This is a genomic window from Mesorhizobium sp. M1428, assembly GCF_040317515.1.
In the GTDB taxonomy this organism is placed as follows: Bacteria; Pseudomonadota; Alphaproteobacteria; order Rhizobiales; family Rhizobiaceae; genus Mesorhizobium.
The window spans coordinates 450,128-563,456 of the sequence record NZ_JAMYKT010000001.1 but is presented as its reverse complement, the minus strand read 5'-3'; the positions used below and the strand labels follow the sequence as shown (position 1 = coordinate 563,456).

107 protein-coding genes (1 of these 107 only partly in view) are annotated in these 113,329 nt (G+C 62.6%); 60 read left to right on the top strand and 47 right to left on the bottom strand.

The genetic code is table 11. The features are described 5' to 3' along the window. Positions 1-619, top strand: the 3' portion of a protein-coding gene (locus tag NKG60_RS02755) for a zinc-dependent alcohol dehydrogenase family protein (RefSeq protein ID WP_352865414.1). Its footprint begins 422 nt before the window's first position; the window shows 619 of its 1,041 coding nt (coding positions 423-1,041); the start codon falls outside the window, past its left edge; it ends in the stop codon at positions 617-619. Positions 620-638: 19 nt separating this feature from the next. Here NKG60_RS02755 and NKG60_RS02750 read toward each other — a convergent pair whose 3' ends face one another. After that, positions 639-1,532 carry a LysR family transcriptional regulator gene (locus NKG60_RS02750; protein ID WP_352666012.1) on the bottom strand — a complete coding sequence of 298 codons (894 nt, stop codon included), beginning with the start codon at positions 1,530-1,532 and terminating at the stop codon, positions 639-641. A gap of 141 nt (positions 1,533-1,673) precedes the next feature. Here NKG60_RS02750 and NKG60_RS02745 point away from each other — a divergent pair, with 141 nt between their 5' ends. Beyond that, a complete protein-coding gene (locus NKG60_RS02745) occupies positions 1,674-3,134 on the top strand; it encodes an MFS transporter (protein ID WP_502903412.1) in 1,461 nt (486 codons plus the stop codon). Positions 3,135-3,176: 42 nt separating this feature from the next. Here the strand turns inward: NKG60_RS02745 and NKG60_RS02740 are convergent, their stop codons facing one another. Then, positions 3,177-4,085, bottom strand: coding sequence for a DMT family transporter (locus NKG60_RS02740; RefSeq protein WP_352666011.1), 909 nt, complete (start codon positions 4,083-4,085; stop codon positions 3,177-3,179). Positions 4,086-4,190: 105 nt separating this feature from the next. Between NKG60_RS02740 and NKG60_RS02735 the strand changes: the two genes are divergently transcribed. Then, positions 4,191-5,594: an aminotransferase-like domain-containing protein gene (locus NKG60_RS02735; RefSeq protein ID WP_352666010.1), complete on the top strand. Its 1,404-nt coding sequence runs from the start codon at positions 4,191-4,193 to the stop codon at positions 5,592-5,594. A 30-nt stretch (positions 5,595-5,624) separates the two neighbouring features. On the opposite strand, the gene NKG60_RS02730 is transcribed toward NKG60_RS02735, so the two are convergent. From NKG60_RS02730 to NKG60_RS02720, 3 genes are all read right to left on the bottom strand, one after another. Continuing rightward, a complete protein-coding gene (locus tag NKG60_RS02730; protein ID WP_352666009.1) occupies positions 5,625-6,122 on the bottom strand; it encodes a MaoC family dehydratase in 498 nt (165 codons plus the stop codon). A gap of 138 nt (positions 6,123-6,260) precedes the next feature. Further along, positions 6,261-6,689, bottom strand: a complete 429-nt coding sequence (locus NKG60_RS02725; protein ID WP_352666008.1) for a phasin family protein — start codon at positions 6,687-6,689, stop codon at positions 6,261-6,263. Between the two features lie 84 nt (positions 6,690-6,773). Beyond that, the gene (locus NKG60_RS02720; protein ID WP_352974014.1) at positions 6,774-8,078 is read right to left on the bottom strand and encodes a DUF445 domain-containing protein; all 1,305 of its coding nucleotides are present in this window, start codon (positions 8,076-8,078) and stop codon (positions 6,774-6,776) included. Between the two features lie 192 nt (positions 8,079-8,270). Between NKG60_RS02720 and rirA the strand changes: the two genes are divergently transcribed. Further along, positions 8,271-8,732 carry an iron-responsive transcriptional regulator RirA gene (gene rirA / locus NKG60_RS02715; RefSeq protein ID WP_352865406.1) on the top strand — a complete coding sequence of 154 codons (462 nt, stop codon included), beginning with the start codon at positions 8,271-8,273 and terminating at the stop codon, positions 8,730-8,732. A gap of 13 nt (positions 8,733-8,745) precedes the next feature. On the opposite strand, the gene NKG60_RS02710 is transcribed toward rirA, so the two are convergent. The 5 genes from NKG60_RS02710 to hemP all read right to left on the bottom strand — a co-directional run bounded on the left by NKG60_RS02710 (position 8,746) and on the right by hemP (position 12,996). Continuing rightward, the gene (locus NKG60_RS02710; protein ID WP_352865403.1) at positions 8,746-9,534 is read right to left on the bottom strand and encodes a heme ABC transporter ATP-binding protein; all 789 of its coding nucleotides are present in this window, start codon (positions 9,532-9,534) and stop codon (positions 8,746-8,748) included. A gap of 155 nt (positions 9,535-9,689) precedes the next feature. Further along, positions 9,690-10,793: a FecCD family ABC transporter permease gene (locus NKG60_RS02705; protein ID WP_352865401.1), complete on the bottom strand. Its 1,104-nt coding sequence runs from the start codon at positions 10,791-10,793 to the stop codon at positions 9,690-9,692. A 5-nt stretch (positions 10,794-10,798) separates the two neighbouring features. Then, on the bottom strand, positions 10,799-11,707 hold the full coding sequence (locus NKG60_RS02700) for a heme/hemin ABC transporter substrate-binding protein (protein WP_352865399.1): 909 nt from the start codon (positions 11,705-11,707) through the stop codon (positions 10,799-10,801). Positions 11,708-11,718: 11 nt separating this feature from the next. Then, on the bottom strand, positions 11,719-12,780 hold the full coding sequence (locus NKG60_RS02695; RefSeq protein WP_352865397.1) for a hemin-degrading factor: 1,062 nt from the start codon (positions 12,778-12,780) through the stop codon (positions 11,719-11,721). Positions 12,781-12,789: 9 nt separating this feature from the next. Further along, complete coding sequence (gene hemP, locus NKG60_RS02690; protein ID WP_352451949.1) at positions 12,790-12,996, bottom strand: hemin uptake protein HemP; 207 nt, start codon at positions 12,994-12,996, stop codon at positions 12,790-12,792. 201 nt (positions 12,997-13,197) lie between these two features. On the opposite strand from hemP, the gene NKG60_RS02685 reads away from it, so the two are divergent. The 3 genes from NKG60_RS02685 to tolA are packed head-to-tail and all read left to right on the top strand — an operon-like array spanning position 13,198 to position 17,162. Continuing rightward, entirely contained in the window at positions 13,198-15,405 is a 2,208-nt protein-coding gene (locus NKG60_RS02685) for a TonB-dependent hemoglobin/transferrin/lactoferrin family receptor (protein WP_502911894.1), read from the top strand. 5 nt (positions 15,406-15,410) lie between these two features. Further along, positions 15,411-15,842: a hypothetical protein gene (locus tag NKG60_RS02680; protein ID WP_352666001.1), complete on the top strand. Its 432-nt coding sequence runs from the start codon at positions 15,411-15,413 to the stop codon at positions 15,840-15,842. Between the two features lie 36 nt (positions 15,843-15,878). Beyond that, complete coding sequence (gene tolA / locus NKG60_RS02675) at positions 15,879-17,162, top strand: cell envelope integrity protein TolA (RefSeq protein ID WP_352865391.1); 1,284 nt, start codon at positions 15,879-15,881, stop codon at positions 17,160-17,162. A gap of 69 nt (positions 17,163-17,231) precedes the next feature. On the opposite strand, the gene putA is transcribed toward tolA, so the two are convergent. Further along, positions 17,232-20,843, bottom strand: a complete 3,612-nt coding sequence (gene putA / locus NKG60_RS02670; protein WP_352974010.1) for a bifunctional proline dehydrogenase/L-glutamate gamma-semialdehyde dehydrogenase PutA — start codon at positions 20,841-20,843, stop codon at positions 17,232-17,234. A 162-nt stretch (positions 20,844-21,005) separates the two neighbouring features. Here putA and NKG60_RS02665 point away from each other — a divergent pair, with 162 nt between their 5' ends. Beyond that, a complete protein-coding gene (locus tag NKG60_RS02665; RefSeq protein ID WP_292226421.1) occupies positions 21,006-21,458 on the top strand; it encodes an Lrp/AsnC family transcriptional regulator in 453 nt (150 codons plus the stop codon). A gap of 21 nt (positions 21,459-21,479) precedes the next feature. Here the strand turns inward: NKG60_RS02665 and NKG60_RS02660 are convergent, their stop codons facing one another. The 3 genes from NKG60_RS02660 to NKG60_RS02650 all read right to left on the bottom strand — a co-directional run bounded on the left by NKG60_RS02660 (position 21,480) and on the right by NKG60_RS02650 (position 23,994). Further along, positions 21,480-22,211, bottom strand: a complete 732-nt coding sequence (locus NKG60_RS02660) for a cysteine hydrolase family protein (protein ID WP_352865385.1) — start codon at positions 22,209-22,211, stop codon at positions 21,480-21,482. A gap of 129 nt (positions 22,212-22,340) precedes the next feature. Continuing rightward, positions 22,341-23,540, bottom strand: coding sequence for a cytochrome-c peroxidase (locus NKG60_RS02655; protein ID WP_352865382.1), 1,200 nt, complete (start codon positions 23,538-23,540; stop codon positions 22,341-22,343). A 7-nt stretch (positions 23,541-23,547) separates the two neighbouring features. Then, entirely contained in the window at positions 23,548-23,994 is a 447-nt protein-coding gene (locus NKG60_RS02650; protein WP_352865476.1) for a FixH family protein, read from the bottom strand. A 157-nt stretch (positions 23,995-24,151) separates the two neighbouring features. On the opposite strand from NKG60_RS02650, the gene NKG60_RS02645 reads away from it, so the two are divergent. Continuing rightward, positions 24,152-25,081 (top strand): sugar kinase, encoded by a 930-nt coding sequence (locus NKG60_RS02645; protein ID WP_352865379.1) that lies wholly within the window; start codon positions 24,152-24,154, stop codon positions 25,079-25,081. Here NKG60_RS02645 and NKG60_RS02640 read toward each other — a convergent pair. From NKG60_RS02640 to NKG60_RS02630, 3 genes are all read right to left on the bottom strand, one after another. Further along, a complete protein-coding gene (locus NKG60_RS02640) occupies positions 25,074-26,075 on the bottom strand; it encodes an NADP-dependent oxidoreductase (RefSeq protein ID WP_352974006.1) in 1,002 nt (333 codons plus the stop codon). The genes NKG60_RS02645 and NKG60_RS02640 overlap by 8 nt on opposite strands. Positions 26,076-26,080: 5 nt before the next feature. Continuing rightward, positions 26,081-27,028 carry an alpha/beta fold hydrolase gene (locus tag NKG60_RS02635; protein WP_352865373.1) on the bottom strand — a complete coding sequence of 316 codons (948 nt, stop codon included), beginning with the start codon at positions 27,026-27,028 and terminating at the stop codon, positions 26,081-26,083. An 86-nt stretch (positions 27,029-27,114) separates the two neighbouring features. Continuing rightward, positions 27,115-27,930, bottom strand: coding sequence for an oxidoreductase (locus tag NKG60_RS02630; protein WP_352865369.1), 816 nt, complete (start codon positions 27,928-27,930; stop codon positions 27,115-27,117). 107 nt (positions 27,931-28,037) lie between these two features. On the opposite strand from NKG60_RS02630, the gene NKG60_RS02625 reads away from it, so the two are divergent. Continuing rightward, positions 28,038-28,622: a TetR/AcrR family transcriptional regulator gene (locus NKG60_RS02625; protein WP_352865367.1), complete on the top strand. Its 585-nt coding sequence runs from the start codon at positions 28,038-28,040 to the stop codon at positions 28,620-28,622. Positions 28,623-28,634: 12 nt separating this feature from the next. Here NKG60_RS02625 and NKG60_RS02620 read toward each other — a convergent pair whose 3' ends face one another. Next, positions 28,635-29,798, bottom strand: coding sequence for a LacI family DNA-binding transcriptional regulator (locus NKG60_RS02620; RefSeq protein WP_352865364.1), 1,164 nt, complete (start codon positions 29,796-29,798; stop codon positions 28,635-28,637). Positions 29,799-29,831: 33 nt separating this feature from the next. Here NKG60_RS02620 and NKG60_RS02615 point away from each other — a divergent pair, with 33 nt between their 5' ends. From NKG60_RS02615 to NKG60_RS02595, 5 genes are all read left to right on the top strand, one after another. Then, a complete protein-coding gene (locus NKG60_RS02615; protein ID WP_352490671.1) occupies positions 29,832-30,872 on the top strand; it encodes an ABC transporter substrate-binding protein in 1,041 nt (346 codons plus the stop codon). A 127-nt stretch (positions 30,873-30,999) separates the two neighbouring features. Next, entirely contained in the window at positions 31,000-32,037 is a 1,038-nt protein-coding gene (locus NKG60_RS02610; protein ID WP_352865362.1) for an ABC transporter ATP-binding protein, read from the top strand. Then, a complete protein-coding gene (locus NKG60_RS02605) occupies positions 32,034-32,921 on the top strand; it encodes an ABC transporter permease (RefSeq protein ID WP_352865360.1) in 888 nt (295 codons plus the stop codon). Before NKG60_RS02610 ends, NKG60_RS02605 begins: the two co-directional genes overlap by 4 nt. Continuing rightward, entirely contained in the window at positions 32,914-33,705 is a 792-nt protein-coding gene (locus NKG60_RS02600; protein ID WP_352624600.1) for an ABC transporter permease, read from the top strand. Before NKG60_RS02605 ends, NKG60_RS02600 begins: the two co-directional genes overlap by 8 nt. A gap of 80 nt (positions 33,706-33,785) precedes the next feature. Then, on the top strand, positions 33,786-34,640 hold the full coding sequence (locus NKG60_RS02595) for a phosphorylase family protein (RefSeq protein WP_352865358.1): 855 nt from the start codon (positions 33,786-33,788) through the stop codon (positions 34,638-34,640). A gap of 111 nt (positions 34,641-34,751) precedes the next feature. Here NKG60_RS02595 and NKG60_RS02590 read toward each other — a convergent pair whose 3' ends face one another. From NKG60_RS02590 to NKG60_RS02580, 3 genes are all read right to left on the bottom strand, one after another. Continuing rightward, positions 34,752-35,777 (bottom strand): aldose epimerase family protein, encoded by a 1,026-nt coding sequence (locus NKG60_RS02590; protein WP_352719619.1) that lies wholly within the window; start codon positions 35,775-35,777, stop codon positions 34,752-34,754. 81 nt (positions 35,778-35,858) lie between these two features. After that, positions 35,859-37,316, bottom strand: coding sequence for an NAD-dependent succinate-semialdehyde dehydrogenase (locus tag NKG60_RS02585; protein ID WP_352865354.1), 1,458 nt, complete (start codon positions 37,314-37,316; stop codon positions 35,859-35,861). Positions 37,317-37,486: 170 nt separating this feature from the next. Then, the gene (locus NKG60_RS02580) at positions 37,487-38,437 is read right to left on the bottom strand and encodes an AEC family transporter (protein ID WP_352865351.1); all 951 of its coding nucleotides are present in this window, start codon (positions 38,435-38,437) and stop codon (positions 37,487-37,489) included. A gap of 192 nt (positions 38,438-38,629) precedes the next feature. Here NKG60_RS02580 and NKG60_RS02575 point away from each other — a divergent pair, with 192 nt between their 5' ends. The 7 genes from NKG60_RS02575 (at position 38,630) to NKG60_RS02545 (ending at position 44,826) form a co-directional block, all read left to right on the top strand. Further along, on the top strand, positions 38,630-38,995 hold the full coding sequence (locus NKG60_RS02575) for a hypothetical protein (RefSeq protein WP_352865349.1): 366 nt from the start codon (positions 38,630-38,632) through the stop codon (positions 38,993-38,995). A 106-nt stretch (positions 38,996-39,101) separates the two neighbouring features. After that, complete coding sequence (locus NKG60_RS02570; protein ID WP_352665980.1) at positions 39,102-39,650, top strand: histidine phosphatase family protein; 549 nt, start codon at positions 39,102-39,104, stop codon at positions 39,648-39,650. Positions 39,651-39,862: 212 nt separating this feature from the next. After that, complete coding sequence (locus tag NKG60_RS02565) at positions 39,863-40,147, top strand: acyl carrier protein (protein WP_023719977.1); 285 nt, start codon at positions 39,863-39,865, stop codon at positions 40,145-40,147. 38 nt (positions 40,148-40,185) lie between these two features. Next, positions 40,186-41,373, top strand: coding sequence for a beta-ketoacyl-ACP synthase (locus NKG60_RS02560; RefSeq protein ID WP_352865474.1), 1,188 nt, complete (start codon positions 40,186-40,188; stop codon positions 41,371-41,373). A gap of 75 nt (positions 41,374-41,448) precedes the next feature. Further along, the gene (locus NKG60_RS02555) at positions 41,449-42,720 is read left to right on the top strand and encodes a beta-ketoacyl-ACP synthase (RefSeq protein WP_352974000.1); all 1,272 of its coding nucleotides are present in this window, start codon (positions 41,449-41,451) and stop codon (positions 42,718-42,720) included. Between the two features lie 83 nt (positions 42,721-42,803). After that, positions 42,804-43,832 (top strand): zinc-binding dehydrogenase, encoded by a 1,029-nt coding sequence (locus NKG60_RS02550; protein WP_352865344.1) that lies wholly within the window; start codon positions 42,804-42,806, stop codon positions 43,830-43,832. A 1-nt stretch (position 43,833) separates the two neighbouring features. After that, positions 43,834-44,826: a lipid A biosynthesis lauroyl acyltransferase gene (locus NKG60_RS02545; RefSeq protein WP_352865342.1), complete on the top strand. Its 993-nt coding sequence runs from the start codon at positions 43,834-43,836 to the stop codon at positions 44,824-44,826. Positions 44,827-44,921: 95 nt separating this feature from the next. Here NKG60_RS02545 and NKG60_RS02540 read toward each other — a convergent pair whose 3' ends face one another. Continuing rightward, positions 44,922-45,350: a L,D-transpeptidase gene (locus tag NKG60_RS02540; protein ID WP_352666077.1), complete on the bottom strand. Its 429-nt coding sequence runs from the start codon at positions 45,348-45,350 to the stop codon at positions 44,922-44,924. Positions 45,351-45,572: 222 nt separating this feature from the next. Between NKG60_RS02540 and NKG60_RS02535 the strand changes: the two genes are divergently transcribed. The 9 genes from NKG60_RS02535 (at position 45,573) to NKG60_RS02495 (ending at position 56,054) form a co-directional block, all read left to right on the top strand. Then, positions 45,573-46,862, top strand: a complete 1,290-nt coding sequence (locus NKG60_RS02535; RefSeq protein ID WP_352865340.1) for an acetylornithine deacetylase/succinyl-diaminopimelate desuccinylase family protein — start codon at positions 45,573-45,575, stop codon at positions 46,860-46,862. Between the two features lie 129 nt (positions 46,863-46,991). Beyond that, the gene (locus NKG60_RS02530) at positions 46,992-48,470 is read left to right on the top strand and encodes an ABC transporter substrate-binding protein (RefSeq protein ID WP_352865338.1); all 1,479 of its coding nucleotides are present in this window, start codon (positions 46,992-46,994) and stop codon (positions 48,468-48,470) included. 256 nt (positions 48,471-48,726) lie between these two features. Then, on the top strand, positions 48,727-49,674 hold the full coding sequence (locus NKG60_RS02525; protein WP_352973999.1) for an ABC transporter permease: 948 nt from the start codon (positions 48,727-48,729) through the stop codon (positions 49,672-49,674). Continuing rightward, positions 49,671-50,540, top strand: coding sequence for an ABC transporter permease (locus NKG60_RS02520; protein WP_352973997.1), 870 nt, complete (start codon positions 49,671-49,673; stop codon positions 50,538-50,540). The genes NKG60_RS02525 and NKG60_RS02520 overlap by 4 nt, the downstream gene beginning before the upstream one ends. After that, positions 50,537-52,159 (top strand): ABC transporter ATP-binding protein, encoded by a 1,623-nt coding sequence (locus tag NKG60_RS02515; RefSeq protein WP_352865332.1) that lies wholly within the window; start codon positions 50,537-50,539, stop codon positions 52,157-52,159. The genes NKG60_RS02520 and NKG60_RS02515 overlap by 4 nt, the downstream gene beginning before the upstream one ends. A gap of 67 nt (positions 52,160-52,226) precedes the next feature. Then, complete coding sequence (locus tag NKG60_RS02510; RefSeq protein WP_352665971.1) at positions 52,227-52,592, top strand: hypothetical protein; 366 nt, start codon at positions 52,227-52,229, stop codon at positions 52,590-52,592. Positions 52,593-52,744: 152 nt separating this feature from the next. Then, positions 52,745-54,382: an RHS repeat-associated core domain-containing protein gene (locus tag NKG60_RS02505; RefSeq protein WP_352973994.1), complete on the top strand. Its 1,638-nt coding sequence runs from the start codon at positions 52,745-52,747 to the stop codon at positions 54,380-54,382. A 160-nt stretch (positions 54,383-54,542) separates the two neighbouring features. Further along, entirely contained in the window at positions 54,543-55,025 is a 483-nt protein-coding gene (locus NKG60_RS02500; RefSeq protein ID WP_352665969.1) for a hypothetical protein, read from the top strand. Between the two features lie 234 nt (positions 55,026-55,259). Continuing rightward, positions 55,260-56,054: a hypothetical protein gene (locus tag NKG60_RS02495; protein WP_352865327.1), complete on the top strand. Its 795-nt coding sequence runs from the start codon at positions 55,260-55,262 to the stop codon at positions 56,052-56,054. A gap of 556 nt (positions 56,055-56,610) precedes the next feature. Here the strand turns inward: NKG60_RS02495 and NKG60_RS02485 are convergent. Continuing rightward, on the bottom strand, positions 56,611-57,036 hold the full coding sequence (locus NKG60_RS02485; RefSeq protein ID WP_352666076.1) for a tellurite resistance TerB family protein: 426 nt from the start codon (positions 57,034-57,036) through the stop codon (positions 56,611-56,613). A gap of 200 nt (positions 57,037-57,236) precedes the next feature. On the opposite strand from NKG60_RS02485, the gene NKG60_RS02480 reads away from it, so the two are divergent. The 3 genes from NKG60_RS02480 (at position 57,237) to NKG60_RS02470 (ending at position 58,831) form a co-directional block, all read left to right on the top strand. Beyond that, the gene (locus NKG60_RS02480) at positions 57,237-57,407 is read left to right on the top strand and encodes a hypothetical protein (RefSeq protein WP_023676480.1); all 171 of its coding nucleotides are present in this window, start codon (positions 57,237-57,239) and stop codon (positions 57,405-57,407) included. Positions 57,408-57,507: 100 nt separating this feature from the next. Continuing rightward, positions 57,508-58,335, top strand: coding sequence for a helix-turn-helix domain-containing protein (locus tag NKG60_RS02475; protein WP_352665968.1), 828 nt, complete (start codon positions 57,508-57,510; stop codon positions 58,333-58,335). Positions 58,336-58,408: 73 nt separating this feature from the next. After that, complete coding sequence (locus NKG60_RS02470; protein WP_352640468.1) at positions 58,409-58,831, top strand: VOC family protein; 423 nt, start codon at positions 58,409-58,411, stop codon at positions 58,829-58,831. Here the strand turns inward: NKG60_RS02470 and NKG60_RS02465 are convergent. Continuing rightward, the gene (locus NKG60_RS02465) at positions 58,828-60,297 is read right to left on the bottom strand and encodes a cobyric acid synthase (protein WP_352665967.1); all 1,470 of its coding nucleotides are present in this window, start codon (positions 60,295-60,297) and stop codon (positions 58,828-58,830) included. The genes NKG60_RS02470 and NKG60_RS02465 overlap by 4 nt on opposite strands. A 1-nt stretch (position 60,298) precedes the next feature. After that, complete coding sequence (locus tag NKG60_RS02460; protein WP_352865324.1) at positions 60,299-60,913, bottom strand: dimethylsulfonioproprionate lyase family protein; 615 nt, start codon at positions 60,911-60,913, stop codon at positions 60,299-60,301. A gap of 151 nt (positions 60,914-61,064) precedes the next feature. Here NKG60_RS02460 and NKG60_RS02455 point away from each other — a divergent pair, with 151 nt between their 5' ends. The 3 genes from NKG60_RS02455 to NKG60_RS02445 all read left to right on the top strand — a co-directional run bounded on the left by NKG60_RS02455 (position 61,065) and on the right by NKG60_RS02445 (position 64,029). Then, positions 61,065-62,231: an isobutyryl-CoA dehydrogenase gene (locus tag NKG60_RS02455; RefSeq protein ID WP_352665965.1), complete on the top strand. Its 1,167-nt coding sequence runs from the start codon at positions 61,065-61,067 to the stop codon at positions 62,229-62,231. A gap of 26 nt (positions 62,232-62,257) precedes the next feature. Beyond that, entirely contained in the window at positions 62,258-63,142 is an 885-nt protein-coding gene (gene mmsB / locus NKG60_RS02450; RefSeq protein WP_352665964.1) for a 3-hydroxyisobutyrate dehydrogenase, read from the top strand. Between the two features lie 473 nt (positions 63,143-63,615). Further along, positions 63,616-64,029, top strand: a complete 414-nt coding sequence (locus NKG60_RS02445) for a VOC family protein (RefSeq protein ID WP_352668835.1) — start codon at positions 63,616-63,618, stop codon at positions 64,027-64,029. A 110-nt stretch (positions 64,030-64,139) separates the two neighbouring features. Here the strand turns inward: NKG60_RS02445 and NKG60_RS02440 are convergent, their stop codons facing one another. The 3 genes from NKG60_RS02440 to NKG60_RS02430 form a co-directional block, all read right to left on the bottom strand. Next, positions 64,140-65,519, bottom strand: a complete 1,380-nt coding sequence (locus NKG60_RS02440) for an aspartate aminotransferase family protein (RefSeq protein WP_352865320.1) — start codon at positions 65,517-65,519, stop codon at positions 64,140-64,142. Positions 65,520-65,773: 254 nt separating this feature from the next. Beyond that, positions 65,774-67,843, bottom strand: a complete 2,070-nt coding sequence (locus NKG60_RS02435) for a prolyl oligopeptidase family serine peptidase (RefSeq protein WP_352865318.1) — start codon at positions 67,841-67,843, stop codon at positions 65,774-65,776. A gap of 94 nt (positions 67,844-67,937) precedes the next feature. Then, complete coding sequence (locus NKG60_RS02430; protein ID WP_352865316.1) at positions 67,938-69,098, bottom strand: MFS transporter; 1,161 nt, start codon at positions 69,096-69,098, stop codon at positions 67,938-67,940. Between the two features lie 210 nt (positions 69,099-69,308). On the opposite strand from NKG60_RS02430, the gene NKG60_RS02425 reads away from it, so the two are divergent. The 4 genes from NKG60_RS02425 to NKG60_RS02410 all read left to right on the top strand — a co-directional run bounded on the left by NKG60_RS02425 (position 69,309) and on the right by NKG60_RS02410 (position 76,613). Beyond that, on the top strand, positions 69,309-70,886 hold the full coding sequence (locus NKG60_RS02425; RefSeq protein ID WP_023676493.1) for a trimethylamine methyltransferase family protein: 1,578 nt from the start codon (positions 69,309-69,311) through the stop codon (positions 70,884-70,886). A gap of 136 nt (positions 70,887-71,022) precedes the next feature. After that, complete coding sequence (locus NKG60_RS02420) at positions 71,023-73,608, top strand: GcvT family protein (protein WP_352865314.1); 2,586 nt, start codon at positions 71,023-71,025, stop codon at positions 73,606-73,608. 88 nt (positions 73,609-73,696) lie between these two features. Beyond that, a complete protein-coding gene (locus NKG60_RS02415) occupies positions 73,697-75,274 on the top strand; it encodes an ArnT family glycosyltransferase (RefSeq protein WP_352973986.1) in 1,578 nt (525 codons plus the stop codon). A gap of 25 nt (positions 75,275-75,299) precedes the next feature. Then, entirely contained in the window at positions 75,300-76,613 is a 1,314-nt protein-coding gene (locus NKG60_RS02410) for a M24 family metallopeptidase (RefSeq protein ID WP_352974062.1), read from the top strand. Between the two features lie 107 nt (positions 76,614-76,720). Here NKG60_RS02410 and NKG60_RS02405 read toward each other — a convergent pair whose 3' ends face one another. Further along, positions 76,721-77,521 (bottom strand): phosphate/phosphite/phosphonate ABC transporter substrate-binding protein, encoded by an 801-nt coding sequence (locus NKG60_RS02405; RefSeq protein WP_352865310.1) that lies wholly within the window; start codon positions 77,519-77,521, stop codon positions 76,721-76,723. A gap of 83 nt (positions 77,522-77,604) precedes the next feature. Continuing rightward, a complete protein-coding gene (locus tag NKG60_RS02400; RefSeq protein ID WP_352865308.1) occupies positions 77,605-78,615 on the bottom strand; it encodes a fatty acid desaturase in 1,011 nt (336 codons plus the stop codon). 228 nt (positions 78,616-78,843) lie between these two features. On the opposite strand from NKG60_RS02400, the gene NKG60_RS02395 reads away from it, so the two are divergent. Next, positions 78,844-79,686, top strand: a complete 843-nt coding sequence (locus NKG60_RS02395; RefSeq protein ID WP_352539665.1) for a helix-turn-helix domain-containing protein — start codon at positions 78,844-78,846, stop codon at positions 79,684-79,686. Positions 79,687-79,774: 88 nt separating this feature from the next. After that, positions 79,775-80,791, top strand: a complete 1,017-nt coding sequence (gene bmt / locus NKG60_RS02390; RefSeq protein WP_292654777.1) for a betaine--homocysteine S-methyltransferase — start codon at positions 79,775-79,777, stop codon at positions 80,789-80,791. A gap of 150 nt (positions 80,792-80,941) precedes the next feature. On the opposite strand, the gene NKG60_RS02385 is transcribed toward bmt, so the two are convergent. The 5 genes from NKG60_RS02385 to NKG60_RS02365 all read right to left on the bottom strand — a co-directional run bounded on the left by NKG60_RS02385 (position 80,942) and on the right by NKG60_RS02365 (position 86,888). Further along, the gene (locus tag NKG60_RS02385) at positions 80,942-83,044 is read right to left on the bottom strand and encodes a vWA domain-containing protein (protein ID WP_352865305.1); all 2,103 of its coding nucleotides are present in this window, start codon (positions 83,042-83,044) and stop codon (positions 80,942-80,944) included. A gap of 2 nt (positions 83,045-83,046) precedes the next feature. After that, a complete protein-coding gene (locus NKG60_RS02380; protein WP_352668863.1) occupies positions 83,047-83,607 on the bottom strand; it encodes an RNA polymerase sigma factor in 561 nt (186 codons plus the stop codon). A 68-nt stretch (positions 83,608-83,675) separates the two neighbouring features. Continuing rightward, the gene (locus NKG60_RS02375; RefSeq protein WP_352668865.1) at positions 83,676-84,431 is read right to left on the bottom strand and encodes a dienelactone hydrolase family protein; all 756 of its coding nucleotides are present in this window, start codon (positions 84,429-84,431) and stop codon (positions 83,676-83,678) included. A 104-nt stretch (positions 84,432-84,535) separates the two neighbouring features. Then, complete coding sequence (locus NKG60_RS02370; protein ID WP_352865303.1) at positions 84,536-85,207, bottom strand: hypothetical protein; 672 nt, start codon at positions 85,205-85,207, stop codon at positions 84,536-84,538. Between the two features lie 106 nt (positions 85,208-85,313). Further along, positions 85,314-86,888 carry a trimethylamine methyltransferase family protein gene (locus tag NKG60_RS02365; protein WP_352865301.1) on the bottom strand — a complete coding sequence of 525 codons (1,575 nt, stop codon included), beginning with the start codon at positions 86,886-86,888 and terminating at the stop codon, positions 85,314-85,316. A gap of 308 nt (positions 86,889-87,196) precedes the next feature. Here NKG60_RS02365 and NKG60_RS02360 point away from each other — a divergent pair, with 308 nt between their 5' ends. Further along, positions 87,197-87,895, top strand: a complete 699-nt coding sequence (locus NKG60_RS02360; protein WP_023676506.1) for a cobalamin B12-binding domain-containing protein — start codon at positions 87,197-87,199, stop codon at positions 87,893-87,895. Between the two features lie 81 nt (positions 87,896-87,976). Here the strand turns inward: NKG60_RS02360 and NKG60_RS02355 are convergent, their stop codons facing one another. Beyond that, positions 87,977-88,117: an EncA/B family entericidin gene (locus NKG60_RS02355; protein WP_292654758.1), complete on the bottom strand. Its 141-nt coding sequence runs from the start codon at positions 88,115-88,117 to the stop codon at positions 87,977-87,979. Positions 88,118-88,181: 64 nt separating this feature from the next. Here NKG60_RS02355 and NKG60_RS02350 point away from each other — a divergent pair, with 64 nt between their 5' ends. After that, positions 88,182-88,826: a DUF1638 domain-containing protein gene (locus NKG60_RS02350; protein ID WP_352865299.1), complete on the top strand. Its 645-nt coding sequence runs from the start codon at positions 88,182-88,184 to the stop codon at positions 88,824-88,826. A gap of 15 nt (positions 88,827-88,841) precedes the next feature. Here the strand turns inward: NKG60_RS02350 and NKG60_RS02345 are convergent, their stop codons facing one another. Genes NKG60_RS02345 through NKG60_RS02335 form a run of 3 tightly spaced genes read right to left on the bottom strand, consistent with a single transcriptional unit; the run spans position 88,842 to position 90,326 of the window. Continuing rightward, complete coding sequence (locus tag NKG60_RS02345; RefSeq protein WP_352865297.1) at positions 88,842-89,063, bottom strand: hypothetical protein; 222 nt, start codon at positions 89,061-89,063, stop codon at positions 88,842-88,844. Between the two features lies 1 nt (position 89,064). Next, the gene (locus tag NKG60_RS02340; RefSeq protein WP_352865295.1) at positions 89,065-89,373 is read right to left on the bottom strand and encodes a hypothetical protein; all 309 of its coding nucleotides are present in this window, start codon (positions 89,371-89,373) and stop codon (positions 89,065-89,067) included. A gap of 41 nt (positions 89,374-89,414) precedes the next feature. Continuing rightward, positions 89,415-90,326: an NAD-dependent epimerase/dehydratase family protein gene (locus NKG60_RS02335; RefSeq protein ID WP_352865293.1), complete on the bottom strand. Its 912-nt coding sequence runs from the start codon at positions 90,324-90,326 to the stop codon at positions 89,415-89,417. A 120-nt stretch (positions 90,327-90,446) separates the two neighbouring features. Between NKG60_RS02335 and NKG60_RS02330 the strand changes: the two genes are divergently transcribed. From NKG60_RS02330 to NKG60_RS02285, 10 genes are all read left to right on the top strand, one after another. Further along, positions 90,447-91,022, top strand: a complete 576-nt coding sequence (locus tag NKG60_RS02330) for a DUF4893 domain-containing protein (RefSeq protein ID WP_352865291.1) — start codon at positions 90,447-90,449, stop codon at positions 91,020-91,022. 77 nt (positions 91,023-91,099) lie between these two features. After that, positions 91,100-91,882, top strand: a complete 783-nt coding sequence (locus NKG60_RS02325; protein ID WP_352973980.1) for a formyl transferase — start codon at positions 91,100-91,102, stop codon at positions 91,880-91,882. Between the two features lie 43 nt (positions 91,883-91,925). Continuing rightward, on the top strand, positions 91,926-92,837 hold the full coding sequence (locus NKG60_RS02320) for a fatty acid desaturase (protein WP_352865286.1): 912 nt from the start codon (positions 91,926-91,928) through the stop codon (positions 92,835-92,837). 233 nt (positions 92,838-93,070) lie between these two features. Continuing rightward, positions 93,071-93,373, top strand: a complete 303-nt coding sequence (locus tag NKG60_RS02315) for a virulence factor (RefSeq protein WP_352490721.1) — start codon at positions 93,071-93,073, stop codon at positions 93,371-93,373. Next, on the top strand, positions 93,366-93,989 hold the full coding sequence (locus tag NKG60_RS02310; RefSeq protein ID WP_352668884.1) for a methylenetetrahydrofolate reductase C-terminal domain-containing protein: 624 nt from the start codon (positions 93,366-93,368) through the stop codon (positions 93,987-93,989). The genes NKG60_RS02315 and NKG60_RS02310 overlap by 8 nt, the downstream gene beginning before the upstream one ends. Next, positions 93,986-95,077 carry a methylenetetrahydrofolate reductase gene (locus tag NKG60_RS02305; protein ID WP_023719930.1) on the top strand — a complete coding sequence of 364 codons (1,092 nt, stop codon included), beginning with the start codon at positions 93,986-93,988 and terminating at the stop codon, positions 95,075-95,077. Before NKG60_RS02310 ends, NKG60_RS02305 begins: the two co-directional genes overlap by 4 nt. A gap of 80 nt (positions 95,078-95,157) precedes the next feature. Next, positions 95,158-96,132 carry a methyltetrahydrofolate cobalamin methyltransferase gene (locus NKG60_RS02300; RefSeq protein WP_023676516.1) on the top strand — a complete coding sequence of 325 codons (975 nt, stop codon included), beginning with the start codon at positions 95,158-95,160 and terminating at the stop codon, positions 96,130-96,132. A gap of 112 nt (positions 96,133-96,244) precedes the next feature. Continuing rightward, a complete protein-coding gene (locus NKG60_RS02295; RefSeq protein ID WP_352973977.1) occupies positions 96,245-98,314 on the top strand; it encodes an ASKHA domain-containing protein in 2,070 nt (689 codons plus the stop codon). Between the two features lie 186 nt (positions 98,315-98,500). Beyond that, positions 98,501-98,665, top strand: coding sequence for a hypothetical protein (locus tag NKG60_RS02290; protein WP_352865282.1), 165 nt, complete (start codon positions 98,501-98,503; stop codon positions 98,663-98,665). A gap of 268 nt (positions 98,666-98,933) precedes the next feature. Next, the gene (locus tag NKG60_RS02285) at positions 98,934-99,917 is read left to right on the top strand and encodes an alpha/beta hydrolase (RefSeq protein ID WP_352865280.1); all 984 of its coding nucleotides are present in this window, start codon (positions 98,934-98,936) and stop codon (positions 99,915-99,917) included. A 6-nt stretch (positions 99,918-99,923) separates the two neighbouring features. On the opposite strand, the gene NKG60_RS02280 is transcribed toward NKG60_RS02285, so the two are convergent. Continuing rightward, positions 99,924-100,823, bottom strand: a complete 900-nt coding sequence (locus NKG60_RS02280) for a LysR substrate-binding domain-containing protein (RefSeq protein ID WP_023676521.1) — start codon at positions 100,821-100,823, stop codon at positions 99,924-99,926. Between the two features lie 229 nt (positions 100,824-101,052). Here NKG60_RS02280 and NKG60_RS02275 point away from each other — a divergent pair, with 229 nt between their 5' ends. The 5 genes from NKG60_RS02275 to NKG60_RS02255 all read left to right on the top strand — a co-directional run bounded on the left by NKG60_RS02275 (position 101,053) and on the right by NKG60_RS02255 (position 103,852). Continuing rightward, positions 101,053-101,238, top strand: a complete 186-nt coding sequence (locus NKG60_RS02275; protein ID WP_352719709.1) for a hypothetical protein — start codon at positions 101,053-101,055, stop codon at positions 101,236-101,238. 335 nt (positions 101,239-101,573) lie between these two features. Next, positions 101,574-101,708: a hypothetical protein gene (locus NKG60_RS02270; RefSeq protein WP_013894968.1), complete on the top strand. Its 135-nt coding sequence runs from the start codon at positions 101,574-101,576 to the stop codon at positions 101,706-101,708. Between the two features lie 346 nt (positions 101,709-102,054). Beyond that, complete coding sequence (locus NKG60_RS02265; RefSeq protein ID WP_302895626.1) at positions 102,055-102,993, top strand: GlxA family transcriptional regulator; 939 nt, start codon at positions 102,055-102,057, stop codon at positions 102,991-102,993. An 80-nt stretch (positions 102,994-103,073) separates the two neighbouring features. Further along, positions 103,074-103,364: a type II toxin-antitoxin system TacA family antitoxin gene (locus tag NKG60_RS02260; RefSeq protein WP_352865276.1), complete on the top strand. Its 291-nt coding sequence runs from the start codon at positions 103,074-103,076 to the stop codon at positions 103,362-103,364. Further along, positions 103,361-103,852 carry a GNAT family N-acetyltransferase gene (locus NKG60_RS02255; RefSeq protein WP_352865274.1) on the top strand — a complete coding sequence of 164 codons (492 nt, stop codon included), beginning with the start codon at positions 103,361-103,363 and terminating at the stop codon, positions 103,850-103,852. The genes NKG60_RS02260 and NKG60_RS02255 overlap by 4 nt, the downstream gene beginning before the upstream one ends. Before the next feature lie 26 nt (positions 103,853-103,878). Here the strand turns inward: NKG60_RS02255 and NKG60_RS02250 are convergent, their stop codons facing one another. The 7 genes from NKG60_RS02250 to NKG60_RS02220 form a co-directional block, all read right to left on the bottom strand. Beyond that, positions 103,879-104,661 carry an ABC transporter ATP-binding protein gene (locus NKG60_RS02250; RefSeq protein WP_352865272.1) on the bottom strand — a complete coding sequence of 261 codons (783 nt, stop codon included), beginning with the start codon at positions 104,659-104,661 and terminating at the stop codon, positions 103,879-103,881. Then, positions 104,658-105,434 (bottom strand): ABC transporter permease, encoded by a 777-nt coding sequence (locus tag NKG60_RS02245; protein ID WP_352865270.1) that lies wholly within the window; start codon positions 105,432-105,434, stop codon positions 104,658-104,660. Before NKG60_RS02245 ends, NKG60_RS02250 begins: the two co-directional genes overlap by 4 nt. 71 nt (positions 105,435-105,505) lie before the next feature. Then, on the bottom strand, positions 105,506-106,456 hold the full coding sequence (locus NKG60_RS02240) for an ABC transporter substrate-binding protein (protein ID WP_352865268.1): 951 nt from the start codon (positions 106,454-106,456) through the stop codon (positions 105,506-105,508). A gap of 113 nt (positions 106,457-106,569) precedes the next feature. Then, a complete protein-coding gene (locus NKG60_RS02235; RefSeq protein ID WP_352865265.1) occupies positions 106,570-107,418 on the bottom strand; it encodes a DUF1194 domain-containing protein in 849 nt (282 codons plus the stop codon). Between the two features lie 98 nt (positions 107,419-107,516). After that, the gene (locus NKG60_RS02230) at positions 107,517-110,078 is read right to left on the bottom strand and encodes a GcvT family protein (protein ID WP_352865263.1); all 2,562 of its coding nucleotides are present in this window, start codon (positions 110,076-110,078) and stop codon (positions 107,517-107,519) included. A 255-nt stretch (positions 110,079-110,333) separates the two neighbouring features. Continuing rightward, positions 110,334-110,597 carry a hypothetical protein gene (locus NKG60_RS02225; protein ID WP_023676533.1) on the bottom strand — a complete coding sequence of 88 codons (264 nt, stop codon included), beginning with the start codon at positions 110,595-110,597 and terminating at the stop codon, positions 110,334-110,336. 156 nt (positions 110,598-110,753) lie between these two features. Continuing rightward, the gene (locus NKG60_RS02220) at positions 110,754-113,243 is read right to left on the bottom strand and encodes a mechanosensitive ion channel family protein (RefSeq protein WP_352865261.1); all 2,490 of its coding nucleotides are present in this window, start codon (positions 113,241-113,243) and stop codon (positions 110,754-110,756) included. Positions 113,244-113,329: the final 86 nt, after the last annotated feature.

The following is a 113,329-nucleotide window of genomic DNA, read 5'->3' as shown; positions in this document are numbered from 1 at the left end:
CACCGCCGCCAGCCTCGGCTGCCGCTTCGTCACCTCGTTCCGCGCCATCGTCGATCAAGGCCGGGTGACGCCCGGCGAATGGGTGGCCGTGCATGGCTGCGGCGGCGTCGGCCTGTCGGCGATCATGATCGCCAGCGCCATGGGCGCCAATGTCGTCGCCATCGACCTCACCGACGAGAAGCTGGACTTCGCCAAAAAGATCGGCGCGGTGGCGACGATCAATGCGGCAAAGACGCCGAACGTGGTCAAGGCGGTCAAGCAGATCACCAATGGCGGCGCGCATATGTCGATGGACGCGCTCGGCCATCCCAGTACCTCGTTCAACTCGATCGCAAACCTGCGCCGCCGCGGCCGCCATGTGCAGGTCGGCCTGATGCTCGGCGACCATGCCAGGCCGCAGATTCCGATGGACAAGGTGATTGCCTTCGAACTCGAGATCCGCGGCAGCCACGGCATGCAGGCCTTCCGCTACCAGGCGATGATGGAGATGATCGGCACCGGCAAGCTCAAACCCGAACTCCTGGTCGGCAAGAAAATCAGCCTCGAAGAGGCACCGGCCGCATTGATGGCGATGGGCGGCTTCGAAGGCATCGGCATCGGCGTGGTGACCAGATTCTAGATCACGCTCCGAGTCTGGATCAGCGAAACGACGCACAGACCTCCCGCACGCAGGCTCGCAGCCAGCGTTGTGCCGGATCGGCATCGAGCCGCGGATGCCACAGCATCGAAATGGTGACCTCCTCGATATCGACCGGCAACGGGAAGCTGTACATGCCTGCGCGCGCGCCCAGCGTGTGCCGTTCGGGGACGCTGGCGATCAGATCGGAGGCGCGCGCCATGGCGAGCGTGGCCGAGAAGCTGGAAACCATGCATACAATCGTCCGCTGGAGACCGAGCAGTTTCAAAGCCTCGTCGATCGGGCCCTTTTCGCGGCCACGCCGCGAAACGCTGATGTGGCGGCCGGCCGCATAGCGTTCCGGCGTCACAAGGCCCTCGCTCAGTCTATGTCCCGTTCGCACCGCACCGATGAAGCGGTCGCGAAACAGCGCCTGAATGCGCATTTCAGGGCTCGTTTCACTGGCAACCCCGATTTCGAGATCAACCGCCGCGTCACGCAACGACATGTCGTTCTTGTCGGATTTCGGCGCAAAACGCAGCCGCACGCCGGGCGCGTCCGCTTCGATGCGGGCGACAAGACGCGGTGCGAACTCCTCGACGAAACTTTCGTTGGCGCGCAGCGTGAAGACCTTGTCGAGAGCTGACAGGTCCAGAAGCCTGGCAGGACGCAGCAGCGCCTCCGCGTCCTCAACGACGCGGCCCACCTGTTGCTGCAATTCCTGCGCGCGAGGCGTCGGAACCAGGCCGCGGCCGGCCCGGACCAGCAATGGATCGCCTGTCGCTTTCCGCAACCGCGCCAACGTCCGGCTCATCGCCGAGGGACTGAGGCGCAGCCGCCCGGCCGCGCGCGCCACACTGCCCTCGCTCAGCAGCACATCGAGGGCGACAAGCAGATTGAGATCGGGCGACGACATGGAAGGACTATAGCACAGCTCAGCCGTGATGTGGCGTTTCATGCACGAATAAGATGAAAATGCTGCGCCTTTCGCCACATCAAGCCGGGGAATAACTTCCGGCAGCTCCGATCCTGGGGGCTGCCGGCAAAGGAGTTCACCTTGGCATCGATCGCTGAAAAGACTTGGAACGAAGTTGCCCCGGTGAGCGCACGATCGACCCGATGGGCATTGGCAAGCCTGTCGCTTTCAACGCTGCTGTCGTCGCTCGCCAACAGCATCGCCAGCGTCGGGCTGCCATCACTGATGCAGGCGTTCGGCGCATCGTTCCAGCTCGTGCAATGGGTCGTTCTTGCCTATCTGCTCGCCATCACCACCTTGATCGTCAGTGCCGGGCGGCTCGCCGATATATTCGGCCGCCGCCCGCTAATGCTCGGCGGCATTGCCCTGTTCACCTTCGCATCCGTGCTTTGCGGGCTCGCGCCGACGCTCTGGCTGCTGATCGCCGCACGGGCGGCACAGGGGCTCGGCGCGGCCGTCATGATGGCTCTGACGCTGGCCTTTGTCGCCGATACGGTTCCCCGGGAAAAATCCGGCAGCGCCATGGGCCTGCTCGGCGCCATGTCGGCGATCGGCACCACGCTTGGCCCCTCGCTTGGCGGATTTCTGATCGCCGGCCTCGGCTGGCGCGCGATCTTCCTCATTAATCTGCCGTTGGGGGCGCTGGCCTTCGCGCTCGCCTGGCGCGTCCTGCCGGCCAGAAAAAAGATAGCGGAACCGGATCGGCGCGGTTTCGACGGGATCGGCACGGCCTTGCTCGCTCTGACGCTGGCCGCCTATGCGCTCGCCATGACCCTTGGGCGCGGCAGTTTTGGCTCTCTCAATGTCGGCTTGCTGATTGCCACCGCCGTGGCTGGCCTCCTGTTCGTCATTGCGCAGACAAGGGCCGAGAACCCTTTGATCCAGCCTGCCAGGTTCCGCGACCGCGCCTTGAACGCAAGCCTCGCCATGAACCTGATGGTCGCCACCGTGATGATGGCGACGCTGGTGGTCGCGCCATTCTATCTGTCGCGCGCGCTTGGGCTGGACGCAGCCATGGTCGGGCTGGTTCTGTCGACCGGCCCTCTGGTTACCGCACTGGCGGCGCTTCCAGCCGGACGCCTGGTCGATCGTTTCGGGGCGCACCGGATGATGATCGTCGGCCTGTTCGATCTCGCTATTGGTACCGTTGCTCTATCGCGGGCGGAATTCGGTATTGCCGGCTATGTCGTACCAATCATCATCGTCTGCACCGGCTACAGCCTGTTTCAGACCTCCAACAATTCGGCCGTGATGACCGGTGTGGAATCCGACCAGCGCGGCGTCGTCTCCGGCCTGCTCAATCTGTCGCGCAACCTCGGCCTGATCACCGGTGCGTCGGTGATGGGTGCGGTGTTTGCCTTCGCATCGGCTGGCGGAAGCGAAGGCACCGGTCAGCAGATATTGGCATCTGCGGCAGCCGCACGCGGCATGCAGGTCACTTTCCAGGTCGCGACGGGCCTAGTGCTGATGGCGCTGATCCTTGCGATATTTTCAGCCCGCACCACTGCCGGGCGAACAGATATCGTTGCCAAGCATCCTTGAGGATTCCACCCGGTTCGCATGCAACTCCGGCAGCCGGCACACCTATCTCGCATATCTCTTGGCACCGACGACGCAAAGCACCACGGCGGCGGTGACGGCGATCATGGCGGGACTGACCTGCTCATGCAGCAGCGCTGCCGCCAGCCCAAGGCCGAAGAAAGGCTGCAGCAGTTGCAACTGCCCGACCGCAGCGATGCCGCCTTGCGCCAGGCCGCGATACCAGAACACGAAACCGATCAGCATGCTGAACAGCGAGACATAGGCCAGGCCAATCCAGGCGCCCCTGCCGGCACTTTCGAGCGACGGCGGCATGGTGATGAACGTCAGCGCCAGCATGACCGGCAGCGACAGCACCAGCGCCCACGAGATCACCTGCCAACCGCCGAGCTTGCGCGACAGCGCCGCTCCTTCCGCATAGCCCAATCCACACACGATGATGGCGGCCAGCATCAAGATGTCGCCGAGCGGAGAGACCGAGAGGCCTTGGGTGACTGCAAAACCAGCGACAAGGGCGCTGCCGAGGCACGAGAACAGCCAGAACGCCGGCTTCGGGCGATCACCGCCTCGAACCACGCCGAAGATCGCGGTCGCCAACGGCAACAGGCCGACGAAAATGATGGAGTGAGCCGAATTGATGTGTTTGAGCGCCAGCGCCGTCAGCAGGGGAAAGCCGACCACGACGCCAAGCGCCACGATCGCCAGCGGGAACAGATCTCGCCGCTCCGGGCGCTTCTGGCGAAAGAGAAGCAGCAGCGCCAGGCCGAGGATGCCCGCCGAAGCCGCACGGGCGACCGTTACGAACACCGGATCGAAATCCATCACCGCCACGCGCGTCGCCGGAAGCGAACCGCTGAAGATCAGCACGCCTATGAACCCGTTGACCCAGCCACTCGCCCCCCAGCCACTCGCCGCCCAAATACTCGCCGCCCAGCCACTTGCCGCCTTGTCCATCGATGCCCCGCTCGTTTTCGCCCTCTATCGGGCCGGGCGTCTGGCTCCGCCAGAGACAATCGGGTACAGTTTGACAAAACCGTCATGGTAGGGCGAGCAGTACGGATGGACGAGCAGACGACAACAGATGAGGGCAGCCGGACGCTTGTCGAAAGCGTCATGGCGACGATCAGGCACAGGATCGCCGCGCGCAGCCTGACACCGGGAATGCGGCTGCCTTCGATCCGGGCTTTCGCCAAGGCCATGCAGGTTTCCAAATCCACCGTGGTCGAAGCCTATGAGCGTCTAGCGGCGGAAGGCATGATCCGCTCGCGGCCGGGCTCTGGTTTCTATGCCGCCGGACCGTTGGCTCCGCTGTCGCTGGCCGAGATCGGCCCCAGGCTTGACCGTGCTGTCGACCCGCTCTGGGTCTCGCGCCAATCGCTGGAAGCCGGCGATGGCGTCCTGAAACCGGGTTGCGGCTGGCTGCCGGCAACATGGATGCCCGAGGCTGGATTGCGCCGGGCATTGCGGACGACGGCCCGCGCCGACGACGCCGCGCTGACCGATTACGGCACGCCGCTCGGCTTGCCGGCGCTACGCCATCTGCTGGCGCGGCGCATGGCCGAGCACGGCATCGAAGCCTCTCCGGACCAGATCATGCTGGCGGAGTCGGGAACCCAGGCGATCGACCTGCTGTGCCGGTTCCTGCTCGAACCGGGTGACACGGTATTGGTCGACGATCCCTGCTATTTCAACTTCCATGCCCTGTTGCGCGCCCATCGGGCCAAGGTGATCAGCGTCCCCTACACGCGCTCGGGTCCGGACATCGAGTTGTTCGCGCAGGCGCTGAACGAGCACCGGCCGCGCCTCTACATCACCAACTCTGCGCTCCACAATCCGACCGGCGCTATATTGTCGCCCGTCGTTGCCCATCGGGTGCTGAAGCTCGCCGACCAGTCGGGGCTGACGATCATCGAGGACGATATCTTCGCCGATTTCGAACACACGCCCGCGCCCAGGCTGGCGGCCTTCGACGGGCTCAGCCGGGTCATCCATATCGGAAGCTTTTCCAAGACGCTGTCGGCATCGGTGCGCTGCGGCTTCGTCGCCGCTCCTCGCGACTGGATGGACGGATTGACCGATCTCAAGATCGCCACCTCGTTTGGCAGCGGTCGGCTTGCATCCGAACTGGTACTGACGCTGCTGAAGGACGGCCTCTATCGCAAGCACGTCGATCTGCTGCGCGCGCGGCTCTCGCGCGCCATGGAAGAAACCAGCACCCGCCTCAGGGCAATCGGCATCGTGCCATGGATAGATCAGCCCGCCGGCATGTTTTTATGGTGCAAGCTGCCGGAGGGGATCGATGCCGCGGATGTCGCCCGCCATGCCCTGTCGGCCAATGTCGTGCTTGCGCCCGGCAATGCGTTCAGCCTGTCCCGGTCAGCCAGCCGTTACATGCGCTTCAACGTCGCCCAATCGGGAGACGACCGGATTTTCAGGGCGCTTGAAGAGGCGATGTCGCGTTGATTGCGCTGCCCCAAAACTGAGGCTGAACTCTCAGATGCTGGCCCGCTTGCGGCGCGCATAAAGCATGACGAGCGTCTCGGCGGTCAGCGCCGGTCTCTGCTCGCCTTCGATCTCGACCGTATTGGCGGCCTTCATCAGATACTGCCCCGGACCTTTGTCTTCCATCGACAACAGCGTGGTGCGCAGCCTGATTCGCGAGCCGACCCTGACCGGCGCCACGAAGCGCACTTTGTCGAAACCGTAGTTGAACGCGGCCTGCGTGTTTTCGGGTACGATCCCCATCTCGAGCGCCAGCGCGCCAATGATCGACAGGGTCAGATAGCCATGCGCGATCGTGGTGCGAAACGGGCTTTGCCGCTTCGCCCGCTCCGGATCGACATGGATCCATTGATGATCGCCAGTGCATTCGGCAAACTGGTCGATGCGGTGCTGATCGACCAGCGTCCAGTCCGAGACGCCCAACTCCTGCCCGGCCATCGCCCTGAGTTGCTCGAAGGTCGGCGGCGTCCTCGGCCGTATCTGCGTCATTCCTGCTTTCCCGATCGCTTGCCTGTTCCGGACCACGACGGGCCGCCCCTGTCAATTCGCCAGTGCGATTCCAGCCCATAATCTTCGGCCGCGAACCGCCGGTCTTCGCCGCCGGCAAGCGTGCTGCCGGGGAACAGCTTACTTCTTGTCGTGGCCGGCGCGGATCTCCTCCATCGCCTCCTTGATGCGGCTGCGCAGGATTTCGATCGATTCGGTGCCGGATACCCTCGCCAGTTCGGCCATCTCGCCGGCATTCTTCAGCGCGGTCTCGAACGATTTTCTGGCGAATGCCGCCTGCTTCTGCATCATTTCCTGCGGATTGCCGGGCGCCCTGTAGCTTTGTGCCATGTCGGCGATTTCGCGCAGCGTGTCCTGCAGCATCTCGCGTTGCCTGGACAACAGCGCCGACGCTCCGGCGGCACTCGCCCGGGCCGACTTCTCCAGCGCTTCCAAGTTTTTGCGGTTGTGAGCGAGGATCGCCTCAACGTCGACATTCGGCAGCTTCAGGTCGCGGCCGAACTTGCCGAACATGTCGATGAAGGACTCGGACTCCGGTCGTTTTGCCATGCTGGTTCTCTCCCCCCTGTTGCCGTGAACGCCGCCACTGCACGGAAGATAGTGCAGCAAAGCTCAGCGGTCCATTCGGAGGAGTCAGCCGACGAGAAACAGCCGTTCGGCGGTGTAGAGCACGAGCCCGGCAAGGCCACCGATGATCATGCCGTTGAAGCGGATATATTGTAGGTCCTTGCCGATGTTCATTTCGATAAGCCTTGTCAGTTGCGCGAGGTCCCAGCGCTTGACTTGGTCGGCGATGAATTTGGACACGCCGCTCTTCTGGCTTTCGACGAAGGAGGCCAGCGCCACGATGAACCCCTGGTTCATGTCGGCCCTGATCTGCGCGTCGTCGGCAAGATGGCGGCCGACCTCGACGAACATGGTGGCGAGATGGTCACGGATCATCGAATTCGGCGCCTTGGCGTCCTGTTCGATGAACAGCCGCATGCTGTCCCACATATCGCCGGCCAGCGCGCTGAGCTCCGGCCGGGCGAGGAAATCGCGCTTCAGCTTTTCGGCGCGCCTGGCATATTGTTTGGATGTCCTCAGCCGCTCGACGAAGGTTTCGACGAAAAGGTCGAATTCGGCTCGCATCGGATGGTGCGGATCGGCCCGCACCTCATCGAGCAGCGAGCCGGCCGACGCAACGATCTTCTTCAACAGATAGGCGTCGGCGCGAAACAGGTTGAACAGCGACGGCAGTTCCTCGCGGATCTTCTCGCGCATCGTCGCCAGCGCCTGCTCGTCGCTCAGGAAGCGGCCGACCACCTTGGTGAACTCGTCGAACAGTTTCTGGTGGCGGCGATCGCCGGTGAGCGCCGACAGCAGCTCGGCTGCAAGCGGCGCCAGCGGCACCTTTTCGATCTGCTCCAGCATACGGCTGGTGACGAAGCCGCGCAGTCCGGATTGCTCGACCGCCGCCAGCGTCTGCGGCACCAGCCGGCCGACGAAGCGCGACAGGTCGGCGGCGCGGTTCGGGTCGGCTAGCCAGTCCGCGACCAGCGCGGAAAAGTCGACCTCGGCGAGCTTTTCGCGCACCGGTTCCGGCGCCAGGAAATTGACCTCGATGAAGCGGCCGAGATTGTCCGCGATGCGGTTCTGGTTTTCCGGGATGATGGCCGTATGCGGGATCGGCAGGCCAAGCGGCCGCCGAAACAGCGCCACCACCGCATACCAGTCGGCCAGCCCGCCGATCGTCGCCGATTCGGGGAAAGGGGGGACGAAGCCCAGCCACGCATGCCGGCTCTCGAGCGATTTCGCCACAGCAAAGACCAGCACGCAAAACGCAAGTGCTGCGGCGGCAACGAATTTGGTGCGCCTGAGCGCTGAAAGCTTGGCATCGGCATCGGCGTCGAACCGGACGGATGCGACAGATGCAAATGCCGGGGCTGGTCGTGACATGGTGGGCCGCTCCTGATCGATTTATGCGAACTTATCTAGTGTCGCTTCGCTCAGAAAGCGCGCCGCTGGTTCCGGTGCGCGCAATCGTGCACGCAAACTTGACGCCGCAATTCATCTATTATGCAGCGCCAGTCTGGAATTGTTCCAAACTATGGGCCATATTGACGCCAACCACTGTTATGTGAGGACACAATGCGGCTTACCCGTCAGACCAACTACGCCATGCGCATTCTGATGTATTGCGCCGCCAACACCGAGCGGTTGAGCCGCATCCCCGAGATCGCCGCCGCCTATTCGGTATCGGAACTTTTCCTGTTCAAGATCCTGCAGCCGCTGGTCGAAAACGGCCTGATCGAAACGGTGCGCGGCAGGAATGGCGGCGTCAGGCTCGGCCGCGCGGCCGAATCAATCAACCTGTTTGATGTCGTGCGGGTGACGGAGGAAAGCTTTGCCATGGCCGAGTGCTTCGAGAACGACGCCACCGAATGCCCGCTGGTCGACAGCTGCGCGCTGAATTCGGCATTGCGCGAAGCGCTCAACGCCTTCTTCGCCGTGCTGTCGCGCTACACGATCGCTGATCTGGTGGCGGCGCGCCCGAATGTGAGGCATCTGCTCGGCATCGACATGCTGGTGCAAAGGGCGCCGGCCGCCTGATTTCTCTGATTGCCTACGCTGCCGATTGCGGCAATACGAATGGCATGTTTGCGGCCGGCAACACGCTAACCTTCACCCGGCAATCGAAGACCTTTTCGATCAGCTCGTCGCTGAGCACCTGTTGCGGCGAACCTGTAGCGGCGAGCCTGCCGCGATGCATGACGAAAATCCGGTCGGCATACATCGCCGTCAAATTGAGGTCGTGCAGGATGGCGACCACGCCGCCGCCGCGTCTGGCGAAATCACGCGCGATGTCCATGATGATCAGCTGGTGTTTGATGTCGAGGCTGGACACCGGCTCGTCGAGGAACAGATAGCGCGGCTTGCCGTCGAGCGCCGGCGCCCAGACCTGGCAGAGTACGCGGGCAAGCTGCACGCGCTGCTGTTCGCCGCCGGACAGCTCCTGGTAGAAGCGGCCGGCAAAACCGTTGAGGTCGACGCGAGCCAGCGCCCGTTCGGGCAGGCGCTGGTCCTCGCCGGACAGCGCGCCGGAGCGCCCGCCGACCAGGCCGAGCCTGACGATCTCGCGCACGGTGAAGGGAAACGACAGCGTCGTCGCCTGCGGCAGCACCGCGCGCAGCGTCGCCGCCTCGACCGGCTTCATCGCCGATAGATTGCGGCCGTTGATGGTGACCTCTCCCGAATAGCCAAGATCGCCGGACAGTGCTCTGAGGAAGGTCGTCTTGCCCGAGCCGTTGGGGCCGACGATGGCGGCGATTTCGCCGGGCCGCGCCTCGAAATCGACATTGGCGACAATGTGCTTGCCGCCGATCGCCACCGAGACATCGCGCGCTTCGATCATAAGAACCCCTTAGAGACTATTTCGAAAATCGCTCTGGCGAGCCATATGGTGGTGGTTTCGAGAACCGGAGCGCAGCGGACATTTGGGTCCGTGAGCACCGGAAGCGCAGAAAACGCCATCAGATGGCCGCCAGAGTAGAGTTTCCAAACGGTCCCTCACAGGTCGATGACGCCGCGCTTACGCAGCAGGATCCACAGGAAGAACGGGGCACCGGCGACCGCGGTGACGATGCCGATCGGCAATTCGGCCGGGGCCACAATGGTGCGGGCAACGGCGTCGGCCAACAGCAGCAGCGCGGCGCCGAGCAGCGCCGATGCCGGCAGCAGGTAACGGTTATCGGGGCCTATCAGCAGGCGCAGCAGATGCGGCACCACGATGCCGACGAAACCGATGCCGCCGCTGACGGCGACCGACGCGCCGACCGCTGCCGAGACGCCGACGATCGCGGTGTATTTCAGCCGCTGCACCGGAATGCCGAGATGGCCGGCCGTGGCCTCGCCGAGCGCCAGCGCGTTGAGGCCGCGCGCCAGGAACGGCATTGCCGCCAGCGCTAGCACGATGATCGGTCCGACCGAGCCGATTTTTTGCCACGTTGCGCCGCCCAGCGAGCCGAGCTGCCAGAAGGTCAGGTCGCGCAATTGCCGGTCGTCGGCCATGAAGATCAGGATGCCGGTCAGCGCCATGGCAAGCGCCGCCAGCGCGATGCCGGCGAGCAGCATGGTGGCGACCGAGGTTCGGCCTTGCCGTGTCGCGACCTGATAGAGCAGCAATGTCGTCGCCAGCCCGCCGCAGAACGCAGCCAGCGGCAACGCCAGCGTGCCGAGCGCCGAAGTCAGCGGCGCCAGCATGGTCGAGCCAAGCACGATGACGGCGACCGCACCGAGGCTCGATCCGGCCGAAACGCCGATCAGGCCGGGGTCGGCCAGGGGATTGCGGAACAGCCCCTGCATGACGGCACCGGACACGGCAAGCGATGCGCCGATCAGCACGCCCAGGATGATGCGCGGCAGACGGATGTCATGGATGATCAGGTGGTCGCGGGCGCTCAACGCCGCATCGCCGGGCGGCGCGCCGAACAGCCAGTCGCGCATGACGCCGATGGCCGAGGCATCGGATGCGCCGGAGGTTAGCGACAACAGCACGGCGATAGTCAGCCCGACGCAGAGCAGCAGGATGACGAGGTGGGCGCGCCGCGAGCGGTCACCCTCGGCTGCCGTCACCATAATTCCCGCCGCACCGGCGATCGAATGATCGGCCATCGCGCTCAATCCGTGACCTGGCTGCCATAGAGCGAGACGGCGAGATCGTGGATGGCGTCGGCCGTGCGCGGGCCGAAGCCGAGCAGATAGCCGCCGTCCATGCGGATCAGCCTGCGGGCGGCTCCCGCCGGCGTCGAAGCCACGGCAGGGTTCGAAAACAATTCGTCATCCGCGGTGGCCGGCCCGGCATTGTTCATCATCAGGATCACGTCGGGCCTGGCGGTGATGACTGCCTCGTCCGACAATTGCTTGTAGCCGGCAAAGCCGTCGATGGCGTTGATGCCGCCCGAAAGCTTGATGATGCCGTCGGCGGCGGTGTCGCGGCCGGCGGCAAGCAGCTTGCCGCCCTGCATCGACAGCACGAACAGGGTGCGCTTGCGCTCCTTGATCGAGGCGGTCTGCTTTTCGGCTGCCTTCAGCCTGGTGTCGATCTGGGCCGCCAGCGCATCGGCTTTGGCCTCGGTGCCGAGCGCCTTGCCGACGATGTGGATCTTTTCGAGAATGCCTTGATTGTCATAGCGCTCGGGCACCTCGATGAACGGGACGCTTGATTTCTTCAAGACGTCGACGGTTTCCTTCGGTCCGCTGCCGTGCAGCGCCAGTATACCGGACGGATTGACCGACAGCACACCCTCCGGCGACAGCTGGCGCATGTAGCCCACATCAGGCAGTTCCGCCGCCGCTTGCGGATAGCGGCTGGTCGAATCGCGTGCGACAAGACGATCCTGTTCACCGAGCGCGTAGACGATCTCGGTGATCGAGCCGCCGATGGCCACGATCCGCGAGCGGTCGGCGAAAGTCGCGATGCCCTCGGCGGCCTGAGCCGGCATCAGCGCGGCGAACGCCATGAAAACAGCGGCCGCAGGACGAGGCGCCGACTTGGAGACCGATGCCAGCCTGGAGAAAAGAACCATCGTCGTTTTTCTCAGGCTGCGGTCGGGCTCGGGATTCGCGGCAGGTTTTCGGCCAGAAAGCGCCAGTCTTCGCGCTCGCTTTCGCTCTCATGCCGCTTACCGAAGAACTGGATGATCATCTTGCCGTCGGCGCCATAGACTTCGAGCGACGTGACATGGCCGTCCTTGGTCGGCTTGCGCACGGCCCAGACCTCATCGATGTGATCGGTCCGCAGGTGCAGATGGAAGGTCTCGTCGAGCACATTGAGCCATGGTCCCATCGGCTTGATCGAGGCGACGGGGCCAGAATGGATCTGGATGCAGCCGCGATTGCCGACAAAGCACATGATCGGCATGGCGCCAGCAGCGGCGTGGTTGAACATGGCGCTCACCGCATCCTTGTCGACCAGCCAGGCGTAGTCCTGGCCGACCATGCGCACCGCCTGGCGGCGGCTGAGCTTCAGTGTCTTCAACATGCCGAAGAACTGATGCACGTCGGTCAGCTGGCTCCAGCGGTCGCGCAGATCGTCGACGCTCGCCGAATTGTCCGCAGTCTCGGTCTCGTCGTCAGCCGCGCCCGCTGAAATCGCCACCGTCGGTTCCTGGTTCGGCGATTCCAGCCCGGCCACCAGCTTCTGATAGGCGTAGAGGTTGGAGGCGGGTCTGAGATGCACCTTGTGCATCGCCTCGCCTGCGGTGTCGAAGAACTGCAGGCTGCGTCGGATGTCGGCGCCGTCGCGCTTTTCCACGGCGAAGCCGTGCGCCCAGACTTTCGGGAAGATGCGCAGGTCGATGTTTTCGCCGAGCACCATGGCATTGTGATTGCCGGTGACGACCTTGTCGTAGACGCCGATCTTCTCGTGCACCGCGCTTTCGTTGCGGGTCAGCGCCATCACTTCACCGACAGCTTCCAGGCCAGTCAAGAGGTCGTTGACACGCGGCTCGACGCGCACGACGCCGTCGCCGCAATGCGCGGCGACCAGTTCGGCCTCCGAAATACCGAGCTGGGCGGCGAGATCGCGCTCGCGCATTTTCGGATTGTCTGCCCGTGCCCGCCGGATCTCGTGCGGAGCGGGTTTTACGCGCTGGTCCATTTCTACCACCTACTTGTTGAGGATGAGCTTGCCCTGCCGGGTGATCTTCAGCCGGTACAGCGCACCATGATGCTCGATGCCGATCTCGTGCTCGCCCTGGAACAGCGTGTTGCTTGACAGCGTTCTCACGGCCGATTGGACCCGGTCGAAACGGACGGAATTTTCGTCGGAACGGCGGACGCGATAGCGAAAGTCGCTGGGATTGTGCGTGTTCATGGGTTCGCTCCCTTTCCTGTGCCGGGCATCTGGCTCGGCGCCTGCGTGAAATGCCGATTCAATTCTTGACTCGAATGGTCATGTTATCTAGCAGTGCAATACCGGAGTAAATGAGTCAACATTTAAGACGCCGGACGCGATGAAAAATGCCAGCGAGCCCCAAGCCAGCCAGCATCGAACATGGATTCTTGGAGTTGCAGCATGGGGTTGGCGAATTGGGGACGGCTGGCGGGCAACGGCCTGACACACTGTTCTATGACAAGCAAAATGGCTGCGTTTTTGGCCGGCGCGGCGGCGATCCCGCTGCTCGCCACACCGGCCGGCGCCCAGCAGGCCGCCCAACCGGCAACTGACCAGCAGCAGACTGACCGGTCTCAACAGCCCGAAAAGACAAAGCCGGCGGGTACCACGCTGCTCGACAAGATCCTGATCCTCAGCCGTACCGGCGAGACGGCGATCGAGTCGCTTGCTTCAGCCAGCCATGTCGACGAGGAACAGCTCGAGCGCCGCATGGCGACGACGCCCAACGAGATGCTGTTCGGTGTGCCCGGTGTCGCCGTCCAAGCCGACGCGAGGCGTGTCAGCTCCAGCATCAACATCCGCGGCTTGCAGGACTTCGGCCGCGTCTCCGTCATCGTCGACGGTGCCCGCCAGAATTTCCAGCGCTCGGATCACGGTACGCAATCGGCCTTCTACATCGATCCCGAACTGATCAAATCCGTCGACGTGATCCGCGGCCCGGTCGCCAACACCTACGGCTCCGGGGCGATCGGCGGCGTCGTATTTTTCGATACCAAGGATGCGCAGGATTTCCTCAAGCCGGACGAGACCTGGGCGGCATCTGCGACCGGGCGCTACGAAACCAACGGCGAAGGCTGGACCACCAGTGCCACCGGCGCCTATCGGATCAACGAGAACTGGGACGTGCTCGGCAATATCATCTACCGCGACTATGACGACTACAAGCATGGCGGCGGCGCCACTGTAGCGGGCACCGGCTTCGACGTCTTGAGCGGCCTCCTCAAGACGACCATCCGCCCCAGCGAAAACAGCGAGCTGAAGCTGGGCTGGATCGGCTCGAACGACGGATGGACCGAGACCAGCGGCAGCACGCCGGTGAACGACGCCGACCTCAAGGCGAATACCTTCACGGCCCGCTACAACATCACCGACGAAGACAAAAGCTGGCTCGATCTCCACATCAACGTCTCCTACAACAAGACTAAGCTCGATCTGACGACCCTTGTCGCGCAAAACCGGTTTGATCCGGTCACCGGCCTGCCCGTGGTTTTGCCGGCGGGCTCGAAATCGACGTTCGACATCGGCACCTCCGGCATCGACATCTGGAACACGTCGAGATTCGAGACCGTCGGCATTGCGCATGAGCTGACCTATGGCGGCGACTGGGTTGGCGACGATGTCGAGACAGGCGGCACGGCGGGCGGCGACAGTTTCTACACGCCCTCGGGCAACAGGAACGTCTCCGGCGCTTACGTCCAGGACAAGCTCACCTGGGACTGGCTCGAGGTCATCGCCGGGCTGCGTTACGACAGCTACAAGCTCGACAGCGATGTCGGCGAAACCTCGGGCAACCGGCTGTCGCCACGCATCACAGTGGGCGTTTCGCCCTTCGAAACCGCCAGCCTTTCCGGGCTGCAATTCTACGGCACCTATGCGGAAGGCTACCGTTCTCCGTCGCTGTCGGAGACCCTGATCAGCGGCAATCATCCGGCAGGCGTCAGCTTTCCGTTCCTCCCCAATCCCAATCTCAAGCCCGAAACCGGCAAGACCGTGGAATTCGGCGTCAATTACAGCACCAACGGCGTCATTGAGGCCGAAGACGCGTTGCGGCTGAAGGCGGCCTATTTCAACAACAATGTCGACGACTACATCGACGGCGTGACCCTATCGCCGTTCGACCCGACCAGCGGCTGCCCGTTCGGTCCGGGCATACCGATCTGTTTCCAGTATCAGAATTTCGCCAAGGCCAAGATCCACGGCTTCGAGATGGAGGGCGTCTATGACGCCGCCTGGGGCTTTGCCGGCCTGTCCGCCTCGATCACCGACGGCCACACGATTTCCTATGAAGGCGAACGGGCGGACCTTGTCACCGTCCCCTCCCCCCAGATCACCGGGCAACTCGGCTTGCGCTTTCTCGAGGACCGGCTGACCATCGGCGGCGAAGTGCAATACAACGGCAAGCCGCAGGGCAACCCGGTGGCCAGGGACTACACGCTGGTCAATGCCTTCGCCAGCTACCAGGCGACCGACAATTTCAAGGTCGATTTCCGCGCCGACAATCTGTTCGACGTCAAATACGCCAACCCGCTGAATGCATCGACGACGAGCGTCGTCTACGAGCCCGGCGTCACCCTGAAGCTGGCGGCGACCATGAGGTTTGGAGGCTGACGACAATGACAGGCATGACGGCATCCCTTCGTCTGTTCGCCGCGGTGCTGGCAATATTGCTTGCGGCGGCTCCGGCGTGGACACAACAGCAAGTGCCGGCGCTTTTCCTCGAGCTCAACGGCGCGCAGCCTTCCGACAAGGGCTGCCGCCTGACGTTCGTGGTCACCAACAATCTCGGCGCCGGTCTGTCCAAGGCGGCATTCGAGATCGCATTGTTCAATGAGGCCGGCGTCGTCGATCGGCTGACCGTGCTCGATTTCAAGGAGCTGCCGGCAGGCAAGACCAAGGTGACGCGTTTCGACCTTGCCGGCACCGATTGCGGCAAGGTCAGCCGCGTGTTGATCAATAGCGCCACGGAATGCGCCGGCGCCGAGCCGAATGCCTGCATGCGCGGGCTGAAGGCGCAGACTAGGACCGGCATCGCCTTCGGGGTCTGAATTTTGGGACTGGAACCCGCCTTCGCACGAAACGCTGTGGCGTGGCCGCTAGCCGGTTTCCTGCCGCCGGAGCCGGATGATCCGGATTTCGCCATCCCGCGCGGGGCGCTGCGTGTTTCGCTGCGCGACAGGCCGGAAGACGGTTACATCGTCGATGCCGACGGCGACTTGCCTACGGTGCCGGCGGAGCCATTGCGGCAGGCACGACGGAAGCAGCGGCGCCGCAACTGGACGGTGGCGATCACCTGCTCTTGCGCATTCCACGTAGCGGTGGCGCTGGCCTTTCTCACGCTGCCGGACGATCGGCCAAAGATCGAAGGTGCCGACCAGCACGGCGAAATGCTGCTCGGCGCCGATCCGCAGCAGGCGGCCGGCGATGCCGCAGATGACCCGGAAGTGGCCAACGTAACGATGGTGACCATGCTCGAGGCCAAGCCCGTCGAAACGGTCGAGGCACAGGCGACCGCGGCCGAGGAGACGCTCCAGCCGGTCACTGACGCGGCCGAAGCATCGGGAGTGGTCGAGCCGGTTAGCGAGGCCGCAACGGAAACTGCTGCGCCTGCCGATCGCACCGAGCCAGCTCCTGCGCAGCCGGCGCGCCAAGACCCATCGCCCGACATTCTTGCGATCGACAGGCTGGTGCCTACCGACGACAATGCCGTGCCGCCGCCAGCAAGCGCCGTCGAAACGGCCAAACCTGCCGAGACAAACGCGCCGGTACCAGCCGCTCCGAGGCCAGCCGAAACAGTTCAGACGACCGAGACAGTCGGCGCGGCGGAAGAACCGAAGCCGGACAGGCCGAAGCCCAAGCAGCCGAAGAAGGCAACCGCGCAGAAAAAGCCGGCCGGGAAAGCCGAACCAGATGAGCCTGAAAAGCCGACCCTGCGCAAGAAGTCGGGCAAGGCACTTGCCAAAGCCGATTCCAAGAAGAGAAAGACCGGCTCCGGCGGCCGTGACGAAACGGATGTCGCGCGCGGCATGGCCGACGGCAGGAAGGACGGCAAGCTCCTGACCGCCAGCAGGGGCGGCAAATCAGGCATCGGCAATGCAGCCGTCACGAACTACCCCGGCAAGATCAGGTCAAAGCTGGTGCGGGCCTTCAATTCGACACGCACGCGCGCCACCGGCACAGCAACCGTTGCCTTTACCGTCGGCTCGAATGGCAACGTCCGGTCGGCCAGGCTGACGGGCAGTTCAGGTGTTACCGCGCTGGACAAGGCCGCACTCGACGCGGTCCGCCGGGCATCTCCGTTTCCGCCGATTCCAGACGGAGCCGGTCGCTCGGCCTGGCAGTTCGAGGTGCCGCTCGGTATCAGGTAGCGACCGTCCCTATGCCGGCACCAAAGTCGGCGCCGCCCCTGCCCGCGATACGCGAGCCCTGGCGAAACCCTACGCAGCGGCCAGCAGGCTGCCATTGCCGCCCGCCGCCGTGGTGTCGACGCAGACGGCGCGCTCGTGCGCATAGGCGGCCGGATAATAGACTTCGCTGATCAGCGGCACGATCGGGCCGGCGCGCTCGGCGATGACCTTGCGCACGATGCGCGCGGCCTCGGGCGTGCCGGAAAAGGCAACCACATCGACGCGCAGCGAGCGCGCTTCGACCGGGTCCGGACGGCCGTCGATCGCCGCCAGCGGCAGGCCCTTGCCGGTCAGCGCCGACAGTGCCGCCGGCGCGCCTGGGGCGACGGCGAGCACCGCATTACCGGCGGCCAGCGCCTGGATCGCCTGGGCAAGCAGCGTATCCGCGTCCGGACCGAGGCACAGCACGCGGCCGCGCGGCGACAGCGACAGCGTGTTGGCCTCGCCGGTCGGCCCGGGCAGGTCGACCTGGCCGAAATCGATCGCGGCTGCAGTGCCGATGGCCGCGGCACCCTTGCCGCGCAGATGTTTCCTCAGGATGGCGACACGATCTGGACGCGTCGACCAGCCGCCAAACGCCGGGTCCGGCAGATTGTCGGCGAGCTCGGTCGCCGTCACCTTGCGGCCTTCGGCAAGATGGGTGCCGGCCTCCGGTCCCTTGCGGAAGCGCCGGAGATAATGTGGCCCGCCGGCCTTCGGCCCGGTGCCGGAAAGGCCCTCGCCGCCGAACGGCTGCGCGCCGACGACGGCGCCGATCTGGTTGCGGTTGACGTAGATGTTGCCGGCATGGATGCCATCGACGAAATGCTGGGCGCGGCCTTCGATGCGGGTGTGCAGGCCGAAGGTCAGGCCATAGCCCTTGCGGTTGATCGCGGCGATCACCGCATCGATCTCGTCGGCATCGAAGGTGGCGACATGCAGCACCGGGCCGAACACCTCGCGCTCCAACTCCTCGATGCCCTTGACCCGAAAGACGTGGGGCGCGACGAAGCGCCCGTCCTTCGGCGCTTCGAGCTTGGCGATCAGCCGGCCCTGCAGGCCCATTTTCGTGCAATAGTCGCGGATCGACGCCTGCGCCTCGTCGTCGATGACCGGGCCCACATCGGTCGAGATCCGCCAGGGGTCGCCGAGGCTGAGCGCTTCCATCGCGCCCTTCAGCATCTCCAGCATCTTCTTCTCGACGTCCTTCTGCACATAGAGAATTCGCAATGCCGAGCAGCGCTGGCCGGCACTCTGGAAGGCGGAGGCCAGGATGTCGCGCACCGCCTGTTCGGGTAGCGCGGTGGAATCGACGATCATGGCGTTCAGGCCGCCGGTCTCGGCGATCAGCATGGCGTCGGGCGCGGCGGTCTCGGCGAGCTGCTTTTCGATCAGCTTGGCGACCTCGGTCGAGCCGGTGAAGCAGACGCCGGCAATGCGCGGATCGGCGGTCAGCGGGCCCCCGACCGAGGGGCCGTCGCCGGGCAGAAGCTGGATGACGTCTTCCGGCACGCCGGCCTCGCGCAGCAGCTGGACGGCGCGAAAGGCGATCAGCGGCGTCTGCTCGGCCGGTTTGGCGATGACGGAATTACCGGTGACGAGTGCCGCCGCAATCTGCCCGGTGAAGATGGCGAGCGGAAAATTCCACGGCGAGATGCAGGCGATGGCGCCGCGCGCCTCGGTGCCCGCCTCGGCATTGACCGCCTCGGCAGCATAGTAGCGCAGGAAGTCGACCGCCTCGCGCACCTCGGCAACGCCGTCGGCCAGTGACTTGCCTGCCTCGCGTGCGGCCAGCGCGAAGAACTCGACGGCGTTCGCCTCGTAGAGATCGGCCGCCCGGTTGAGGATGGCAGCACGCTCAGCGACCGGGCGTCTTGCCCATGCCGGTTGTGCCTCGACGGCGATGCGCACGGCGGTCTCGACCTGCTTGGCGCCGGCCTCGCTGACCGTGCCGACCACTTCCGAAGGTTTTGCCGGATTGACCACCGGACGCTGCTTGCCGTAGCCGGCGGCGCGGCTGACCGGCTTGGCGTGCCAGCGCTCCGGCCCGGCGAACTCGGCCCTCGCCTTGTCGATCGCAGCCAGCGTCAGCGTGTCGGCGATATCGAAACCCTTGGAGTTGCGCCGGCCGGGGCCAAAAATCGCCGATGGCGGCACGATCGCCGGATTGGCGGCGGGACCTTGCTTCTCCACGGTTTCGAGCGGGTCGCGGGCGATGTCCTCGGGCTCGACCTCCTCGTCGGTGAGCTGGTGGACAAACGAGGAGTTGGCGCCGTTCTCCAGCAGCCGGCGGACCAGATAGGCGAGCAGGTCGGAATGCGCGCCGACCGGCGCATAGATGCGGCAGCGCGTGCCTTCGGCCTTGCGCACCGTCTCGTGCAGTGCTTCGCCCATGCCGTGCAGCCGCTGGAACTCGAATGTGTCGCGGTCCGTCGTCATCGACAGGATGGCGGCGACGGTGTGGGCGTTATGTGTGGCGAATTGCGGATAGATGCGATCGGTCATCGCCAACAGCTTCTTAGCGCAGGCCAAATAGGAGACGTCGGTGTTGGCCTTGCGGGTAAAGACCGGATAGCCGTCGAGCCCGAGCGTCTGCGCCCGCTTGATCTCGGTGTCCCAATAGGCGCCCTTGACCAGCCGCACCATGATGCTGCGGTCGTATTTCCTCGCCAATTCGTAGAGCCAGTCGATGACGAAAGCGGCGCGCGGGCCATAGGCCTGCACGACGACGCCAAAACCGTTCCAGCCGGCCAGCTCCGGCTCGGCCAGCACCCGTTCGATGACGTCGAGCGACAAATCGAGGCGGTCTGCCTCCTCGGCATCGATATTGAGCCCCATGCGCGAATGGCGCGCCGCCAGCGCCAGCGACAGCAGCCGCTCGGCCATGACGGGCAGCATCTTTTCCTTCTGCGTCACCTCATAGCGCGGATGCAGCGCCGACAGTTTTACCGAAATGCCGTGGTTCTGGCGGATGTCGGGGCCGTTGGCGCCGGCGTCGAGCGAGGAGATGGCGTCGGCATATGCCTTGAGGTAGCGCAGTGCGTCGGCCTCGGTGCGGGCCGCCTCGCCCAGCATGTCGAAAGAATAGAGATAGCCCTTCTGCGTCATCGGACGGCCGCGCCTGACCGCCTCGGCAATGGTGCGGCCGAGCACGAACTGCTCACCCATCTCGCGCATCGCCGCCGCCACCGCCTTGCGGATGACCGGCTCGCCCAGCCGGCGCACCATGGCGCGCAGCGTGCCTTCGATGCCGCCCTCGCCTTCGTCAAGCACGCGGCCGGTCAGCATCAGCGCCCACGTCGACGCATTGATGAAGATCGAGCTCGAGCCGCCCGAATGCGCCGACCAGTCGTGCGGCGCAATCTTGTCGGCGATGAGGTCGTCCATCGTCTCGGTGTCGGGCACGCGCAGTAGCGCCTCGGCCAGGCACATCAGCGCCACGCCTTCTTTGGTCGAGAGGCCATAGGCTGACAGGAAGACCTCCATCAGCCGCGGATCGGACGAGCCGCGCACCGCGCGCACCAGATCGGCTGCACGGGCCGAAATCGCCTTGCGTTCTTGCGCGGACAGCCCGGCCGCATCGGCCAGCCGCTTCACCGCCTGATCTTCGTCGGGCAAATAATTGGCACGGATCTGCTGGCGGATGGTGTCGAGCGCTGGCATGGCGGTCCTGTAGAGCGAGCATAAGGGAGCGGGCCGGCGGTCACCGGACCGAACGGCGCAAGCTAACATAAGTAGGGATTCCAGTCGGTCCAAAGAAGTCGACAGAACAGATCGATCGATCTATCATTAGGACTGATCACCTCCAATTCGACCAGGAATCCAGTGACAGAAGACCAATTGGACCGGATCGACAGGAACATCCTGTCGACTCTGGGCAGCAATGGCCGGCTTTCCATGTCGGAACTGGCGGCGAAAGTCGGCCTGTCGAAGACGCCGGTGCAGGCACGGGTCAAACGGCTGGAGAAGGACGGCTTCATCAGGGGCTACCAGGCGATCATCGACCGTGAGCGCATGGGCGAAGGCCATGTCGCCTTCGTCCAGGTGAAACTGTCCGACACCCGCTCGGCCGCGCTCGACGCCTTCAACCGCGCCGTGCAGGCGGTGCCGGAGATCGAGCAGTGCCACATGATGGCATCGAGCTTCGACTATCTGCTGAAGGTCCGCACCACCGACATCGCCGCCTACCGCCGCGTGCTCGGCGAGCGCATCTCCGCCCTGCCGCACGTCGCCCAGACCTCAACGTTTGTCGCGATGGAGACGGTGAAGGATCGATAGGCGCTCACCGAGCTCGTCAGCTCATCCGGCTCGTTCAAGACGCTCCTGAAATTGCTCCTCGATCCCCTTCAGGAAATGGTCGGACGTCGATGTCCATCCAAAGAGTATCTGCACGAGCGTAATCGAGGCGTCATGGTTGCTCCGTGGGGCGTCCAATGCGATGGGTTCGCTCGTGCAATCCGTCAGCAGGATGCAGTGATAGTCCCTGAAGAAGGCATCCCGAATTGTCGACTCCACACACACGCTGGTCGTGCACCCAGTCACGATGAGCTGTTTGATGCCTGCGGCCTTCAGAACAGCATCGAGTTCGGTCTCGTAGAAGCCGCTGAACCGGGTTTTGTAGAGGACAACATCCCCCGCCTCCGGCCTTAGGTCGTTGACGATGTCTGTTCCCCAGGTGTCGCGGATCAGAATCCGGCTCTCACTGCCATCCGGCGCTGTCATTTTCTCACCGACCCCAAAGATCCGGAGATGTCGGAGACGATTGGGGGCATCCGATGTCCCGAGATCCGAAAGGTCGGAATGATACCCCATCTTCAGATAGATGACGGGCAGTCTCAACTTGCGAGCGGCCGCTGCTACGGTTGCAGTAGGGCCGACAGCCTTTTGAATCCCGGAGATATCGATGCCGGCTCTGTCGAACATTCCGCCTTTCGAGCCGAAGTCATTCTGCATGTCCACGACGAGAACTGCAGTCTTGGCGGGGTCAATTGAAACAGGTTGAGATTTTGCGTCGATGACAAGTGGCTGCATTTTTATCCTCCCACAGCCTGAGGTATCGCACTTTGCGCCTTTGTTATCATGAGCAGCGACCCTGCATCGTGTCAACGTTACTTGGCGGCCCAAGACGATGGTCCGCTCTTGTCGCAGACTAACCCGGCCTCACTCCGCCAGCGTCTTCAAAAACGCCACCAGCGCCGCGCGCTCGCGGTCAGAGAGCTGCAGCGGGTGGATCTCGGATGTGCCTTCGACACTTGCCAGCGCCCTGGAGTAATGCGCCACCACTTCGTCGAGCGAGGAAAACTGCCCGGCATGCATGTAGGGCGGACGGGTGGCGACACCGCGCAGCGACGGAGTCTTGTAGGCGCGGACGAGTTCCGGCCCGGTCTTGACCATGAAGCGCAGTTCGCGGCAGGCGTCGGCATCGCCGTCGCGAAAGACGCCGAAACAGTTGAACGGGTCGGCCTCGACTTGGCGTACCGCGTCGACGCGGCCGCGATCCGGCGGCAGGCCCGCGACCGGCGGCACGCCGGTATTGTGGAAGCTGCCGTCGGTAAGACGCGGGCCGTTGTGGCAGGTCACGCAATTGGCCTTGCCGATGAACAATTTCAGGCCGAGGATTTCCTCCGGCGAAAAGGCGGCGTCGCCTTTCGGCTCGGCGCCCGCAGCCAGGTCGATGGCAAAGCGGTCGAAGCGTGTCTGCGGCGGCGCGATCGAGCGCTCGAAGGCGGCGATCGCCTTGCCGATATTGGCAAAGACGCGGTTGACGTCCTCGGCTTGGCTGGCGGGCATGGCGTTCCAGGCCGCCTTCTCGGCATCGGTGCCGAGCGGGCTGGCATTGGCCGGCACGCTCGAAAGGTCAGGCAGCGGCCCGAAGATGCGCTCGTAGCGCTCGCCGAAGCGGGCCTTGATGTAATGCGCGAAGGCGGCGCGGTTGCCGGCCTGCTCCAGCGGATTTTCGAGCGGTGTCAGTGCTTGCGCCCACAGGCTGTCGCGCCGCCCGTCCCAGAAGAACCAGGGATCATGCGCGACGCCGGCCAACGGCATGGTACGCCGGTTGGTGCGGCCGACGCCGACCGCTTGCGGCAGGTCGTCCTGGAACTGGCGGTCGATCTTGTGGCAGGTCGAGCATGATACCGTGCCGCCGCCGCTCATCCCGGTGTCGAAAAACAGCGTCGAGCCGAGTGCCGCGGCGGCCGGCACATCGGCGAAGCGATTGGTGGTGTCGGGCTTCAGCGGCGGCAACTTGGACAGCGCCAGCGAGGCGATGGTCTGCTTTTCGGCGTCGGAAAACTCCGATCTGCCGCAGCCGGCGAGCACGGCCACCATCACCAACGCGAGAAGGCTGGAAAGCCGGCTCATCAGTGCCTCACAGCACCACGTTGAAGACGACAGTGTCCGAACCGGCCGCAGCGGAAATGGCAAAATGCAATTGCCACCACCCGCTCATCGTGAATTTCACGCCGTCGATGCGATAGCGCCCCGCGCCGAGGTAATCGGTCGCCTGCGGGCTGGTCGGTAGACCGTGCTTGTGCTGCGGCATGCCGCCGGAAATCGTTATCGCAGCACCTTCCACCGGCGCACCCTCGACGGTTTTGAGCGTCAGCAGCCAGGATTCCAGTTCGCCCTGCCGGATGACGCCTTTCTCGGGCTCGAAAGTCGCCACGAACAGCTTGTTCGCCGTCGTCTGGGAACGGCCTACGTCCGAGCTTGGTTGGGGTGCATGCGGCGCCGTCAGATAGACGACGGCCAGCACGCCAGCGAGCAAGGCAGCCAGGCCGAGGCCTCCAAGAAGATAACGCCATAACGATGCCAAACCCATTCCTGTTCTGCGGATAACGTTTCGCTGGGCAGATCGCGTCCCACGCCCCTGTGGGAAATCGCGCCCAGTGCAAGAATCCGCCGTCGCCGAGCATGGCGCTGCCGGCCGCAAAAAGCTACAGCACCGCAATTGCAGGATGGAGGAGTGCTTCATGGCAGGAAACGGCATCGCCTCGATCGGCGAGTGCATGCTCGAGCTTTCGGGCCAGGCCGGGCCAAATTGGCGCATGGGCTTTGCCGGCGACACGTTCAACACTTTGTGGGCGCTGCATGCCTTGAGCAGCGAGAGGCCGGCGACCTATGTGTCGGCCTTCGGCGACGACCCGTTCTCACGCGACCAGATCAAGTTCCTGGCCGAGAACGGCATCGGCATCGGCGCCAGCCCGGTGATAGCGGGCGCCCGCCCCGGCCTCTATGCGATCACGCTGACCGGCGCCGAACGTTCTTTCACCTATTGGCGGGCCGATGCGGCCGCCAGGCAGCTGGCTTCCGACCCAGCCGCTCTGCAGAAAAGCCTTGAAAACCAGGCGCTTGTCTATTTTTCCGGCATCACCTTGGCAATCCTAGACGAGGATGCACGCAAGGTGCTGCTGACGGCCGTGGCCGAGGCGCGCGTGGCCGGCTCGCTGATTGCCTTCGATCCCAATTACCGGCCGCGGCTATGGCGCCGGCGCGAGGAAGCGCAGGCCGCGATCCTCGAGGCGCTCGCCGTCGCCGATATCGCGCTCCCGACCTTTCCCGACGAGCAGATGCTGTTTGGTGATACGACACCGCAGAAAACAGCCGAACGGCTGCGAAAACTGGTCGGCGAAGTCGTCGTCAAGAACGGCGAGGAACCGGCGCTGATAGCGCAAAACGGTACCTCGCAATCGGTGCCGGCGGTGCACGTCGCCAACCCTGTCGACACCACCGGCGCCGGCGACTCCTTCAACGGCGCCTATCTCGCCGCTCGCCTTGCCGGCCATGCGCCGACTGAGGCGGTGCAGCGCGCCCATCGCGTCGCCGCCGCCGTCGTGCAGGTGCGCGGCGCACTCGCGCCGTTCGAGACGCTGCGGGCAGCGTTCGAAGGACTTGCTATCTGACCTTGATGACGACCTTGCCCTTGGCGCGTCCTGTTTCGACATAGGCCAGGGCGTCATTGGTCGCTTCGAAGGGAAAGACCCGATCCACAACCGGGCGGATCGCGCCGGCTTCGATGAGGGCGGTGATTTTGCTCAGCTGATCGCCCTGCGCCCACATGAAGAGGAACGAAAACTGCACGCCACGGCGCTTGGCTTTGGCCCGAATTCCGCGGCTGAGTAGGCGCAGCACCAGCCTCAGCACCAAATTCAGTCCCTTTTCCCTGGCAAATTCGGGGTCCGGCGGACCCGAGATGGAGATGAGCTTCCCACCCGGTTTCAGCACGTTCAGGGATTTTTCGAGTGTCTTGGCGTCCTGGCTGTTCAAGACGACGTCGTAGCCCGACAGAACTTTCTCGAAGTCGTCTTTCCTGTAGTCGACGACGACATCGGGGCCGAGACTTTTGACCAGATCGGCACTCGCCGCGCTCGCGGTTGTCGCAACGGTCGCGCCGAGGTGCTTGGCCAACTGAATAGCAAATGTCCCGACGCCGCCGGAACCAGCCTGAATGAAGATCTTCTGTCCCTTCCTCAGGTTTGCCCTTTCAACGAGCATCTGCCAGGCGGTCAAACCGACCAGGGGAATCGAGGCCGCCTCTTCCATACTGAGATTCGCAGGCTTCAAGGCTACGTCGGCCTCATTCACGGCAATGAATTCGGCGAATGTCCCAATCCGGCCATCGCGCGGTCGCGCATAGACCTCGTCGCCGGCTTTGAACTTGCGGACCTTGGATCCCACGCGGATAACCTTCCCGGCCACGTCGTGGCCCAGGATGAACGGCCGGCGATAGGGCAGGATGAGTTTGAATTCTCCGGTTCTGATCTTGGAATCGAGCAGGTTCACCCCTGCGGCATGGACCTCGACCAGAACATCGCTGTCCTGGAGCTCCGGTTCCGGCATTTCGGCCAGCCGCAGGGTGCCCTTTTTATTATACTTATCGACAACGAATGCCTTCATGGCAGTTACTTTCTAAGACAAGGTATGGGTACGCAGGCAAAAACGAGCCGTGCGCGTTCGGCTGAAAAGCCGCATTGTGGGACACGTCCGGTTTCGAGGAAGGACAGGGCTTTCCGGACAAAATCGGCGTAGTTCTGAAATACCCCGCCATGCCCGGCATCCGGATAGATGACCAGATGCGCCCCCGGGATACGCCCGGCGAGATCGTAGGTATTGCTGCTCGGCACCATCCTGTCCTGGTCGCCATTCGCAACTAAAGTGGGAATGCGGATGGTGCTCAGGTCTTGTGGCGCCTGCAGTCCGTAGGCCTTGATCGCCTTGAGTTGCGCGCCGAACGCGCTCAGCGATACCGCTTTGTCCCGGTTATTCCGGCGCTCTTTCAATCGTTGCAGAAATGCGTTTGCGGCGCGGCGGCCATTCGGCGTTCTTGTGAAGAAGAGATAGTATTTCGGATCCCGAAAAGTCAGCGCGCCCTTGATCATGTCCACGATCGTCAGCGGCGTCACCTTGTCGATGCCTTGCCCACCGGCCGGCCCCGTGCCAGCCAGGATGAGTTTGCGCACAAGCTTGGGCTCGGTCAGCACAATCTCCTGCGCCACGAAGCCGCCGAGTGAAAAGCCGAAGAGATCGACTTCTTCGAACCCCAGCGCCCGGATAAAGGCGATTGCATCCCGCGCCATGCCGGAAATGGTCGACGGAGTTTTGCCTCCCGAAGCACCGATGCCGCGATTGTCGAAGGCAATCACCCCCCGGGTCGCAGCGAGGCCATCGACAATGCGCGGATCAAAATTGTCCAGCTGAGCAGCCAGATGGTTGAGCAGGATCACCGGCACGCCCGCCCTGGGCCCGAGTTCCCTGTAAGCAAATGCTGTGCCGCCGACATCGATCGAGAGCGTTGGCGCGTCCCGGAATAATGCCGGTGAACGCGGCGGCCGATTGGATGTATGTGTCATGTTTGGCGCCTCCGTCTCGTAGGGCCTGGCCAAATGTGTTGTGGTTGCTAGTCGCATCTGCGTGAAATCCTCTGGCTCGCTGTCGTTCAGACTGGCAGTCGGAACTGCTGGCGCAGGCTCTTGTCGAAAATCCCCGCGGGGGCAAAGCGGCGCAGCAGGCTGACCTGGCGCGCTGCCTTACCGGCGGTGTAGCGCCGTCGCGGACGGGCATCGGTCGCTGCCTTGACAACCACATCCGCCACCACTTCCGGCCGATCGGCCTTGGGCATCACATCGCCCAGCAGCGCCTTGAGCCCGGCTCGAGCCCGATCGTATTCCTTTAACAGCGAATCCGGCTCGATGCCGTTCTGGTCGAAGACGGTGCGGACGAATGCCGGCTCGATGACGGAAACGCGGACGTTGAAGGCGCGCACCTCGTGGTCAAGCGATTCCGAATAGCCCTCGAGCGCGTGCTTGACTGCCGAGTAATGAGCTGAGTATGGCGCGGGTACCAGTCCCAGAATCGAGCCGATATTGATGATGCGCCCTTCGCCGCGCCGCCGCATCGACGGCAACACCGCATTGGTCATTCGCATGACGCCGAACAGATTGACGTCGAACAGGGCTTGTACCTGTGCGACCGAGGATTCCTCGGCGCCGCCTAGCAGGCCGACACCGGCATTGTTGACCAGGAGGTCGATCCGGCCGGTCTGCGCGAGCACGGTGGCAACGAGCGCATTGACGGCCGCATCATCGGTCACGTCGCATGCCAGCATGGTCACTCCATTTGGGCCATTACTGGTCTTGCGGCGACTTGTCCCGAAGACAGTGAAACCCGCCCGCGCCAAGGCCTCGGCGCTGGCGCGGCCGATGCCCGAGGAGGCTCCGGTCACGATTGCGGTCTTTTCAGAATTCCCATTCATTTTTGATGTTCCAGGTTCGAGAGGTCTAGCTTATTTCCACGAATTGAATTATGGTCGTAATATCAGATTATGATTATAATGCAATAGCAGGACAGGAAAGAAAGACCATGCGCTACGAAAAGGGCCGAAAAGACGCGTCACGCAGCCGGATCATGGAGGTCGCCGCCGAACGTTTTCGATCTGACGGCATCGCGGCGTCCGGGCTTGCGACCATCATGAGCGACGCCGGGCTGACGAACGGCGCCTTCTATCCGCACTTCCAGTCCAAGGCGGAGCTCGTCCGTGAAAGCGTGGCGGCGGCGTTGGACGCGCAGTCGCATCAAGTGCAGGAAGCGTTGGACGCCGGCGGCCCGGAGATGGCCATAGAGACGTATCTATCGGCCGAGCACCGGGACAATCCTGGAAAGGGCTGCGCTTCGGCCGCGTTGTTGCCGGAAATCGCGCGGCAGCCGCCTGAAACGCGAGCCCTCTATGCCGAGCGCGCTCAATCTCTGGTGCGCCAGATAGCTGAAGCTCTGCCGCAGACCAACGATCCCGAGGGCGCTGCGTTGGGCATGTTTGCAACGCTCATCGGCGCGCTGCAACTCGCGCGCGCCGTGGAAGGGACGGAATGGTCGGATCGTATCCTAGCGGCGGGAGCAGCTGCCGCAAAGGCGCTGATCCGGCCGGTTCAAGACGAGGTGGCATCCTGAGGGCAGCCCGGATTATTCGGCCGGCTCGAATCTGCCTTGCACCAAGACTGTCTCCACCGGCCCAAGCGGATTGATGATCCGGCTCTCCAGGACTTCGATAAGTTTGCGTCCAACACCAGCCATATCCACGAAATGAACTCCGATCTTTGCCGGCAGGAAACGTGCCAGCCGCGTGCTGTCACGGGTGACGATGTGGACGTCGCGGCCCGGTGTAAGACCCCGCTTGCCGAGAGCGTGCAACGCTCCCAGAAGGCCCAGTTCGTTGGCGCACGCCAGGCCAGTCGACGGATCTGATGACGCCAGCAAGCGATCGAACCAGCCTGCGCTCGATTCCATCGTGAACATGCCATGACCGATCAACGATTGGTCGATCGGAATACCGGCCTCGGCCATTGCCCTTCCATACCCGGAAAGACGCATGGCACTCGTCTGGTCCTCCGGAACGAGAAGTTGCAGCGCAATGCGTCGACAGCCAATATCCATGAGCCGCCGGGTCGCCTCGTAGGCAATCTGTTCATTGTCGACATCGACATAAGGATACGCAATATCCAGGTCGGTTCTTCCAAACGCGACGAATGGCATGCCTCTATCAAGCAGCAGCTTGACGCGCGGATCAGCCGACACCAGGCGCGTGATGATCAGGCCGTCTGCGCTGCGCGCCTGAAGCTGCCGCTGCACACTCTCAACGGGATCGTCGTCGGGCGTGGTGGAATAGATGGACAGACTATAACCGGCTTGCCGCGCCGCCAGCGTCATGCCTTCGATTAAAGGAAGCTTCAACAGATCGGACAGATGGTCTCGGGTCTCCATCGGGAGTACCGCCGTCAGCGTCTGCGTTCGACCGGTTTTGAGCGCGCGACCATGATGATTTGGTAAATAGCCGACCCGCTTAGCCGCCTCCTTGACGCGGGCTATGGTCGAGGGCAGCACTTCCGGCCCGTCCTTCAGAGCGCGGGATACCGTGGTCACCGACAGGGAAAGTTCCGCGGCGATCTGCTTTAGATTGGCCATTGTTCGCCCGACTTCATTTGCGAAAGCGCCGGCTGATTTGCTGACCGCCATAACGTTACCGAATTCGACATCCCGGTCAATCCAAACTCCCGCAGGAAGCAGCTTGACTCTAGCGTATTCAGATGCAATCGTAACGTTACGATTACAAAATAACGGCTCGTTCAAGCGATATTCCATAAAAGTTGGGGAGGAGAACCTATGTCCTGGCTACGCATTTCCTTAACAGCATTCGCAATCTCGGCTGCCCTGCCCGTGCACGCGCAGACGGTCACCATCACGACCGCAGGCGGCGATTATGGCAACGCCATAAAGGAAGCCATGTGGGGCCCGGCTGCAAAAGAGCTCGGCTATGATGTCCGCGAGGAGACGCAGAGCGACGGCCTGGCCGCCCTGAAGATGCAGGTTACCTCGGGTGCAGTCACGACCGACATCGTCCACCTGGGTTCGCCGGAAGGCGCGCAGGCTGCCGCACAGTCGCTGCTGGAGCCACTCGACTACAAGATCATCGATCCGAAATCCGTGCCGGAGGGTGCGAAGTCCGACTACTGCTATCCGTTCGACTCCTATGGCACCGTCATGTCGTGGAACACCAAGACCTATGGCCAGAACCCGCCGAAGACGTGGGCGGAATTCTGGGATGTTGCCAAATTTTCTGGCCGTCGCGCGTTGCGCGCCAATGCGCAAGATTCGATCGAGATCGCGCTTCTCTCCGACGGCGTGGCACCGGCCGACGTCTATTCCGTGCTCAGCACGCCGGAAGGGCTAGAACGCGCCATCAAGCGGCTTGAAGCGATCAAACCAGATGTCGCCGTGTGGTGGACCTCGGGCGCCCAGTCCGCGCAGTTGCTGAAAGACGGTGAGGCGGATTTGGTCATTACCTGGAACGGACGCGCCCAAACCGTGAAAGCAGATGGCGGCGCGGCTGACTACACCTTCAAGGGTTCGGTCATCGGCACGGACTGCCTTGGGGTGCCGAAGGGAGCGCCGAACAAGGAAGCCGCGATGAAGCTCATCGCAGCGATGACGCAGCCCGCGCGGGTTGCCAAGCTGACCGATTTCATTGCCTACGGCCCCGTCAATCCTGCGGCATATGAGGGTGGCCTTATTCCCGCGGACCGTCTGAAGACCCTTGCGACCGCGCCTGAAAATGCTGGCACTTCGGTGTTTTCCAATTCAGAATGGTGGGTCAAGAATGGCGAGGCTGCACAAAGAGCCTTCGATGAAATGATGGCCCGCTGACCCTCAGCTCTAACGCATGTCGCGCAAAAATGTGCAGCGCGCGACAACGACATGCATGAAAACAAGAACCTAAAGCGCGTCGCGTGAAGCCGGTCGAACGCGACGCGCTTCAAGGCTGGAGCACATGATGAAGTCGCTCGCGATCACCATCGAAAGCGTGCACAAGGCTTATGGGTCCTACGTCGCACTGGAGGATGTTTCGCTCGACATCCAGGCTGGCGAATTCCTCACACTGCTAGGGCCATCGGGATCGGGCAAGACCACGTTACTCATGGCTCTGGCCGGTTTTGTCCGGCCGGATTCCGGTAAACTTTTCTTGGGTGATCGAGACATCACCCGCCTGCCGCCCAACAAACGAGACATTGGCATAGTATTCCAGAATTACGCCTTGTTTCCCCACATGAATGTCCTGGCGAACGTCGCGTACCCGCTGGTGCTGCGCAAGGTACCGAGAGCGGAGGCGCGTCAGCGGGCGCTTGATACCTTGGCCCGCGTGAAGCTGGATGGTCTGGCGGAGCGCAATGTTGCCGCACTATCCGGCGGCCAACGTCAACGGGTGGCATTGGCGCGGGCTATCGTCTTCGAACCGCGCGTGATGTTGATGGACGAGCCGCTGTCGGCACTCGACAAGAACCTGCGCGAGACCATGCAGTATGAGATCCGGCGTCTGCATGATCATCTACGGATCACCACAATCTATGTAACCCACGACCAGCGCGAAGCGCTGATTATGTCTGACCGGATTGCGGTGATGAATTCTGGCCGCATCCAGCAGATAGATACACCGCAGCGGATTTATGATCGTCCATCGACCCGCTTCGTCGCGCAGTTCATGGGCGAGGCCAACATTGTGGCCCCAGGCTCGGCACGCAGAATCGACGGCGCCGAAGCATCACGCGAAACTCTGATGATCCGCGCCGAAAGCTTCCATCTTGATGCGAAGCTCGTCGGGGGCGACGGAGTGGCTCTCGAAGGAATACTGCGCGCCAAAGCGTTCCGCGGCGAGAACTGGCTTTTGACGCTGGCGCTTGACGGTGGGCAAGAGGTTCTTGTCTGCATTCCGGCAGCGCTGGCCGGCGGCTGCGCCGAGCTTGCCGCCGGTCAGCGGATGACCGCCTATGCACCAGCAGCGAAGGTTCACGCGATACCGGGAGCGATGGCGTGACCGTCGTCCGGGATCCGGCGCTCGCGGCGGATGCACGGCGCGAGCGGCGGTTTTTTCTTTCGCTTTCGCTCCCGGCGCTGTTCATCGTTGGGCTGGCCGCGATACTGCCCATCCTTTGGATCATCCGCCAATCCTTCCTGACCACCGGGGGCGAGTACACCGTCGGCAATTACCAGAAGGTCCTTTCGAGCGGACTGACATGGTCGGCGCTCGTCACGACCCTCGAACTATCCTTGGGTACGCTGGCGGCCTGCATTGTTCTCGGCACCCCTCTGGCGCTGGCTCTGGCCAGCGTCAGACCAAGGGTGGCCAACGTGCTCATGGCGTTCGTCATGCTGCCGCTGTGGACCTCCATTCTGGTGCGTACCTATGGTTGGCTCGTGCTCTTGCGGCGCGACGGCCTGATCAACGCGGCTTTGACCGGTTCACGCCTGACGGCGGAGCCATTGCCGCTGGTCTACAACTTCACGGGAACGCTCATCGGCATGGTGCACTACATGCTGCCGCTCTTTCTGCTGCCTGTTTATGCTGCGATGCGCGATATCGACCCAAATCTCATTCGCGCGGCAGCGAGCATGGGAGCCACTCTCAGGCAGGTCGTCCGCACAGTCATTATGCCGCTTTCGGCGGGCGGCATCTTCTCGGGTTCGATCATCGTCCTCATCTACGCCATAGGTTTTTTCATCACGCCGGCGGTGCTTGGCGGCGGCAAGGTAAATCCTCTCTCTACCCGGATCGAGCGTACACTATCGACCTTTCAGGACTGGGGGTCGGCGAGCGTCCTGGGCATTCTGCTCCTCGTTCTGATGGCGCTGATCGGTGTGATGTTGCTGGCAGCACGCCGCCTGGTGGCCCAGAACACCGTGGAAGCCTCCCATGCTTGAAGCCTATCCGCAAAACAGGCTCGCCCGCATTTTGCTCTGGAGCTTTGCCGCTCTTGTCATGGCGTTTCTGATGCTGCCGACGCTCGTGGTGGTGCCGCTGTCCTTTTCGGCGTCGAATCTCCTCGAGTTTCCGCCGCACGCCTACTCGTTGCGCTGGTACGAGAACTTCTTCGGCTCGGCAACGTGGATGGCCGCGCTCAGAACGAGTTTGATCCTTGGGACGTTGACGGCGTTGATCGCCGTGCCCTTTGCGCTGCTCGCCTGCATTTCAATGAATCGGCTGGGCGGTAAGACCGCTGCGGCCATCCAGAGCGTCCTGCTAACCCCCTCGATCACCCCAGGAATCCTGCTTGCGATCGGTCTCTTCTTTGTGTTGGCCGCACAACATCTGATCGGAACGCTATTCGGTGTGCTGGTCGGACATGTGGTGCTGGCCGTTCCGGTCGCCTGCATTGTGTTGCTACCCGCGCTCGCCCGCTTTGACTGGAACCAGGTTCAGGCGGCGCGCAGCCTCGGTGCAAACTGGGCCAGGTCCATTGGCGGAATCATCGTTCCGCAACTTCGGATCAGCTTGCTGTCGGCGACATTGATGGCGTTCCTGACTTCGCTCGACGAGTCTGTGATTTCGATCTTCATCGCAAGCGGTCGCAACAGCACGATGCCGAAGCTTATGTTCCTGTCGCTGCGCGATCAGATCGATCCGACGATTGCGGCGATCTCGACATTGTGGACCGTCATCGTCGTGGCCGTGGTCCTGATTGTGACCCTTCGCCAAAAATCCTGACCGAGACTGGAAACATGCCCTCCAATCACCACGCAGCCGACGATCTGACGGATCATTCGACGGACATCCCTCAGGTAGGGTTGGCCATCATCACCGGGTCGGCAAACTGGGGGCTTGCCTTCCCGGAAGATGTCGAATTCGATGGTGTGCGCACCTTGCGGCGCGACATGAGTTTTGAAACGCCTTTCGGTCGCACCGACAACTGGAAGCTGCTCGAGTTCGATGCGTCGATCACCGCCGAAGGGAGAGCGAAGCGCGCGCTGTGCATGTATTCGCACGGCAATCCCCGCGACCGTATCGACCATTCCTGCCATCGCCGCGCGTTCTGGGTATTGATGCGGGCGGGTGTACGGCAAGTTCTCGCCTGCTCGACTGTAGGCGCCGTCAACAAGGCGATCCAGCCGGGCGACATGGTGGTGGCCGCCGATATCATCGAACTGACGCAGACCCCGTTTTCACTGCTTCCTGACCGCCAGAGCTTTGACTGTTCGGGCAAGCAAATCGTGTGTCCAAGATGTGCGGCGGTTCTGGTCGAAACGGCCCGCCGTCATTGGCCAGCCGAATGCCGCGTTTACGGCATCGAACAGCAGCTGGTGGCTGCCCATTGTTATGGGCCCCGGCTGACAACGCCAGCCGAAGCCTTGGCGTATCGGGGCATGGGGGCGGATGTACTCAACCATTCCATCGCCCCTGAGGCGACCTTGTCGCGCGAGATCGGCGCGTGTTTCGTGCCTTGCGCCTTCGTGACTGCGGGCTTCAACGACTATATGGATCGCAATCGCCAGAAATTGCTGCAGGAGGACGTGCTGCCCAGTCTCTCCATGACGGCCTCGCGGGTCGCGCTGGAGACCGCCGCGCGACTGCCCGCTGACCCGGAATGCTCGTGTCAGGGCTTGAAGTCGCCTCAGCCGAAAGAACGCTCCAGCCGGTTCTGAGATAACCCTGGTGCGCTAGCTGAAGCTCTGCCAGACCAAGGATCCAGAGGGCGCTGCGCTGGGAGTGTTCGCGACGCTCGCGTCGTATGCCTTGGCAGCGGCACTCCCGCCCTAAGGCAGCCTGAACCGGTATTCCGTCACATGGTGGTAGATCTGGCCCGGCCACAGCGTGGCTTGCGGGAAATAGGGCCGGTTGGGCGCATCCGGCCAGATTTGCGGCTCCAGGCAGAAGCCTGAAAAGGCCTTGTACTGGCGTCCGCCCAATCCAGGCGAGGACGGTGCCAGATACTGGCCGGTATAGAGCTGGACGCCGGGCTCGGTGGTCCAGAGCTCCATCTCGACGCCGGAATTCGCGCCTTGCGCCCACGACGCCTGCTTCAACGGCCCGCGCGTCGAAGCGAGGCAGAAATTCTGGTCGTAGGGGAGCTGTTCGCCCTCGGTCTCCATGCGCAGCGGCCGCGCCTGGCGAAAATCGAAGGGGGTGCCGTCGACCGGCTTGACCGTTCCTGTCGGGATCAGATCCGCGTCCACCGGCAGATAGGCGCCGGCATTCAGCATCAGCCGGTGGTCGAGAATGTCGCCGGTGCCGCCGTCATCCAGGTTGAAATAGGAATGCTGAGTGAGATTGCAGAGCGTCGGCTCCTCGCAGGTGGCGGTCAGTTCGACGCTGAGCGTGCCGGGGATCTTCAGCCGGTAGGTGCAGGTCACGTCGAGCGCGCCGGGAAAGCCCATCGTGCCGTCCGGGTCATGCAGGGTCAGCGTGACAAAATCCCTGCCGTGCAGCGAAACCGCCCAGGCCCGGCGCGAAAAACCTTGCGAACCGCCATGCAGCGTATGCTTTTCGAGGAAATTACGCTCGGTCTGGTAGCGTTTGCCGGCAAGCGTGAAGCGGCCGTCGCGGATACGGTTGGCGTAGCGCCCGACGACAGTGCCGAAGAAGGCGGTATCCGTCTCATAATGCTCGAAACGATCATAGCCGAGCACCAGCGGCGCCTCGTGCCCGGCCAGGTGCAGATCCTGGATGATCGCACCCAGCCCGATGATGTTGGCGGTCAGGCCGCCGCCACGGATGGTGAAGCGACGGACTTCCTCGCCCGCCTGCGTCGTGCCGAAAACCTCGCCATCCTTCATCGCCATGCCCGCAAGTTCGTTGCTCGATGCCAGCCTGGCCTTTCCGAAGCGGCCCAGGATCGTTTTCGGTATTACCGCATGAGGCTTCTAGAGACCAAGTCCGCCGATGCAGACATATTTGGTGTCGAGATAGTCCTCGATGCCCTGATGGCCGCCTTCCTTGCCGAGGCCCGATTCCTTGACGCCGCCGAACGGTGCCTCAGGCGTGGTGATGAGCCCTTCATTGACGCCGACCATGCCGTATTTGAGCCCTTCCATGACCCGGAAGGCGCGGCCGAGATCGCCGGTGTAGAAATAGCAGGCCAGGCCAAACTCGGTGTCGTTGGCGAGTCCTACGGCCTCTTCCTCGGTCTCGAACTTGAACACCGGCGCCACCGGGCCAAAGATTTCTTCCTTCATGAAGCGCATTTTCGGCGTCGCATTGGCAATCACCGTCGGCTGGAAGAACGAACCGCCGAGCGCGTGGCGTTTGCCGCCGGCGACGACCTTGCCGCCCTTGGCGGTCGCGTCGGCAATCAGCTCCTCGACCTTCTCCACCGCCTTCTCGTCGATCAGCGGCCCCTGCTGGACACCGTCTTCGAGGCCGGAACCGACCTTCAGCCCGTTGCTCGCAGCAGCCAGCTTTTCGACGAACTGGTCATAGATGCCGGCCTGCACCAGGAAGCGGTTGGTGCAGACGCAGGTCTGGCCGGAATTGCGGTACTTGGCGGTGATGGCGCCAGCGACGGCCCGCTCGATGTCGGCGTCGTCGAAGACGATGAACGGCGCATTGCCGCCGAGCTCCATCGACACCTTCTTGACGGTCACCGACGACTTCTGGATCAGGATCTTGCCGACCTCGGTCGAGCCGGTGAAGGTGATCTTCTTGACCAGCGGGTTGGCACAGATCTCGTCGCCGATCTCACCGGCGGCGCCGGTCAGGATGTTGATCACGCCCTTCGGGAAGCCGACTTCCTCGGCAAGCGCGCCCCAGGCAAGGCCGGAATAAGGCGTCTGCGACGCCGGCTTGACCACCGCGGTACAGCCGGCGGCAAGCGCAGGACCGAGCTTGCGGGCCAGCATCGAGGATGGAAAATTCCATGGCGTGATGGCGGCGATGACGCCGACCGGCTCCTTGGTCACCAGGATGCGGCGGTCCGCCCAGGGCGACGGCACGACGTCGCCATAGGTGCGGCGGCCCTCTTCGGCGAACCACAATATGTAGGACGCGGCCGAGCCGATCTCACCCTTCGATTCGAACAGCGACTTGCCCTGCTCGATAGTCAGCAGTTCGGCCAGCACGTCCTGATTGTCCATCATCGCGTCGTGCAGCTTGCGCAACAGCTTCGAGCGTTCGAGCGCGGTGGTCTTGCGCCATGTCTGGAAGGCAGCGTCGGCGGCTTCGATGGCGCGACGCGTCTCGGCCTTGCCCGATTTCGGCACGGTTCCGATCTTGAGGCCGGTGGCAGGATTGTTGACGTCGACCGTCTGGCCTGAGTCGGCCTGCACCCATTCGCCATTGATGAGATTGGCCTGCCGCATGAAATGGCTGGTTTTCTGAAGCATGATCTCGCCTCCGTTCGGCACCTGGCGGGCCGGTCGCTGATTTCGTGAATGGACGTGCGCGATAGCATCGCTAGAGCCACTGCTCTTAGCCCAGGGCAAGCCCCGCAAGCAATCACAAGATGGCATATAGGGTTTGGGCCAGCCAAAGCGAGAGGGCTGCAGCCGGGCTCTTATCCAAAAACATGGACGACCACTGTCAGCCAAAACGCCGTGGTCACGACCGCACTGGCGGTGGCGATGGTCATCTGGTTCGACGCCAGCGCCTGGCCGGTGTTGAACTGCACCGCGATGAGATAGGAATTGATGCCGGACGGCAACGCCGCAACCATCACCGCCACCTTGGCCGTCAATGGCGGCAGGCCGATCAGCCAGACCAGGCCGAGAACCAGCGCCGGCATCAGGAACAGTTTCAGCGCCGACAGCGCCAACGCCGGCCTTACATTGCCGGAGATGCCGAAACGGCGCAGGCTGAGCCCCATGGCAAACAGCGCCACCGGGGCGGCGGTGCCGGCCAGCGCGTCGCTCAGCCGCGTCGCAAGCACCGGCAGCGGCGCACCGGTGAAGCGCCACGCCAGCCCGGCCAGTATGCCGATGATCAGCGGATTGATGAATACCCTCCTGAGAAAGCTCCTGACGACGCGGAGCGGATGCACAGGCTCGCTGCCGCCGCGGCCGAACATCTCGAACAGGATGATCGAGGCCATCATCATCACCGGCAGGTGAATGGAAACGAGCAGTGACAGCACTTCGAACCCGGCCGGCCCGAACACGCCGATGATGAAGGGCGCGCCGAGCAGGACGACGTTGGAGTAGGACGACGACACGCCGCCGACGACGCCGGCGCGGGCGTCCCGCCCGAAGATGCGCGTAATGACCAGATGGCCGGCGGCCCAGGTGAGCGCGACCGCCGCGAAATAGGCGCCCCATAGCGACCACGGCGCGACGCCGTGGAAATCGGCCTTTACCATGGTCTGGAACAGCAGCAGCGGCATTGCCACGTTGATGGCGAATTCGGATACGCCCTCGCCGCTCGCCGGCTTCAAATAGCCGGTCAACCCGGCAAGATAGCCGATCCCGACGAGACTGAAGACGAAGAGGACGGTTTCGGTAAGCGGAGACATTTTTCCCGTGATAGGCGAGCCCCGGCGGCGGCGCAATCGCCCTTCCCTCGCGAGATAAGGTAATCGGCTCGGTTTGCGCTGCCCCTCACCCTTACCCTCTCCCCGTGAAGGACTCCGTGAAGGACGGGGAGAAGGTCCCGGCAGGGGGTTGGGGACGGCCGACACCGAAAGAGGGCGCTTGGCACCGAAAAGATGCCCGAGAATCCTACCGACCTGCTCGACGCGCAGGCAGCGCGCCTAAAGAAGCCGAGCACGACGCGCTGCGCACCGGCGACCCGAGATCAGACGTCTCTGGATGAGGCCGAAGCCGCCTTCGAGGCGACACTCAAGGTCTTCACCCGCGAAAGCCAGCCGATGCAATGGGCCTTCGAGCAGAACAATCTCGGCGACGTCCACTGGAACCGCGGCAGCTATGGCGGCGGCAATGCCGAATTCCAAAGGGCGATCGAATTCTTCGAGAACGCCAAGCAGGGCTTTACCGAAGCCGGCTACACACTCCCCATCCCGCTGACCGACCGCAAGATCGATCTGGTGAAGAAGCAGATAGCGAAGAAATAGGCGTTTCGGCCGCAGGTTGCACTCGGCTTGTCTTTCAGGCCGCTTTGCCGTCCCTATATGCCGGTCACCGGGGACCTGCCTGCCGGTCACCCGAAAAGGATGTCTGATGCTTCGATTTGTCCTGGCGCTGCTGTTGCTTGCCGTTTCCGCCACAGCCCATGCGACGGAAGCCGGCTGGGCGCTGCTGCGCGACGGCGGGCATGTGGTCCTGCTTCGCCATGCCATGGTCACCGGCACCACCGATGCAGCCAATTTCGACCTCGGTAAATGCGCCACCCAGGTCAATCTCTCGGAGCGCGGCAAGCAACAGGCGCGCAAGATCGGCGCGCTGTTTGGCGCCCGCGCGGCACCGGTCGAGCGCGTGCTGTCCAGCCGCTATTGCCGCTGCCTCGAGACCGCCCGCATCGCTTTCGAAAGCGAGCCGGAGCCGTTCGCACCGCTTGACCTGCTGAAGACCGACGAAAAGGAGAAGGCCGCCCAGATCGCTGCGATCCTGGCCGAGATCCGCGGCTATTCCGGCTCCGACAATCTGGTCATGGTCACGCATCTCGAAAACATCAAGGAATTGACCGGCATCTCGCCGCGTGAAGGCGAGGCCGTGGTCGTCGCGCCGCAGGGCGACGGCCTGCGGGTACTCGGCCGCGTTACGTTTTGAGGGGTCGGTCGCTCCTCGCGTCGAGCGAGATAGCTGTTGCCGAAATGCCACTGCCACGAGACGTCGTGGTTGGATTCCGATCTCATCTTGCTCTGCCTGGGCAGCCAGCCCATCTGCGCCCGGCGCATCAGGCCTTTTCCTGCCCGGAAAAACCGATTAGACAGCCCAAAACACATGCGGACAGATTCCGCCCGCAATCGAAGGAAAAGCCCTTGTCCACCACGTTCGACAAAGTCGCCAAGATCATCGCCGACACCAGCGAGATCGATATCGAGACGATCACGCCCGAAAGCCATACCATAGACGATCTCGGCATCGACAGCCTCGACTTCCTCGACATCGTCTTTGCCATCGACAAGGAATTCGGCATCAAGGTGCCGCTGGAAAAGTGGACGCAGGAGGTCAATGACGGCAAGGCTTCGACCGACGACTATTTCGTCATGAAGAACCTGTGCGCCAAGATCGACGCGCTCGTCGCCGCCAAGAACGCCACGTGAACACAGCGCCTGACGCGCCCGACCCACAACAGCCCGCCATGAACCCCCACGACGTCGTCATATCAGGCATCGGCCTTGTCTCGTCGCTGGGCGAGGGTCCGGACGCGCATTGGGCAAAGCTCGTCCAGCCGCGCCTTGAACCGGTTCTAGAGGCCTCGCGCTTCTCGCCCTATACGGTCCACCCGCTGCCGGCGATCGACTGGAACCTGCAGATCGCCAAGCGTGGCGACCAGCGGCAGATGGAGACCTGGCAGAGGCTCGGCACCTATGCGGCCGGCCTTGCGCTCGACGATGCCGGCATCAAGGGCAATGACGAACTCTGCGCGACCATGGACATGGTGGTGGCCGCCGGCGGCGGCGAGCGCGACGAGGCGGTCGATGCGGCCATTCTCGCGGCATCGGAAAGCCGCAATGACCGCGACGTGCTGCTCAACGAGAAGCTGACCACCGAATTGCGCCCGACGCTGTTTCTGGCGCAGCTCTCTAACCTGCTCGCCGGCAACATCTCGATCGTCCACAAGGTGACCGGCTCCTCTCGCACCTTCATGGGCGAGGAAGGTGCGGGCGTTGCCGCAGTCGAGACGGCGGCCGCGCGCATCCGCTCCGGCCAGTCGACGCATATATTGGTCGGCGGCGCTTTCCAGACCGAACATTCCGACATGCTGCTCGGCTATGAACTGGCCGGCTACCTGCATCGCGGCCCGTGGCGGCCGGTCTGGCAGAGGCAAGGTGCCGAGGGCGGCGGAGTGGTGACCGGATCCGGCGGCGCGTTTCTCGTCCTGGAGCAGCGCGAGCATGCGGAAAGCCGTGGCCGCAAGATCTATGCGGAACTCGGCCCGATCCTGTCCGGCCGTGCCAGGCGCCGGCGGGGCGAACTCGGCGGTGAGATCGCCGCGCTGCTGAAGCAAGCCGCATTGCCGGACGGCGAGTTACTGGCGATCTCCGGCGCTTCGGGCGCCCATGCCGCGACCGCCGCCGAGAAATCGGCGCTCGACGCCAATCCGGCGATCGCCGCACGCGGCTTTTCGACGCTGACCGGCCACATGAAGGAAGCGCAGTTCCCCTTTGCCGTTGCGCTGGCGGCCTTGGCTGTCGACCGCAAGGTCGCCTACCCTGTCTTCGACGCCACAGTCGAGAAACCGTTTGCCGGCGTCCCGAAGACCGTCCTTGCAACGGCGATCGGCTATCACCAATTCGAGGGCATGGCGCTGATCAAAGCCGCCTAGAGCATCGGACCGAAAAGTGTGACGCGGTTTTCGGGCGATCCGATGCTCCAAGAGAAACAGGTTTTTGGACAACAAATGGCCAATCTGAACGACCACATGGGCAGGCCGATCGTCGCCGTCACCGGCATCGGTGTGGTGACGTCGCTCGGTGTCGGCAAAGCCGACAATTGGGCGGCACTCACGTCAGGCAAATCCGGCATCCATCCGATCACCCGCTTCCCGGTCGATCATCTCAACACCCGCATCTCCGGCATGGTCGATTTCCTGCCGTCGAGCTCCAAGGGCGCCAGTCTCCTCACCTATGAGCTTGCCGAAACCGCCGCCCAGGAAGCGATGTCGGAGGCGGGCCTCGATGCCGGCGATTTCGGCGGACCGCTGTTCCTCGCTTCGCCGCCGGTCGAGCTCGACTGGAGCGAGCGCTTTTCGCTCTACAATTCCGACACGCACGACACCGGTGCAGAGAGGCTGCTGCGGGTAGCGCGCGGCCTCAGGGAACTCGCCATCTTCGAGACCACGCAGTTCGGCTCGATCGCCGACCGGCTTGCCGACCGTTTCGGCACGCGCGGCCTGCCGATCACGCTGTCGACCGCCTGCGCTTCGGGCGCCACGGCGATCCAGCTCGGCGTCGAAGCGATCCGCCGCGGCGAATGCGACAGGGCGCTGTCGATCGGCGCCGACGGCTCGGCGACCGCCGAAGCCTTGATCCGCTTCTCGCTTCTGTCGGCGCTCTCCACCCATAACGACATCCCCGAACAGGCCTCCAAGCCGTTCTCCAAGGATCGCGACGGCTTCGTGCTGGCCGAAGGCTCGGGCGCCCTCGTGCTGGAATCGCTGCAGGCAGCACTTGCCCGCGGCGCCGCCATTCTCGGCATATTGCGCGGCTGCGGCGAAAAGGCCGACGACTTCCATCGCACCCGCTCCAAGCCGGACGGTTCGCCGGCGATCGCGGCGGTGCGCGCCGCTCTTGCCGATGCCGGCCTGAGCGAGGACGGGATCGATTATGTCAACGCCCATGGCACCTCGACGCCCGAAAACGACAAGATGGAGCATTTGTCGCTGTCGACGGTGTTCGGCGAGCGGATCTCGTCAATGCCGGTCTCGTCGAACAAGTCGATGATCGGCCATACCCTATCGGCTGCCGGTGCCGTCGAGGCTGCATTTTCGCTGATGACGATGCGTGAAAGCGTCATTCCACCGACCATCAACTACGACAATCCCGACCCGGCAATCGTGCTCGACGTGGTGCCGAACACCAAGCGCAACGCCGAGGTCGGCACCGTCCTGTCGAACTCCTTCGGCTTCGGCGGCCAGAACACCTGCCTTGTCATGGCGCGGGAACCGGTCTAAGCGACCGTTCCGCTCTAGCACTGTTGTCGTGCGCATGGTCCTTTCCGAAACGGTTCTCGGTCCTGCGCAACCTGGGATCTGGCATGCGCGCATTGCAACTTATCGAGGACCGCCGGCTTGAAACGGTGGACCTGCCGCCGCCGCCGCCGCCTTCGCTCGGCGAGGTGACGCTGCGCATCAAAGCCGTGGCGCTGAACCACATCGACGTCTGGGGCTGGCGCGGCATGGCCTTCGCCAAGCGCAAGCTGCCACTGGTCGTCGGCGCCGAGGCCTCGGGCGAGGTCGAGGCGGTCGGCCCCGGCGTTTCCAGTCTTGTACCCGGGCAATTGGTGTCGATCTATGGCGCCCGCACCTGCGGTCTTTGCCGCGCCTGCCGCGAAGGCCGCGACAATCTCTGCGAGCATGTTTCGGGCGTGCACGGCTTCCATCTCGACGGTTTTGCGCAGGAAAAGATCAACCTGCCGGCGCGCCTGCTCGTCGCTGCCCCGCCCGGCGTGAGCGAAATCGGCGCGGCGGTGGCGCCTGTCACCTTCGGCACGGTCGAACACATGCTGTTCGACAATGCCCGGCTGCAGCCCGGCGAGACGATACTCGTCCATGCCGGCGGCTCCGGCATCGGCTCCGCCGCAATTCAGCTGGCCAAGAAGATGGGCTGCACGGTCATCACCACCGTCGGCTCGAACGACAAGATCGACAAGGCGAAGGCGCTCGGCGCCGACCACGTCATCAATTACCGCGACGACCGCTTCGAAGGCGTCGTGCGTAAGCTGACCAAGAAGAAGGGCGTCGACGTGGTGTTCGAGCATGTCGGCACTGACACCTTTGCCGCCTCGATGCTGTGCCTCAAACGCGGCGGCCGGCTGGTCACCTGCGGCTCGACCTCCGGCGTGTCGACACAGATCAATTTGATGCAGTTGTTCCAGCAGCAGCTGAAGCTGCTCGGCTCGTTCGGCTGCCGCATGGAAAACATGGCCGACGCCATGCAGAAGATGGCGGCGGGCCTGGTCGCGCCGGTGATCGACACCGAGGTCGGCTTCGACGGCATCGATGCCGCGCTGAAGCGCATGGAAGGCCGCGACATCTTCGGCAAGATCATCCTGCGCGTCGGCTGAAATGATCGGCAACGCCTTCAGGAAGATCCGCAGAGACGTGGGATTCCGCTATGGCAGGCGGCTTCGCCAGTTCAACTACTGGCTGGTCGCGCGCGTCGCGATGATCATCATCTCCTCGCTGCGCCTGCTGCCGCCCGACCGGGCGCTCAATTTCGCCGACCGCGCTGCCCGCCGCATCGGCCCTTGGGTGCAGCGCCATCAGGTTGCTGTCGACAATCTGCGCAAGGCCTATCCGGAAAAAAGCGATGCCGAGATCGAGGCGATCGCTTCCGACATGTGGGGCAACATGGCCCGCCTGGCCGCCGAATACATCTTTCTCGATGCTCTGTTCGACTACGATCCCACTGCGACGAAGCCGGGCCGCGTCGAGGTCAAGGGCGTGGAGCATTTCGTGCGCATCGCCGGCGAGGACAAGCCGCATATCGTCTTCACCGGGCATCTCGGCAATTTCGAACTGCTGCCGGTGGCTGCGGCGACCTTCGGCATGAACATCACGGCGCTGTTTCGCCCGCCCAACAACCCTTATCTCGCCGATTACATCCTCTCGACCCGCCGTTCGAGCATGGGATCGCTGCTGCCGTCTTCGACCGGTGCCTCGTTCGCGCTTGCGGCCATCCTGGAGAAAGGCGGCAATATCGGCGTGCTGGTCGACCAGAAATTCACCGGCGGGCTCGAGACGACATTCTTCGGCCGCCCGTGCGAGAGCAACCGGGTTCTCGGCACCCTGGCGCGGCACTACGATTGCGATGTCTACCCGGCGCGCTGCGTGCGCCTGCCGAACAACCGTTTCCGGCTCGAGATCGAGGACAGGCTCACCTTGCCACGCACCGCCGGCGGAAGTGTCGACGTCCGCGCCACCACCCAGCTTCTCAACGACGTGGTCGAGCGCTGGGTGCGCGAAGACCCCGGCCAGTGGATGTGGTTCCACAAGCGCTGGGAGATCAGCGGCCGCAAAAAGCGTCGGCCGGCGACAGTGCGCGACAAAGCCGCCTGAGCGGAACGATCTTTTTGGGCACCGGCCCTATTTTGTTCTTGATTTGTGCCGGCAGCTATGCGGCGGGTTTTTTATTGCGGGCCGAGGAGCAGGCCCTAATTCGTCACGAGGATCCGCGTATTGCCGAAGCCGGCTTTGCGCACCATCGAATAGAACGCGGCAGCGTTGCTGGGGTGGAGGCGCACGCAGCCATGCGATGCCGGGCGCCCCAATTGCCGGATCGCGCCAGTGCCGTGGATGGCATAGCCGCCGCGGAAGAACACCGAATATGGCATCGGCGACATGTCGTATTTGCGCGAATACCACATCCGGGCCGTCCGCTGTGGACGATAGCTGCCGCGCGGCGTGACGTAGCCTTTGCGGGCGGTGGAAACGCTCCACCGGTAATACGAAAGCCCGTATCTTACCGTCATCGTCTGTGAGGAAATATCGATGTTCGCGACCAGGCTGGCCGCCCGGCTCTCGAACGACGAACCGAACAGCATCGCCATCAATGCCGCTGCCATGAGAACAGTATTTTTCACGCAATCAAACCCCTTTGATGCCCCTTGCCTGCCTGCCGTCACGCTGTTCCCCAGCGTTTTGATGGCAAGCCAGCGAGCTAACACCTACTCCCTGACGATTTCACCAATCCAAAGCAGCGAATTTGAACGATTTCCCGCAATAGTTGCCGTAACGACACGCAATCGCCTGGCAATTCGCCATCGGGCTTGCAAAACCGCCTCATCCGCTGCTCAATTCGCCGAATGAACGAACCGAACGAACGGCTCCTCAAGGCTATCGATGACCGAGCCGATGATCTGGTTGCACTGACTGCGGATCTGATCCGCTTTCCGACCATCAATCCGCCCGGCGAAGCCTATCGGCCGTGTGCCGAATATATCGGCGCGCGGCTGAAGAAGCGTGGTTTTGAGATCGAATTCATTCGTGCCGAAGGCACGCCCGGCGACACTGACCGTTATCCGCGCGTCAACGTCGTCGCCCGTTTCGATGGCCGGGCGCCGGGTGCTTGCGTGCACTTCAATTCGCATATCGACGTGGTCGAGCCCGGCGACGGCTGGAGCCTCGATCCGTTCGCCGGCATCGTCAGGGATGGCAAGGTCTATGGCCGCGGTGCTTGCGACATGAAAGGCGGGCTTGCCGCCTCGATCATCGCCGCTGAAGCCTTCATGGAGGTTTTTCCCGATTTTTCAGGCGCCATCGAGATTTCGGGCACGGTCGACGAGGAGTCCGGCGGCTTTGGCGGCGTCGCCCATCTGGCCAAGCTCGGCTATTTCTCCAGGCCGAAGGTCGACCACGTCATCATTCCCGAGCCGCTCAACAAGGACCGCATCTGCCTCGGCCATCGCGGCGTCTGGTGGGCGGAGATCGAGACCAAGGGCGAGATCGCGCACGGCTCGATGCCGTTCCTCGGCGACAATGCTGTGCGCCATATGGGCGCCGTGCTGCGGGCCTTCGAGGACGAATTGTTTCCGGCTCTCGACCGCAAGATGACGCGCATGCCGGTCGTGCCCGAAGGCGCAAAACGCTCGACCATGAACATCAACTCGATCCATGGCGGCCAGACGGAGGATTTCCGGCCCGGCCTGCCCTCGCCCAACGTGCCCGATTCCTGCCGGCTGACCATCGACCGCCGCTTCCTGCTCGAAGAGGATCTCGCTACGGTCAAGAGCGAGGTGACCGAAATCCTGGAACTGCTGAAGCGCGAGCGCAAAAAGTTCGATTACGAAATCCGCGATCTGATGGAGGTGCTGCCGCTGATGACCGAGCGCGATGCGCCGGTGGTTAAGGCGGTCGCGCAAGGCATCATGGAGATATTCGACCGCGAGCCGGATTATGTGATTTCGCCCGGCACCTACGACCAGAAGCACATCGCCCGCATCGGCCACATCTATGACTGCATCGCCTATGGCCCGGGCATTCTCGACCTCGCCCACCGGCCCGACGAATGGGTCGGCATTGCCGACATGCTGGACTCGGCAAAGGTGATGGCGATCGGCCTCGACGTGCTGCTGAGGGGCGCCGGCCCGCGATGATCCGGCCATGGGCGGAAAAACATTCCTCCCGGCGTCTGCGGACGGTACGAAACGCAATTTACTCGGCGGCGAATTCACGCTTCTATCGCCCGGGTTTGAGCACGTGTTTTAGATATGGGGAGTTGAACGATGAAATTGTGGAAAACCATCCTGGCCGCCGCGGCGCTGGTGTTGGCCGCCGGAACCTCGGCGATGGCTGCGCGCACCGACCTGGTCATCGGAATTACGCTCGAACCCCCACATCTCGACCCGACCGCGGGTGCCGCCGCGGCGATCGACGAGGTGCTCTACGCCAATGTCTTCGAGGGCCTGACCCGCATCGGCCCGAACGGCGAAGTGCTGCCCGATCTCGCCGAAAGCTGGAGCATTTCCGACGACGGCAAGGCGTACACTTTCAAGCTGCATACCGGCGTGAAATTCCATGACGGCAGCGACTTCAACGCCGACGACGTGAAATTCTCGCTCGATCGTGCCCGCGCCGACAATTCCGTCAACGCGCAAAAGGGCCTGTTCGCCGCCATCGACAAGGTCGAGGTCGTCGACCCCACGACGGTGACGGTCACGCTGAAGAACCCGCAAGGCTCGTTTCTCTACAATATGGGCTGGGGCGACGCGGTTATCGTGGCGCCTGAGACAGCCGACACCAACAAGGAAAAACCGATCGGTACCGGCCCGTTCAAGTTCCAGAGCTGGGCCAAGGGCTCATCGATCACGCTGGTCAAGTCGGACAATTACTGGGGCGCCCCAGTATTTCTCGACAAGGCCGAGTTCCGCATCATTCCGGATGCTGCCGCCGCCGTTCCGGCGCTGCTTTCCGGCGACGTCCAGGCCTTTCCGTTCTTCGACCCCGACAGCGTCGCCCAGGTCAAGGACGACCCGCGCTTCAAGGTGGTGATCGGCTCGACCGAGGGCGAAACCATCCTGTCGATCAACAACAAGAAGCCGCCCTTCGACAAGCTGCAGGTCAGGCAGGCGATTTCCTTTGCGCTCGATCGCAAGGCGATCATCGACGGCGCCTCGGCCGGCCTCGGCGTGCCGATCGGCTCGCACATGTCGCCCGCCAGCAAAGCCTATGTCGACCTCACCGGCCTCTACCCGCACAATGTGGAGAAGGCCAAGGAATTGCTGAAGGAAGCCGGCCTGGAGAATGGCTTCAAGGCGACGCTCAAGCTGCCGCCGCCCTCCTATGCGCGGCTCGGTGGCGAGATTATCGCCTCCGAGCTTCGCGAAGTCGGCATCGATCTCGAGATCATCCCAGTCGAATGGGCGCAGTGGCTTGACCAGGTCTTCACCAAGAAGGATTACGACCTGACCATCGTTTCCCACACCGAGCCCAACGACATCGATATCTATTCGCGCAAGGACTATTATTTCAACTACGACAATCCGGCCTTCGACAAGATCATCGACGAGCTGAACCTTACCTCCGATGAAGCCAAGCGCATGACGCTGCTCGGCGAGGCGCAGAAGGTCCTGGCCGATGACGCCGTGGTCGGCTTCCTTTACGAGCTGCCGAAGGTCGGCGTCTGGGACGCCAAACTGCAGGGCCTATGGGAAAACGCCCCGATCCAGGCCAACGACCTGACCAAGGTGAAGTGGACGGATTGAGGCGCTGGGCAAAGAGGCGAAGCTTGCGTTCCCGCCCACCCCCCTCTGTCCTGCCGGACATCTCCCCCGCAAGGGGGGAGATCGAGCCCTCACCGCTGCTTTCGCCAACCACTAGCGTTGTAAGGGCAGCGCCGGCGTGGAAACTGCCAATCTCCCCCTTTGAGGGGGAGATGTCCGGCAGGACAGAGGGGGGTGGGCGGGAACGCAAGCTTCGCCCGGTTTTTGCGTCCGGCAACACAGCGGTTCATCAACGTCCATGACCGCCTATCTCCTCAAGCGCCTCGCCATCGCCGTCGTCACGCTGGTTCTGGCCTCGATCGTGGTCTTTGCCGTGCTGGAGATCATTCCCGGCGACCCGGCGCGGCTGATGCTTGGCCTGAACGCCAGTGCCGACCAGATCGAATTGCTGCGCAACCAGATGGGTCTCAACGCTCCCGTCGTGCTGCGCTATCTGCATTGGGCCGGCGGCTTGCTGAGCCTCGATTTCGGCCGTTCCTACACCTATTCGGTGCCGGTCATCGATCTGGTCCGTGAGCGCCTCGTCGTCTCGCTGCCGCTGGCACTGATGGCGCTGGCGCTGTCCACCGTCATTGCCATTCCGGTCGGGCTGTTTTCCGCCAGCCGGCTCGGCCGCACCGGCGACACGATCGCGATGGGTGCCGCCCAGCTTGGCGTCGCCGTGCCAAATTTCTGGTTTGCGCTGATGCTGATCTATCTTTTCGCCGTCTGGCTGCGGCTGGTGCCTGGCGGCGGCTTTCCCGGTTGGGGCGCCGGCGTCTGGCCGGCGCTGAAATCGCTGCTTTTACCGGCGGTCGCACTTGCTCTGCCGCAGGCGGCGATCCTCGCCCGGGTCACCCGCTCGGCGCTGATCGAAGTGCTGAACGAGGACTACATCCGCACCGCCCGCGCCAAGGGCCTGCCCTACCGCCTTGTCTTGTGGCGGCATGCGCTGCGCAACGCCATGATCCCGGTGGTCACCATTCTAGGCCTGCAATTCGCCTTCCTGCTCGCCGGCACCATCATCATCGAGAACGTCTTCTATTTGCCCGGCCTCGGCCGGCTGGTGTTCCAGGCAATCAACCAGCGTGACCTGATCGTGGTCGAGAACGTCGTCATGCTGCTGGTTGCAGCCGTCATCGTCGTCAATTTCATTGTCGATCTGTCCTATGCGGTGGTCGATCCGCGCCTGAGAGGCCGGCAATGACGCTGCACATCGACATCCCCGACGAGAACCTTGCCAGCATCCTGGCCAAGGCGTTCAAAAACCGTTCGTTCCTTACCGGCTTCGTCATCACCACACTGGTGGCCGCGGTCGCGATCATCTCCTTCTTGTGGACACCTTACGACGTCACCAGGCTGGTCATTTCCGACAAGACCCAGGCGCCATCGCTGGCGCACTGGTTCGGCACCGACCATTTCGGTCGCGACATCCTGTCGATGATCATGGTCGGCGCCCGCAACTCGATTGCCGTGGCGCTGGTGGCGGTCGGCATCGGCATGGGCATCGGCGTGCCGCTCGGCGCCTTTGCCGCTGCGCGCGGCGGCTTCGTCGACGACGTGCTGATGCGGCTGAACGACCTGGTCTTTGCCTTTCCGGCGCTGCTTTCGGCAATCATGATCACCGCCATCTTCGGGCCGGGCGCGTTCAACGCCATCATTGCCATCGGCATCTTCAACATCCCGGTGTTCGCGCGCGTCGCCCGGGCCGGCGCCCTGGCGATCTGGCCGCGCGAATTCATCCTCGCCGCCCGCGCCTCCGGCAAGAGCAGGACGCTGATCAGCATCGAACATGTGCTGCCCAACATCGCCACGCTGCTGCTGGTGCAAGGCACCATCCAGTTCGCGCTGGGCATATTGGCCGAAGCCGGGCTTTCCTATGTCGGGCTGGGCACCCAGCCGCCGATGCCGAGCTGGGGCCGCATGCTGTTCGACGCCCAGACGCGCATGGTGGTGGCGCCGTGGATGGCGATCTTTCCGGGCATGGCGATTGTCGTCACCGTGCTTGGCCTGAACCTGCTTGGCGACGGCATTGCCGACATTCTCGATCCGAAATCGCGGCGGCAGCGATGAGCCTGCTCGAAATCGACAAGCTGTCGCTGACCATCGGCGACACCGCTATCCTCAGAGGCGTCGAGCTTTCCGTCGCGGCCGGCGAAGTGATGGGGCTGGTTGGCGAATCCGGCTCCGGCAAGTCGATGACGGCGCTCACGGTGATGCAGCTTCTGCCCTGGGCGGCGCACACCAGCGGACGCATCACCTTCGACGGCATCAACATCCTTGCCGCCAGCGAGGACCAGATGTGCGCACTGCGCGGCGACGACATCGGCATGGTTTTCCAGGAGCCGATGGCGGCGCTCAATCCGGTCAAGACCATCGGCGAGCAGGTCGCCGAGGGTATTCGCTGGCACACCAGGGCGAGCCGCGCCGACGCCGAGGAACGGGCGCGAAAGATGCTCGACCGGGTCGGCCTGCCGGCAGCACAATTCCCGCTGTCGCGTTATCCGCACGAACTCTCCGGCGGCCAGCGCCAGCGCGTCGTCATTGCCATTGCCTGTGCGCTGAAACCCAAGCTGCTGATTGCCGACGAGCCGACGACGGCGCTCGACGTGGTGCTGCAGGCGCAGATCCTCGACCTGCTGCGCGATCTCGTAGCGGAAAACCGCATGGGTCTTCTGCTCATCTCGCACGACCTCGCGGTGGTGACCGAGATGGCGGACCGCATCACCATTCTGCGCCATGGCGAGGTGATGGAGGCCGGCGATACGGCCCGCACGCTATCCGAACAGCTTCATCCCTATACCCGCCAACTGGCGCAGGCCTCGATGCATGTGCCCGCGCGGGCCCGCACACATGACAGCGGATCGGCCAAACCGCTGCTTCAGGTAGAGAGCGTAACGCGCGACTATCCGGGACGCCGCATATCGCTGTTGAAACGCGCAGCTCCCATCCGCGCCGTCGACGATGTCTCCTTCTCCATGGCGCCCGGCCAGTCGGTGGCGCTCGTCGGCCGTTCCGGCTGTGGCAAGTCGACGCTTGCCCGCATGGTTCTGGCACTGGACAAGCCGACGGCCGGTACGATCCGCTTCCGTGGCGACACCCTCACCGGCAAGAGCGAGGCGGAGCTGAAGCCGGCGCGGCGCGACATGCAGGTCGTGTTCCAGGACCCGTATGGTTCGTTCGACCCACGCCAGAAGGTCGAGAGATTGGTGGCCGAGCCGCTGCATGTGCTGGAGAAGAAGCCGGCGCCCGCCGCGCGGCGCGAGATGGTGGCGCATGCGCTGCACGAGGTCGGCCTCTCACCAGGCGACATGGACAAATACCCGCACGAGTTTTCGGGCGGCCAGCGCCAGCGCCTGTCGATCGCCCGTGCCATCATCACCCGGCCGAAGCTGGTCGTCGCCGACGAACCGGTCTCGGCGCTCGACGTCTCGATCCGCGCCCAGATTCTCGATTTGTTCGCCGAGCTCAACCAGAAACTCGGCATCGCCTATCTGTTCATCACCCATGATCTGACCGTCGCCCGCGCCATCACCGACGAAGTGATGGTCATGCATGACGGCAAGATCGTCGAGCGCGGCAGGACGAGCGAAGTGCTCGACCACCCGCAATCCGAAGCCGCCAAGGCGCTGGTCGCCGCCGCCCCCGATTTGCATCGGGCAATTGCGAAAAGGCTGCAGGAACAGGGGTGAGCAGCTTCGCGACTCAAAGCCCGTTTGCCCACTATCCGTTGGATCCGTTCGACTCCTTGAGGTTTCCATGAGTACTCAGATACCGTGGGTTGAGAATACCGAAATAGCTTTGATTAGAATCGAATTGTATTCGGTTGTGATTGAAGCGTTATCAAGGGATTCTGGAAATTGGATTTCCATTGGTTTAAACGTTGACTTTCAAATCTATCGCTCGGATGAATTTTCAAAGTACGGTGTTGTAAAACACAGTGGCTCACTGCCAATCCTTTGGAATCTGATTGGGGCAAGCATCGTTTCAGTTGAATTCGATCAAGGTACCCTCGAGATAAAATTAGACGTCGGCGCATACATCTCTGTCGAAATAGAAGCTGAAAGACTGGAGCAAGTTACTTTCCGCCGCCTTGGGTCAAACGCACTCGAGCACCTTCCCTGATCGGCAAGTCTGGCTCCGGGTCAAAATTGTCGGAACTACGGTGACAGAATTGGCACTGCACCCGGTAATTCTGTGACAGGAATTACGGTGACAGGCAAACTCGCCCGCCAGGATGTCACGCTGGGAACGCTCACCCACACACCGCGACCAGCGTGCGCGATGCTTCCGGCCAGACGCTGCGCACCCAATATCTGCCGGTGCAGCTCGACTTCGGCACGGTTGCCGCCCCGCTGCAATACACGGCCGCCAACAAGCTGCTCTCGGCTTCAGGCTTCATCACCTCGACCATCTACGAGGCCGACGGCCAGACCAAGGAGATCACCTATGCCAATGGCGTAAAAACGTCCTTCATCTACTCGCCGACCCGGCGCTGGGTCACCCGCGTCACCACCGCCAAGGGCGCCACGATCCTGCTCGACGACCAATATGCCCGCGATCTCCTCGGCCGCATCACCGGCACGACGGGGCTGACGGCTTCCGACAGCTGGACCTATGGCTACGACAAGGCCGACCGGCTGACCCTAGGCGATAATCTCGGCAACAACACGCTCGACGAGACTTTTGTTTACGCCGCCAACGACAATCTGACCTCGCGCACGCGGGTTGCCGGCACCTATGTTTACCCGGCGGCGACAGCGCCGCGTCCGCATGCCCCGACCGCGGTCGGCGTCAAGACGCTCACCTACGCCAACGGCAACATGACCTCCGACGGCACCAGGACGCTCGCCTGGGACGAGGCCAACCGGCTGAAGACCGTCACCCAGGCCGCCAGCACCGTGTCGCTGTTCTATGGCCCGGATGGCAGCCGAGCCAAAAAGACCTCATCCGTCGCCACCACGCTCTATCCCGACGCCTCGGTCGAGATCAATCCGGCGACGCCGGGGGCAGAAATCTACACCCGCTATCCCCATCCCGACGTCAAGGTCACCGGCACGGTAAAAGCCTTCCTGCACCGCGATCACCTGGCCTCGGTGCGCATGGTCACCGATGCCACCGGCGCCGTCGCCGAACAGACCAACTACGCAACCTACGGAGAACGCCTCAACACCGGCTTCCAGACGCAGAAGAGCTACATCGGCGAACGCTTCGACCCCGAGACAGGCCTGCTCTACCTCAATGCACGGTACATGGACCCGCTGCTGGGGAGATTCATCTCGCCCGATGACTGGGATCCGACGCTGCCGGGCGTCGGCACCAACCGGTATGCCTACGCCCAGAACGATCCGGTCAACAAGAGTGATCAAAATGGGCATGCCACTCCGACCTCACCGCGAGATTCAGATGCTGATGCGCCCACAGCTGGCGGCGGCAACCAAGCAGGTGATGCCACAGATCACAAGGACGGACTTGCAAATGCTGCCAAGGATGCGGAAGATAATTTCCCGGGGGTAACGGGTAAGAAGAAGGCATCTCAGGGCTCAGTCAAGGTTGCTGGCCCAGCGATCGCTCCAACACAAGCACGTGTGCCTCCGGATGCGATCTTCCCAGGCGCTAATTGGAGATGGAGCCCAGACGCTCCCAATTCGAGGGGTGGCACTTGGACTACCAAGGTTGGCGATACGCGCTATAGTGCCAGTTGGGACGTCAAAGACCAGCACTGGGACGTACAAACCCAGCCTACAAAACAAAACCCATTGGGATCTCGTCAAAGATACAGCAGATGGGGTGTCCCGCTGTCGAAAGAACAAGCTCACACTCGTCCACCTGGACCATTTCGTGGTCCTTTCGAAGGACCAATGCTAGTTGTCCCAATTGGTCCGCTAATGGAGATGATGAAGCGGGGGGGGTGAAATGTGGGGCTGGACAGATCCAGACTACAGATCGTGAGGACAGATTAGATTTATCACCCATAGCCATCCCAGGTGTTAACAATATGCTCATGATGACGATGCAGCAACAAGAGGAATTTGATGGACAACAATAGATCTCCCTCAAACGTGAGCCGTAACTATGAATTTTCTGAGCAAAACCGATTGCGAATCGTTGATTCAAAGACGCCTAGGAGGTAAAGGAGAAGACGTTCGTACGTTATTAACCCGCGGCGGTTCAACAAAAATAAGTGATATCGATAAATTTTACGTTTCAAATAGAATTTTATCTACTTATCGTATTATTTTAGAAGAAAATAGTAGCGCGTTCGATGAGTGTATAGCTTTCTTTGACAGTATCGGTGTATGGCCGTATCAACAAGACGAGAAGTTATCTCAGCTGCTATGGAGACACTACACAAGACATTTTCCCGCTGAGCGTCCAGGAATTGTCTTTTCGAGATTTGAATTCGAAAAGATTTATGCATTTTTCTGTGTATCATTCTATTCAGGATGGGACTCGGCTCTTATATTTAATGAATTCAATTGGATTTATTTCTCACACGACGAATACATGCTGTGCAGATTTGAAGACAAAAGCATAGAGGATTTTCTGAAGAAGTAGACCGGTAGAATTCCGGTAAATCCTCATGAATTACGGTGACACCCATTAGCCGGCCCCTCGTCAAGGGCGCGCAGAACGTTTTGGCGACGTCAGCCGCCAATTTGCATCTTTCTTTTCCTTCCCTCAGCGGCAGGTTTTGAACCGCACCCGTTTCTTCACGCTTGGCTGCGAGAACGATCGCGCCATACACCCGTAAGGATCAAGCACTCATAGGGATCAAGGGTTGGTCAGGCCTTGCGGCTTTCCCTCGCCACCGGCGGCCAGAGCGCCGACACCCGCTTCGTCTCGACCGCCACCTACAACACGGTCTGCGGGCTGCCGGCGGCGAAGACCGACTTCAACGGCCTGATCAAGACCTTCACCTACGATCCGTTCTGCCGGCCCTACCAGGTCTCGCAGAGCATCACCGGCGCCTATGCCAAGACGCGTTTCGAGAACGAGGGCAATCCGGCGACACAGGCATTGGCCAAGCTGACGCCGCTGCCCAATGGCGCCGGCGAGGATTTTACCCGCTCCTATTATGACGGGCTTGGCCGGGTCTACCGGGTGGAAACGCCTGGGGAGACGGTGGCCGGCGCCAAGCGCATCGCCGATACCGATTTTGACCTGCGTAGCAATGTCCTGCGCACCGCCTTCCCGCGCTTTGTCGGCGACACAGCGCAGTGGACGACGAACAGCTACGACTGGAACGACCGGCTGGTAAAAACCCTCTATGCCGATGCCAGCCAGGCCATCTTCGCCCACAGCCTCGACACCGGCACGGGGACTAATCCGCGGCTTTACGCGGTCACCCAGACCGACCAGATCAATGCGACGACCACGCGCCAGTCGAAAGCCGTGTCCTCGACGCGCGGCGATGTCGTGCAGATCGTGCGCGATCTCGGCGGAGGGCCGCAGCTACGATGTCCTTGGCCGGCTGGTCGGGGTCAGCGATCCCGGCGGCTCGAACTGGTCCTACAGCTACGACATGGTCGGCAACCGGCTTTCGGCAACCGATCCCGATCTCGGCTCATGGTCGTACATCTATGACGCCGCCAACCGGCTGACCAGCCAGACCGACGCGCGCGCCACCGTCTCCGCGCTTGCCTACGACCAGATGGACCGGCTGACCCTGAAGACGGCAACGCCCTTCGGCGGCAGCGCGGTGACGCTGACGCAAAACACCTACGACCAGGCAGCGGCCGGCTTCTACAATGTCGGCCAGCTCACCACCTCCACCAACCCTGCCGCCACGCAAAGCAACAAATATGACGGCTTCGCCAAACTCGCTCGCCAGGACGTCACGATCGGCACGCTGACCCACACCACGACCAGCGTGCGCGATGCGTCTGGTCAGACGCTGCGCACCCAGTACCTGCCGGTGCAGCTCGACTTCGGCACGGCGGCCGCCCCGCTGCAATATACGGCCGGCAACAAGCTGCTCTCGGCTTCAGGCTTCATCACCTCGACCATCTACGAGGCCGACGGCCAGACGAAGGAGATCACCTATGCCAACGGGGTGAAGACGTCCTTCACCTATTCGCCGACCCGCCGCTGGCTGAACCGCGTCACCACGGCCAAGGGGCGCCACAATTCTGCTGCTGCCTCAGCCTTGCGACTTCACCACATCGGCCGGGCTGATGTCGAGCAGTTCGAGGGTGCGGCGCAGCAGCTGCATCTCGCTCCCGGCAAGTTGCGAATCGGCCTTGGCGATCTCTGCCATGTGGCGGGCGAGCAGTTTGCGCCGTTCGATGTCGAGGTCGCGAAACTGAGCGATGGCCTGCGAGCCGTTGGTCTCGTAGCCGAACTCGTTGAGATATTCGATGACGCTGTCGATGCTGGTTTCGGGAATGCCGAAGGCGTCCCGGCAGATGCGCCTGAAGGCGGTCATTTCGCTTTCGCTGACCGATCCATCGGCCAGGATCATGCGGAACAGCATCAGCAGCTCCGCCGACAGCACCGGATCGTCCGCCACCTTGCGCACGCCGGGGTCGCCATCGAAGATCGAGCGTATCTGGTCCAGCAATCCCATCGCCGTCAGCCCCTTCCGATTCGTCGGGAAGGTAGCGCGGAATCGGCTTTGCGCAAACGGGGTCGAATGGTGGAACCCGCCATATTTTCTCGCCGGAAACTGCCGGCCAATCCGATAAGCCCGCTGCGTGGGCTCATTGGTGTGTGACCGCGCGACTGATACTATGCCGCTGTACGAATCATGTTGAGGAGGGACCGAACATGAATCTCAGTGCGCCTACCCAGCTTATTTTCATCATATCCCTTGTCATCGCCATCATCGGCGTTCTCGCCGCGCTTGGCGTTCTTGCTTTCATCCCTTTGAATGCCGCGTGGATTGTCGTCATCGCCTACATCGTGCTGGCCGCCGGCTGCCTGATGCGCGGCGCTTAAACAATTCAGAATCTCAGGCAACTCGGAGCGCCCGGCCAAAAGCCGGGCGCTTTTGATTCTGCAGGATGGTCTGTTAGAATTCCTGGACGAGGGAAAGCACATGCCCGCCAGCGAAGACGGCAGCCGCCACGACGGCCCAGGGCTCGATCGGTTCGAGATGGTGCGGCGCGCGCCCAGTCATCGGCTTCAGGGCGCCGTCACCGACATATGCGGCTTTCGCGAAACCATTCCAGGCCATTTCCGCGCCGTCGAATATGCCTCGCTGACCGTGCCGCTGGTCATCAGCTTTGCCGAACCCTTTGCCATCGGGCTCGGCAAGGACCCGAGCGACAATGACCGCTTCGCCAGTTTTGCCGCCGGCCTTTATGCCGGCCCGGTGGTGATCGAATCCTTCGGCGGCGCCTGCTGTGTGCAGATCAATTTCACCCCGCTTGGCGCCCGTCGTTTCTTCGGCCGGCCGATGAGCGAACTGACTGACCGCATGGTCGGCCTGGATGACGTGCTCGGCGTCGAAGGCATCGCGCTTCGCGAAAGGCTTGGCAATGCGCCGGATTGGAGCTCACGCTTCGCCATCGCCGAGGCCTTCGTCGCGAACCGGTTGGCAACCGCAGACCGCACTCAAGCCGACATAGTCTGGGCCTATGAGACGATCGTCTCGACGCGTGGGCGGATCCGCATCTCGACGCTGGCCGAAAAGCTTGGCTGGAGCCGCAAGCATCTTACCGGAAAGTTTTCGGACGCGGTCGGCACCGGCCCAAAAACGCTGTCGCGAATTGTCCGCTTCAACCATGCGCTTGGCCTGTCGAGACAGGCCAGCAGCGATTGGGCCGACATCGCCGCCGACTGCGGCTATGCCGACCAGGCGCATCTGGTGCGCGAGTTTCGCGACCTCGCAGGCGTCACGCCGACGACTGTCGCCGTGAGGTAACATTTCTTCAAGACGCGCGACCGGCCTTCGCCCAGACTGGGTTGATCGACCAACACAGCGAAGGAGATCAGCCATGCCGAACACCACCGAAGCACCGCGGCTTTACCCGGCGCTACGCTACAGAAATGCCGGCAAAATGATCGACTGGCTATGCGAGGCCTTCGGCTTCAGCGTCCGCGCCCGCTATGGCGAAGGCGACGTGGTGCACCATGCCGAACTCGCATTCGGCTCCTCGATCATCATGCTCGGCACGGCCCGCGACGATGCCTATGGAAAGATGGTCGGCGCGCCCGGCTCGGGCGGCGGCAAGTCGATCTATGTCGCGGTCGCTGACGCCGACGCGGCATACGCGCGGGCAAAAACCGCCGGCGCCGAGATTCTGGAAGAGCTCACCGACCGCGACTATGGCAGCCGCGAATTCATCTGCCGCGATCCGGAAGGCAATGTCTGGTCGTTCGGCACCTACTGGCCGAAGGCCGACGAAGCCGCCAGCTAACGCGCCAGCCCGAAAATCGCGTCGCAGTCGAGGTGGGTTTCCAGTTCGGCTGCGATCTCGTCCAGTGCCCGGTCGACCTCGGCGCGGTAGTCGATGCCGCCGCCCTTGACGCCGAGGCTTTCGAGGAATTTCGCCCGGAAGGCATCGGCGGAAAACAGACCGTGCATATAGCTGCCCAGCACCTTGCCGTCGGCCGAGATAGCGCCGTCATCGATGCCGTTGATGACGGCGGACGGCCGCAGCGCGTCGGGACCGGTGGTGCGGCCGAGATGGATTTCGTAGCCCTCGAGCGGCAGATCGAACGGCACCGAGCGCGCGCTGACATTGCGCACCGTCTTTTCCGGTTCCATCACCGTTTCGACGTCGAGCAGGCCAAGCCCTTGCGCCTCGGTAACGCTGCCCTCGATGCCATCGGGATCGCGCACGACATGGCCGAGCATCTGGAACCCGCCGCAAACGCCGACGATATGGCCACCGCGTTTCCTGTGCGCGGCGAGGTCGCGGTCCCAGCCGTTCTCGCGGAATTTCAGGAGATCGCCGATCGTCGACTTCGAGCCGGGAATGACCACCAGCCCTGCATCTTCGGGCAAGCGCTGGCCAGGCGGCACGAACACCACCTCGACCTGCGGTTCGGCCTTGAGCGGGTCGAGATCGTCGAAATTGGCGATGCGCGAGAGCACCGGCACGGCGACCTTCAGTGCGCGCTTCTCGCCTGACGCCAGCCGTTCGAGCACGACGGAATCTTCAGATGGCAGCCGCGCCGCCGCCTTCAGCCACGGCACCACACCAAAACAGCGCCAGCCTGTGAATTTTTCGATCGCCTCGATGCCATCGTCGAACAGCGAGACATCGCCACGGAACTTGTTGATGAGATAGCCGACGATCATGCGCCGGTCCTCGTCCGGCAGGATCAGGTGGGTGCCGGCGACCGAGGCAATGACGCCGCCGCGATCGATATCGCCGACCAGGATCACCGGCACGCCGGCGCGCGTCGCAAAGCCCATATTGGCAATGTCGCGGCTCCTGAGATTGATCTCCGCCGGCGATCCCGCGCCCTCGACAATGACCAGATCGGCGTCCTCGCCGACCGTCGCCCAGGAGTCCAGCACCGCGTCCATCAGCCTGCCCTTCAGCGCCTGGTAGTCGCGCGCCCGCGCCTCGCCGAACACCTTGCCCTGCACGACGACCTGAGCGCCGACATCGGTCTGCGGCTTGAGCAGCACCGGGTTCATGTGGACGGTCGGCGCCACGCCGCAGGCGATTGCCTGCAGCCATTGGGCGCGGCCGATCTCGCCACCGCCTGAACCGCCGGGAATATCGGCGACAGCGGCGTTGTTCGACATGTTCTGCGGCTTGAACGGCCGCACTTTCAAGCCGCGCTTCTTCGCCGCGCGGCATAGGCCGGCGACGAGCACCGTCTTGCCGACATCCGAACCCGTGCCCTGCAGCATGATCGCTTTGGCCATATCAGCCCCTGCCCTGCGCAACGGTTCCGGTGATCGTCGACTTGGCCGCCAGTGGCCCACCGCGCCAGAGATAAAGCGCCAACAGCGGCTCCCTGCCGGTGCGCATGGCGTGGCTGACGCCAGAGGCATGGTGGATCACCTCGCCCGCCGATCGAAGGTGAAAACCGCCATCGCCCATGCGCCATTCGGCGCCGCCGGTCAGCGGGATATAGATCTCCTCCGCGACATGATGATGGTCGGGGTAGACGATGTCGGGTCCAAGGATCAGCAGACCGCCCGCGACCTCTTCATTGACGAAATGGCCGCGTGTGCCGAACACCTCCAGCCAGCCGTAATTCTCCACGAAAATCCCGCCGAAATCCGCCTCGCCATAGGTCTGGCCCCAGTGCAGATCGCCGCGACGCTCCGCAACCAGCCGCGCCAACGGCTTGGCCGCAGCGGGAGCGAGTTCGACGATACGGTCAAGCTGGACGAGACAAGGCAGTGCATGCGGCTCGAGCGGCCGACCCGGCATGTCCCAGCCGATCCGGGTCACGGCGTCGCGCACCAGCGCATCGTCGAACGTCTGGAGATAGGCCTGGAAGCGTCCAAGCAGTTCGTCGAAATTTGTCGTCACACATTGCTCCAAAGCACATTCGCGCACAGCGGCTGCCCAGATAATTGGATCGAGACGGTCGGGTTGCGCGGCGGCATCATTGGTCTAGATTGGACTGCGCGCAAAGCCAAAAACGACAGGCCAGCAGGCCGGAAACATCAGGGAGCACGCCATGGACGCCGCTGTCGATGCGGGCACCAGCCAGTTCGAACTCAACGAGGACCAGCGCGCCATCCAGGAGATGGCCGAGGCCTTCGCCGCTGATCGCGTCGCGCCGAATGCGCTCGACTGGGATCGCAACAAATATTTCCCCGCCGATGTGATCCGCGAGACAGGCCCGCTCGGCCTTGGCGGCATCTATGTCCGCGACGATGTCGGCGGCTCAGGGCTCGGCCGGCTCGACGCCGTGCTGATCTTCGAGGCGCTTTCGCGGGCCGATCCGGCGTTTTCCGCCTTCATCTCGATCCACAACATGGCGGCATCGATGATCGACCGCTTCGGCAGCGACGAGCAGCGCCGGCGCTTCCTGCCGAAGCTGACCTCGATGGAATGGCTGGCAAGCTACTGCCTGACCGAGCCGGGCTCGGGCTCGGATGCGGCGGCGCTGAAGACGCGCGCGGTCAAAAGCGGCAGTGACTATGTGCTGAACGGCGTCAAGCAGTTCATCTCGGGTGCCGGCGACAGCGACCTCTATGTCGTCATGGCGCGCACCGGCGCCGACGGGCCGAAGGGCATTTCCACCTTCGTCGTGCCGAACGATGCGCCCGGCCTTTCCTTCGGCGCCAACGAGCACAAGATGGGCTGGCACATGCAGTCGACCCGCCAGGTCGTCTTCGAGGATTGCAAGGTGCCGGCCGAAAATCTTTTGTCGGCTGAAGGCGCCGGCTTCGGCATCGCCATGGCCGGGCTCGATGGCGGCCGGCTGAACATCGCCGCCTGTTCGCTCGGCGGCGCGCAATCGGCGCTCGACAAGGCGCTCGCCTACACCGCCGAACGCAAGGCTTTCGGGTCGAAGATCAACCAGTTCCAAGCGCTGCAGTTCAAGCTCGCCGACATGGAGACCGAACTGCAGGCAGCGCGCGTCTTCCTCTACACCGCCGCTTCGAAGCTCGACCACAAGGCGCCGGATGCCTCGAAATGGTCGGCGATGGCCAAGCGCTTCGTTACCGACACCGGCTTTAATATCGCCAACGACGCCCTGCAGCTGCATGGCGGCTATGGCTATCTGCACGATTACGGCATCGAGAAGCTGGTGCGCGACCTGCGCGTCCACCAGATCCTCGAAGGCACCAACGAGATCATGCGCGTCATCATCGCTCGCGCCCTGATCGGACGGTAAAGCCAGCAAATACCGGGAGAAAAACGATGACCACCATCGCCTTCATCGGCCTCGGCAATATGGGCAATCCGATGGCCGCCAATCTGGTCAAGGCCGGGTATGCCGTCCACGGCTTCGACCTGGTGCCGGAAAACCTCGTCATCGCCAGGGAGCACGGCGTCGTCATCATGGCCAATGCCGTTGCAGCGGTGAAGGATGCCGATGCGGTCATCACCATGCTGCCGGCGGGCAAGCATGTGCTGTCGGTTTACGCAGACATCGCGGCCAAGGCGAAAAAAGGCGCGCTGTTCATCGATTCCTCGACCATCGACGTCGAGTCGGCCCGAAATGCCCATGCCATCGCCGCCAAGCATGGGTTGCTGTCGATCGACGCGCCGGTCTCCGGCGGCACGGGCGGTGCGGCAGCCGGCACGCTGACCTTCATGGCCGGCGGTTCGACGGACGCCTTCGCCAAGGCCGAACCAATCCTCAAGCCGATGGCTGGCCGCATCGTTCATTGCGGCGACGACGGCGCCGGACAGGCGGCGAAGATCTGCAACAACATGATTTTGGGCATTTCGATGATCGGCGTTGCCGAGGCCTTCGTACTGGCGGAAAAGCTCGGCCTGTCGCACCAGGCGCTGTTCGATGTCGCCTCGACGTCGTCCGGCCAGTGCTGGTCGCTGACCACCTACTGCCCGGTGCCCGGCCCGGTGCCGACATCGCCCGCCAATAATGGCTATAAGCCCGGGTTCGCGGCGGCACTGATGCTGAAGGACCTGAAACTGTCGCAGGAGGCCGCACTGAGCGCCGGTGCGGTAACGCCACTCGGCGCGGAGGCAGCCCAGCTTTATGCGCTGTTCAACGCGCAAGGAAATGCCGGCGCCGATTTTTCCGGCATCATTAATTTCCTCCGTGGTGACCCGGTATAAGCTCCAAGTTCACAGGTTTTCGATCTGCCCAAAGCGGAAAGTCGGCAAATTTAGGTTTGCTTAAGCTCTTGCTAACCCTGCAGTAACGATGTGCGTTTAAAACGGATTGCGAGGCGGACATCCGCCCGGCGCTCCGGATCAGGTCTCGCGTACCGGAGCCCGTAAGTTTCGCAAGTGTATTGTTGGCGAAGCGCCATGCGTATCTGGCAAAGCCGCGTTCCGATGGAGCGCGGTTTTTGCATTTTCACCATGTCGTCGGGCTATATTCCGATTGCCGCGTCGCTGACGCGGCCCTTCCGTGCTGTCTCAGTTTGAATTTCCGCTCACGACCTCCACATGAATTTCGGCTCGCCACCATTTCCACCGGGCGGGCTCGAAGCTTGAAGGCAACCCGGTTGCAGACATAGTCTCGAAGACTATTTCGTTAAAGGCTATACGGCCGCACGAATCTCTTCACATATTGAGGTCCCGCAATGGCGCACGAGCCTCGAAAAAGACCATTATTCCGCAAGCTCGATAATCATCTATTGCGCGTGAGCGATCTCGATGCAGCCGTATCGTTCTATAGGGATCGGCTCGGTCATGCCCTCGTTTGGCGGGACGATGAAGCCGCTGGCTTTGCGCTGCCGGAAACCGATGCGGAGCTGGTTGTCCATCTTCATATCGGTCCCGAGACCGACATTCTGGTCGATAACGTGGATGACGCGTTTGAGGAATTCTTGGCGGCCGGCGGTGAGGCTGTGCAACCGCCATTCGAGATCGCGGTCGGACGGTGCGCCCGTGTCCGCGATCCTTTCGGCAACATAGTTGTGATCTTGGACCAATCGAAAGGGATGTTGGTCACTGACGCGGAGGGGCACGTCATCGGTGTCAAGGCGGGCCAGTGATCACGCGTGGTCGTCGATACCGCCAACAGCCTCGCCTGGCGAGCTCTTGCCATAAAGCGGCATTCAAACTCCGGGCGCCCGATTACCGGACGCCCGGCGATCGTTCCACCTTACCGCTTGCACAAATCCGCTTGCGCCACGTCGAGCGCCCTGGCGATGCGGTCGCAGGCCATGTCGATCGTCTCGCGCGTCCAGATCAGCGGCGGTGACAGGATCATCGTGTCGCCGGTGGCGCGCAGCATCATGCCCTGGGCAATTGCGTGGTCGCGAACCATCACCGCCGCGCTGCCGGCCGGCAGGAAGCGCTCCTTGGTTGCCTTGTCTTTGACGATCTCGATCGCTCCCATCAGCCCGAACGAGCGCACCTCGCCGACCAGATCGTGCCCGCCGAGACGTTCCTGCAAAGCCCTGGCGAAGTAAGGCCCGGTGTCGTTCCTGACGCGCTCGACGAAGCCTTCGCGCTCGATGATCTCGAGGTTCTTCAGCGCCACCGCGCAGGCCACCGGGTGCCCGGCATAGGTGTAGCCGTGATAGAATTCGCCGCCCTTTTCGACCAGCGTCGCCGCGATGCGGTCGCCGACCAGCAGCGCCGACAGCGGCTGATAGCCGGAGGTCAGCGCTTTGGCCGTGGTGATGGTGTCGGGCTCGACGCCGAAGGCTTGTGCCGCGAACCACTCGCCGGTGCGGCCATAGCCGGTGATAACCTCATCCAGCATCAGCAGGACATCGTATTTGCGGCAAATGCGCTGCACTTCCGGCCAGTAGCTCATCGGCGGGATCTTCACCCCGCCTGCCCCCATCACCGGCTCGCCGATGAAGGCGGCCACCTTGTTGGCGCCAGCTTCGAGGATCGCGTCCTCGACCGCTTTTGCCGCGCGCAGGCCGAAATCATGGTCGCTTTCGCCGGGCAGTGCCAGCTCATAGGCATAGGGCATCATTACATGGACGATGTTGGGTACGGCGCCGCCGAGCTGCTTGTGCATCAAATCCATGCCGCCGAGCGAGGCGCCGGCGATGGTCGAGCCGTGATAGCCCATCTTGCGTGAGATGACGCGGTTCTTCTCGGGCCTGCCTTCCAGCACCCAATAGTGACGGACCAGGCGCAGCGCCGTGTCGTTGGCCTCCGAACCGGACGAGCCGTAGAACACCTGGTTGATGTGCCTTGGCGCGATCTCCGCCAGCTTTTTCGACAGCAGAACCGGCGTCGGCGTCGAGCATTTGAAGAAGGAGTTGTAGTAGGGCAATTCCTTCATCTGGGCGTAGGCGGCGTCGGCCAGCTCGTCTCGGCCATAGCCGACATTGACGCACCACAGCCCGGCCATGCCGTCGAGGATTTCCGTCCCTTCGGCATCGTAGATGAACGGCCCGTTGGCGTGGGTGATGATGCGCGAGCCGGTCTCGCGCATCTCTTTGTGGTCGGTGAACGGATGAAGGTGATGCGCGGCATCGATCTGCTGAAGCTGCTTCAGCGAATAATTCTGGTAGGTCATGTCTGGTCTTTCCTCTTGAACCAATCCGGCAGCTTTCGCGCCGGGGCGGATTCGTCAGAGGACAGCGGGCGGCGAATAGCCGATGCGGGCGCACAGCCGCAACAGCTCGGCGCGAAGCGTGCGCGACGACGGCGTCACCGCGACCCCAAATGCGCAACCCGATTTCGCCAGCCGAGCCATGCATGTACCTTAGGCTGCCTCGAGCCCTCAGTTCAAGCCGTGCCGGTTAAGCGATGCCGGTCAATTGGTGCCAGTCAATTGGTGCCAGTCAGGGCCCGCTGCAGGAAGACGTACTTCATCGCCGCCTGTGCAGCCTGCGGCCGCCGGTCGCCGCGTCCACCATGGCCGCCCTCGGTCTCCTCGAAGAACAGCGTCTTGCCATGGCCGGCCGCCTGCAGCCGTGCCGCCATCTTGCGGGCATGCCCGGGATGGACGCGATCGTCGGCGGTCGAGGTCGTCAGCAACACCGGCGGATAGGCTGCATCCGTGTCTACATGCTGGTAGGGCGAATAGGCGGCGAGCCAGGCCGCCTCTTCCGGCTTCGCCGGATCGCCATACTCGGCCATCCACGACGCCCCGGGCGGCAGCTCGGTGTAGCGCAGCATGTCGAGCAGCGGCACGTCGATGATCACCGCACCGAACAATTCCGGGTGCTGGGTCAGCGAGACGCCGGTCAGCAGACCGCCATTCGATCCGCCCTGGATGCCCAGCGTCGCCGGTGTGGCGATGCCGCGTTTGACCAGATCTTGCGCGACCGCGGCGAAATCGTCGAAGGCATTCTGGCGATTGGCCTTGAGCGCCGCCTGGTGCCAGTTCGGGCCGAACTCGCCGCCGCCGCGGATGTTGGCCTGGACATAGGCATTGCCCTTCTCCAGCCACAGCCTGCCGCGCACGCCGGCATAGCCGGGCAGCAGCGGCACTTCAAAGCCGCCATAGCCGTAAAGCAATGTCGGCACGGGTCCATGCAAGTCGCGCCGCCTGACGACGAAGTATGGAATCATCGTGCCATCCTTCGAGCGCGCCTCGAACTGTTCGGAGACTAGGGACGACGCATCGAAGCGCGCCGGCTGCGACTTCACCGTTGCCAGCCCCGCGGCGTTGTCGTCCGACCAGATGATCGAGCTCGGCGTCAGGAAATCGGTGAAGGAAAAGGAGACGCTGGAACCGAAATGCTCGGCATGGCTGATGCCGACATTGCCGTTTTCGGGCAACGCCACGGGCTTGAACTCCCAGCCGCTGTCGCTGCGCTTGCCGGCGACGACCTTGCCGCGCACATTGTCCATCAAATTGATGAATAGCCGGTCCTGCGTGCGGGCAATACCGGCGATCGAGACACGGTGCGCCGGCTCGAGCACGGTATCGAGGGATCCGAATAGCCCGGTTTCGATCCAGCGCTCGAAATCGAGTGAATAGAGCCCGTCGGGCTTGCACTGCGTGCCGTCCGGCGCCGTCCATGGGGTGCGCACGCCGAAGAGAAACTGGCCTTGGAATAGCGCCGTATCGGTGACGTCGTCCGGCAGCGGGATACGCCTGTTTTCGCCCGATGGCAGCCGCAGGAAATTGTGCGAGGCGAAGAAGTCGAGGGTCCGGGCGAGGAAGACACGGCGTTTGTCGCCGTCGAATTCGACGGACCCGCCGGCGGCAAGATCCTGCTTCAGCGCCTCGAAGATCGGCGTCGCCGCTTGCAGTGGCGTGCCGCGCCGCCAAAGCTTGACCACGCGCGGATAACCGGACTGGGTCTTGTCGTCCTCCTCGAAAGCGGCGGAAACGATAAGCGTGTCCTCGTCCAGCCAGCTAAAGCTCGATTTCGAGGCAGGAGCGCGAAAGCCGCTATCGACGAACGATCTGCTTTCGATATCGAATTCGCGCATCTCGCTGGCATCGCCGCCATCCGGCGACAGGCTGAGCAGGCAGCGGCTGAAGTCGGGGTAGAGCCGGCTGGCGCCGCTGAACACCCATTTCACCCCCTCTTTCGCCGCCAGACTGTCGAAGTCGATGATCGTCTGCCATTCCGGCTTGTCGGTCTTGTAGGAGGCGACGGTGGTGCGCCGCCAGAGCCCGAGCACGTTCGTCCGGTCCTGCCAGAAATTATAGACATAGCCGTTGATAGCGGTCCCAACGGCGATGTTATCCTCGGCCGTCATCAGGTCGAGCGTCGTCTCGAACGACGTCTGATAGGACGGATCACCCTGCAGCTCCCCCACCGTGATCGCATTTTGGCGATGCACCCAGTCGAGCGCCTGCTTGCCTCGTCTGTCCTCCAGCCATAGAAACGGATCTTCGGTCGCCGGATCCGGCTGGGTCGGGCTGTTCAATTTGGTCATGAGGTCTCCGGTTGAGTCGGGCGTCGGTACCGCCCAGATCGACATGGGGCCGCTTATATTCAAGTCATTGCGTCAGAACGGCGACTTCAGGCATTCACACCATCCGCCGCCGCATGACGGTTGTAGTCGCCAGCGCCAGGCAAATGGCACCGAGCGTCATTGGCAGGCCGCCGGCGCCAATAACATCCATGGCGCTGCCCGCCAGCGGCGGCACGGCGATGCCGCCGACGCCCCACATCAGCGAGAAGGCGGCGTTGCCGGCGACCAGTGCCGAGCCGGTGAACCGCTCGCCGAGCTCGATGATCGACATCGTGTAAATGCCGTAGGAAACCGCGCCCCAGATGAAGACGCACGGCCATATCAATGGCGTCTCGATGAGAACCGGCAACAGCACGCATCCGAGCACCGTCACCGAAACACAGATGAACCGCACCAGCCGCGCCGTCAGCCGTTCCGCCAACAGGCCGAGCGGCACTTGCATAGCGATATTGCCGGCGATCATCACTGACAGCAGCGCCGACATGCGCGCTTCGGCGATGCCGTAGTGCGTTCCGTAGACCGGCAGCAAGGCGAGCACCGCCTGTTCAAAACCGGCGGCCACGACGACCGCCGACAACAGCAGCCAAGCCTGCGGCACGAACCCCAGCACCGAAACCCGGTGCCCGCTCTCGTCGACCTTGGGCAGCCGTGCCAGCACTGAGGCGAGGCAGGCGCCGCAAAACAGGAATGCGCCAATGCCGACCAGAAACGGCGGCCATCCCTCGGTGCCGACGGCAAGCAGGCACAGCGGCCCCGCCGCAAAGCCCGCCGAAATGATCGTCGAATAGATGCCCATGACGCGGCCGCGGCGTGCCGGCGGCGCCAGTGCGATCACCCAGACTTCGCTCAGCACGTAGAGCGGGTTGGTGACGGCGCCGATCAAAAAGCGCAGCGGAAACCACAGATAGACATTTTGCGTCCAGCCGATCAGTGCCAGCACCAGCGCCGAAAGTGCCGCGCAAGTAAGCGCGGTGCGCCCTGCCCCGAAACGGCGCGCCAGCGCCGGAACCAGCGGCGAAGAGACGATGAAGCCGATCGGCGTCATTGCCGCCGACAGGCCGATCATGGCGGGCGAGACGCCCTGGCGCTGCAGGATGAAGCTCAACAGCGGATAGCTCAGCCCTTGCGCGATGGCGAACACTGAGACGGTCGCGATCACGCCGGTGATCGCCGCCCATTGCACTGCCTCGCCGCTGTTCTGTTCCGCCCGGTCCATGATGGAGGATTAGCGTTTCGCTTTCATCGCAGTAAGCACCGGCAACGAAAACCGCTTGCGCCAGCCGGAACGCGATCAAGAGGCTGACGATCCCGCCGGCTGCCCCCAGGGCATGTCGCTTCCCTCGTCCTAGTGGTCGCCGCCTCCGCAATGGCCGGACGGCCGGCAGTCCATTATGCCGCCGCATTGCCGCAGTGTACGAGGACTATCATGACCGCCGCCCTTCAGCCCGCCGAACCGGCACTGGCAAACGACCGCGCCCGTCGCGGCGGCCGCGCGGGGAAGCGTGCCGGCGGATCGGCGGCGTTCGAGCAGCCGCCGTTTCGGCAGTTGAAGAACCCGCTGGCACCGACCCGGCTGGTTTCCGACGACGAGCTGGAATCCATCCATCTCGCCTCTCTGCGCGTGCTCAGGGAAATCGGCGTCGACGTGCTGCATGACGAAGCCCGGCGCATTATGAAGGCGCATGGCGCCGATGTCCGCGAAGGCAGCGAGCGGGTGCGCTTCGACAGCGACATGATCCTGGAACTGGTTGCGCACTGCCCGCCGGAATTCACCATCCACGCCCGCAACCCGGCGCACAATGTGCGCTTTGGTGGCGATAATCTGATCATCTCGATGATGGCGTCGGCACCCAATTGCTCAGACGTCGACCGCGGCCGCCGGCCAGGCAACCAGCAGGACTACCGCAACTTCCTCAAGCTTGCGCAGATGCACAACATATTGAACTGCACGGGCGGCTATCCGGTCGAGCCGATCGACATCCATCCGTCCGTACGCCACCTCGAATGCATCCGTGACCTCGCCACGCTGACCGACAAGATGTTCCACATCTATTCGCTCGGCAAGGAACGCAACGTCGACGGCATCGAGATCACCAGGATCGCGCGCGGCATCAGCCATGAGCAGTTGCTCGCAGAGCCGTCGGTATTCACGATCATCAACACCAATTCGCCGCTCAAGCTCGACGTGCCGATGATGGAAGGCATCATCCAGATGTCGAGCAAGGGCCAGGTGGTCATCGTGACGCCCTTCACCCTGTCCGGCGCCATGGCGCCGGTGACGATTGCCGGCGCGCTGGTGCAGCAGAATGCCGAGGCGTTGTCCGGCATCGCCTTTGCGCAGATGGTGCGCAAGGGCGCGCCTGTCGGCTACGGCGGCTTCACCTCGAATGTCGACATGAAGTCCGGCGCGCCGGCCTTCGGCACGCCGGAATATATGAAGGCGCAGCTGGTCGGCGGCCAGCTCGCCCGCCGCTACAACATCCCCTACCGCACCTCCAACACCTGCGCCGCCAACACGGTCGATGCGCAAGCCGCCTATGAAAGCGTGTTTTCGCTGTGGGGCGCCATCCAGGGTGGCGGCAATCTGATGATGCATGCGGCCGGCTGGCTCGAAGGCGGCCTGCGCTGCTCCTACGAAAAGACCATCCTCGATATAGACCTGTTGCAGATGGTCGCCGAGTTCCTGACGCCGCTCGATCTTTCCGAGGAAGCGCTCGGTTTCGACGCCATCCAGTCGGTCGGCCCCGGCGGCCATTTCTTCGGCACCCAGCACACGCAGGACCGCTACAAGACCGCGTTTTACGCGCCAATCATTTCCGACTGGCGCAATTTCGAGAGTTGGGCGGAGGCGGGATCGCCGACCGCGCTCGAAAAGGCCAATCGCGTCTGGAAGGAACGGCTGGCCTCCTATGAAGAGCCTTACATGGATCCGGCAATCCGCGAGGAGCTCAACGCCTTCGTAGACAAGCGCCGGGCCGAAGGCGGCGCGCCGACCGATTTTTGATCATTGGTTTGATGAACAGTCGACCCTCACTTCGTGTTGATGGCAGGCTGGCCGGAAACATCGCCGTGTCCGATCTCCGCTTTGTTTTCGCGCCCCGCTCACTCGATTCAATCTCTTCAAAAACGGAACTATCTTCATGAAATCTCATGCAAAAGCGGTTGTCATCGGCGGCGGGGTCGTTGGCTGCTCGGTGCTCTATCATCTGGCCAAGGCTGGCTGGACCGACATCATGCTGATCGAGCGTTCGGAGCTCACCTCCGGCTCGTCCTGGCATGCGGCGGGCGGCTTCCATACGCTGAACGGAGATCCCAACGTCGCCAAGCTGCAGGCCTATACGGTGCAGCTCTACAAGGAGATCGAAGAGATTTCCGGCCAGTCCTGCTCGCTGCACCTGACCGGCGGCGTGATGATGGCCGACACGCCCGAGCGCATGGACTTCCTTCGGCTCGCCCACGCCAAGGGCCGCTATCTCGGCATGGACACCGAACTGATCACGCCATCCGAAGCCAAGGCAATGTTCCCGCTGATGGACGAGACGAATTTCGTCGGCGCCATGTGGGATCCAGTCGAGGGCCATCTCGATCCTTCTGGCACCACCCACGCCTATGCCAAGGCCGCCAGGAAGCTGGGCGCCGAGATCGTGTTGCGCAACCGCGTGGTCGAACTGACGCAGGAGGTCGACGGCACCTGGAACGTCGTCACCGAGCAAGGCACGGTCAAAGCCGAGCATGTCGTCAACTGCGGTGGCCTGTGGGCGCGCGAGATCGGCCGCATGGTCGGCGTCGAGCTGCCGGTGCTGGCCATGGAGCACATGTATCTCCTGACCGAGCCGATGCCGGAGGTCGAGGAATTCAACAAGTCGACCGGCCGCGAAATGATCGGCGTCCTCGACTTCAAGGGCGAGATCTATACCCGCCAGGAACGCAACGGCATCCTGCTCGGCACCTACGAGAAGGCCTGCAAGCCGTGGTCGCCGGTCAACACGCCGTGGGATTTCGGTCACGAACTGCTGCAGCCCGACATCGACCGCATCGCACCGTCGCTCGAGATCGGCTTCAAGCATTTCCCCGGCATCGAAAAGGCCGGCATCAAGCAGATCATCAACGGCCCCTTCACCTTTGCGCTCGACGGCAACCCGCTGGTCGGCCCGGTGCAGGGCCTGACCAATTTCTGGTGCGCCTGTGCCGTCATGGCCGGCTTCAGCCAGGGCGGCGGCGTCGGCCTCGCGCTGTCCAACTGGATGGTCCATGGCGACCCCGGCTTCGACGTCTGGGGCATGGACGTTGCGCGCTTCGGCGAATGGGCAACGCTGCGTTATACCAACGCAAAGGTGCGCGAAAATTATTCGCGCCGTTTCTCCATCCGCTTTCCCAACGAGGAATTGCCGGCGGCAAGACCAGCGCAGACGACCCCGCTTTACGACACGATGATCGCCAACAACGCCGTCATGGGCGACAGCTGGGGTCTCGAAACCCCGCTCTGGTTCGCGCCGAAAGGTTCGGAGCCGAAGGACATCGTGTCTTTCCACCGTTCCAACGATTTTGGCCCGATCGGCGAGGAAGTGCGAGCCACCCGCGAGAGGGTCGGCGTCACCGAGATCGCCAACTTCGCCAAATACGAAGTCTCCGGACCAGGGGCCGAGGATTTCCTCAACCGGCTGATGACCAATCGCATGCCGAAGACCGGCCGCATCGTACTGACGCCGATGCTGAACGAGTTCGGCAGACTGATCGGCGACTTCACCATCGCCAAGGCGGGCCCAAGAGGTGGGGAGGACCGCTTCATGATCTGGGGTTCTTCGTCCGCGCAAAAATACCACATGCGCTGGTTCGAAAAGCATCTGCCAAAGGATGGAAGCATCCGCATCCATCGCTTCGACCAGACGCTGGTCGGGTTGTCGATCGCCGGGCCGAAATCCCGCGACCTGCTGCAGAAACTGGTCGATGTCGACATCTCGACCAAGGCCTTCCGCTTCATGGATTTCCGCGAGATGGCGGTCGGCGGCGCGCCGTGCATGGTCAACCGCATCACCTACACCGGCGACCTCGGCTATGAGATATGGATGGCGCCTGCCTACCAGCGCCTTGTCTACAGGGCGATCAAGGAGGCTGGCGAAGAGTTTGGCCTTGTCGATTTCGGCATGCGGGCTTTGCTCTCTATGCGCCTTGAGAAGAACTTCCCGACCTGGTTCCGCGAGCTACGTCCGATCTACGGACCGTTCGAAGGCTCGATGGACCGCTTCATCAAGCTGGAGAAGAACGATTTCATCGGCCGGGAGGCAGCGGCCAGGGTACAGGCGGCGGGGCCGAAGCTGCGCCGCGTTTCCTTTGTCGTCGATGCAGCGGATGCAGACGTCATGGGCGACGAGCCGATCTGGGCCAAGGTCGGCGGCAAGGATTACGGCACCGTGGAAAAGCCGCATGGCTATGGCGCGCCGCGCTTCGACGCGGGCGGCAGGGAAGTGCGCGGCTCGAACGCCGCCGAAGGCGCATCTGCCGTGCGCGGCATTGTCGACGGCGACTGGCGCGTTGTCGGCTGGGTCACCTCCGGCGGCTATGCGCATTATGTCGAGAAGTCGATGGCGCAAGGCTATGTACCGGCAGCACTTGCTGAAAACGAGAGCGCCGGGCTGTTCGAAATCGAAATCCTCGGGCACCGGCGGCCGGCACGCATCAACGTCGAGCCGCCCTTCGACCCGAGCGGCGAAAAGATGAGGACATAGGTGCAGCCAGGCGGTCGCATTGTGCGGAGGATGCTCTTCATGCTAGCGCAGCCGGCAACAATCTGCTGGCAAGGGCGATGAGATTTCATTGAAGTACAATCTGAGATGGGCCGAGTGGCTGGCCGAGGGACGGATCGGCCCGTTCCCGGCGGCGATCGTCATGGTCGCGGCTTACTTCGCCTTGCAGACCATCATACTGTCCCTGTTGAGCTCTTGGGCGGGAACCGGTGTCGGCATCGATGATGCGGAGCAGCTGATCTATGTTCCATATCTCTGGGCTGGATATGGCGGCTCGCAACCACCCCTCTACACCTGGATCAACTGGCTGGCCGCGCATGTTTTCGGCACCGGTATCTTCACGCTGAAGCTCGTCAAATACTCCGTGCTGTTCCTCGCCGCCTGCAGCGCGTTCGCCGCCATGCGACGGTTCGGCTACACCAAAGCGACAGCGGCGGCGGCCATGTTCGGCCTGTTTACGATCCCGCAGATCGTCTGGGAATCGCAGCGCGCCTTGTCGCATTCCGTCGCCGTCGTCGGCTTTTGCTCGCTGCTCCTGCTCGCAATGGCCTGTCTTCTCGAGCGGCGAAGCGTGATCGCCTATGCGGCGTTTGGCCTGGCCACCGCGGCGGCAATTCTTGCCAAATATAATGATGTCTTCCTCGTGGTCGCCCTTGTTGCGGCGGCGCTGTCGCTGCGCGAATGGCGCAGCGCGATCCTTGATCCGAAGTTCGCCATCAGCATAGCGGTCGCGATATTGGTGCTGGCGCCAACCACCTATTGGAGCCTTATGCATCCCGCCGATTTATTGTCGAGAGGCGAGAAGTTCGGAATAGACACCCAACAAGGGAGCGTGGCGGCGGCCTTTGTCGGCGCCGGCAAGTTTATCATGGGCACCTTCAATTTCGCGATCTTGCCGGTGCTCGTTTCCGCCCTGGCTTTCGGCCTGGCGAAGTTCCGTTTCTCCGAGCTGCATCCGAAAGGTCCGGCCCGGGAAATTCTGTTGTGGCGTACCTTGGCGCTCGGCTTGGCCATGCTGGCAATACTTGTACTGGCCACCGGTGTGACGGTGGTAAAGGACCGCTGGCTGCTGCCCGTCCTGTTCCTGCTGCCGCTGGCCATCGTCGCCACAATGGAACGGCTGGCGCCGCGTGGCAGGAATGCGCAGCTCCTGGTGATCGCGGCTGGAGCGATCATCGCCGTGCTGCTGGCGCCCGCCACCTGGTACGTCCAGATAAACGGGACCAGTGGCCTGTCGCGGATGATCCGCGTGGATTACCCCGCCCTCTATCGCCAACTGACTGCGGACGGACCGGTCAAAACCGCAATATCTGATGGTGCATGGGTCGGAAACCTGCGGTTGGTCGACGAAAAACTGGTCGCACTTGACCAGGAAGTGCCTAATTTCGAAATGCTGATGCAGGAGCCGGCCGTACTCGTCTGGCTTGACCGCGACGATCCGCGGCCGGTCATTTTGGAGCAGCTCAAAGCGGCCGGCTATGAACCGGACGGCCAGCCGCGGCAAATGATGGTTCCGCTGTTGCGTGGCACCGACAAGTCCGTCCGGCCCGGCGCCTATGTAAAATTGAAGAGAATGGCGGTGGGAGGAGCCACGGCGCCCAAAGAAGGCGTTAGCGGAGGAGCCGAGGGTGGACAGGAACCCGACTGACCGGCCCCGTCATCACCGCAAGATCATGCCGTTCGAGCCGGACGGCTCGAAAGATCTGCTGCGCAAGAAATCGCGGCTGAAGGCCGCTGAACTCAACCAGCATGCGCTGGGCTATGGAGCGCTGGCGGAAGCCGAATGGCAGGCGGCGGGCATTGCTGCTCCTGACCTGCCCGCTATGCGCCGATACCGGCTCGAGCGCATCCGCGCCGAGCTGAAGCGCCGCGACTATGCAGGAGCCTTGCTCTACGATCCGGTCAACATCCGCTACGCCACGGATGCGACCAACATGCAGCTCTGGGTGGCACACAATCGGACCAGACATTGTTTCGTCGCCACCGATGGCCCGGTGGTGCTGTTCGACTATTTCTCCTGCGAGCACCTTTCCGATCATTCCGGCGTCGTCGACGAGGTGCGGCCGGCGGTGTCGTGGGCTTACCTCTACAGCGGCGAGCTGACCGGTCAAAAAGTCCGCCGCTGGGCAGCCGGCATCGCCGAGCTGGTATTGGAACACGGCGGCGGCAATCGCCGCATCGCAGTCGATCACATCAATCCCGAGGGCATCGAAGAGCTTGCCCGTCTCGGCATCTCGACCGGCAATGGCGAGGCGGTGATGGAAAATGCGCGGCTGATAAAATCACCCGACGAGATCCTTGCCATGCGCCGGGCGATCGTCGCTTGCGAGGCGGCGATGGGCGAGATGGAGCAGGCGCTGAGGCCTGGCATCCCCGAGAACGAATTATGGGCCGAACTCCATCGCGGCAACATCGCGCGCGGCGGCGAATGGATCGAAACCCGGCTCCTGTCGTCGGGTCCGCGCACCAATCCATGGTTCCAGGAGTGCTCGTCGCGGATGATCGAGACCGGCGAGCTCGTCGCTTTCGACACCGACCTGATCGGTCCTTACGGCTTCTGCGCCGACCTTTCGCGCACCTGGCTTTGCGGTGACGCGCCGCCGTCGCAGGAGCAGCGCGACCTGTTCCGCATCGCCGCCGACCAGATCGCCTACAACACGGAGCTGATGCGGCCGGGCGTATCGTTTCGCGGCCTCGTCGAGCGCTCGTCAGTGCCGCCGGGAGATTGCTTCCCGGCCCGTTACGGGGTGCTCTATCACGGCGTCGGCCTTGCCGACGAATACCCGACTTTGCCGCATGCTAGCGACTGGACCGACGACACGCCCGACGGAATGCTCGAACCTGGCATGGTGCTGTGCGTCGAGAGCTATATCGGCCGGCTTGGCGGCTACGAAGGCGTCAAGATCGAAGAACAGATCCTGATCACCGAGACCGGCAGCGAGAAGCTTTCGACCTACCCGCTCGACAATCGGCTGCTTGGCGGCTGAGCGAAGCTAATGCATATCGCGCAAAAATGTGCCGCGGTTTTGCGATAACGACATGCATAAACAGGAATTTAAGCGCGTCGCATGAGGCCGACCGAACGCGACGCGCTTTACGTGAACGCGGCGATCGCTTCGCGCATCGCGGCGACGATCGTTTCCGGCGTCGTCCTGGCCGTGATGAACGGCAAGCCTTTGCGCCGCCTTGTCCAGCCGACGACCGTCACCTTCTGCGCCGCAGGCTCGAAACGTTGCGCCAGCGCCCAGCTCTCGCAATCGATCGCCGCCACATCTGCCCTACCCTCGGCAACAGCAACGACCGAAGCGCGGTGCCCGCAGCTCTCGCTCAGCCCGGAAAAGATATCCAAACTCTCGCCCAATGCTTGCAGGTCGCGTGCTGGCGCGATGATGCCCGACATGGAATCGAGGCTGTTGAAGGTGAAACGCTTGCTGCGCAGCAGATCGAGCGGAATGACGGCGCCGCCGTCGGCCGGCGACCTTGCCGGGTGTGCCTCGCCCGCCCTCATGACGATGGCGCTCGAATAGAGTTCGCCCTGTCCGCCTTCGAAAGCGTCGTAACGCGGCTGGCCGACGAGCTGGACACGCTGCGACAGGCCGAGTTCCATCGGTCCCCAGCAGGTTTGCGCAAAGAGCAGCGCCGGGTGCAGCCAGAGCCGGTGAAAATCCAGCTCGTCCGGCGGCAATGTCGCCGGATCGGACGCAATGAGTTTCCCCTGATCGTCGCGGATACCGCCACGCACTGGAGGCAAATCGCCATTGCGGCGGATGATCGTCTCCGGCGCATCGATGCCTTTCTGTCTGAAAAGATCGCGCAGCCGCGCCCATTGCGCGTCGACCTCGTCCCGCGCTTCCGGCCAGTCGTACATCGGCAAAGCCGCAATGAATTCGCTCATGCCGGGGATTTGACCGTTATGCGGGAAATTGACAAGTTCAGGAAAGCGTCGTCCGCGCGGAACCGCCTGCAACAACGCAAGAATCATTCTTTCGGCGGCTCGGCGGGTACCGGTGCGCTGCCAAGTCCATTGAGGCTGCGTGCCCTGACGCGCGGCTTGAACGCACGGCCCGGTTCCGGCATGCGCCGCAGTACGGGATGGACGACCGGCTCCTTCGCCTTGAAGGCATAGGCCCTGAGCAGCGCGAAATAGTTCGGATAGGCGTAGCCATTGTTCATCCGCAGCCACTCGTCGCGGCGGTCGCGAAACAGTTTCGGCAGCCTGTACCAGGCCACCGTCGGGGTCTTGTGATGGACGAAATGCAGATTGTTGTTGAGGAACAGGAAGGACAGCGGCGAGCGCTCGACGATGATCGTGCGGCCTTCCGGATGTTCCGACCATTGGTGCTCGGCGTAGGTGCGGATCGAAATCAGCGACTGCCCAAGCCACACCGGCACCAGTATGTAGAGCCATAACGGCATGCCGAAGCCGAACTGCACGACAGGCAACACTACGGCGAGGCCGATCGCGTGCAGCAGCCATGCCTTACGGATGGAATTGTCGCCCGCGGCAACCTGCCTGGCGTCGTCAATGAAAAAGCCGATGCAGGAAAGCCACGGACCGAGCACCAAACGCCCGATCATCGTGTTATTGACCTTCAGCAGGAATTTCATAGCCGACGGCAGCTCCTCGTGCTGCCAGAGCGCCTTGTAATAGCTTTCGGGATCGTCGAGCGGATCGGTCAGGCGCTCGTCTGCGTGGTGGCGCAGGTGAATGGTCTTGAACCGGCGAAACGGCCAGACAAGCCCAATCGGCAGGAACACAAAGGCTTCGTTGAGCCGCGCGTTCCGGGTTGGGTGGCCATGCAGGGCCTCGTGCATCAGCGAGGATTGCAGCGCCGCAATCAGGGCCAGAAGGGCGAGCGCCAATAGCGGGTAAGAGGGCCAGAGCAGAAAGCCGGTAGCGAGCCAGCCGCCGTAGCAGAAAAATGCGAGAAACACGGTCGGCCATTCGATGGCCGCTGCGCCGTGTCGCCTATTGCCCGTGCTCGTCATGCTATCGACCACTGCCTTCCAGTCGCCGGAACCCGTTTGATTCCTGACAACATTGTGTCAGGAGCGTTGCATTGCTGCAACGCGATAAAGCGCACAAACTGTTGCGATTGCGCATTTTCAGCTGCATATGTTATGCATTGTAAACAACGCAGAGGATTCATTTACGCCTGAAGCTCCGCGTTCGCGGCTTCAGCGCAAATTTTTCCTCCCATCGAATGGGATGGCGATTTGGACAAGCGCGACCTGTCGACGATCTTTCGCGAGCGCCTGAAAATGCTCTTGACAAGGTCCGATTTGAACCAGTCGGCCTTCGCCGCCGCGGTTGGCATCGACCGGTCGGCGCTGTCGCAGCTGCTCTCCGGCGCCTCGACCCGCCTTCCTCGTGCTGAAACGCTGCTCAACATCGCCGCCGAATTCAAAGTCTCGCTCGACTGGCTGCTCGGCCTCAGCCACGACGAGGGCGTCACCGGTGAAATCCGAGAGAGCCTTGAGATCGAGGAGGCGCCGGACGGCTTCGACCGCACGCTGCTGGCTCGCTGGCATGCCGAGGCGGCGGGAACGAAAATCCGCTACGTGCCGGCCGGCATTCCCGATCTTCTGCGCACGGAAGCGCTTGTCGACTACGAAGCCGTCATCGCCAACAAGAGCCGCGAGGCACAGGCCGGCGAAACGCAGTACCGCATCGACTACAACCGACGGCCCGAAACCGACATGGAAGTCTGTATGCCGCGCCACACGCTGGAGATCTTCGCGCGCGGGCTGGGCGTGTGGGACCGCTTTCCGGAGGCCGACCGCCACCAGCAGCTCCTGCATATGGCGACGCTGCTCGACGACCTCTATCCAACCTTCCGCCTGTTTCTCTATGATGGGCGGATGCGCTATTCGATCCCCTACACCATCTTCGGGCCCTATCGCGCCGCCATTTACGTCGGCGACATGTATCTGGTGCTGAACGCCACCCAGCCGATCCGCATCCTGACCAGCCATTTCGACAATCTGATCCGCGCCGCGGACGTCAACGCGCATGAGGCGGCCAGCTTCACGCGAAAGCTGGCGGAGATGCGATTTTGACCGGTTGCTCTCCGTGCCGACATTGACGGCACATAAAGAATTCTTTATATCCTTATCTCAGTTATTCTTCCGGGAAGGCGTATTTCACATGACCAATCCGATCGACGCTCTGCTTGCCGAAAAGGGCGTCCTGCTCGCCGACGGCGCCACCGGCACCAATCTGTTCGCCATGGGCCTTGAAGCCGGCGAGGCTCCCGAGCTCTTGAACGAGACCGCGCCCGACACCATCACGAGCCTGCACCAGAACTTTGTCGATGCCGGCGCCGACATCATCCTGACCAACTCTTTTGGCGGCACTCGTCACCGGTTGAAGCTGCACCATGCGCAGGACCGGGTTTACGCGCTGAACAAGCGCGCCGCCGAGATCGCAAGCGCCGTTGCAAAAAAGGCTGGCCGCAAGGTGATCGTGGCCGGCTCCGTCGGCCCGACCGGCGAGCTGCTGGTGCCGCTCGGCGCCATGACCTATGACGAGGCGGTCGAAGCCTTTGCCGAGCAGATCGAGGGCCTGAAGGCCGGCGGCGCCGAAGTCGCCTGGATCGAAACCATGTCGGCGCCTGACGAAATCCGCGCCGCCGCCGAAGCTGCCATCCGCGTCGGCCTGCCGTATACCTATACCGGCTCCTTCGACACCGCCGGCCGCACCATGATGGGACTGCTGCCGAAGGACATCCACGGCGTCGTCGATGGCCTGTCGCAGACACCGCTCGGGGTCGGCGCCAATTGCGGTGTCGGCGCCTCCGACATTCTCGCCTCGCTGCTCGACATGACCGAGGCGAAGCCGGAAGCAACGGTGATCGTCAAGGGCAATTGCGGCATTCCCGAATTTCGCGGCGCCGAGATCTACTATTCCGGCACACCCGAGCTGATGGCCGACTATGTGCGCCTAGCCGTCGATGCCGGCGCCAAAATCGTCGGCGGCTGCTGCGGCACCTCGTTCCAGCACCTTGCCGCCATGCGCAAGGCGCTCGATGCGCACACCAAGTCGGACCGCCCGACCGTCGAGCAGATCGTCGAACGCATCGGCCCGATGCGCAACAAGCAGGCGACGGTCAACGTCGCCGAGACCAGCGAAGCCCGCCGCGAGCGGCGCCGCGGACGCGCCTGACGCTTTCGTCTGCGACGCGGTCCGCGCGAAGCAGTGCAGCCGCGGAAAAAAGGCCGGCAAGGTTTCCCTCGCCGGCCTGCCTCACCCGCCCGTAGGCCCGCTCCCCCTATCAGAACGATCCCATCTGAAAGAAACCGGCCGTCATTGCCACTACCGGTTACCGCCGAGCGCCGAGGCAAGGCGCACAAGCGAGAGGAACTCGGACCGGTATCCAAACGGGTCGGCTCCTCTAGCGGTGGTGGCAATCTCCATGATCTTGTCGTAGCCGAACTTCGCGGTCGCATCCTCGTCGCGCAGCTTCTGGCCGAAGGCAGCGACGGCAACGGAGAAACGCTGGTCGGTGCTGGCCTGGTCGAACGACGCCACTTCGTTGGCTGAGGTCACCGGCGTGGTGATCAGCTTCGAAGTGTCCTCGTTCGGCAGCTTGTAGCGGATCTTGACGAAGGCATATTCGTCGGCATTGGCGACACCGCCATTGTTCACCGAGGCCTGGCCATAGCGCAGCTGGTCGATCTGTTCGCCGCCGCTGCCCTTAGGCGTGATCTCGTAGATCGCGGTAACCGAATGGCCTGAGCCGATCTCGCCGGCATCGACGCGGTCATTGTTGAAATCCTCGCGGTTCAAGGCGCGGGTTTCGTAGCCGATCAGCCGGTACTCCGAGACCTTGTTCGGGTTGAACTCGACCTGGATCTTCACGTCCTTGGCGATGGTGAACAGTGTCGAGGAGGCATCCTCGACCAGCACCTTCTCGGCCTCCGCCAACGTATCGATGTAGGCAGCGGTGCCATTGCCGTTCTGGGCGATGGTCTGCATCATCTGGTCGTTCAGATTGTCGCGGCCGAAGCCGAACACCGACAGGAATACGCCTGTCTTGCGCTCCTTTTCGATCAGCCGCTTCAGGTCGTCGTCGTCGGTCTGGCCGACATTGAAGTCGCCATCGGTGGCGAGCATCACCCGATTGATGCCGTCCTTGACGAAGGATTTCTGCGCCAGCCTGTAGGCTTCCTTGATGCCGGCCTCGCCTGCCGTCGAGCCGCCGGATGTCAGATTGTCGATGGCAGCGAGGATCTTGTCCTTTTCCGAAGCCTTGGTGGGCTCCAGCACGGTACCGGCATCGCCCGCATAAGTGACGATCGAGACGGTGTCGTCAGGTCTCAGCTTGTTGACCAGCAGCCGGAAGGCCGACTGCAGGAGCGGCAGCTTGTCCTGCTCGTTCATCGAGCCCGACACATCGATCAGGAAGACCAGATTGGCCTTGGGTTGCTCGGCCGGCTTCACGTCGAAACCCTTGACGGCGACATGCATCAGCTTGGTGTGCTCGTTCCACGGCGTCGGCATGACGCTGACGGTCGAGTTGAACGGCGTCGAGGCGGAGTCCGGGCCTTTCCAGTCATAGGGGAAGTAGTTGACCATCTCCTCGACGCGCACCGTATCGGCCTGCGGGATAAAACCTTCCTTCAGCGAGCGCCGCACGAAGGAATAGGAAGCGGTGTCGACGTCGATAGAGAACGTCGAGACCGGATCTTCGAGTGCGGCGTGCACCGGATTGGTCTTGAAATCCTCGATGCGGTCGTGGTTTTCCTCTTGCGGCAGCATCTGGTCGGCCGGCGCAGCGGCGGGCTGCTGTGCCATCAGCTTGGACTCGGCAACTGTGCCAGGCATGCGTCCGACCCGCGCGCCACCATCGACTGCCGGAGCCGCGGAGCTTGCGCCGCCACTCTGCGCCGGTTCGGGAGCATTGCGGCTGAGCACGTCCTGCTGCGTCAACCCGCCGACTGCGGTCGATTTCGCTTTCGGCGGCGATGTCGGCGCTACAAGCGCCTCGCCGGTGTCGCGGCTTTCACTGTCGGCGTCCGCCTTCTTCTGCTTGTCCGCTTCGGCAACGACCGGCGGTTTGACGGTCGCCGGCTTGTCAGCCAGCGTTTCGGTGATCTTATCGTCCCCGCCGAATTTGGGCCCGCCGAATTTGGATTCCCCCAACATGTAGATGGTGGCATATCCGGCGATCGGCAGGGCAACGAGCCCGGCAATAGCCGGCGTGGCGAAGAGTTTCTTTTGCATGATTTCGCTCCAGAGCCTTTGTGCTCGCTCTGTGAGACGAAGCCCGCTCACCGATCCTTGGGCGGCCGGCAAAGTTTTTTCTTCCATGTCATAGGCGCGCAGCGCGGCCTCGAGGGCACGCGCCTTTGCATCGGCGTCGGGCGCCGGTGCTGCGATATCGCGCAGCCTGTTCAGTTGATTGTCGTCGACCATGGTCACACTTCCCCGGCTGAACGCATTAGCGTCTTCAACCGTTTCTTCGCTTCATGGATGTGCCAGGAAACCGTTGCCTCCGAGATTGCCATCGCCTCGGCGGCGGCGGCGTGGCTCAGCCCCTCGCCATAAACCAGCAGCACCGCATCGCGCTGCTTGTCCGGCAGCTTGCGCACCGCTGACCAGAGCGCCTCGGCTGGGTCTTCCGGCTCTACCGAGATTTCTCCCGAAATCAGCGCATAGGCGCCATACGCCTCGGTCTTGGCAGTGTCGCGGGCGGTCTTGCGCATCATGTCGCGCGCCGCATTCAGCGTCATGGTGTAGAGCCACGTTGTGAAGGCACCACTGCCGTGATAGTCGCGGATCGCGCGGCCGAGCCGGACGCAGACTTCCTGGGCGATATCTTCGGCGTCGGCCTTTTTCCCGCACCAACGATAGGCGGCGCGATAGACGAAACCATAGTGCCTTTCGAGCAACTTGCCGAAAGCACCCCTGTCTCCGCCCTTCGCCCGCCCGATCAGTTCGGCGTCGGAGGCTTCGCTTTCGTCCAGCATCATCGCCATCATTTGCCTGTTGGACGAAGGCTAATGGCGGTTCCTTGGGGCGATGGAAAGAATTTTTTGGCGGGCAATCACGTCGTAATGGTTGGCATGCCTTGGCCGAGCGTCTCCGCAAACAGCATCGTCAGCCGCTTCCAGTGGCGTTCGGCGCCGGCTGCATCGAAGGCACTATGGTCCGGCATGCACCAGCCATGCGCCATGCCGGCATAGTTCTCTATGACATGATCAACCTCGGCGGCGCGCAGTGCTTCGGCCAGCCGCGCCGATTGCTCCGGCGGAAAGCTGCGGTCCACACCGGCAGTGCCGATATAGATCCTTGCCTTGAGCGAGGCGGCCTTCCGGTGCGGACTGTCGGCTGCGTCACCGGCCAGATTGCTGCCGTGAAAACTGGCCGCGGCGGCGATGCGGTCGGGATAGCTGGCCGCCGCGTTCAGCGCCCGCGCCCCGCCCATGCAGTAGCCGACAATGCCAACCGGCCCGGCCAGGCCTTGCGCAGCAAGTGCATCGAGGAACGCGCCGCTGTCGCGGATCGTCATCTCCTGGGTCGTGCCGCCCAGGAGACCTGTGATGGCGGCCTTGCTCCTCTCGTCGCCGAACGCAGTCTTGGGGTCGAACGGACCGTAGGGCGCATTGCGGTAAAAGAGGTCCGGCACAAGCACCGCATAGCCCTCGCCCGTAAGCCGCTCCGCCATCTGATCAAGCGCCGGTCGCGGACCGAAAACGTCCATGTAGAGGATGATCGCTGCCCTGGCTGGGGCCGCCGAACGGAACAGCCGGGCCTTGGCAATGCCGTCGCTTGTCTTGATCTGCATCGCTTGCGTGGCCATCATCCGCTCCGTTGATCTGACGTGCGATAGATACCCGCGGTGACCGTCGCGGCAAGCTGTAATGAGGCGATCTGCTTCAAGATTTCGTGCGGCATTCGGCGACGCTACAGACGCGCGAATGCTGCCATGTGAAAGGCCTGAACCTCGGCCGGATAGCGATAATCGGTACCGTAAGGACAGGCGTTGCGATCGAGGCAGCCGCCGGTGCGGCAAGGCATGCCGTTTTGCCCGCGCACATGGGCCAGACAGGTCTCATGTGCAAAACCATCCGCAGAATAGGCCTCGACCGGACAGGATTTCAGGCAAGGTTTTGCGACACATGTGTCGCAAAGGTGGATCACGTCGCGGGGTTCTTGGAGCGCGATTTCGTCTTCGAACAGCAGCGCGCCGCGATAGGCATGCCAGAGCCCGTATTGCGGATGCATGAGAATGCCGAGCGGTGACGGCTTCAGCCCCTCCGCACGCATCGCCCATTGCTGGAACGGGAGATAAGGCCTGTCGGACGGCGACACCGCGCGTGCCCCGAATCTTTCGGCCACGGCGCCGATCACTTCGCGCGACCATCTGTCGAGCGGATCGGCGATCGGCTGTGACTGTTTCTCCAGCCAGCGCAGGAAGTGCGGCCAAGGTGCGGCACCCGCCTGCCCCACCAGCAGAACGGATCTGACGGCAGCGCCGGAGAAACCGGAAGGCGTTTCCTCAGCGCCTGCAAAATTGAAGCCGCCGCGAAGCATAAGGCCGTGGGCGGAAAGCGCAGCCGCGATTGTTTCAGTCATGCCGCGCTCGGGATCATCCCTTCTTGTCCGGATCGGAGAAGGCACTCCGCCAGACTTCCTTGTGGATGATGTTGGCGACTTTAGCCCCGCCTGATTCGGGCTCCTTTCAGGTGAAGGCGTCGGCCATCGACGCCTTCTTCCTGGCAATGAAGTCCTTCAGTCCGTCGTCGATGCCCTGATCGAGATGCGGCGCCTCGTAGCTTTCCAGCCAGCGGCGGGCGAGCTCGTTGGCGCGCTGCGGCGCGGTTTTTTCGCCTTCGGCCAGCCATTGCTCGTAAGAATTGTTGTCGGCGATGTTGGAACGGTAGAACGCGGTCTGGAAATTGGCCTGGGTGTGATCGCAGCCGAGATAGTGGCTGCCCGGGCCGACCTGGCGGATGGCATCCATCGCCTGACCGTTTTCCGACAGGTCGACACCCTCGGAGAACTTCTGCGTCATGCCGAGCTGGTCGATGTCCATCATGAACTTTTCGTAGCAGGAGGCGAGACCGCCCTCGAGCCAGCCGGCCGAATGCAGCACGAAGTTGGTGCCGGCGAGGATCGTCGAGTTCAGCGTGTTGGCGCTTTCATAGGCCGCCTGCGCATCGGGGATTTTTGAAGCACAGAGCGAACCGCCGGTGCGGAACGGCAGGCCGAGCCTGCGGGCAAGTTGTGCGGCGCCATACGAGACCAGCGACGGCTCCGGCGTGCCGAAGGTCGGCGCGCCCGACTGCATCGAGATCGACGAGGCGAAGGTGCCGAACAGCACCGGCGCACCCGGCCGGATCAGCTGTGTGAACGACGCCCCGGCCAGAACCTCGGCCAAAACCTGGGTCAGCGTGCCGGCGACCGTCACCGGGCTCATCGCACCGGCAAGGATGAACGGCGTGACGATGCAGGCCTGGTTATGGCGCGAATAAACCTTCAGCGCCCCCAGCATGGTCTCGTCGAAGACCATCGGCGAGTTGGCGTTGATCAGGCTGGTCAGCACCGTGTTGTTCTCGACGAAATCGTCACCGAACACGATCTTGGCCATCGCCACCGTATCTTCAGCGCGCTCGGGCGCGGTCACCGAGCCCATGAACGGCTTGTCCGAATATTTGATATGGCTATACACCATGTCGAGATGGCGCTTGTTGACCGGCACGTCGACCGGCTCGCAAACCGTGCCGCCCGAATGGTGGATCGACGGCGCCATATAGGCGAGTTTCACGAAATTCCGGAAATCCTCGATCGTCGCATAGCGCCTGACGCCGTCGAGATCGCGCACGAAGGGCGGTCCATAGACCGGCGCGAACACTGTCGCGTTGCCGCCGATCTGCACCGAGCGCTCGGCGTTGCGCGCATGCTGGGTGTAGACCGACGGCGCGGTCTTCAACAGCGAGCGGCAGAGGCCCTTGGGGAAATGCACCCGCTCGCCCTTGACGTCGGCGCCCGCCTCTTTCCAAAGCTGCAGTGCCTCGGCGTCGTCGCGGAAGATGATGCCGATCTCCTCCAGCACGGTGTCGGTGTTCTTTTCGATCAGCGCCAGCCCTTCCTCGTCCAGCACCTCATAGACGTTGATCTTGCGCTTGATATAGGTGAGCTGTGTGCCGGGGCCGCCGCCCGAACGTGCAGCCCGTCGGGCTGCGGCGCCACCGCTGGCAGCGCGCCCGCGCCGTGCGTTTGACGCTTCCTGATCGACCGGCGCGTTCTCACTCATAATCGTTCTTCCCTGGCTTTCGTTCTGGCCTGATTTACTCCGGCCGGGCTCTTGTGCCGGCCTGAAATCCGTTTGCGGCCGCATATTGCGGTCTCTGGCCGGATCGTAGCCATGCACCCTATTCGAAACGGCCCGCCAGCGCCAACGCCTGTCGCAAAATCGACAAGAATTCCAAGAGATTTACGGTCGCTTTCGTTTTGCGGGAAGTCGCAAATCAGCTATGGACAACCGGCCCGTGCGGGTTAGGTATTGACGCGATATTTTTAAGCTGCCGCGATAGTTGTAGCCGGCAAGGAGCCTGAGAAAAAATGGCCGACGACGAGATCATCCTTTCGGAACTCTCCGACGACGAGTTGGTGCAGCAGATGCACGACGATCTTTATGACGGGTTGAAGGAAGAAATCGAGGAGGGCACCAATATCCTTCTCGAGCGCGGCTGGGCGCCTTACAAGGTTCTGACCGAGGCTCTGGTCGAAGGCATGCGCATCGTCGGCGAAGATTTCCGCGACGGCATCCTGTTCGTTCCCGAAGTGCTGCTGTCGGCCAACGCGATGAAGGCCGGCATGTTCATCCTGCGTCCGCTGCTTGTCGCCACCGGCGCCCCGAAGCAGGGCAAGATGGTGATCGGCACCGTCAAGGGCGACATCCATGACATCGGCAAGAACCTGGTCGGCATGATGATGGAAGGCGCCGGCTTCGATGTCATCGACCTCGGCATCAACAATGCGGTCGAAAAATATCTCGATGCCATCGAAAAGCACCAGCCCGACATCATCGGCATGTCGGCGCTGCTGACGACGACCATGCCTTACATGAAAGTCGTCATCGATACGATGAAGGAAAAGGGCATTCGCGACGACTATGTCGTGCTGGTCGGCGGCGCACCGCTCAACGAGGAATTCGGCAAAGCCGTCGGCGCCGACGCCTATTGCCGCGACGCCGCGGTGGCGGTCGAGACCGCCAAGGACTTCATGAAGCGCAAGCACAATGTCCGCGCTTCGGCTTGAGCCAACAAATTCGGCACCTACGAAAAAAGCCGCGCCTTGCAGTGCGGCTTTTTTATTCCCAAATGTTTGAAATCGTGCAGATCAGGGTTTCTTGACGGTATCGTCAACCGCCTTCGCAGTGGATTTGAGATCCTTGCCGACGCCGCGCACCGTGTTGGCGCAGGCCGAAACAGCCAAGGCGCAGGCGAGAATAGCGATTGGCGCAACGCGGAACAATTTCATGATTGGTGTCTCCCTCAGGATATAAATTCGCTGGACAGCAACGAAGATGGATTAGACTGGTTCCATGACTACCGCGCGAAAACAACAATCCGATCAAGGCGACAGGCTGCTCGTCATCGCCTGCGGGATGATCGCGCGCGAAGTTTTGGCGGTCAAGGAGCAGCTCGGGCTCGACCATCTCGACTTGACCTGCCTGCCGGCGGAGTTCCATTTCTATCCGGACCGCATCGCGCCGGCCATGGACAAGGCAATCGCCAAGGCCAGGGCGGACGGCTACAAACACATCTTCGTCGGCTATGCCGATTGCGGCACGGGTGGCTTGCTCGATCGGGTCTGCGAGAAGCATGGCGTCGAGCGCATGGCCGGGCCGCATTGCTTTGCCTTCTACCAGGGCATGGATACCTACGCGAAAGTCGCCGACGACGACATGATGTCGTTCTACATGACCGACTTCCTGTGCCGGCAGTTCGATGCCTTCTTCATGAAGCCGCTCGGCCTCGACAGGCATCCGGAGCTGATCAAGGACTATTTCGGCAACTACGAGAAGCTGATCTATATCGCTCAGACCAACGACCCGGAACTCGACAAGGTCGCCGAAAAGGCGGCGAAAATGCTCGGCCTCGCCTATGAGCGGCGCTCGACCGGCTATGGTGACCTGACTGGCGAACTCGCGCGGGTGGCCTCGTATCCAGAAGAAGAAGTCCGTTAAGCGCCCGACTTCGGATTATTTGCTCTCGGATTGCGGATCCGACACGAAATCGACAACGCGGCCGTTGTCAAACCGGATCGGCCCCCTTGCTGTCGGGTCCTTGCGCAACGCCTCTGCAATCAAGGCTTCGATAGTGTCGAGGTGGGCCTGCAGAATTGAGCGGTTGCCCAGTTCCCAATACTCGCCTTCATCAAAGACGTCGAACTTGTGGAAAAGAGGAGCAATTTTGCGAAGCAACTCAATGATCTCGATGTGCGCGTCCGATCCGGCAAACTGGGTCTTTGCAAAATTGCTGCATGAAGAGGTCCCTGTCGAACTCGAACCGTAGGCGATCCGACTTGGGATGCGGCAGGCATTCTATCCCCATGACCGGGCCGATATAGTCCACGCTGCGTTCGTCGATGACCCGGTTGAGAACCATTTCGGACTCGTCTATCGGCCGAAATCGCCAGTCTCGAGCGATGGCAAACGCTTCGACTTCCTGCAACAGCGCAGCGTACTGCTCCGCGCCGCCCAGTTGCCCCTCAAAATGGATCGTAATACCCAAGCACACGTCTCCGCAGAACACTCGGGACAATAGCTGCGCTTCTATTCGGTGGCCAGCGCCGCCAGCACATCGGCAAAGCTCGTCTTGCAGACGAAACCCAGCCGGTCCCTCGCTCGCGATGCATCATAGACCCGGTCGATCGACGAAAACATCGTCCAGCCTTTCTTCGCGTAGAGCACCGGATAATCCGGAAAATAGCGTGCGACAACCGACGGTGCGTCGGCGATCAATGCCGCGCAATCGTCGGGCTGGAACGGTGTTGGCGCCGAAATGATGAAGATGTCGAAGCCCAATTGCGGCGCTTTCTCCAGAGCAGCAATGTGGGCGTCGGCTGCGTCCTCCACCGTCAGCCGGCGGAACAACAGCTCATTGGCCTTGGTGTTGGCGTCCGACTGTTCGATCACATGAGCCATGTCGTCCGCCTCGGGAAAAAACCGGGCGGTGCGCAACACGATCACCGGCAGGCCGAACTGCAAATGATAGAGCCGGCAGAGGTGTTCGGCTGAAAGCTTGGTGACGCCGTAGATGTTGCGCGGTTCAGGCGACATGTCTTCCGTCAGCCATGCCGCCCTGCGCGCCCCGCCGGTGAAGCCGGTGCGGATGGTTTGGGAAATCATCAGCGATGTCGTCGAGGTGAAGATGAAGCGCTGAACGCCAAAAGCTGCTGCCGCATCGAGCAGGTTGAGCGTGCCGCGCACATTCGTCTCGACGAAATCCTCGTTGCGATGACGTTCGATGTCAGGCTTGTGCAGCGCGCCGCTATGGATGATGGCCCCGACGCGGTTCTCCTCGACCGTCCGCATGACCAGGTCGCGATCGGCGACTGAGCCGACGATTGGCGTTTCCGAAGACGGAACGAGATCGAGGCCGATGACGTCATGGTCGAGGGCCCGCAGGCGCGGTGACAAGGCGCTGCCCAGCCAACCCGACGATCCCGTCAGCAAGATCCGCATTCTTTCCACCTCGTTTCTGCTGTCGATGCTCAGGCACGGATGACAGAGCGCTGCGAAACATTAAGGTATGCGCCAGACAAGAAAACAGGCTGCACCAGCCATCAAAGGGAAACTCCACGAATGATCGCTCGCCTCATGTTTGCCGCAGCAGTTGTCTTCTGCTTTGCCCTGCCCGCGTTCGCCGATGGCGAGGTGCAGAAGCTGATAACGGCTGCCGACAAGGCGCGGCTCGACAAATATGGCGAGACGCGCAAGGCAGCGCTTGACGAGGCGAAGGCCGGCGATCCCGCTGAGGTCAAGCAGCTCGACGCCTTGCTGGCAAAGCCGCTGGTTTCCTTCTCCGACAAGGATCTGACCGGCAAATGGCAATGCCGCACCATCAAGGCCGGCGGATTGAGCCCGCTCGTCATCTATGGCTGGTTCAAATGCAAGGTGAGCGACGACGGTTCCGGCTGGAGACTGGAAAAGATCACCGGCTCGCAGCGCACCAAGGGCCGCTTCTTCGACGATAGCGAGAAACGCGCGATCTATCTCGGTTCCTTCTACGTCAACGACGATCCGGCAAAGCCCTATGGCAGCGGCCCGGAAAGCGATCAGGTCGGCTATGCCTTCCGCAACAGCGCCAGCGAATGGCGCATCGAGTTCCCGGCGCCCTACTACGAATCGAAGCTCGACATCCTCGAACTCAAGCGCTGAGCCCCGATCACCAAGGGTTAACCCGGTCAGCCTAGCATTCGCGCGCAAAGAACAGGTCTTTGCGGAGGTCGCGAAGCATGGCACAGTCGAAAACAAACCAACGGACGATCGTCGTCGTCACCGAAGGCGGGCCGCATATCTGGGCGATCGTCAACGCCGTCGCCGATCAACTCGGTCCGGTCAGCGTCATCCTCGAAGCCCCTGACTCCAAAAAGCAATTGCTCTTCGGGCGGGCGCGGCGGCAAGGCTGGGCCTCGGCCATCGGTCAACTCGGCACGATGATGCTGACGCGCCTCGGCGAGCGCTTCTTCGCCGGCCACGCAGCACGGCTTGCCGCCGAGCGGAAGCTACAAACCGAACCGAAGCATGGGCAAAAGATCATCCACGTCCCGTCGGCCAACGCGCCGGAATGCCTGCAGGCGATCGCGGAAATCCAGCCGGGTGCGGTGCTGCTCGCCGGCTGCCGCTTGCTGTCGCGGCAGACGCTGGCAAAAATCCCTTGCCCGGTCCTCAACTACCATGCCGGCATCGCCCCGAAATATCGTGGCATGAACGGCGGCTACTGGGCGCTGGCTTCAGGCGATGCGGAAAACTTCGGCACCACCGTGCATCTCGTCGCCGCCCGCGGCGACACTGGCGGCGTGCTGCGGCAGGCGCGTGGCAAACCGCAGCCGGGCGACACGATTTCAAGCTACGCGTTGCGGCAGGCGGCGTTCTCGCGCGACATCTGCGTCGAAGCGGTCAGGGATGCGCTGGCCGGCAAGCTCGGCACGGTGGATCCCGGCCTGCCTTCGAAACAATGGTATCATCCGACGGTCTGGTTTTATCTCTGGACCGGGATAAGGAACGGCGTCTGGTGACGCGCCGATTTACCGGACAGCCACCCGCCACTAACATTGCATCATGAGCGACATCGACCACCGCACCATCATTGCCGGCCTTTCAGTCGAGGATCGTCGCGACCTCACCGCCAGGCTTGACCGGCCAGGCATCGTCCGGCTGGCCGTCCATGGCGGGCTGGTTATCCTGCTGGGCGCGCTGATCGCCGCCCGCATCCCGTTCTGGCCGCTTCTCGTCTTGCCGCAGGGAATCCTGATCGTCTTCTTCTTCACGCCGTTGCACGAGACCATCCATGAAACGGCGTTCAGGACGGCGTGGCTCAATCGCGCTGTTGCCGCCGTGGCTGGCTTCCTGATCCTGCTGCCGCCGGCATGGTTCCGCTATTTCCATTTCGCCCATCACCGCCATACGCACGACCCGAAAAACGACCCCGAACTGATGGCGCCGAAGCCGGAGACCGTCAGCCAATATCTGCGCTATCTGTCCGGCGGCCCCTATTGGATCGCCATGGGCCGCGTGGTCGCAACCAACGCGGCTGGCCGCAACCGCGACGGCTTTGTACCGGACAAGGGCAGCGGCAAGGTGGTTGCCGAAGCACGGCTGTTCCTGATCGGCTATGCGGTGGTGCTGGCCGCATCGCTCGCCGCGCAATCGGCGCTGCTGTTGTGGGTCTGGATCGTGCCGGTGCTGATCGGACAGCCGTTTTTGCGGGCCTACCTGCTGGCCGAGCACGCGTTGTGCCCGCACGTCGCCAACATGCTCGAGAACACTCGCACCACCTTCACCACAAGGCTGGTGCGCTTCGTGGCTTGGAACATGCCATACCATTCGGAGCACCATTCCTATCCGGCCGTTCCCTTCCACAGCCTGCCGCGCTTCCATGAGATCGTCGCGGGGCATCTACGCACGACCGAACGAGGTTACGTGCGCTTCCACGGGAAGCTGGTCGGCAGCTTCGATGGCCGCGCCGGCTGACCTGTGCTGAAAGACTCCGCTTTCAACCGCCGCCGTCGATTGCGTCGTTTTTGAAGGCCCCCGCGTCGTCCCATAACAAGCAGCCCAACAGCGCTTCCGGCAATGCTCGAAACCACTGCATCGGCCCAAAAGATCGGAATCGATCCTCGAAAGTACGACGCAGCAGAGTTAGGTGGTAGAGCATCGTTTGTGCGTCCGATTGGACGCGCGGCGCTCTCCAGGAGCAGGAATTCATGGCCGATCTGATCGTCGTCTACTGGCGCGACATCCCCGCCCAGGTCATCGTCAAGAAGGGCCGGCAGAACGCCAAGCGCGAACTGCCATTGCGCTTCACCGAGGCGATCGACATGTGCGCCATGCGCACCGGCGCCGGCGGCACCGACGACTATCTTGCCGAATGGCGCAAGGCAGAGCCCATCCCGGTCGGTGACGATCTTGAAGCCGAGGCCGAGAAAGCCCTTCAGGAACTTGACGCGAAATACGACCGTGAGCGGCTGGTCGCTCTGGTCAAGGCGGGCGGCAAAGAAAATGTCTGATCCCCAATCAATGCCGGCGACGACGGCTCAAGCCGGCGTGACCCAGGCGACCATCGTCAAGAACGCGGCGCCGAAATCCGACTACAAGCCGGCCGACGTGTCGCCGCAGCGGCGCGTGCAGCGCTCGTTTGCTGTGCGGCTTTGGTCGGTGCGGCATTCGCGGCTGCTCGAATGGTTCTACGCCAGGTTTGCCGACATGTTCCTGACTCTCCACCCGCTATGGAAGGGCATCGGCTACAGCCGTGTCGAAGGGCCGGTGAAATTCGTCGAGAAGCGCGTCAAGGGATTCATGTTCGACTGCCGCATGTGCGGCCAGTGCATCCTATCCTCGACCGGCATGTCGTGCCCGATGAACTGCCCCAAGCAATTGCGCAACGGCCCTTGCGGCGGTGTCCGCGCCAACGGCAATTGCGAGGTCGAGCCAGACATGCCTTGCGTCTGGGTCAAGGCCTGGGAAGGCTCGCGGAACATGGTGCATGGCGACAAGATTTTGGACGTGCAGAAGCCGGTGGATCAGTCCTTGCGCGAAACTTCCGCCTGGCTGCGGGTGACCGCGCAGGCCGCGGCCGCCCGCAATGCGGCCCACAACACTACCAACACCGGAGCGTCGGCATGATCGGCCGCCAGCCAGACGAGAATCCGGCCGGCATCCATTTGCCGCTCGATCCCCTGCCCGGCCACACCTCCCGCGGCCGGCTTGAGCGGGTTCTGCGACGCGGCGAGTTCGCAGTGACGACCGAGCTCAATCCGCCCGACAGCGCCGATCCGGAAGACGTCTACAACCGCGCCAGGATTTTCGACGGCTGGGTCGACGCCATCAATGCCGTCGACGCTTCCGGCGCCAACTGCCACATGTCGTCGGTCGGCATCTGCGCGCTGCTGACCCGCATGGGCTATGCCCCGATCATGCAGATCGCCTGCCGCGACCGGAACCGCATCGCCATCCAGGGCGACGTGCTTGGGGGTGCTGCGATGGGTGTCGCCAACATGCTGTGCCTGACCGGCGACGGCGTGCAGGCCGGCGACCAGCCCGGCGCCAAGCCGGTGTTCGATCTCGACTGCATGTCGCTGCTCGAAACCTGCCGCATCATGCGCGACAACGGCAAATTCCTGTCCGGCCGCAAACTCACGACGCCGCCGCAGCTTTTCCTTGGCGCCGCCATCAACCCGTTCGCGCCGCCGATCGATTTCCGGCCCTATCGGCTTGGCAAGAAGATCGCCGCCGGCGCGCAGTTCGTGCAGAGCCAGTACTGCTTCGACGTACCGATGTTCCGCACCTACATGCAGAAGGTCCGCGATCTCGGCTATACCGAGAAATGCTTCATCCTGTGCGGCGTCGGGCCGCTGGCCTCGGCCAAGACGGCCAGATGGGTTCGCTCAAACGTGCCGGGCATTCACATTCCCGATCAGATCGTCAAGCGTCTGGAAGGCGCCCAAGATCAGAAGAAGGAAGGCAAGCAGCTCTGCATCGACATCATCAATGAGGTGAAGGAAATTCCCGGTGTGTCCGGTGTCCATGTGATGGCCTACCGCCAGGAAGAGTATGTCGCCGAGATCGTCGATGAATCCGGCGTGCTGAAGGGCCGCCGGCCGTGGAAGCGCGAAATCCGCCGCGACGACCAGCTCGTTGCCGACCGGCTCGACCACATACTGCATGACGACCTCACCGAAACCCAGGTCGACATGGTCAAGACCGCGCATTGACAGCGCGAATCGTCAGCATTCGCTTGATCAGAAACAGATAACGATATAAAGAACTCTTTATATCACGACGGAGAGATTTCATGACCCGGACCATCGTCGCCTCGGCGACACGAGAAATCATCATCGGCTTCGATCAGCCCTTCTGCGTGATCGGCGAGCGCATCAACCCGACCGGCCGTAAGAAACTGGCCGCCGAAATGATCGCCGGCAATTTTGAGACCGTCATCAAGGATGCGCTGGAGCAGGCCGCCTGTGGGGCGACCATGCTCGACGTCAATGCCGGCGTCACTGCAGTCGATCCCAACGCCACCGAGCCGGCGCTGCTGGTGCAGACGCTGGAGATCGTCCAAGGTCTGGTCGACCTGCCGTTGTCGATCGATTCGTCGGTGACCGCCGCGATCGAAGCGGCGCTGAAGGTTGCCAAGGGCCGGCCGCTGGTCAATTCTGTCACCGGCGAGGAGGAAAAGCTCGAAGCCATCCTGCCGCTGATCAAGAAATACAACGTCCCGGTCGTCGCCATTTCCAATGACGAGACCGGTATTTCGATGGACCCCGATGTGCGCTTTGCCGTCGCCAAGAAGATCGTTCAGCGCTGTGCCGACTTCGGCATTCCGGCGCATGATGTGGTCGTCGACCCGCTGGTCATGCCGATCGGCGCGCTGGGCGATGCCGGGCGCCAGGTATTTGCCCTGCTACGCCGGCTGCGCGAGGAACTCAAGGTCAACACCACCTGCGGCCTCTCCAACATCTCGTTCGGCCTGCCGCACCGTCATGGCATCAACGCCGCCTTCATCCCGATGGTGATCGGCGCCGGCATGACCTCGGCGATCATGAACCCGGTGCGGCCGCAGGAAATGGAAGCGGTGCGCGGCGCCAACGTGCTGAACGGCACCGACGAGAACTGCACCAACTGGATCAGGACCTACAAGGACTACAAGCCTGCTGAAGGCGGCCAGGCCGTTGCCGCCCGGACACAGGTCAACGCGCCGGGCGACGGCAATGGCAATGGCGGACGCAGGCGCGGCGGCCGCGAAGCGCGGATGGCCCGGGGTTGAGCCATGGCTTGGCCGACACAATATGGGCTTAGGACTGGGGAGGAACCGAAACACAGCGGCATCGCTGCCGTGGCCAAGACCCGAGCAGCGTAGAAAGTAAAGTCTGGAACGTATGAACTCTCCCGTCAACATCACCGATCCGCTCGTGCTGTTCATGCCGTCCGGCAAGCGCGGACGGTTTCCGGTCGGCACGCCGGTTCTGGATGCCGCGCGCCAGCTCGGTGTCTATGTCGAGAGCGTGTGCGGCGGGCGTGCCACTTGCGGGCGTTGCCAGATCGAGGTGCAGGAAGGCAATTTCGCCAAGCACAAGATCGTTTCCTCCAACGACCACATCTCGCCCAAGGGCGCCAAGGAAGAGCGCTACGAGCGCGTGCGTGGGCTGCCCGAGCGGCGCCGCCTGTCCTGCTCGGCGCAGATTCTCGGCGATCTCGTCGTCGACGTGCCGCAGGACACCGTCATCAACGCGCAGACCATCCGCAAGGACGCCGACACCAGGGTCATCGCCCGCGATGCGGCAATCCGCATGTGCTATGTCGAGATCGAAGAACCCGACATGCACAAGCCGCTCGGCGACCTCGACCGCCTGAAGATCGCGCTGATGAAGGACTGGGGCCTCAAGAGCCTCGATTTCGATTTCCATCTGTTGCCGCAGGTGCAAGGCATTTTGCGCAAGGGCAACTGGACCGCGACCGCCGCCATCCACAAGGACACCGACAGCGAGACCGCGCGGGTCATCGCTTTGTGGCCCGGCCTCAAGAACGAGGCGTACGGGCTTGCCTGCGATATCGGCTCGACCACCATCGCCATGCATCTGGTGTCGTTGCTGTCGGGCCGCGTCGCCGCCTCGTCGGGCACATCCAATCCGCAGATCCGCTTCGGCGAGGACCTGATGAGCCGTGTCTCGTACGTAATGATGAACCCGGACGGCCGCGAAGGCATGACGGTCGCCGTGCGCGAGGCCATTTCGGGGCTTGTGGACAAGGTCTGCACCGAAGGCAACGTCCAGCGCAATGACATCCTGGATTCCGTCTTCGTCGGTAATCCGATCATGCATCATCTGTTCCTCGGCATCGATCCGACCGAGCTCGGCGGCGCCCCCTTCGCGCTAGCCATCTCCGGCGCCGTGCACATCAAAGCATCGGATATCGGCTTGAAGCTCAACCAGGGCGCCAGGCTTTATATGCTGCCTTGCATTGCCGGCCATGTCGGCGCGGACGCTGCCGCGGTGACGCTGTCGGAAGGCCCGCACCGCCAGGACGAGATGATGCTGATCGTCGATGTCGGCACCAATGCCGAGATCGTGCTCGGCAATCGCCAGCGGGTCGTGGCGGCCTCCTCGCCAACTGGCCCGGCCTTTGAAGGTGCGGAAATCTCCGGTGGCCAGCGTGCCGCACCGGGTGCCATCGAGCGCGTCCGTATCGATCCCGAAACGCTTGAGCCGAAATACCGCGTCATCGGCTCGGAACTCTGGTCCGACGAGCCGGGCTTCCTCGACAGCGTGCAGGCGACCGGCGTCACCGGCATTTGCGGCTCCGGCATCATCGAGGTGGTCGCCGAGATGTATCTCGCCGGCATCATCTCCGAGGACGGCGTCGTCGATGGATCGCTGAGCGCCAACTCGTCTCGCGTCGTCGCCAATGGCCGCACCTTCTCCTATGTGCTGAAGGAAGGCGAGCCCAAGATCACCATCACCCAGACCGATGTGCGCGCTATCCAGCTTGCCAAGGCCGCCCTTTATGCCGGCACCAAGCTTTTGATGGAAAAGCAGCACACCGATCACGTCGATCGCATCCACTTCGCCGGCGCATTCGGCTCGTTCATCGACCCGAAATACGCAATGGTGCTGGGCCTGATCCCGGATTGCGACCTCGACAAGGTCTCGGCCGTTGGCAATGCGGCCGGCGCCGGCGCCCGCATGGCGCTCTTGAACCGTGGCTATCGCCGCGAGATCGAGGAAACCGTTAGCAAGATCGAGAAGATCGAGACGGCGCTGGAGCCGAAATTCCAGGAACATTTCGTTTATGCCATGGCGCTCCCGAACAAGATCGATCCGTTTCCCAAGCTGTCGGCGGCGGTGAAACTGCCACCCCGCAAGACGGTCAGCGAGGACGGCATTGCCGGCGACGCTGCCCCGCGGCGGCGTTCGCGCGAAGGCCACGCCGCGCGGCGCGGGCGGGGATGACTCGCCTCCGCTAGGCTGTCAGACCTTCCATTTTCATTTGTATGCAAATGTTTCCAGATCGCACCGATCTGGAAACGAAATCGCGTTTTCGTGAAATCCGCCAGATACATAGGCGGAGCATTTAACCGGTATCGAACGGCAGGCGGAAACAATTTTCGGCCACCGCAACGCTCCAAGGAGATCACGATGTCGATGTTCGAAAGCCTCGGCCGCTATGGTGCGGCCTTCAAGAAAACACGCGAAGCGCGAAAGTCGCTGCGCATCCTGAACAGCTTGCCGCCTGAGATCCAGAAGGACATTGGCTGGCCGGTGTCGCCGCTTTCGGTCGGATGGGGCATGCAGCGCGGATGAAATTCATCGGCAAATGCAAGCTGCTCGGTATTCGCCGGGGCCGCAATGCGGCTCCGGCTGCACCCAGCAATTGGCTGCGCGCCGCATTACTGCCCCGGCGTTGAGCTGCGCCAATAGGCCAGAGACTTCATGGCCGGACGCTTTGTCGACAGCTGGGATCAAACCACCGTGTTGAGATTGCATCAATCTTGACTTTTTTGGTGGCGACACAATCTTCGAAATAGTCGGGGGTTCTCTTAGTCGGCTCAGCCGAAGTCCGTGTATCTGCATGCCCAGTCTCAAAAGCCACGTCGTGTCGTTCGTCCTCAGGTACAGTCGCAAGAAGGCGTTTTCCAGCCCGGAGAACCTGCAGCGCTGGATCGCCTATGCGCGCAGGACGGAAAACCATCAGCCGCCTGCGTCGCTGCGGTCGCACCTGGAGATCACAACCCGCACGATCAACGGCTTTCCCGTCTACGAGATCGCTCCCCAGGCTGGTGAGCGGAGGCGGATTCTCTACCTGCACGGCGGCGCTTACGTCTTTGAAATCACACCCTATCATTGGCGGCTGATCGCCGACATGGCCGACCGTCTCGGGTTCGGTATTACCGTGCCGATCTATCCCATTGCTCCCGAACACGATTTTCACGCCATGTTCGGCATGGTCGGCGCCGTCTACCGCCAGATGTTCGGCGAAACCAGGGCAAATGATATCGTCTTCATGGGCGATTCCGCCGGCGGAAACATGGCCGTCGTGCTGACCATGATGGCTGCGCAAGACGGCCTGCCCTTGCCATCACGCCACGTGCTGATTTCGCCCGGCCTCGACGTGTCGCTCGCCAACCCAGAAATGTATGAGGCTGAACGCAACGATCCGTGGCTGGGCATTGCCGGCGGCCGCGAGGCGATCCGGCTTTACAGCGCCGGCATAGATCCCACCGACTGGCGCATCAGCCCGGTTTACGGCGACTTGTCGGTGCTGCCCAAAACGCTGCTGCTGACCGGTTCACGTGATCTGCTCACCCCCGACAATCTGATCTTCGCGGAAAAGGCGCGCGCGGCCGGCGTCGAAATTGAGGTCGTCCACGAACAAGGCATGTTCCATGTCTGGCCGTTGATCGACATGCCGGAGGCGCGACGCGCGCGGGACAGTATAGTGGCCTTCTTGACCAACGAAACTGGCAGTTACCATGCCAAGGCAGGAGAGTTGTCGCTGCAGAGGACAGACCGCGACGGAACCCCTCGCGATCTGGTTGCGCCGCTCAGGTCGTAGTTTGGGTCAGAACTTCCCAGTTTCCCTGAACATCTCAAACGTCGCGCGGATATGGTCGGCTACTGCCTTCACCGGAGCACTGGCGTCCGGCGTCACCACCATGGCGAGATTGTAGGTGCCGATGTCAGGCATGCCGTCCTTCGGGCACAACTCGACCATGTCGCTGCCGAGGAATGATTTCGGAAGCGGCGCGACTGCAAGATCCGCCATGATCGCGGCGCGCTGGCCGGCCGTGTGTGCGCTCATATAGGCGATGCGGTAGTTACGGCCCTCGCGGCCAAGCGCCTCCAATGCCCCTGCCCGCCAGGCACAGCCCTCTTCCCACAAGGAGACCGGCAGCGGCTCGCGCAGATGCGCGCAACCGCCCTTGGCACCGGCCCAGACGATCGGCTCTGTGAGCAGCACTTCGGCACCGATCGCGCTGGTCTTGTAGGAGTTGGTGAGCAGCGTGATGTCGAGTGCCCGATCGTCCATGCGCCGGCGCAGATTGACACTCTGGTCGATGGTGACGTCGACGGCGATCGATGGATGCGATTGTGCGAACCGCTTCAGCACATGCGGCAGCACACGTTCGCCATAATCGTCCGGCGAGCCGAGCCGCACCACCCCGACAATGTCTGGAATGATGAACTTCGACACCACCTCGCGATTGATCGACAGCAGCCGGCGCGCATAGCCGAGCAGCATCTCGCCATCGGTGGTCAGCGTCACCGAACGGGCATCGCGCGCGAACACCGAGCGGCCGAGAATATCCTCCAGCTTCTTGATCTGCATGGAGACGGCCGACGGCGTGCGGAAGACCGCATTGGCCGCAGTGGTGAAGCTGCCGGTCTCGGCGATTGCAACGAAAGTGCGCAGAACGTCGAGATCGAGCAGTGGCAGCGGATGATTGAGTGGGGCGTTCATGGCAAGCGACCTTCAATTTTTCTGATGCAAACCATCATTCCATTTCGTTTGATTGAACATCAGTTTGGGAGGATAGTCAACTCCATCGAAGGCAAGACGCATGGAAGTGGTCCTGAAACAACCATGACACGGACCTGCAATCGACACGAAATGAAGCTGAAACAAACCCGGTGTACCGCCTGACGCTGCAAGCGCCGGGACAACCCGGCCCAACGCGAAGGAGAATGAGATGTCTATCCTGTCATCCATCGGTCGGATCGCGACCGAGTTCAGCGAGGCCCGCGCCCGCTACCAGACGGAACGCGCCATCCGCGCGCTGCCGATTGAACTGCAGAAGGATATCGGCTGGCCCGACGCTGCCGATGCCAAGGCCGGCACTCGCCATGGTGTGGGATCTTGGGCTGGAGCAAAGTAAACCGTGTGTATCAACAGCTGAAGGCCTGCCGCGCAGATCAGCCCGGCAGGCCTTTTTGTTTGTATTCCAATGATTTTCCCGAGCCATGTCGCCGTCGCATGCCGCATATGAGCAAGTCGCATAGCAGCCCGCATTGGCAATCAACACATTGTAAATAATCCAAAATCCTGGGCAGAATGCCCAAATTTGTCGCATTCCGTGTCGCTTTTCATATCAAGTGCTTCGCTTTTGCGATTTAGTTTCCCCTCACGTAAGCCTATATCATCATCAACAAACGAGCTGCCCCACTCCATCAAGCGAAGGCGACCCGTCTGAGCAACCGAATGGAGATGATCATGAAGCTTTTTGCCCGCCTCTTTGCCCGCCGCGAAATGAACCTGACGACCGCGCTCGAGCGCCAGCGTCTGGCCAACACCATGCCTGGTCAGACCGGCGCCATGGCTGCCGCGCGCCTCGGCTTTGTCGCCTGAGACAGCGATCCTGGTAGAAGCAGCCTCGCGCTGCTTCGAGGTCGATCCAGCGCCGCTTCGGCTTTGCCGAGGCGGCGTTTTCGTGCGCAGACTGCGTAGGCTCGTTTGGTCAATCCGGTGGCATGTCGTGTCCTTCGCCGCATAGCGATTGCCCATTTGCGACCCGTGTCGCAAATAAAGTCTCTCCGTTGCCATCTAGCCAATTGACAGGAAACGTTTTTCCTGATGTCGCTATGCTAATCGCGACATCCTGTTCGCGCCATTGCAGCGTGAGGATCTACCCGTGAACGTCGTAAAGCACCCGATCCGGCGATCGTTCGTATTCTTCCTGGTCCCCGATTTCACCATGATCGCCTTCGCGACGGCGCTCGATCCGTTGCGTTCGGCCAACCGCATGCTCGGCTATGAAGCCTATCGCTGGCGGCTCGCCAGCATCGACGGCAAGCCGGTTCGGGCCTCGAACGGCGTCGAATGCGCCGTCAACACCTCGCTGGAGGAAGAGCGCAAGAAAATGTCCGGACCGGACCGGCCGAACATGGCCATCGTTTGCAGCGGCATCAATGTCGAGCGCTACCAGAACAAATCGGCCTTTGCCTGGTTGCGCGAGGAGTACAATCGCGGCGTTGCCGTCGGCGGCCTGTGCACCGGCGCGCATATCCTGGCCGCCGCCGGCCTGCTGTCCAACAAGCGCTGCGCCATCCATTGGGAGAACCTGCCGGGCTTTTCCGAGGCGTTCCCCAAGGCCAATGTCTTCGCCGACCTCTTCGAGATCGACCAGAACATCTACACCTGCGCCGGCGGCACCGCCGCGCTCGACATGATGCTGAAACTGATCGGCGACGATTTCGACGAGAGCCTCGTCAACCGCGTCTGCGAGCAGGTGCTGACCGATCGCGTGCGCAGCCCGACCGACCGCCAGCGCCTGCCGCTGCGCGCCCGCCTTGGCGTGCAGAATTCCAAGGTTCTGACCATTATCGAACTGATGGAGGCCAATCTCTCCGAGCCGCTCTCGCTGATCGAGATCGCTGACCATGTCGACCTGTCGCGCCGGCAGATCGAGCGCCTGTTCCGCACCGAGATGGGGCGCTCCCCTGCCCGTTACTATCTGGAGATCCGCCTCGACCGCGCCCGGCACCTGCTGATCCAGTCGTCGTTGCCGGTGGTCGAAGTGGCGGTCGCCTGCGGCTTTGTTTCCGCCTCGCATTTCTCCAAATGCTATCGCGAGTTGTACGCCCGCTCGCCGCAACAAGAACGCGTCGACCGCAAGCAGCTTCTGGCGGCTTGATCCGGCACGTTCGTGGGCGCAGCCAAAAATTGTCATGACATTGTCTGGCGAAATGGGTATCCTTCGATCGAGAGGTACCAATGACGACCAGAACCACCAGATCGGAAAAACTGGACTTGCGCCTTACCCCCCAGGCAAAGCGTACGCTCGCAAGCGCCGCCGCGACTGAACGCCGTTCGCTCAGCGATTTCGTGCTTGAAAGCGCGCTTGCGCGAGCCGAAGAAACGTTAGCCGACCGGCGCAGCTTCCATCTCGACGCCGAAAAATGGGTCGCGTTTATTGCAGCGCTCGACGCGCCAACGCGTGATCTCCCCCGCCTCAAACGCCTATTGAACGAACCAAGCATCTTTTCCGGTCGCGATCCGGCGTGAACGAATTCCAGATCGAGAAACTGGCCCGCAAGCATGTGGTGGACATGTTCGACTGCGGTGAAGAACCGCTCAATCGATTTCTCGTCCGCTATGCATTCCAAAACCAGCAAGCCAATGCTTCGCAAACCTACATCGGTCTCTCTGGCGAAGACGTGATCGGCTTTTACACCCTGGTCGTTGGTGAAGTCGCATATGAGGGTGCGCCTGAGCGATTGATGAAAGGTCTCGCACGCCATCCGGTGCCTGTAATGCTGCTGGCGCGTCTTGCGGTTAGTTTGGACTGGCAAGGCAAAGGCGTCGGCGGCGGACTGTTGCGCGATGCCGTCCTGCGCAGTTTGCAGGCGGCCGATATTGCAGGTATCCGCGCGGTCGTCGTCCACGCCAAGAACGACGGCGCCCGCACGTTTTACGAGCGCTACGGATTCGCGCAATCGCCGACGGACCCGCTGCATCTTTACGTGCTTATCAAGGACTTACGAAGTCTCTGAGCCGTTCAGGCGCCTTGCTGACCCGACTATGTCTGCGCCGTGCGCATCGCCTCGACGCGGATGTCTTCCGTCAGCCGCGCCTTCAGGGCCGAAAACTCCGGGCTGGTCTTCAGCGTATAGTGGCGCGGATGCGGCAGGTCGACGGCAACGTCCGATTTGATGCGGCCCGGCCGTGCCGTCATCACCACGACGCGCGACGCCATGAAGATCGCCTCCTCTATGTCGTGGGTGACGAACAGCACCGTCTTTTGCCGGCGCTCCCAGATGCCGAGAAGCAGTTCCTGCATCAGCCCGCGGGTCTGGTTGTCGAGTGCGCCGAACGGCTCGTCGAGCAGCAGGATCTCCGGATCGTTGGCCAGTGCCCGGGCAATCGCGGTGCGCTGCTGCATGCCGCCGGAAAGCTGCTTCGGCCAATGGTTTTCAAAACCTCTCAGACCGACGAGATCGACGTAGGACGCGACGATGTCGCTGCGCTCGCGCTCTGCCATTCCGCGCTCGCGCAGGCCGAAGGCGATGTTGTCGGCGACCGTCAGCCACGGGAACAGCGTGTACGACTGGAAAACCATGCCACGGTCCGGGCCCGGCCGGTCCACCACCCTGCCATCGAGCAGAACACGTCCCCCACTCGGCGCTTCGAGGCCGGCGACGATCCTGAGCAGCGTCGACTTTCCACAGCCGGATGGCCCCAGGATGGTGATGAAGTCGTTGGCGGCAACCGCCAGATCGATCGGCATCAGCGCGTTGACCGGCTGCCCGCCGCCGACACCGGCGAAGGTGCGCGAGACGCCTTCGATGAGAAGCTTGCTCACGCCAGACTCCACGGAAACAGCCAGCGGTTGAGCGCCTTGAAGGCGAAATCGGACAGCAGCCCGATCAGGCCGATGACGATGATGCCGAAGATGATCTGCCCCGTCGCCAGCCGTGACTGGCTGTTGATGATCATATAGCCGATGCCCGACGACGAGCCGATCAGCTCGGCGACGATGACGTAAGTCCAGGCCCAGCCGAGCACCAGCCGCAGCGTCTCGGCAATCTCCGGCGCATTCGCCGGCATGATCACGCGCCGTACGATGCCGTTGTCGGACGAGCCAAGCGTATAGGCCGCCTCGACCAAGTCGCGCCGTGTGCCGCCGACCTTGACCGCGATGATCAGGATGATCTGGAACACCGAGCCGACGAAGATCACCAGCAGTTTTTCGAGCTCGCCGACGCCCGCCCACAGGATGAGCAGCGGAATGAAGGCCGATGCCGGCAAATAGCGGGCGAAGGAGACGAACGGTTCCAGGAACGCCTCCACGGGCTTCCAGGCGCCCATCACGATGCCGAGCGGGACGGCAACGATGGCCGCCATCAGAAACCCGCCGAAGACGCGCCAGATGGTGATGAGGATGTCGAGCCAGAAGCGGTCCTCGACCAGCAGCCGCCAGCCGTCTCTCACCATCGACAGCGGATCGGCTAGGAAAATGCGATTGACGTGGCCGCCAAGCGTGATCCACGCCCAGAACGCCACGAACAGCACGAAGAACAAGATGCCGAGCACGGTTCGAATGCCCGGCGAGACCGGATGCAAGGGGCGCGGCATCTTCGACCGTCCTCTGAACTGAATGAAAAAGCGGCGGCGCACGCGCCGCCGCCGGGCGACAATCCTGCCGGTTAGTCGGCGACGGCGCTGGTGTCGGCCAATGTCGAGACGTCGGGCGCTTCCTTGATCAAACCCATCTGCAGCAGAAGTTCGCCGGCGGTCTTGGAAAAGTCCTGGAATTCCTTAGTGAAGAACTGCTTGTTTTCAGCCTTGTCGGCCCATTTCAGGTATTTGGCCGACTCTTCGAACTCCTTGGCCGACTGCTTCACGTCGGCGCCCATCGTCTCATAGGATTTCGCGGGATTGCTCTTGATCAGGTCGAGTGCCTCGAAATAGCTGTCGGCAAGCGCCTTGGCCGCATCCGGATTGGCCTTGAGGAACTCCGGCGTGCAGCCGACCGTGTCGAGCACCATCGGATAGTCGAGAGTGGTCACAAGGATATGGCCCTGGTCGGACTTTTCGCGCACGGCCGAGATGAACGGCTCATAGGTGACCGCCGCATCGTTCTGGCCGGCGAGAAACGCCTGCGCCGCCGCGTCCGGCTCCAGGTTGACGACGGTCACGTCCTTGGTCGACATCCCGTTCTTGTTGAGCACCCAGGCCAGCATGAAATAGGGCGACGTGCCCGGCGCCGAGGACGCGACCGACTTACCCTTGAGATCGGCGACGGTCTTGATGTCGTTGCGGGCGACGATGCCGTCGGCGCCGTAGGATTTGTCGAGCTGGAATATCTGCTTGGTCGTCACGCCGTTAGCGTTCCAGACCAGCCACGTCTCGACCGTGGTGGCGGCGCATTGCAGGTCGCCGCTGGCGATGGCGAGCGGCCGGCTGGCTTGCGGCACCTTTTTCAAGGTGACGTCGAGGCCGTGCTTTTCGAAGATGCCGGCCTGCTTGGCGAGCGTCAGCGGCGCAAAGCCGGTCCATCCACTGATCCCGATGCTGACCGATGTGGCAGCCATCGCCGGCGCGCACAATCCAACGGCAAGCGTCAAGCTTGCTGCAAGAATTCCGATCCTGTTCATGTCGGTTCCCCTTTTATGTGTTCGGATGGGGAATTGTGTCACAGACGCCCACAGGCTTGTCAATGAAGCATATGCTGCACTGCGGTATGTCATCGCGGACAGCGAGTTCGGCATTAGCGGCTGTTGTACATCCAGCTGCGGTCACGCCACATTTTTTCCCCGACCAGGCAGTCGGTGACGGGGCTGTCTTGTGCCAGCACCAATGGCGGGTGCGCCGCCTCTTCCGCCGCTCGCTGCGGCGAGGCCGGACCGGCAAGCTCCAGCACCAGCTTACGGCGGATGGCCTCCGGAAACTGCGTCCAGTCATTGACCGGGATCATGAAGGAGCCCGGCCCGCCGATGACGCAGTCGCTGTAGTAACGGTCGAGATTGTTGACATCGTAAGCGCTGCTGAACCCGCCCCTGGTCATCAGCGGCAGGCCGTTGACGGTGATGCCCTGCTTGATAACGGCGTCGCGGGTGATATCGACAGGTGCGCCCTGGTTGTTGGGGCCGTCACCCGAAATGTCGATCACCCGCTTGACGCCCTGGAAGCCGCTTTCGGCAAAGAGATCGCTGGCAAATTCCAGCGCGCCGGAGATCGAGGTGCGCCTGGCACTGGCCGGCGGATGAGCGGAAAGCTGCGCTGCCAGCCGCTCGGCGTCGGCACGATTGGCGATCACCGTCCACGGAACGACGACCTGCTGCCAGGTCGCGCCAGCCCATTCGACATAGGTGACGGCAATCTTGCCATGAGCGCCTTCCCCGATCGCCTGCAGCACATCGTCATGCGTCAGTGCCGCCGCATAGCCGTGACGCTGGATTTCGAGCTCGTCCGGCGACATGGAAAGCGAAACGTCGACTGCCAGCACCAGTTCGATGTCAACGGGTTCGGCAGCGCGGGATATCGCCGTCGGCCATAGCACCGAGGCCAGCGCGGCGGCACCCGAGACGAGATGTCTTGCACAGGCAAAACCAGACATGCCGCACGGTAAGCGAAAATAGTCGATCGACAAAGAGAAAAGCCCGGTGGAGAGCCGGGCTGTTCCAGTCACGTTTTTGCGAGCGCGCGTCTCTAAGTTCAGCTGCGCGGATTGAGGTTCTCCGGGTCGTAGAGCGGCCTGTAACCGACGGCAGCCACTTCGACCGGGTATTTCTCGCAGAAATATTCGACGCTCAGCTTACGGCCCTCCTGACAATAAGCCCAGGGCAGGTAGGCGAGCGCGATATTCTTGCCGATGGTCGGACCGTAGGCCACCGAGGTCGTGAAGGACCGGCGGCCGAGCTCGTCGACCAGCGTCTCACCGGTTTGCGGGTCCATCACCGGCATCGTGCCGACCGGATAGCGGGGAACGCCGTCGGAATCGGTATTGTCGGTCATGATAAGCGTGCAAAGCATGGCCGGCTGATGCGCCCGGGCGCGATATTCCAGATGCTTTGCCTTGCCGCAGAAATCGGCCTCCTTGACCTTCGGGCGGGCAAGGTCGGCTTCCAGCAGATTGTATTCGGTCAACAGATCCGCGTTCTGCAGGCGCAGGCTCTTCTCCATGCGGCGGCTGTTGGCATAGGTCTCGACGCCAAAGGCCATCACGCCGGTCGACCGCAGCGCGTCCCAGACGGCCAGGCCGTCCTCGTAGCGCATATGCAGTTCCCAGCCTTGCTCGCCGACATAGGAGATGCGGAAGGCGGTCACGTCCTTGCCGCCGATCCTGACGGGCTTGATCGCGGCAAAGGGAAAATTCTCCGGGGTCAGCCCGTCGGGGTTTTCCACGCACTTGCTCAATGTCGCTCGCGCGTTCGGACCCCAGATGCCGACGGTCACGTACTTCTCGGTCACGTCGGTGACGGTAACGTTGAAGCCTTTGTCTTCTGCCGTCCGGCGCATGTACTGGAAGTCGCGCGGCCCGGCATCAGCGCCGTCGATGACGCGGCAGCGGTCGGCCATGCGGATGACGGTCAGGTCGGCGCGGACCATGCCTTCCTCGTCGAGGAAATGGGTATAGATGCCCTTGCCGATATTTCCGTCGCCGCCAATCTTTGCCGCGCACAGCCATTCCATCAGCGCGACATGATCGGGACCTTCCACGTCGTACATGGCGAAATGCGACAGGTTGACGATGCCGCAGTCCTCGCTCATGGCCAGATGCTCGGCATTCGAGACGCGCCAGAAATGGCGGTTATCCCATTCGTTTTGGCGCACCGGCACCCGGTTGCCGTATTTCTCGAGCAAATGCTCGTTGGCGGCGTAGCCATGGGCGCGCTCCCAGCCGCCGAGCTCCATGAAATAGCCGCCGAGTTCCTTCTCGCGCTCCCAGAAGGGCGAACGGCGAACATTGCGGGCCTTGGAGAAGGGTTCGCGCGGATGGACAGCCGGGTTGTAGACCTTCATCGCCGTTTCGGTGCAGCGGTCCCAGATGAACTGCTCTTTCGTCTGGTGCGGATAGAAGCGCGAATAGTCGATGGCGTGGTGGTCGATCGCTGTGCGGCCGTCCGTCATCCAGTCGGCGATGAGCTTGCCCATGCCGGGGCCGTCCTTGACCCAGATGGCCACGGCATACCAGAGGCCTCTCACCTTCTGGCTTTCGCCCATCGAGGGGCCGCCGTCCGCCGTCACCTGCAGCAGGCCGTTGAAGGAGTGGCTCTCATTGTAGCCCAGCTCGCCCAGGATCGGCGTCAGTTCCATGGCCCGCTCAAGCGGCGCCAGGATCTGCTCCATGTCGAGATCGCGTTGCGACGGCGAAAGCCGCGCCTCATTTTTCTCGAGAATGTCGCGCGGATGGCAAAGGCGCGGATTGGTCTCTTCGTAATAACCCCATTCGATCTGCCCGCCTTCAGCGGTCTTGGGGTCGCCGGTATCGCGCATGTAGGCCGAATTGCCCTGGTCGCGCAGCAGCGGCCAGCCGATCTCCTTGCCGGTGCCGGCGAACTCGGTGTACGGCCCGAAGAAGGTAAGCGGGTGGTCGATCGGCATGACCGGCAGGTCCTCGCCCGCCATTTCCGCAATCAGCCGTCCCCAGATGCCCGTGCAGACCACGACATAGTCAGCCTCGATCGTGCCGCGGTCGGTCACCACGCCCTTGATGCGGCCGTTCTCGATGACGAGCGACCTCGCCGACGTATTCGCAAACGCCCTGAGTTTGCCGGAAGCTTCCGCCTGGTCGACCAGCTTGCCGGCGACTGTCTGCGAGCGCGGGATGACCAGGCCGGCATCGGGATCCCACAGGCCGCCCTGCACCATCTGCTCTTCGATCAGCGGGAATTTTTCCTTGATCTCGGCGGGATCGATCAGGCGGGCGCGTGTGCCGAAGGCCTTTGCCGAGGCGATCTTGCGCTTGATCTCCGCCATGCGGGCGTCGTCGCCGACGCGGGCGACCTCGAGGCCGCCGATGCGCGCGTAGTGACCCATCTTTTCGTAGAAATCGATTGAATAGAGCGTCGTCCAGCACGACAGGAAGTCATGGCTGGTCGTGTAGCAGAAGTCGGAAGCGTGCGCCGTCGAGCCGATATCGGTCGGGATGCCCGATTTGTCGATGCCGACAATATCGTCCCATCCTCGCTCGATCAGGTGATGGGCGACCGATGCGCCGACGATGCCGCCAAGCCCGACGATGACGACCTTCGCCTTTTCCGGAAACCCTGCCATTGCCCGCGACTCCAAGATGCTACTGCGGCAGACTATAGGGCGGCGCGGCGGCGCGCTTGCAGCCTGTTTGCGACATCGCCAAAAAAGCCCGCGCCACCAGCCCGTCGAATACAGTTAGACCTAGCCCTCGCCCTGCTCAGTACGAAGGCGCTGCTAGAGCAGCTTCGAAGAAAAGTGCATACCTTCATCGTCGATTACCGGAAGCAAACAAAAGGCCGGGCGTTTGCCCGGCCTTCAAAAATCATGGCGTCGACCTTACTTGATGCGCGCGACGCCGCCCGAGATCTCGATGGTTTCCGAACCGGTCAGTGCCTCGAGGTCGCCATTCGGCAAGGTAACGAAACAGCCGCTCGGGCAAAATTCCACGGTTTCGCCGGCGGCCAGCGCCAGCTCGGTCTTGCCGCCGCCTTCCGTCACGATCAGCGTGCGGGTCTCGGCGTCCTTGTTGACCGCGCTGGCGGCATGAGCCGAACCGCCCACGGCCAGAAAAGCGATGGCGGCGACGAGAGACTTCCACATTTTGCAGTATCGGTGTTGCCACCGCCTCTGTTGCATTTCGCAAGGCATTCTCGCCGTTTGCAGGTGAGCTTATATGAGATGCAAGCTGAACAGCAACTGAATGCCGCATTCATGCCGCAATTGGTTTCCGAAGGCTTGAAGGCAAGCTCCAGACAGCTAGTCGGGGTCCGGCTTCCGCACCTTGCGTCCCGACTTGGCGAGACGTTTCGCCTCGACCGCCGCTAGGGCTTTTGCTTGTTCCCGCTCGGCGAATTCGACTTCGATCTTGTCGTCGTCGATCGGCCACGCCACGTGCTTTTTGGTCTCGACGACGGCGCGCGGCGTCGACGGAATTTCGATATGCTGGTCGGCGAACACATCGAAGATGGCAAAGCGGATGTCGTTCTGGACGATATTGCCATTAAGAACATCCGCCAGGAATACGCGGATCTCGAATTCAAGTGCGGCCGGGCCGAAATTGGAAAACAGCACAAAGGGTTCCGGGTTCTTCAGCACCAGCGGATGGCTGCGTGCGATCTCCAACAGGACGCCATGCACGTGCTTGACCTCGCTGCCATAGGCAACGCCGACCTTGATGTCGATGCGGCCGAGCTTGTTGCGGTGCGTCCAGTTGCCGACCGCATTGTTGATCAGGTTTGAATTGGGCAGGATCACCGATTGCCGTTGGAACGTCTCGATCTCGGTGGCCCGCACGCTAATCTTCTTGACCGTACCGCTGATGTCGCCGGCGACGATCCAGTCGCCGACCTTGAACGGTCGCTCGGCCAACAGGATCAGGCCCGACACGAAATTCGAGACAACATTCTGCAGGCCGAAACCGATGCCGAGAGACAGAGCGCCGGCGACCAGCGCGAGATTGGAGAGGTCGATACCGGCCGCTGAGATGCCGACCAGTGCCGCAACTGCGACGCCGGCATAACCGACCGCCAGCCGGATCGAATTGCGCACGCCGGTGTCGACCCGGCCGCGCGCCATTACCGAGCCGTCGAGCCAGCCCTGGAACCAGCGCGTCAGGAAATAGCCGATGATGAAGACGACGACGCCGGTGAGAATGCCGGTGACCGAGATCGTCACCGAACCGATGGTGAGGCCGGTCGCCAGCTTGTAGGCCCAGGCCTGGATGTCGCCGGGCTGGAAGCCCCACATCAACAGGATCAGCGGCAGGAACACCAGCACAATCATGATGTTGATGGCGGCGCTGACGACAAGCCCGAGCTGGTCGAGGGCGGTCTCTTCGTAGCTTGAATTGGCCGCTAGCCAGCGCCCGATCGAAGTTTTGGCGAAACCACCTTCCTCGCCGATCGCGCGCGCCGACAGGAAGCCGATATAGGCGGTGACCAGGATAGTGCCGGTGACCACGACCTGCAGCGAGACGAAAATTGCAAGGCCGATATAGCCGAGCAGTGCCGATGCGATGGTGAATAGGCCTAGCGCGACGGCGGTGTAGCGCAGCCACGCCGGCCACGGGCGCCAGCTTCCGTCGAGGGCCTTGAACGGCTTCAGCAGGCCCATAAGGATCAGGATGATGCCGACGATGATGGTGGCGATGAAGCTTCTGGCGATGGTCAGCGACAGTGGCGAGCCCATCTTGTCGTTGACGACAGACAGGAAGTTGTTGCTGCCGATGACGACAGCCATGGCGGTCGTCAGCCGCACCAGCCAGCGCGCCGGGCCGGTTTCAACCGGGATCAGACGCCAGTTCGGCAGTCGGGGCTCGAGCGCTGCGTTGGTCAGGCGGTTGACGCAGAACACCACCGCGATAACGGCAACCAGCGAATTCAGGAAGATGCCGATATCGCCGCGTAAGACGTTGTAATAATTGAAGAAGAAGATCGTCGAGACAAGGAAGGCGCCGACCGCCAGCGTCGGCAGCAATGTCGACCAGAACGCCACCGACAGGCGGCTGAGATAGGAGGGATCCTCGACGGAGGGATCGGCTTCGAAGACGCGGCCGAACAGGCGTCGGCCGCCGATAAAAAGCACTGCAGCGAATGCGAGCGCCATCAAAGTCGCGGCAAGAATGGCCTGGAACTTGAACTTGAAGGCGAAGCTCAGCCAGGACGACACCGCCTTATAGAAGCCGGAAAACTCAGCGTTGGCGTCGGAAAAGACTTCAGGGCTAAGCGCATCGGACAGCACGTAGCGCTTAGTAAGCACATTGCGGAACAGCTCGCTGCGCATGTTGCCGATCTTCTCGATCAGCCCACTGATGCGGATCGACAGGTTCTGCGCGCTGGCAATAACGGCGTTGATCTCGGCTTTTTCGGAAGCCAAGGCCTGGCGTTCACCGGTTACGATGTCTGGCTCGGCCGGCTGGCCCGCGGCCGGCGGAGGTCCCAGCATCTCAATCCGATCGTTGATATCGCCGAGACGCGAGCGGAACGCTAGCGCGCTGGTGAGCGCCGCCCGCGACAGATCCTCCAATTGCAGACGGATTTCCACGAGGGTGGCATCGTCTTGGCCGTCCTGCTGTATCTTCTTCTCGAGATCGTCGGTTTTGGCCGTCAGACTCTGGATGACCTTCTGCTGGTCTGCGACCAGCCCGGCGGCGCCCTGCCCGAGTGCCTGCGCCATAGCAACGAACGACGGCGGCGCCGAGACAACAAGCGCAAGAATCAAGACCAGGCGGAGTAAACGAAAGAACATGATTTTTCTGGCGACTCGCGGGCGGCATCGGCAGTTTTGAAGCACGTCCTTGATAAAGAGGCTCATATCATGGGGCAAGTCACCCC

Excerpts from the sequence above, each read along its gene's own strand:
- NKG60_RS02440 (WP_352865320.1), bottom strand. The coding sequence starts at position 65,519 with ATGACCTACCAGAATTATTCGCTGAAGCAGCTTCAGCAGATCGATGCC.
- NKG60_RS02410 (WP_352974062.1), top strand. The coding sequence starts at position 75,300 with ATGCCGTTCGAGCCGGACGGCTCGAAAGATCTGCTGCGCAAGAAATCG.
- NKG60_RS02245 (WP_352865270.1), bottom strand. The coding sequence starts at position 105,434 with ATGCCGCGCCCCTTGCATCCGGTCTCGCCGGGCATTCGAACCGTGCTC.
- NKG60_RS02380 (WP_352668863.1), bottom strand. The coding sequence starts at position 83,607 with ATGGCGATGATGCTGGACGAAAGCGAAGCCTCCGACGCCGAACTGATC.
- NKG60_RS02230 (WP_352865263.1), bottom strand. The coding sequence starts at position 110,078 with ATGGCAGGGTTTCCGGAAAAGGCGAAGGTCGTCATCGTCGGGCTTGGC.
- NKG60_RS02735 (WP_352666010.1), top strand. The coding sequence starts at position 4,191 with ATGGACGAGCAGACGACAACAGATGAGGGCAGCCGGACGCTTGTCGAA.
- NKG60_RS02465 (WP_352665967.1), bottom strand. The coding sequence starts at position 60,297 with ATGGCCAAAGCGATCATGCTGCAGGGCACGGGTTCGGATGTCGGCAAG.
- NKG60_RS02515 (WP_352865332.1), top strand. The coding sequence starts at position 50,537 with ATGAGCCTGCTCGAAATCGACAAGCTGTCGCTGACCATCGGCGACACC.
- NKG60_RS02285 (WP_352865280.1), top strand. The coding sequence starts at position 98,934 with ATGCCCAGTCTCAAAAGCCACGTCGTGTCGTTCGTCCTCAGGTACAGT.
- NKG60_RS02270 (WP_013894968.1), top strand. The coding sequence starts at position 101,574 with ATGAAGCTTTTTGCCCGCCTCTTTGCCCGCCGCGAAATGAACCTGACG.
- NKG60_RS02740 (WP_352666011.1), bottom strand. The coding sequence starts at position 4,085 with ATGGACAAGGCGGCAAGTGGCTGGGCGGCGAGTATTTGGGCGGCGAGT.
- NKG60_RS02405 (WP_352865310.1), bottom strand. The coding sequence starts at position 77,521 with ATGAGCGAATTCATTGCGGCTTTGCCGATGTACGACTGGCCGGAAGCG.
- NKG60_RS02220 (WP_352865261.1), bottom strand. The coding sequence starts at position 113,243 with ATGTTCTTTCGTTTACTCCGCCTGGTCTTGATTCTTGCGCTTGTTGTC.
- NKG60_RS02660 (WP_352865385.1), bottom strand. The coding sequence starts at position 22,211 with ATGCAGCCACTTGTCATCGACGCAAAATCTCAACCTGTTTCAATTGAC.
- bmt (WP_292654777.1), top strand. The coding sequence starts at position 79,775 with ATGACCAATCCGATCGACGCTCTGCTTGCCGAAAAGGGCGTCCTGCTC.
- NKG60_RS02355 (WP_292654758.1), bottom strand. The coding sequence starts at position 88,117 with ATGAAATTGTTCCGCGTTGCGCCAATCGCTATTCTCGCCTGCGCCTTG.
- NKG60_RS02610 (WP_352865362.1), top strand. The coding sequence starts at position 31,000 with ATGAAGTCGCTCGCGATCACCATCGAAAGCGTGCACAAGGCTTATGGG.
- NKG60_RS02520 (WP_352973997.1), top strand. The coding sequence starts at position 49,671 with ATGACGCTGCACATCGACATCCCCGACGAGAACCTTGCCAGCATCCTG.
- NKG60_RS02630 (WP_352865369.1), bottom strand. The coding sequence starts at position 27,930 with ATGAATGGGAATTCTGAAAAGACCGCAATCGTGACCGGAGCCTCCTCG.
- NKG60_RS02225 (WP_023676533.1), bottom strand. The coding sequence starts at position 110,597 with ATGTGGAAGTCTCTCGTCGCCGCCATCGCTTTTCTGGCCGTGGGCGGT.
- NKG60_RS02320 (WP_352865286.1), top strand. The coding sequence starts at position 91,926 with ATGAGCGACATCGACCACCGCACCATCATTGCCGGCCTTTCAGTCGAG.
- NKG60_RS02295 (WP_352973977.1), top strand. The coding sequence starts at position 96,245 with ATGAACTCTCCCGTCAACATCACCGATCCGCTCGTGCTGTTCATGCCG.
- NKG60_RS02485 (WP_352666076.1), bottom strand. The coding sequence starts at position 57,036 with ATGGGATTGCTGGACCAGATACGCTCGATCTTCGATGGCGACCCCGGC.
- NKG60_RS02695 (WP_352865397.1), bottom strand. The coding sequence starts at position 12,780 with ATGGACCAGCGCGTAAAACCCGCTCCGCACGAGATCCGGCGGGCACGG.
- NKG60_RS02335 (WP_352865293.1), bottom strand. The coding sequence starts at position 90,326 with ATGCGGATCTTGCTGACGGGATCGTCGGGTTGGCTGGGCAGCGCCTTG.
- NKG60_RS02385 (WP_352865305.1), bottom strand. The coding sequence starts at position 83,044 with ATGGTCGACGACAATCAACTGAACAGGCTGCGCGATATCGCAGCACCG.
- NKG60_RS02370 (WP_352865303.1), bottom strand. The coding sequence starts at position 85,207 with ATGACTGAAACAATCGCGGCTGCGCTTTCCGCCCACGGCCTTATGCTT.
- NKG60_RS02425 (WP_023676493.1), top strand. The coding sequence starts at position 69,309 with ATGACCGCCGCCCTTCAGCCCGCCGAACCGGCACTGGCAAACGACCGC.
- NKG60_RS02705 (WP_352865401.1), bottom strand. The coding sequence starts at position 10,793 with ATGGCCGATCATTCGATCGCCGGTGCGGCGGGAATTATGGTGACGGCA.
- NKG60_RS02625 (WP_352865367.1), top strand. The coding sequence starts at position 28,038 with ATGCGCTACGAAAAGGGCCGAAAAGACGCGTCACGCAGCCGGATCATG.
- NKG60_RS02730 (WP_352666009.1), bottom strand. The coding sequence starts at position 6,122 with ATGACGCAGATACGGCCGAGGACGCCGCCGACCTTCGAGCAACTCAGG.
- NKG60_RS02535 (WP_352865340.1), top strand. The coding sequence starts at position 45,573 with ATGAACGAACCGAACGAACGGCTCCTCAAGGCTATCGATGACCGAGCC.
- NKG60_RS02325 (WP_352973980.1), top strand. The coding sequence starts at position 91,100 with ATGGCACAGTCGAAAACAAACCAACGGACGATCGTCGTCGTCACCGAA.
- NKG60_RS02315 (WP_352490721.1), top strand. The coding sequence starts at position 93,071 with ATGGCCGATCTGATCGTCGTCTACTGGCGCGACATCCCCGCCCAGGTC.
- NKG60_RS02590 (WP_352719619.1), bottom strand. The coding sequence starts at position 35,777 with ATGGCGATGAAGGATGGCGAGGTTTTCGGCACGACGCAGGCGGGCGAG.
- NKG60_RS02645 (WP_352865379.1), top strand. The coding sequence starts at position 24,152 with ATGGCAGGAAACGGCATCGCCTCGATCGGCGAGTGCATGCTCGAGCTT.
- NKG60_RS02330 (WP_352865291.1), top strand. The coding sequence starts at position 90,447 with ATGATCGCTCGCCTCATGTTTGCCGCAGCAGTTGTCTTCTGCTTTGCC.
- NKG60_RS02560 (WP_352865474.1), top strand. The coding sequence starts at position 40,186 with ATGAACCCCCACGACGTCGTCATATCAGGCATCGGCCTTGTCTCGTCG.
- NKG60_RS02685 (WP_502911894.1), top strand. The coding sequence starts at position 13,198 with ATGGGGTTGGCGAATTGGGGACGGCTGGCGGGCAACGGCCTGACACAC.
- NKG60_RS02375 (WP_352668865.1), bottom strand. The coding sequence starts at position 84,431 with ATGGCCACGCAAGCGATGCAGATCAAGACAAGCGACGGCATTGCCAAG.
- NKG60_RS02680 (WP_352666001.1), top strand. The coding sequence starts at position 15,411 with ATGACAGGCATGACGGCATCCCTTCGTCTGTTCGCCGCGGTGCTGGCA.
- NKG60_RS02470 (WP_352640468.1), top strand. The coding sequence starts at position 58,409 with ATGCCGAACACCACCGAAGCACCGCGGCTTTACCCGGCGCTACGCTAC.
- NKG60_RS02720 (WP_352974014.1), bottom strand. The coding sequence starts at position 8,078 with ATGTCACGACCAGCCCCGGCATTTGCATCTGTCGCATCCGTCCGGTTC.
- NKG60_RS02480 (WP_023676480.1), top strand. The coding sequence starts at position 57,237 with ATGAATCTCAGTGCGCCTACCCAGCTTATTTTCATCATATCCCTTGTC.
- NKG60_RS02475 (WP_352665968.1), top strand. The coding sequence starts at position 57,508 with ATGCCCGCCAGCGAAGACGGCAGCCGCCACGACGGCCCAGGGCTCGAT.
- NKG60_RS02600 (WP_352624600.1), top strand. The coding sequence starts at position 32,914 with ATGCTTGAAGCCTATCCGCAAAACAGGCTCGCCCGCATTTTGCTCTGG.
- NKG60_RS02360 (WP_023676506.1), top strand. The coding sequence starts at position 87,197 with ATGGCCGACGACGAGATCATCCTTTCGGAACTCTCCGACGACGAGTTG.
- NKG60_RS02510 (WP_352665971.1), top strand. The coding sequence starts at position 52,227 with ATGAGTACTCAGATACCGTGGGTTGAGAATACCGAAATAGCTTTGATT.
- NKG60_RS02700 (WP_352865399.1), bottom strand. The coding sequence starts at position 11,707 with ATGGTTCTTTTCTCCAGGCTGGCATCGGTCTCCAAGTCGGCGCCTCGT.
- NKG60_RS02310 (WP_352668884.1), top strand. The coding sequence starts at position 93,366 with ATGTCTGATCCCCAATCAATGCCGGCGACGACGGCTCAAGCCGGCGTG.
- NKG60_RS02240 (WP_352865268.1), bottom strand. The coding sequence starts at position 106,456 with ATGAACAGGATCGGAATTCTTGCAGCAAGCTTGACGCTTGCCGTTGGA.
- NKG60_RS02275 (WP_352719709.1), top strand. The coding sequence starts at position 101,053 with ATGTCTATCCTGTCATCCATCGGTCGGATCGCGACCGAGTTCAGCGAG.
- NKG60_RS02750 (WP_352666012.1), bottom strand. The coding sequence starts at position 1,532 with ATGTCGTCGCCCGATCTCAATCTGCTTGTCGCCCTCGATGTGCTGCTG.
- NKG60_RS02500 (WP_352665969.1), top strand. The coding sequence starts at position 54,543 with ATGAATTTTCTGAGCAAAACCGATTGCGAATCGTTGATTCAAAGACGC.
- NKG60_RS02530 (WP_352865338.1), top strand. The coding sequence starts at position 46,992 with ATGAAATTGTGGAAAACCATCCTGGCCGCCGCGGCGCTGGTGTTGGCC.
- NKG60_RS02290 (WP_352865282.1), top strand. The coding sequence starts at position 98,501 with ATGTCGATGTTCGAAAGCCTCGGCCGCTATGGTGCGGCCTTCAAGAAA.
- mmsB (WP_352665964.1), top strand. The coding sequence starts at position 62,258 with ATGACCACCATCGCCTTCATCGGCCTCGGCAATATGGGCAATCCGATG.
- NKG60_RS02555 (WP_352974000.1), top strand. The coding sequence starts at position 41,449 with ATGGCCAATCTGAACGACCACATGGGCAGGCCGATCGTCGCCGTCACC.
- rirA (WP_352865406.1), top strand. The coding sequence starts at position 8,271 with ATGCGGCTTACCCGTCAGACCAACTACGCCATGCGCATTCTGATGTAT.
- NKG60_RS02400 (WP_352865308.1), bottom strand. The coding sequence starts at position 78,615 with ATGACGAGCACGGGCAATAGGCGACACGGCGCAGCGGCCATCGAATGG.
- NKG60_RS02430 (WP_352865316.1), bottom strand. The coding sequence starts at position 69,098 with ATGGACCGGGCGGAACAGAACAGCGGCGAGGCAGTGCAATGGGCGGCG.
- putA (WP_352974010.1), bottom strand. The coding sequence starts at position 20,843 with ATGCCAGCGCTCGACACCATCCGCCAGCAGATCCGTGCCAATTATTTG.
- NKG60_RS02545 (WP_352865342.1), top strand. The coding sequence starts at position 43,834 with ATGATCGGCAACGCCTTCAGGAAGATCCGCAGAGACGTGGGATTCCGC.
- NKG60_RS02235 (WP_352865265.1), bottom strand. The coding sequence starts at position 107,418 with ATGTCTGGTTTTGCCTGTGCAAGACATCTCGTCTCGGGTGCCGCCGCG.
- NKG60_RS02525 (WP_352973999.1), top strand. The coding sequence starts at position 48,727 with ATGACCGCCTATCTCCTCAAGCGCCTCGCCATCGCCGTCGTCACGCTG.
- NKG60_RS02570 (WP_352665980.1), top strand. The coding sequence starts at position 39,102 with ATGCTTCGATTTGTCCTGGCGCTGCTGTTGCTTGCCGTTTCCGCCACA.
- NKG60_RS02280 (WP_023676521.1), bottom strand. The coding sequence starts at position 100,823 with ATGAACGCCCCACTCAATCATCCGCTGCCACTGCTCGATCTCGACGTT.
- NKG60_RS02365 (WP_352865301.1), bottom strand. The coding sequence starts at position 86,888 with ATGAGTGAGAACGCGCCGGTCGATCAGGAAGCGTCAAACGCACGGCGC.
- NKG60_RS02300 (WP_023676516.1), top strand. The coding sequence starts at position 95,158 with ATGACCCGGACCATCGTCGCCTCGGCGACACGAGAAATCATCATCGGC.
- NKG60_RS02420 (WP_352865314.1), top strand. The coding sequence starts at position 71,023 with ATGAAATCTCATGCAAAAGCGGTTGTCATCGGCGGCGGGGTCGTTGGC.
- NKG60_RS02585 (WP_352865354.1), bottom strand. The coding sequence starts at position 37,316 with ATGCTTCAGAAAACCAGCCATTTCATGCGGCAGGCCAATCTCATCAAT.
- NKG60_RS02725 (WP_352666008.1), bottom strand. The coding sequence starts at position 6,689 with ATGGCAAAACGACCGGAGTCCGAGTCCTTCATCGACATGTTCGGCAAG.
- NKG60_RS02305 (WP_023719930.1), top strand. The coding sequence starts at position 93,986 with ATGATCGGCCGCCAGCCAGACGAGAATCCGGCCGGCATCCATTTGCCG.
- NKG60_RS02435 (WP_352865318.1), bottom strand. The coding sequence starts at position 67,843 with ATGACCAAATTGAACAGCCCGACCCAGCCGGATCCGGCGACCGAAGAT.
- NKG60_RS02615 (WP_352490671.1), top strand. The coding sequence starts at position 29,832 with ATGTCCTGGCTACGCATTTCCTTAACAGCATTCGCAATCTCGGCTGCC.
- NKG60_RS02455 (WP_352665965.1), top strand. The coding sequence starts at position 61,065 with ATGGACGCCGCTGTCGATGCGGGCACCAGCCAGTTCGAACTCAACGAG.
- NKG60_RS02575 (WP_352865349.1), top strand. The coding sequence starts at position 38,630 with ATGCCCGAGAATCCTACCGACCTGCTCGACGCGCAGGCAGCGCGCCTA.
- hemP (WP_352451949.1), bottom strand. The coding sequence starts at position 12,996 with ATGAACACGCACAATCCCAGCGACTTTCGCTATCGCGTCCGCCGTTCC.
- NKG60_RS02635 (WP_352865373.1), bottom strand. The coding sequence starts at position 27,028 with ATGACACATACATCCAATCGGCCGCCGCGTTCACCGGCATTATTCCGG.
- NKG60_RS02445 (WP_352668835.1), top strand. The coding sequence starts at position 63,616 with ATGGCGCACGAGCCTCGAAAAAGACCATTATTCCGCAAGCTCGATAAT.
- NKG60_RS02350 (WP_352865299.1), top strand. The coding sequence starts at position 88,182 with ATGACTACCGCGCGAAAACAACAATCCGATCAAGGCGACAGGCTGCTC.
- NKG60_RS02655 (WP_352865382.1), bottom strand. The coding sequence starts at position 23,540 with ATGAGCCGGCTTTCCAGCCTTCTCGCGTTGGTGATGGTGGCCGTGCTC.
- NKG60_RS02550 (WP_352865344.1), top strand. The coding sequence starts at position 42,804 with ATGCGCGCATTGCAACTTATCGAGGACCGCCGGCTTGAAACGGTGGAC.
- NKG60_RS02580 (WP_352865351.1), bottom strand. The coding sequence starts at position 38,437 with ATGTCTCCGCTTACCGAAACCGTCCTCTTCGTCTTCAGTCTCGTCGGG.
- NKG60_RS02710 (WP_352865403.1), bottom strand. The coding sequence starts at position 9,534 with ATGATCGAAGCGCGCGATGTCTCGGTGGCGATCGGCGGCAAGCACATT.
- NKG60_RS02640 (WP_352974006.1), bottom strand. The coding sequence starts at position 26,075 with ATGAAGGCATTCGTTGTCGATAAGTATAATAAAAAGGGCACCCTGCGG.
- NKG60_RS02265 (WP_302895626.1), top strand. The coding sequence starts at position 102,055 with ATGATCGCCTTCGCGACGGCGCTCGATCCGTTGCGTTCGGCCAACCGC.
- NKG60_RS02260 (WP_352865276.1), top strand. The coding sequence starts at position 103,074 with ATGACGACCAGAACCACCAGATCGGAAAAACTGGACTTGCGCCTTACC.